Source organism: Agrobacterium sp. fls2-241-TYG-188a (assembly GCF_030209845.1).
Genome location: NZ_JARVRD010000001.1, coordinates 806,255 through 921,597, shown reverse-complemented (window position 1 = coordinate 921,597; position 115,343 = coordinate 806,255). Strand labels below are relative to the sequence as shown.

The 115,343-nt window shown below is 56.9% G+C and carries 104 protein-coding genes (2 of these 104 running past the window's edge); 64 read left to right on the top strand and 40 right to left on the bottom strand.

Annotated elements, in window-relative coordinates; translation table 11 throughout:
- The 5 genes from QRN85_RS03975 to QRN85_RS03955 form a co-directional block, all read left to right on the top strand.
- Positions 1–675, top strand: partial view of an amino acid ABC transporter permease gene (locus QRN85_RS03975; protein WP_113098035.1) — the 3' portion only. 30 nt of this gene lie to the left of the window's left edge; 675 of the gene's 705 nt are visible here — the last part of the coding sequence; its start codon lies beyond the left edge, outside the window; the stop codon is at positions 673–675.
- A complete protein-coding gene (locus QRN85_RS03970; protein ID WP_062587948.1) occupies positions 675–1,328 on the top strand; it encodes an amino acid ABC transporter permease in 654 nt (217 codons plus the stop codon). Before QRN85_RS03975 ends, QRN85_RS03970 begins: the two co-directional genes overlap by 1 nt.
- Complete coding sequence (locus QRN85_RS03965) at positions 1,309–2,040, top strand: amino acid ABC transporter ATP-binding protein (protein ID WP_284757162.1); 732 nt, start codon at positions 1,309–1,311, stop codon at positions 2,038–2,040. Before QRN85_RS03970 ends, QRN85_RS03965 begins: the two co-directional genes overlap by 20 nt.
- Before the next feature lie 135 nt (positions 2,041–2,175).
- A complete protein-coding gene (locus QRN85_RS03960) occupies positions 2,176–3,750 on the top strand; it encodes a Re/Si-specific NAD(P)(+) transhydrogenase subunit alpha (protein ID WP_284757163.1) in 1,575 nt (524 codons plus the stop codon).
- 22 nt (positions 3,751–3,772) lie between these two features.
- Entirely contained in the window at positions 3,773–5,206 is a 1,434-nt protein-coding gene (locus QRN85_RS03955) for an NAD(P)(+) transhydrogenase (Re/Si-specific) subunit beta (protein ID WP_113170145.1), read from the top strand.
- A gap of 91 nt (positions 5,207–5,297) precedes the next feature.
- On the opposite strand, the gene QRN85_RS03950 is transcribed toward QRN85_RS03955, so the two are convergent.
- The 5 genes from QRN85_RS03950 to QRN85_RS03930 all read right to left on the bottom strand — a co-directional run bounded on the left by QRN85_RS03950 (position 5,298) and on the right by QRN85_RS03930 (position 9,668).
- A complete protein-coding gene (locus QRN85_RS03950) occupies positions 5,298–5,558 on the bottom strand; it encodes a hypothetical protein (protein ID WP_113217966.1) in 261 nt (86 codons plus the stop codon).
- Positions 5,558–5,899 carry a hypothetical protein gene (locus tag QRN85_RS03945; RefSeq protein WP_062587938.1) on the bottom strand — a complete coding sequence of 114 codons (342 nt, stop codon included), beginning with the start codon at positions 5,897–5,899 and terminating at the stop codon, positions 5,558–5,560. The genes QRN85_RS03950 and QRN85_RS03945 overlap by 1 nt, the downstream gene beginning before the upstream one ends.
- Before the next feature lie 187 nt (positions 5,900–6,086).
- Entirely contained in the window at positions 6,087–7,049 is a 963-nt protein-coding gene (locus tag QRN85_RS03940; RefSeq protein ID WP_113098132.1) for an ABC transporter permease, read from the bottom strand.
- Between the two features lie 50 nt (positions 7,050–7,099).
- Positions 7,100–8,611 (bottom strand): sugar ABC transporter ATP-binding protein, encoded by a 1,512-nt coding sequence (locus QRN85_RS03935; RefSeq protein WP_284757250.1) that lies wholly within the window; start codon positions 8,609–8,611, stop codon positions 7,100–7,102.
- Between the two features lie 124 nt (positions 8,612–8,735).
- On the bottom strand, positions 8,736–9,668 hold the full coding sequence (locus QRN85_RS03930) for a sugar ABC transporter substrate-binding protein (protein ID WP_284757164.1): 933 nt from the start codon (positions 9,666–9,668) through the stop codon (positions 8,736–8,738).
- Positions 9,669–9,850: 182 nt separating this feature from the next.
- Between QRN85_RS03930 and QRN85_RS03925 the strand changes: the two genes are divergently transcribed.
- Positions 9,851–10,846, top strand: a complete 996-nt coding sequence (locus QRN85_RS03925; RefSeq protein WP_284757165.1) for a LacI family DNA-binding transcriptional regulator — start codon at positions 9,851–9,853, stop codon at positions 10,844–10,846.
- Between the two features lie 186 nt (positions 10,847–11,032).
- On the opposite strand, the gene QRN85_RS03920 is transcribed toward QRN85_RS03925, so the two are convergent.
- The 5 genes from QRN85_RS03920 to QRN85_RS03900 form a co-directional block, all read right to left on the bottom strand.
- Positions 11,033–11,749 (bottom strand): ABC transporter ATP-binding protein, encoded by a 717-nt coding sequence (locus QRN85_RS03920; RefSeq protein ID WP_284757166.1) that lies wholly within the window; start codon positions 11,747–11,749, stop codon positions 11,033–11,035.
- On the bottom strand, positions 11,730–12,494 hold the full coding sequence (locus QRN85_RS03915; protein ID WP_284757167.1) for an ABC transporter ATP-binding protein: 765 nt from the start codon (positions 12,492–12,494) through the stop codon (positions 11,730–11,732). The genes QRN85_RS03920 and QRN85_RS03915 overlap by 20 nt, the downstream gene beginning before the upstream one ends.
- Positions 12,491–13,498 carry a branched-chain amino acid ABC transporter permease gene (locus QRN85_RS03910; protein ID WP_284757168.1) on the bottom strand — a complete coding sequence of 336 codons (1,008 nt, stop codon included), beginning with the start codon at positions 13,496–13,498 and terminating at the stop codon, positions 12,491–12,493. The genes QRN85_RS03915 and QRN85_RS03910 overlap by 4 nt, the downstream gene beginning before the upstream one ends.
- A gap of 1 nt (position 13,499) precedes the next feature.
- Positions 13,500–14,363, bottom strand: coding sequence for a branched-chain amino acid ABC transporter permease (locus QRN85_RS03905; protein ID WP_113091771.1), 864 nt, complete (start codon positions 14,361–14,363; stop codon positions 13,500–13,502).
- 90 nt (positions 14,364–14,453) lie between these two features.
- Complete coding sequence (locus QRN85_RS03900) at positions 14,454–15,626, bottom strand: ABC transporter substrate-binding protein (protein WP_113091770.1); 1,173 nt, start codon at positions 15,624–15,626, stop codon at positions 14,454–14,456.
- 425 nt (positions 15,627–16,051) lie between these two features.
- On the opposite strand from QRN85_RS03900, the gene QRN85_RS03895 reads away from it, so the two are divergent.
- From QRN85_RS03895 to QRN85_RS03855, 9 genes are all read left to right on the top strand, one after another.
- On the top strand, positions 16,052–16,561 hold the full coding sequence (locus tag QRN85_RS03895) for a sigma-70 family RNA polymerase sigma factor (RefSeq protein ID WP_502870756.1): 510 nt from the start codon (positions 16,052–16,054) through the stop codon (positions 16,559–16,561).
- A 76-nt stretch (positions 16,562–16,637) separates the two neighbouring features.
- Positions 16,638–17,585: a FecR family protein gene (locus tag QRN85_RS03890; RefSeq protein WP_284757170.1), complete on the top strand. Its 948-nt coding sequence runs from the start codon at positions 16,638–16,640 to the stop codon at positions 17,583–17,585.
- Between the two features lie 109 nt (positions 17,586–17,694).
- A complete protein-coding gene (locus tag QRN85_RS03885; protein ID WP_284757171.1) occupies positions 17,695–20,079 on the top strand; it encodes a TonB-dependent siderophore receptor in 2,385 nt (794 codons plus the stop codon).
- The gene (locus tag QRN85_RS03880) at positions 20,079–21,335 is read left to right on the top strand and encodes an MFS transporter (RefSeq protein WP_284757172.1); all 1,257 of its coding nucleotides are present in this window, start codon (positions 20,079–20,081) and stop codon (positions 21,333–21,335) included. Before QRN85_RS03885 ends, QRN85_RS03880 begins: the two co-directional genes overlap by 1 nt.
- A gap of 382 nt (positions 21,336–21,717) precedes the next feature.
- Positions 21,718–23,247, top strand: a complete 1,530-nt coding sequence (locus QRN85_RS03875; RefSeq protein WP_284757173.1) for an ABC transporter substrate-binding protein — start codon at positions 21,718–21,720, stop codon at positions 23,245–23,247.
- An 84-nt stretch (positions 23,248–23,331) separates the two neighbouring features.
- The gene (locus QRN85_RS03870) at positions 23,332–24,273 is read left to right on the top strand and encodes an ABC transporter permease (protein WP_162734731.1); all 942 of its coding nucleotides are present in this window, start codon (positions 23,332–23,334) and stop codon (positions 24,271–24,273) included.
- A 14-nt stretch (positions 24,274–24,287) separates the two neighbouring features.
- Positions 24,288–25,166 carry an ABC transporter permease gene (locus tag QRN85_RS03865; RefSeq protein WP_113091764.1) on the top strand — a complete coding sequence of 293 codons (879 nt, stop codon included), beginning with the start codon at positions 24,288–24,290 and terminating at the stop codon, positions 25,164–25,166.
- A 1-nt stretch (position 25,167) separates the two neighbouring features.
- Entirely contained in the window at positions 25,168–26,373 is a 1,206-nt protein-coding gene (locus QRN85_RS03860; protein ID WP_284757174.1) for an amidohydrolase/deacetylase family metallohydrolase, read from the top strand.
- 29 nt (positions 26,374–26,402) lie between these two features.
- Complete coding sequence (locus tag QRN85_RS03855) at positions 26,403–26,921, top strand: RidA family protein (protein WP_062587908.1); 519 nt, start codon at positions 26,403–26,405, stop codon at positions 26,919–26,921.
- A gap of 14 nt (positions 26,922–26,935) precedes the next feature.
- Here the strand turns inward: QRN85_RS03855 and QRN85_RS03850 are convergent, their stop codons facing one another.
- Positions 26,936–27,778, bottom strand: coding sequence for an IclR family transcriptional regulator (locus QRN85_RS03850; RefSeq protein ID WP_284757175.1), 843 nt, complete (start codon positions 27,776–27,778; stop codon positions 26,936–26,938).
- Between the two features lie 89 nt (positions 27,779–27,867).
- On the opposite strand from QRN85_RS03850, the gene QRN85_RS03845 reads away from it, so the two are divergent.
- Together QRN85_RS03845 and QRN85_RS03840 are read left to right on the top strand one after the other, a co-directional pair.
- On the top strand, positions 27,868–29,064 hold the full coding sequence (locus tag QRN85_RS03845; protein ID WP_284757176.1) for an aminotransferase class V-fold PLP-dependent enzyme: 1,197 nt from the start codon (positions 27,868–27,870) through the stop codon (positions 29,062–29,064).
- A gap of 77 nt (positions 29,065–29,141) precedes the next feature.
- Positions 29,142–30,986, top strand: coding sequence for an ABC transporter ATP-binding protein (locus QRN85_RS03840; RefSeq protein ID WP_284757177.1), 1,845 nt, complete (start codon positions 29,142–29,144; stop codon positions 30,984–30,986).
- A 31-nt stretch (positions 30,987–31,017) separates the two neighbouring features.
- Here the strand turns inward: QRN85_RS03840 and QRN85_RS03835 are convergent, their stop codons facing one another.
- The 6 genes from QRN85_RS03835 to QRN85_RS03810 all read right to left on the bottom strand — a co-directional run bounded on the left by QRN85_RS03835 (position 31,018) and on the right by QRN85_RS03810 (position 37,194).
- Positions 31,018–32,088 (bottom strand): ABC transporter ATP-binding protein, encoded by a 1,071-nt coding sequence (locus tag QRN85_RS03835; RefSeq protein ID WP_284757178.1) that lies wholly within the window; start codon positions 32,086–32,088, stop codon positions 31,018–31,020.
- Positions 32,085–32,912, bottom strand: a complete 828-nt coding sequence (locus QRN85_RS03830; RefSeq protein WP_062587898.1) for a carbohydrate ABC transporter permease — start codon at positions 32,910–32,912, stop codon at positions 32,085–32,087. Before QRN85_RS03830 ends, QRN85_RS03835 begins: the two co-directional genes overlap by 4 nt.
- The gene (locus QRN85_RS03825) at positions 32,909–33,811 is read right to left on the bottom strand and encodes a carbohydrate ABC transporter permease (RefSeq protein ID WP_112962301.1); all 903 of its coding nucleotides are present in this window, start codon (positions 33,809–33,811) and stop codon (positions 32,909–32,911) included. Before QRN85_RS03825 ends, QRN85_RS03830 begins: the two co-directional genes overlap by 4 nt.
- Before the next feature lie 116 nt (positions 33,812–33,927).
- Positions 33,928–35,163 carry an ABC transporter substrate-binding protein gene (locus QRN85_RS03820; RefSeq protein ID WP_284757179.1) on the bottom strand — a complete coding sequence of 412 codons (1,236 nt, stop codon included), beginning with the start codon at positions 35,161–35,163 and terminating at the stop codon, positions 33,928–33,930.
- A 79-nt stretch (positions 35,164–35,242) separates the two neighbouring features.
- Complete coding sequence (locus tag QRN85_RS03815) at positions 35,243–36,109, bottom strand: sugar phosphate isomerase/epimerase family protein (protein ID WP_284757251.1); 867 nt, start codon at positions 36,107–36,109, stop codon at positions 35,243–35,245.
- Between the two features lie 50 nt (positions 36,110–36,159).
- A complete protein-coding gene (locus tag QRN85_RS03810; protein ID WP_284757180.1) occupies positions 36,160–37,194 on the bottom strand; it encodes a Gfo/Idh/MocA family protein in 1,035 nt (344 codons plus the stop codon).
- A 133-nt stretch (positions 37,195–37,327) separates the two neighbouring features.
- Between QRN85_RS03810 and QRN85_RS03805 the strand changes: the two genes are divergently transcribed.
- Positions 37,328–38,344: a LacI family DNA-binding transcriptional regulator gene (locus QRN85_RS03805; protein WP_113091755.1), complete on the top strand. Its 1,017-nt coding sequence runs from the start codon at positions 37,328–37,330 to the stop codon at positions 38,342–38,344.
- Positions 38,345–38,518: 174 nt separating this feature from the next.
- Positions 38,519–39,664, top strand: coding sequence for an ROK family transcriptional regulator (locus QRN85_RS03800; RefSeq protein ID WP_284757181.1), 1,146 nt, complete (start codon positions 38,519–38,521; stop codon positions 39,662–39,664).
- Positions 39,665–39,746: 82 nt separating this feature from the next.
- Here QRN85_RS03800 and QRN85_RS03795 read toward each other — a convergent pair whose 3' ends face one another.
- The 7 genes from QRN85_RS03795 to QRN85_RS03765 all read right to left on the bottom strand — a co-directional run bounded on the left by QRN85_RS03795 (position 39,747) and on the right by QRN85_RS03765 (position 47,627).
- Positions 39,747–41,885 carry a beta-galactosidase gene (locus QRN85_RS03795; RefSeq protein ID WP_284757182.1) on the bottom strand — a complete coding sequence of 713 codons (2,139 nt, stop codon included), beginning with the start codon at positions 41,883–41,885 and terminating at the stop codon, positions 39,747–39,749.
- A 15-nt stretch (positions 41,886–41,900) separates the two neighbouring features.
- Complete coding sequence (locus QRN85_RS03790; protein ID WP_284757183.1) at positions 41,901–43,043, bottom strand: ABC transporter ATP-binding protein; 1,143 nt, start codon at positions 43,041–43,043, stop codon at positions 41,901–41,903.
- A 56-nt stretch (positions 43,044–43,099) separates the two neighbouring features.
- Positions 43,100–43,951, bottom strand: coding sequence for a carbohydrate ABC transporter permease (locus QRN85_RS03785; RefSeq protein ID WP_284757184.1), 852 nt, complete (start codon positions 43,949–43,951; stop codon positions 43,100–43,102).
- Between the two features lie 4 nt (positions 43,952–43,955).
- A complete protein-coding gene (locus QRN85_RS03780; RefSeq protein WP_284757185.1) occupies positions 43,956–44,837 on the bottom strand; it encodes a carbohydrate ABC transporter permease in 882 nt (293 codons plus the stop codon).
- A 63-nt stretch (positions 44,838–44,900) separates the two neighbouring features.
- Positions 44,901–46,163: an ABC transporter substrate-binding protein gene (locus QRN85_RS03775; protein ID WP_284757186.1), complete on the bottom strand. Its 1,263-nt coding sequence runs from the start codon at positions 46,161–46,163 to the stop codon at positions 44,901–44,903.
- A 503-nt stretch (positions 46,164–46,666) separates the two neighbouring features.
- Positions 46,667–46,897: a hypothetical protein gene (locus QRN85_RS03770; RefSeq protein ID WP_112962401.1), complete on the bottom strand. Its 231-nt coding sequence runs from the start codon at positions 46,895–46,897 to the stop codon at positions 46,667–46,669.
- Positions 46,898–47,015: 118 nt separating this feature from the next.
- On the bottom strand, positions 47,016–47,627 hold the full coding sequence (locus tag QRN85_RS03765) for a J domain-containing protein (RefSeq protein WP_062587878.1): 612 nt from the start codon (positions 47,625–47,627) through the stop codon (positions 47,016–47,018).
- A gap of 439 nt (positions 47,628–48,066) precedes the next feature.
- Here QRN85_RS03765 and QRN85_RS03760 point away from each other — a divergent pair, with 439 nt between their 5' ends.
- The 5 genes from QRN85_RS03760 (at position 48,067) to QRN85_RS03740 (ending at position 55,043) form a co-directional block, all read left to right on the top strand.
- Positions 48,067–49,893, top strand: a complete 1,827-nt coding sequence (locus tag QRN85_RS03760) for an ABC transporter ATP-binding protein (RefSeq protein WP_284757187.1) — start codon at positions 48,067–48,069, stop codon at positions 49,891–49,893.
- Between the two features lie 34 nt (positions 49,894–49,927).
- Positions 49,928–51,460: an ABC transporter substrate-binding protein gene (locus QRN85_RS03755; RefSeq protein ID WP_284757252.1), complete on the top strand. Its 1,533-nt coding sequence runs from the start codon at positions 49,928–49,930 to the stop codon at positions 51,458–51,460.
- A gap of 62 nt (positions 51,461–51,522) precedes the next feature.
- Positions 51,523–52,446, top strand: coding sequence for an ABC transporter permease (locus QRN85_RS03750; protein WP_062587874.1), 924 nt, complete (start codon positions 51,523–51,525; stop codon positions 52,444–52,446).
- Between the two features lie 5 nt (positions 52,447–52,451).
- Complete coding sequence (locus tag QRN85_RS03745) at positions 52,452–53,300, top strand: ABC transporter permease (protein WP_062587872.1); 849 nt, start codon at positions 52,452–52,454, stop codon at positions 53,298–53,300.
- A gap of 6 nt (positions 53,301–53,306) precedes the next feature.
- Positions 53,307–55,043, top strand: coding sequence for a M14 family metallopeptidase (locus QRN85_RS03740; protein WP_284757188.1), 1,737 nt, complete (start codon positions 53,307–53,309; stop codon positions 55,041–55,043).
- Positions 55,044–55,101: 58 nt separating this feature from the next.
- Here QRN85_RS03740 and QRN85_RS03735 read toward each other — a convergent pair whose 3' ends face one another.
- Entirely contained in the window at positions 55,102–55,506 is a 405-nt protein-coding gene (locus QRN85_RS03735) for a host attachment family protein (protein WP_062587869.1), read from the bottom strand.
- Positions 55,507–55,737: 231 nt separating this feature from the next.
- Here QRN85_RS03735 and QRN85_RS03730 point away from each other — a divergent pair, with 231 nt between their 5' ends.
- Positions 55,738–56,097, top strand: a complete 360-nt coding sequence (locus QRN85_RS03730) for a hypothetical protein (RefSeq protein ID WP_113091748.1) — start codon at positions 55,738–55,740, stop codon at positions 56,095–56,097.
- Positions 56,098–56,104: 7 nt separating this feature from the next.
- Here the strand turns inward: QRN85_RS03730 and QRN85_RS03725 are convergent, their stop codons facing one another.
- The gene (locus QRN85_RS03725; protein WP_113091747.1) at positions 56,105–56,992 is read right to left on the bottom strand and encodes a LysR family transcriptional regulator; all 888 of its coding nucleotides are present in this window, start codon (positions 56,990–56,992) and stop codon (positions 56,105–56,107) included.
- Between the two features lie 105 nt (positions 56,993–57,097).
- Between QRN85_RS03725 and QRN85_RS03720 the strand changes: the two genes are divergently transcribed.
- Positions 57,098–58,114, top strand: coding sequence for a YeiH family protein (locus QRN85_RS03720; protein ID WP_112962315.1), 1,017 nt, complete (start codon positions 57,098–57,100; stop codon positions 58,112–58,114).
- A 63-nt stretch (positions 58,115–58,177) separates the two neighbouring features.
- On the opposite strand, the gene QRN85_RS03715 is transcribed toward QRN85_RS03720, so the two are convergent.
- Genes QRN85_RS03715 through QRN85_RS03705 form a run of 3 tightly spaced genes read right to left on the bottom strand, consistent with a single transcriptional unit; the run spans position 58,178 to position 60,752 of the window.
- On the bottom strand, positions 58,178–58,705 hold the full coding sequence (locus QRN85_RS03715) for a flavin reductase family protein (RefSeq protein ID WP_112962316.1): 528 nt from the start codon (positions 58,703–58,705) through the stop codon (positions 58,178–58,180).
- On the bottom strand, positions 58,705–59,595 hold the full coding sequence (locus tag QRN85_RS03710; RefSeq protein ID WP_284757189.1) for an aldo/keto reductase: 891 nt from the start codon (positions 59,593–59,595) through the stop codon (positions 58,705–58,707). The genes QRN85_RS03715 and QRN85_RS03710 overlap by 1 nt, the downstream gene beginning before the upstream one ends.
- Complete coding sequence (locus QRN85_RS03705) at positions 59,595–60,752, bottom strand: LLM class flavin-dependent oxidoreductase (RefSeq protein WP_284757190.1); 1,158 nt, start codon at positions 60,750–60,752, stop codon at positions 59,595–59,597. The genes QRN85_RS03710 and QRN85_RS03705 overlap by 1 nt, the downstream gene beginning before the upstream one ends.
- Positions 60,753–60,853: 101 nt before the next feature.
- On the opposite strand from QRN85_RS03705, the gene QRN85_RS03700 reads away from it, so the two are divergent.
- The 8 genes from QRN85_RS03700 to QRN85_RS03665 all read left to right on the top strand — a co-directional run bounded on the left by QRN85_RS03700 (position 60,854) and on the right by QRN85_RS03665 (position 69,594).
- Positions 60,854–61,558, top strand: a complete 705-nt coding sequence (locus tag QRN85_RS03700) for a GntR family transcriptional regulator (protein WP_284757191.1) — start codon at positions 60,854–60,856, stop codon at positions 61,556–61,558.
- Between the two features lie 209 nt (positions 61,559–61,767).
- Positions 61,768–62,841, top strand: a complete 1,074-nt coding sequence (locus QRN85_RS03695) for an ABC transporter ATP-binding protein (protein WP_284757192.1) — start codon at positions 61,768–61,770, stop codon at positions 62,839–62,841.
- Between the two features lie 60 nt (positions 62,842–62,901).
- Positions 62,902–64,137 (top strand): ABC transporter substrate-binding protein, encoded by a 1,236-nt coding sequence (locus tag QRN85_RS03690; RefSeq protein ID WP_284757193.1) that lies wholly within the window; start codon positions 62,902–62,904, stop codon positions 64,135–64,137.
- A 125-nt stretch (positions 64,138–64,262) separates the two neighbouring features.
- Positions 64,263–65,195 carry a carbohydrate ABC transporter permease gene (locus tag QRN85_RS03685; protein ID WP_284757194.1) on the top strand — a complete coding sequence of 311 codons (933 nt, stop codon included), beginning with the start codon at positions 64,263–64,265 and terminating at the stop codon, positions 65,193–65,195.
- Between the two features lie 5 nt (positions 65,196–65,200).
- Complete coding sequence (locus tag QRN85_RS03680; protein ID WP_062587849.1) at positions 65,201–66,055, top strand: carbohydrate ABC transporter permease; 855 nt, start codon at positions 65,201–65,203, stop codon at positions 66,053–66,055.
- 52 nt (positions 66,056–66,107) lie between these two features.
- Positions 66,108–68,099, top strand: a complete 1,992-nt coding sequence (locus tag QRN85_RS03675; RefSeq protein ID WP_284757195.1) for an alpha-glucosidase — start codon at positions 66,108–66,110, stop codon at positions 68,097–68,099.
- Between the two features lie 173 nt (positions 68,100–68,272).
- The gene (locus QRN85_RS03670; RefSeq protein ID WP_113091736.1) at positions 68,273–68,995 is read left to right on the top strand and encodes an outer membrane protein; all 723 of its coding nucleotides are present in this window, start codon (positions 68,273–68,275) and stop codon (positions 68,993–68,995) included.
- 230 nt (positions 68,996–69,225) lie between these two features.
- A complete protein-coding gene (locus QRN85_RS03665) occupies positions 69,226–69,594 on the top strand; it encodes a DUF4112 domain-containing protein (protein WP_284757253.1) in 369 nt (122 codons plus the stop codon).
- Positions 69,595–69,645: 51 nt separating this feature from the next.
- Here QRN85_RS03665 and QRN85_RS03660 read toward each other — a convergent pair whose 3' ends face one another.
- Entirely contained in the window at positions 69,646–70,707 is a 1,062-nt protein-coding gene (locus QRN85_RS03660) for a LacI family DNA-binding transcriptional regulator (RefSeq protein ID WP_502870749.1), read from the bottom strand.
- Between the two features lie 226 nt (positions 70,708–70,933).
- Here QRN85_RS03660 and QRN85_RS03655 point away from each other — a divergent pair, with 226 nt between their 5' ends.
- The 16 genes from QRN85_RS03655 to QRN85_RS03580 all read left to right on the top strand — a co-directional run bounded on the left by QRN85_RS03655 (position 70,934) and on the right by QRN85_RS03580 (position 87,603).
- A complete protein-coding gene (locus QRN85_RS03655) occupies positions 70,934–71,911 on the top strand; it encodes a substrate-binding domain-containing protein (protein ID WP_284757197.1) in 978 nt (325 codons plus the stop codon).
- 104 nt (positions 71,912–72,015) lie between these two features.
- Positions 72,016–73,509 (top strand): sugar ABC transporter ATP-binding protein, encoded by a 1,494-nt coding sequence (locus QRN85_RS03650; protein ID WP_284757198.1) that lies wholly within the window; start codon positions 72,016–72,018, stop codon positions 73,507–73,509.
- A complete protein-coding gene (locus tag QRN85_RS03645; protein ID WP_284757199.1) occupies positions 73,502–74,515 on the top strand; it encodes an ABC transporter permease in 1,014 nt (337 codons plus the stop codon). Before QRN85_RS03650 ends, QRN85_RS03645 begins: the two co-directional genes overlap by 8 nt.
- Entirely contained in the window at positions 74,515–75,510 is a 996-nt protein-coding gene (locus QRN85_RS03640; RefSeq protein WP_284757200.1) for an ABC transporter permease, read from the top strand. The genes QRN85_RS03645 and QRN85_RS03640 overlap by 1 nt, the downstream gene beginning before the upstream one ends.
- A gap of 1 nt (position 75,511) precedes the next feature.
- Positions 75,512–76,360, top strand: coding sequence for a sugar phosphate isomerase/epimerase family protein (locus QRN85_RS03635; protein ID WP_284757201.1), 849 nt, complete (start codon positions 75,512–75,514; stop codon positions 76,358–76,360).
- A gap of 53 nt (positions 76,361–76,413) precedes the next feature.
- The gene (locus QRN85_RS03630) at positions 76,414–77,070 is read left to right on the top strand and encodes a nucleoside triphosphate hydrolase (protein WP_284757202.1); all 657 of its coding nucleotides are present in this window, start codon (positions 76,414–76,416) and stop codon (positions 77,068–77,070) included.
- Between the two features lie 77 nt (positions 77,071–77,147).
- Entirely contained in the window at positions 77,148–78,017 is an 870-nt protein-coding gene (locus tag QRN85_RS03625; RefSeq protein WP_284757203.1) for a D-psicose 3-epimerase, read from the top strand.
- A gap of 351 nt (positions 78,018–78,368) precedes the next feature.
- Entirely contained in the window at positions 78,369–79,253 is an 885-nt protein-coding gene (locus tag QRN85_RS03620; protein WP_113098080.1) for an AraC family transcriptional regulator, read from the top strand.
- Positions 79,254–79,360: 107 nt separating this feature from the next.
- On the top strand, positions 79,361–80,272 hold the full coding sequence (locus tag QRN85_RS03615; RefSeq protein WP_062587825.1) for an ABC transporter substrate-binding protein: 912 nt from the start codon (positions 79,361–79,363) through the stop codon (positions 80,270–80,272).
- 71 nt (positions 80,273–80,343) lie between these two features.
- Positions 80,344–81,846: a sugar ABC transporter ATP-binding protein gene (locus QRN85_RS03610; RefSeq protein ID WP_284757204.1), complete on the top strand. Its 1,503-nt coding sequence runs from the start codon at positions 80,344–80,346 to the stop codon at positions 81,844–81,846.
- The gene (locus QRN85_RS03605; protein ID WP_284757205.1) at positions 81,836–82,822 is read left to right on the top strand and encodes an ABC transporter permease; all 987 of its coding nucleotides are present in this window, start codon (positions 81,836–81,838) and stop codon (positions 82,820–82,822) included. The genes QRN85_RS03610 and QRN85_RS03605 overlap by 11 nt, the downstream gene beginning before the upstream one ends.
- A 39-nt stretch (positions 82,823–82,861) precedes the next feature.
- Complete coding sequence (locus tag QRN85_RS03600) at positions 82,862–83,593, top strand: SDR family oxidoreductase (RefSeq protein WP_284757206.1); 732 nt, start codon at positions 82,862–82,864, stop codon at positions 83,591–83,593.
- Positions 83,594–83,659: 66 nt separating this feature from the next.
- Complete coding sequence (locus tag QRN85_RS03595; protein WP_284757207.1) at positions 83,660–85,294, top strand: FGGY-family carbohydrate kinase; 1,635 nt, start codon at positions 83,660–83,662, stop codon at positions 85,292–85,294.
- A gap of 36 nt (positions 85,295–85,330) precedes the next feature.
- The gene (locus QRN85_RS03590) at positions 85,331–86,056 is read left to right on the top strand and encodes an SDR family oxidoreductase (protein WP_062587816.1); all 726 of its coding nucleotides are present in this window, start codon (positions 85,331–85,333) and stop codon (positions 86,054–86,056) included.
- 167 nt (positions 86,057–86,223) lie between these two features.
- Positions 86,224–86,757 carry a cytochrome b gene (locus QRN85_RS03585; protein ID WP_284757208.1) on the top strand — a complete coding sequence of 178 codons (534 nt, stop codon included), beginning with the start codon at positions 86,224–86,226 and terminating at the stop codon, positions 86,755–86,757.
- Between the two features lie 12 nt (positions 86,758–86,769).
- Positions 86,770–87,603 carry a RibD family protein gene (locus tag QRN85_RS03580; protein ID WP_284757209.1) on the top strand — a complete coding sequence of 278 codons (834 nt, stop codon included), beginning with the start codon at positions 86,770–86,772 and terminating at the stop codon, positions 87,601–87,603.
- Here QRN85_RS03580 and QRN85_RS03575 read toward each other — a convergent pair.
- From QRN85_RS03575 to QRN85_RS03560, 4 genes are read right to left on the bottom strand one after another with little or no spacing between them, the layout of a single operon-like run.
- A complete protein-coding gene (locus QRN85_RS03575; protein WP_284757210.1) occupies positions 87,532–88,329 on the bottom strand; it encodes a class I SAM-dependent methyltransferase in 798 nt (265 codons plus the stop codon). The genes QRN85_RS03580 and QRN85_RS03575 overlap by 72 nt on opposite strands.
- Positions 88,326–89,372: a glycosyltransferase family 4 protein gene (locus QRN85_RS03570; protein ID WP_284757211.1), complete on the bottom strand. Its 1,047-nt coding sequence runs from the start codon at positions 89,370–89,372 to the stop codon at positions 88,326–88,328. The genes QRN85_RS03575 and QRN85_RS03570 overlap by 4 nt, the downstream gene beginning before the upstream one ends.
- Positions 89,369–89,767, bottom strand: a complete 399-nt coding sequence (locus QRN85_RS03565) for a 6-pyruvoyl trahydropterin synthase family protein (protein WP_284757212.1) — start codon at positions 89,765–89,767, stop codon at positions 89,369–89,371. The genes QRN85_RS03570 and QRN85_RS03565 overlap by 4 nt, the downstream gene beginning before the upstream one ends.
- 13 nt (positions 89,768–89,780) lie before the next feature.
- Positions 89,781–90,782 carry a zinc-dependent alcohol dehydrogenase gene (locus QRN85_RS03560; RefSeq protein ID WP_284757213.1) on the bottom strand — a complete coding sequence of 334 codons (1,002 nt, stop codon included), beginning with the start codon at positions 90,780–90,782 and terminating at the stop codon, positions 89,781–89,783.
- A gap of 154 nt (positions 90,783–90,936) precedes the next feature.
- Here QRN85_RS03560 and ribA point away from each other — a divergent pair, with 154 nt between their 5' ends.
- Genes ribA through QRN85_RS03545 form a run of 3 tightly spaced genes read left to right on the top strand, consistent with a single transcriptional unit; the run spans position 90,937 to position 93,582 of the window.
- Entirely contained in the window at positions 90,937–92,043 is a 1,107-nt protein-coding gene (gene ribA / locus QRN85_RS03555) for a GTP cyclohydrolase II RibA (RefSeq protein WP_284757214.1), read from the top strand.
- Positions 92,044–92,065: 22 nt separating this feature from the next.
- Positions 92,066–92,830, top strand: coding sequence for a CDP-alcohol phosphatidyltransferase family protein (locus QRN85_RS03550; RefSeq protein WP_062587804.1), 765 nt, complete (start codon positions 92,066–92,068; stop codon positions 92,828–92,830).
- On the top strand, positions 92,827–93,582 hold the full coding sequence (locus tag QRN85_RS03545) for an FkbM family methyltransferase (protein ID WP_284757215.1): 756 nt from the start codon (positions 92,827–92,829) through the stop codon (positions 93,580–93,582). Before QRN85_RS03550 ends, QRN85_RS03545 begins: the two co-directional genes overlap by 4 nt.
- An 8-nt stretch (positions 93,583–93,590) precedes the next feature.
- Here QRN85_RS03545 and QRN85_RS03540 read toward each other — a convergent pair whose 3' ends face one another.
- Positions 93,591–94,508, bottom strand: a complete 918-nt coding sequence (locus QRN85_RS03540; protein WP_284757216.1) for a lysylphosphatidylglycerol synthase transmembrane domain-containing protein — start codon at positions 94,506–94,508, stop codon at positions 93,591–93,593.
- Positions 94,509–94,579: 71 nt separating this feature from the next.
- Between QRN85_RS03540 and QRN85_RS03535 the strand changes: the two genes are divergently transcribed.
- On the top strand, positions 94,580–96,202 hold the full coding sequence (locus QRN85_RS03535; RefSeq protein WP_284757217.1) for an LTA synthase family protein: 1,623 nt from the start codon (positions 94,580–94,582) through the stop codon (positions 96,200–96,202).
- A 98-nt stretch (positions 96,203–96,300) separates the two neighbouring features.
- Here the strand turns inward: QRN85_RS03535 and QRN85_RS03530 are convergent, their stop codons facing one another.
- The 3 genes from QRN85_RS03530 to QRN85_RS03520 form a co-directional block, all read right to left on the bottom strand.
- Positions 96,301–99,492: an efflux RND transporter permease subunit gene (locus QRN85_RS03530; protein ID WP_062587800.1), complete on the bottom strand. Its 3,192-nt coding sequence runs from the start codon at positions 99,490–99,492 to the stop codon at positions 96,301–96,303.
- A gap of 131 nt (positions 99,493–99,623) precedes the next feature.
- The gene (locus QRN85_RS03525) at positions 99,624–100,814 is read right to left on the bottom strand and encodes an efflux RND transporter periplasmic adaptor subunit (RefSeq protein WP_284757218.1); all 1,191 of its coding nucleotides are present in this window, start codon (positions 100,812–100,814) and stop codon (positions 99,624–99,626) included.
- A 49-nt stretch (positions 100,815–100,863) separates the two neighbouring features.
- Positions 100,864–101,661 carry an alpha/beta hydrolase fold domain-containing protein gene (locus QRN85_RS03520; RefSeq protein ID WP_062587796.1) on the bottom strand — a complete coding sequence of 266 codons (798 nt, stop codon included), beginning with the start codon at positions 101,659–101,661 and terminating at the stop codon, positions 100,864–100,866.
- 141 nt (positions 101,662–101,802) lie between these two features.
- Between QRN85_RS03520 and QRN85_RS03515 the strand changes: the two genes are divergently transcribed.
- Positions 101,803–102,714: a LysR family transcriptional regulator gene (locus tag QRN85_RS03515; protein ID WP_112962368.1), complete on the top strand. Its 912-nt coding sequence runs from the start codon at positions 101,803–101,805 to the stop codon at positions 102,712–102,714.
- A gap of 100 nt (positions 102,715–102,814) precedes the next feature.
- On the opposite strand, the gene QRN85_RS03510 is transcribed toward QRN85_RS03515, so the two are convergent.
- Both QRN85_RS03510 and QRN85_RS03505 read right to left on the bottom strand, forming a co-directional pair.
- A complete protein-coding gene (locus QRN85_RS03510; RefSeq protein WP_284757219.1) occupies positions 102,815–104,023 on the bottom strand; it encodes an MFS transporter in 1,209 nt (402 codons plus the stop codon).
- Between the two features lie 58 nt (positions 104,024–104,081).
- The gene (locus tag QRN85_RS03505; protein WP_502870757.1) at positions 104,082–105,071 is read right to left on the bottom strand and encodes an AraC family transcriptional regulator; all 990 of its coding nucleotides are present in this window, start codon (positions 105,069–105,071) and stop codon (positions 104,082–104,084) included.
- Between the two features lie 250 nt (positions 105,072–105,321).
- Between QRN85_RS03505 and QRN85_RS03500 the strand changes: the two genes are divergently transcribed.
- The 9 genes from QRN85_RS03500 to QRN85_RS03460 all read left to right on the top strand — a co-directional run.
- Positions 105,322–106,014: a FadR/GntR family transcriptional regulator gene (locus QRN85_RS03500; RefSeq protein WP_062587787.1), complete on the top strand. Its 693-nt coding sequence runs from the start codon at positions 105,322–105,324 to the stop codon at positions 106,012–106,014.
- Positions 106,011–107,186 (top strand): PLP-dependent transferase, encoded by a 1,176-nt coding sequence (locus QRN85_RS03495; protein WP_284757220.1) that lies wholly within the window; start codon positions 106,011–106,013, stop codon positions 107,184–107,186. Before QRN85_RS03500 ends, QRN85_RS03495 begins: the two co-directional genes overlap by 4 nt.
- Positions 107,187–107,224: 38 nt before the next feature.
- A complete protein-coding gene (locus tag QRN85_RS03490) occupies positions 107,225–108,484 on the top strand; it encodes an ABC transporter substrate-binding protein (protein ID WP_113098104.1) in 1,260 nt (419 codons plus the stop codon).
- A gap of 113 nt (positions 108,485–108,597) precedes the next feature.
- On the top strand, positions 108,598–109,530 hold the full coding sequence (locus QRN85_RS03485) for a carbohydrate ABC transporter permease (protein WP_284757221.1): 933 nt from the start codon (positions 108,598–108,600) through the stop codon (positions 109,528–109,530).
- 3 nt (positions 109,531–109,533) lie between these two features.
- On the top strand, positions 109,534–110,364 hold the full coding sequence (locus QRN85_RS03480) for a carbohydrate ABC transporter permease (RefSeq protein WP_062587777.1): 831 nt from the start codon (positions 109,534–109,536) through the stop codon (positions 110,362–110,364).
- Between the two features lie 3 nt (positions 110,365–110,367).
- A complete protein-coding gene (locus QRN85_RS03475) occupies positions 110,368–111,438 on the top strand; it encodes an ABC transporter ATP-binding protein (RefSeq protein WP_284757222.1) in 1,071 nt (356 codons plus the stop codon).
- A gap of 369 nt (positions 111,439–111,807) precedes the next feature.
- Positions 111,808–112,545, top strand: coding sequence for a glycosyltransferase family 25 protein (locus tag QRN85_RS03470; RefSeq protein WP_284757223.1), 738 nt, complete (start codon positions 111,808–111,810; stop codon positions 112,543–112,545).
- The gene (locus tag QRN85_RS03465; protein ID WP_284757224.1) at positions 112,542–113,909 is read left to right on the top strand and encodes an O-antigen ligase family protein; all 1,368 of its coding nucleotides are present in this window, start codon (positions 112,542–112,544) and stop codon (positions 113,907–113,909) included. Before QRN85_RS03470 ends, QRN85_RS03465 begins: the two co-directional genes overlap by 4 nt.
- A protein-coding gene (locus tag QRN85_RS03460) for a polysaccharide biosynthesis protein (RefSeq protein WP_284757254.1) crosses the window boundary here: on the top strand, positions 113,900–115,343 show its 5' portion. The gene runs 503 nt beyond the window's last position; the window shows 1,444 of its 1,947 coding nt (coding positions 1–1,444); it begins with the start codon at positions 113,900–113,902; the stop codon falls past the right edge of the window. Before QRN85_RS03465 ends, QRN85_RS03460 begins: the two co-directional genes overlap by 10 nt.

Here is a 115,343-nt window from a genome sequence, read left to right as displayed (position 1 = left end):
TTTGCGGAATCCGATCTCATCATGCGTGGCATTGCCTTGACTATTGGGCTTTCCGCCACGGCTATTGCGCTTGGTACCTGTGTTGCAATCCTGCTTGTCGCACTGCGGCATCTGGGCAATGGTGCGGTGCGCTTCGGGGTGGACTCCTATGTGGAGTTGCTTCGCAACACGCCGTTTCTTGTCCAGCTTTTCATGATCTTCTTCGGCTTGCCGCTGCTTGGGCTGCGCATGTCCGGCACGCAGGCCGCGCTGCTGGCCATGACGCTCAATCTGTCGGCCTATGCGACAGAGATTATTCGTGCGGGTGTCGAATCCATACACCGTTCTCAGATTGAGGCGGGTCTTTCGCTGGCACTCAGTCGCTTGCAGGTCTTCCGTTATGTCGTGCTAAAGCCATCGATTTCCAAGGTCTGGCCTGCACTGTCCAGCCAGTTCGTTCTCATGCTTCTGGCCTCCAGTATCTGCTCATTCATCTCAGTTCCCGAACTTTCCGGCGCCGCCTCGATCATCGAGCAGCGGACGTTCAGAAGCTTCGAAACCTACATCGTGGTCACGATCTTGTATCTGTGCATGGCACTCGTCTTGAAGCTTGTCCTGTTCTGGATCGGCTATCGTCTCTTCAACCGAAGGACAGTCGTCACCGCGCCCTTGGCCGTTGAAGGAGGGGTTGCCTGATGTCTACATTTGGTTGGCCAGAATTTATGTTCCTGGTGCGCTCCGCCGGTTGGTCCATTGTGCTGACGGCCATCGCGTTCGGTTTCGGTACCATCGCAGGCGGCATATTTGCCATCATGCGCCTTGCCCGCAGTTCCGTCTTGCGGACCATAGCGGCGGGTTACATCACCGTCATTCAGTCCATTCCGGTGCTCATGATCCTGTTCATGTCCTATTACGGGCTGACACTGTTCGGTGTTGAAATCCCACCTTTGTTCGCAGCGTCGATTTCGCTGTCCATTTACGTATCTGCCTATCTGGCCGAAATCTGGCGTGGATCGATCCAGGCGGTTCCTTCGCAGCAATGGGAGGCCTCCGCCTCGCTGGCACTGTCGAGGTTCCAGCAGTACCGATACATCATCCTGCCGCAGGCCCTGCGCATTTCGCTGCCGCCGACGGTCGGCTTCCTCGTTCAGCTCGTGAAGAATACCTCGATTGTCTCCGTCGTCGGTTTCGTCGAACTCTCTCGCGCCGGCCAGCTCGTCAACAACGCGACCTTCAAGCCGTTCCAGGTCTTTCTCGTCGTTGCCATCCTCTATTTCGCAATCTGCTTTCCGCTGTCGCGTCTAAGTCGCCATCTTGAAAGGGTTCTCCATGTCGGTCGTAGCCATTGACCAAGTCCATAAGCGCTATGGCGCGCTCGAAGTCCTGAAAGGTGTTTCTCTTACCGTCGAAGCAGGGCAGGTGGTCGCCATCATCGGGCGAAGCGGTTCAGGTAAGAGCACCATGCTTCGCTGTATCAACGGTCTGGAGCAATTCCAGTCGGGAGCGATTACGGTCGCTGGCCATCGGGTCGAGCAAAATCCGGCAAAGCTGCAGGAATTGCGCAAGGACGTCGGTATCGTTTTCCAGAGCTATAATCTGTTCCCGCATCTCAATGTCGGGCAGAACATCATGCTTTCGCCGCGGATAACGCAGGGCGTGTCTCATGGTGAGGCCGAGGCGCTGGCGCGCAAGGTGCTGGCCCAGGTCGGTCTGGCAGAAAAGTTCGATGCCTTTCCCGATATGCTGTCTGGCGGGCAACAGCAGCGCGTCGCCATAGCGCGCTCGCTGGCCATGCGGCCAAAAGTCATGTTGTTCGATGAAGTGACCTCCGCTCTCGATCCGGAATTGACGGGAGAAGTTCTTCTGGTCATGGAACAGCTCGCGAGGGAAGGGATGACGATGTTGCTCGTTACCCACGAAATGAGCTTTGCCCGCAGCGTGGCGAATGTCACCGTCTTCATGCATCACGGCAAGATCTGGGAAATGGGACCTTCCAAAGAGCTGTTCGAGAATCCACAGACAGCGGAGTTGCAGGCATTCCTCTCAAATGGTGTCAAATAACGTAGCGACACTGCCAATGTGACGGCAAGGTGTGGTTGACGATTTCGGAAAGACAAGATTGATTGCGGCATCAGTATTGTCTGGGCCGCTCTTCTTCGTGCGTCTTTTTGAGTGGCATTTTACCAAGGTTTAGAAATGAAAATTGGATCACCGAAAGAACAATATCCGGGGGAAGCCCGGTGCGCATTAACGCCTGACAGTGCCCTGCAGTTGCAGAAACTGGGTCACCAGTGCCTGGTCGAATCCGGCGCAGGTATCAGTGCAGGCTTTTCCGATGAAGCCTTCAGAAACGCTGGCGTAACCGTCGTTGAAACTGCCGAGAAATTATTCGCAGAAGCTGACATCATTGCAAAAGTCCGCCCGCCGGAGGCCGAGGAGCTCAACCGGCTGGATGCTTCCAAGACGCTGATATCGTTCTTTTATCCAGCCCAGAACAAGGAACTCCTTGAAGCGGCGAAGAGCACCGGCGCCAATGTCATCGCCATGGATATGGTGCCGCGTATTTCGCGCGCGCAGAAAATGGACGCTTTGTCTTCCATGGCCAACATCGCCGGTTACCGCGCGGTCATAGAGGCTGGCAACAATTTTGGCCGCTTCTTCACGGGTCAGGTTACGGCAGCGGGAAAGGTGCCTCCGGCAAAACTGCTGGTCATCGGCGCGGGCGTTGCCGGTCTTGCCGCAATCGGTACTGCCACGTCTCTTGGAGCGATCACCTACGCATTCGACGTGCGCCCGGAAGTCGCCGAGCAGATCGAGAGCATGGGCGCCGAATTCGTCTATCTCGATTTCAGCGACCAGCACCAGGACGGCGCTGCGACGGGAGGTTATGCCGCCCCATCTTCACCGGAGTTTCGCGAGAAGCAATTGGCGCGGTTTCGTGAGCTTGCCCCGCAGATCGACATTGTCATCACTACGGCCCTGATACCCGGTCGCGATGCGCCGAAACTCTGGCTCGCCGATATGGTTGCGATGATGAAGCCCGGTTCGGTCATTGTCGACCTAGCCGCAGAACGCGGTGGCAATTGCGATCTGACGGTTACCGATCAGCGGATTGTTTCGGACAATGGTGTGATCGTCATTGGTTACACTGACTTTCCAAGCCGTATGGCATCACAGGCATCGACGCTCTACTCCACCAATATCCGCCATATGATTGCCGATCTGACGCCAGCGAAAGATGGGCAGATCGTTCACAATATGGAGGATGATGTTATCCGGGGCGCGACGATTGCCTATGCTGGAGACATAACCTTCCCGCCACCGCCTCCGAAGGTGCAGGCCATTGCCGCCGCAAAACCGAAGGCAAAGGCCAAGGAGCCAACGCCGGAGGAAAAACGCGCTCAGGAACTTGCTGCGTTCAAGACGCAATCGCGCAATCAGGGCATATTGCTTGCCGTGGGCACGGGCTTGCTGCTGCTGGTCGGTGCTGTTGCACCTGCAAGCTTCATGAGCCACTTCGTCGTGTTCGTCCTGTCCTGCTTCATCGGTTTCCAGGTCATCTGGAATGTTTCGCATTCGCTGCACACGCCCTTGATGGCGGTGACGAATGCCATCTCTGGAATCGTCATCCTTGGTGCGCTCCTTCAGGTCGGATCGGGAAATTGGCTTGTGGTGATCCTTGCAGCACTCTCGGTGCTTGTCGCGACGATCAACATCGTCGGTGGCTTCCTCGTGACACGGCGTATGCTCGCCATGTTCCAGAAGTCTTGAGCATTTTAGGGGGAGCATCATCATGACAACTGGTATCGTTTCGGCGGCCTATATTTCCGCGGCTGTCCTTTTCATTCTTTCACTAGGCGGTCTTTCCGGTCAGGAAAGCGCGCGCCGCGCCATCTGGTATGGCATTGTCGGCATGGCGCTCGCGGTCATCGCCACCATTTTTGGCCCCGGCGTTGAAAACCTGTTTATCATCATCCTGATGATTGCAGCTGGCGCGGCTCTCGGGACCTATCTGGCGCGTCGCGTGCAGATGACGGAAATGCCGCAGCTTGTCGCTGCGCTCCATTCTTTCGTCGGCCTCGCAGCCGTGTTTATCGGCTTCAACGCGCATATCGAAGCATGGCGCGTTGCTGGAATGGATGCCATCGAGCGCGCGGGCCTTGTGGGCTTTGCAGGCATTCTTGCCCACAAGACACCTGTCGAACTCGCCATCATGAAGGTTGAGGTCTTCCTCGGCGTCTTCATTGGTGCCGTCACTTTCACCGGCTCCGTGGTCGCATTCGGCAAACTTGCCGGGCGGCTGGACGGCAAGGCGAAGAAGCTGCCCGGCGGGCACTTTCTCAATGCGGGCGCCTTGATCCTGTCGCTGATCCTGATGCTCATGTATTTGAACGGCGCGGGCGCGTGGACGCTCATCCTGATGACGCTGCTTGCCTTCTTCATTGGCTACCATCTCATCATGGGTATTGGCGGCGCGGATATGCCTGTCGTCGTATCCATGCTCAATTCCTATTCAGGATGGGCAGCTGCCGCGATTGGCTTTACGCTCGGTAATGACCTGCTGATCGTCACCGGCGCGCTGGTTGGTTCGTCTGGTGCCATCCTGTCCTATATCATGTGCAAGGCCATGAACCGCTCCTTCATCTCGGTCATTCTTGGCGGTTTCGGTGGCACGACAGGTCCAGCCATGGAGATTTCCGGTGAACAGCTGTCTATTGATGCCGATGGCGTGGCGGCTGCGCTCAATGATGCTGACAGCATCATCATCGTGCCCGGTTACGGCATGGCGGTTGCGCAGGCCCAGCAGGCTGTTTCGGAGCTGACACGCAAGCTGCGCGCAGCCAACAAGAACGTCCGCTTCGCCATCCATCCGGTCGCAGGGCGTCTCCCCGGTCACATGAATGTTCTCTTGGCAGAAGCCCGTGTGCCCTACGACATCGTTCTCGAAATGGATGAAATCAACGAGGACTTCCCGGAAACCGACGTTGTGATAGTTATTGGATCGAACGACATCGTAAATCCGGCGGCGCAGGAAGACCCCAACTCACCAATCGCTGGGATGCCGGTGCTTGAGGTCTGGAAGGCGCGTCAGGTCTTCGTGTCCAAGAGAGGGCAGGGTACAGGCTATTCCGGCATCGAAAACCCGTTGTTCTACAAGGACAATACGCGCATGTTCTACGGCGACGCCAAAAAGTCGGTCTCGGAGCTTCTGGCCAAGATCGACTGAGGTCGCGAAGGCGGGAAATCGACAAATAACAGTGAGGCCAGACAGGATGTCCCGTCTGGCCTCATTTCGTTAAAAGCAATCGCGGAGCGCTTCAGTGAACCGCCGGTTCCTCGCCCTCGAGGAACGTGCGTATCCCGTCTTTTTCGACAGTGGCGAGAAATTCTTCCCATGCGTCCTTGTCGGTCGCAAAAGGTTCGTCCCATGAGGTCACGTCGTCATCCTCGCTGACGACCTCCATCTGCCAATCCTGCTGCGTCCCGGCAGGCCGGAAGATATCGACAAGCACGGTAACGCCGTCATCTTCGAACTCGCCTGAAAATTCCGAGTGCTCGATCTTTTGTTTCTTTGGCATCAGCCACCTGCACCTGTCGGCGCATCCGGCGCCAAATGTTCGGGATATTGAACAGTCTGAGACTGATCGGTATCGAATTCGTCTGGTGACTTCAACAGCCTTACGCCTGGCCCACCAGCCGCAGACGTCTTGTTGTCGTCAATGAAGGAAATGCCAGAAGACTGCAAAAAACTGATTACAGCCCGCAGATGTTCATGCCCACCCTGGCGTAAATCTTCAATGTCCATGACGGCTTCGACAGGAACTTGTGACGACGCGGCAAGCGTCGCCTGCTCCATGCCAAGAAGCACCCGTGCCGCCGCAATCTGTCTGCCTGAAACCTGCTGGTCTTCGCTCATCATGGGGAAACTCTGGCTGCTGTTTCGTTGCGTGGCCCAATCAGTTATCACCCAAGGCAAGATTGATCAACGAATGCCGAATGAAACTGCAAGTTTCGGGGGGGGGGGCTCTGCGCGACCGCGACATCTTGCGGCTGCGCAGACTGAAACGGTATGCCCTCTATATCAGGCTCACCGTTTGAAGTTTGAGTTACATGGCAGTGATACGTTCGCGGTATTTATCGATAATGACAGCGAGGATGATAACGACGCCGGTAATCATCTGCCGCATGAAATCGCTTAGGCCAAACAGGATGAGACCGTTTGCAAGGACGCCAATAATCGCTGCCCCGAGCAAGGTGCCGATGACCGTTCCTCTGCCTCCGCTCAGGCTCGTTCCGCCTATAATTACTGCGGCAATGGCATTCAACTCAAAGCCGATGCCGATGATCGGGCTGGCGATATTCAGGCGCGCCATATAGACCATCGAAGCGATACCGACCAGCGCACCGGCAATCGTAAAGGCTGCAACCTTGTAGACCATGAGCGAATGGCCGGCGAGGCGCACAGCCTCTTCATTGTTGCCGATCCCGTAGAGAAGTCTGCCGAAAACGGTTTTTGATAGGACGAACCAAGCAACGACGACCAAAGCGAGCGCGATCAGAAAAACAACGGGAACGCCGTAAAACATCTTCGACCCAAAGGCGTTAAATGCCTGCGGGAACGAATAGATCGTGCGTGCGTCCGTCACTTCCAGTGCTGCGCCACGGGCAATGTTGAGCATGCCCAAGGTCACGATGAAGGACGGAAGCCCCCAGAAGGCACTGATCCAGCCATTCATGAAGCCGCAGACGACACCGGTGCCCATGGCTGCAAGCGTGGCGAGGCCCACGGCTTGCCAGACGTCGAGATCTGGAATTGTCAGAACAGTTCCGCCAACCACCGCGCACAAAGCGAGCATGGAGCCAACAGACAGATCTATGCCGCCGATCAGGATAACAAAGGTCATGCCGATGGCGAGGATCAGATTGATGGTTATCTGGGTGAGAATATTCGAAATGTTATTGGGACTGAGAAAATGCTGCGTGCTGAATGAAAAGATAGCGATCAGGACAAGTAGGGCTATGCCGATCCCGGCGTCTCGCAGCACAAGCTTCATTGAAAATTTCCCCATGGGCTTCTCTTTGTTCCCTGCAGAGGGCGTGTTTCCAGCTGCGTCCATTTTCAATGCTCCGCCTTTCGCCGTTCGCCCTGATAGGCGTAAGTCAATATTTTTTCTTCGGAAAATTCCGGTCGCGCCACTTCGCCGACGACGCGGTGCTGAGACATCACGAGGATGCGGTCGCATAGCGTCATTAATTCGGGAAGTTCGGAAGATACGACCAGAAGAGCCAGGCCATCTTCTGCGAGACGGCGGATAAGGGCGTAGATTTCCGCCTTAGCGCCAACGTCGACGCCACGGGTCGGTTCATCCAAAAGCAGCACGCGAGGACTGCGTGCCAGCCACTTAGCCAGAACGACCTTCTGCTGGTTACCGCCTGACAAGGTCAGAACATTATCTGCGGGGCCACCATATTTGAGGCGCAGATCTGACCCCAGCTCACGTGTCACGTCGACCTCAGCATTTTTGTCGAGCAGACCGAATTTCGACACTTCACCAAGCGAAGCCAGCGTTACGTTGGCGCTGATTGCCATGGAGAGAATCAAGCCCTGATCTTTTCTGTCTTCCGTAACGAAGCCGATGCCTGCCTCGATCGCATCCTTCGGCGAGCGAAACGCCACAACTCTCTCATCACGGGTGAGCTGCCCGGATATAGGCAATTCCGCGGCTGCGATACCCCGCAGAAGTTCCGTTCGGCCGGAGCCTACAAGGCCTGCAATCCCCAGAATCTCTCCCTGATGCAAGTCGAAGGATATGCCATCCTCGTGCGGAGACTGGGCGTGGCGGAATTTATCAAGGGAGAGGACCACATTGCTTTTGGCGCTGGATGTGACATCGCTCGCCATCTCTCTTTGCAATTGCTTTCCAACCATACTGCGGACCAGCTCGTTCTGGTCGGTATCGGCAATCGCACTTGAAAACACCGTCATTCCGTTTCTGAGCACAGTCACCCGGTCACAGATACGGGAAATTTCATCGAGATGGTGAGATACGAAGATGATGGAAACGCCACGGACGCGTAGCCCTTCGATGATTGAGAAAAGTCGCTCGGTTTCTCGCGACGTCAGGGTCGCGGTCGGCTCATCCAGGATGAGAACCCTGCTGTCCGTCATCAAAGCACGGGCGACCTCCACCAACTGGCGGTGCGCGATGCCAAGCCGTTCAACAGGCCAGCGCACGTCGATATCGCTAAGCCCGATTGCATCGAGCGCGGCGCGCGCCCGTTCATTCATTTCCCGTCGCTTCACCACACCGAAAGCGTTGCGCGGCAAATGTTCTATGAAAATATTCTCTGACACGGAAAGAAAAGGAAGCAGATTGAATTCCTGATGGACGACCTGCAAGCCGTTGGCTTTCGCGTCTCTTGGCGTCTGCGGGGCATAGATCTCTCCCGCTAGCCTGATTGCGCCCGAGTCGGGCTTCACGATCCCGCAAAGAGTCTTGATGAGCGTGGACTTACCCGCGCCATTTTCGCCAATGAGGCCATGGACTTCTGCAGCGTTGACCGAAAGGTTCACGCCATTAAGCGCAATGGTGCCGCCGAAGCTTTTTTTGATATCGTGCAGTTCAAGCATTGGCTTTTGCTCTGCACCCTCTTGTGAGGCGAGCAAAGTAACGCCGGATTGTGAGATTGTCACAGAAGACCCTCCGGAAATTGCCGCACCGGGTGTGTCCGGCGCGGCGGTGTATGGGGGTGTGTTACTTCACGTTGGCTTTTGTAACCAATTCGATGTCGGTCTTGATCCAGCCTTCAAGCTTCGGTCCACCGGCGACGACGGAAAGTGCCTTGTCAATGGCGTTCGCCGCCATCTGCGAGCCGAACTGATCGACTGTGCCGAGCAGCTTGCCATCCTTCAAGAGAGGAGCAACAGCCGGAACGTTGTCGAAACCGACGACCTTGATGTCCTTGCGGCCAGCAGCATCCAGAGCCTTGATGACGCCGATTGCCATGGAGTCATTGGCAGCGAGAACGCCCTGAATATCAGGGTGTGCAGTCAGCATGTTCGAGAAGACCGAATTGGCTTCTTCGGTTTCCCAGTGGGCTGTGCGCGAATCCAGAAGCTTCAGCTTGCCAGCTGCAATGGCATCGTCGAAACCTAGCTTGCGCTGGGCTGCGTTGTCCGCACCAGGGTTTCCTTCGATGATGACGACCTTTGCGCCCTCGCCAAGATCCTTAGCAAGCGCATCGCCGACCATCTTGGCGCCGGCGCGGTTGTCAGGACCGACAAATGCGAGGTTCACACCGGCATCCTTCTTAGCCTGTTCGTCTAGAGCGACGTCAAAGTTTACGACGGTGATACCGGCATCCATAGCGCGTTTCAGAGGAGCGACCATTGCGCGAGAGTCGGCAGGAGCAATAACGATGGCATCGACACCTTGGGTGATAAAGTTTTCGACGCCGTTTACCTGACTTTCGAAATCTGTCTCGTTCTGCATTCCGATCGCTTTGAGTTCATAATCGCCGCGCTTCTTGGCATGTGCTTCAGCGCCCTCAAGCATGTTCTTAAAAAAGTCATTGGCCAGTGACTTCATGACAAGACCAACCACAGGTTTGTCTGCAGCCGTTGCGATTGTGGGCAGGGCTGTCGTCAGTGAAAGTGTGAGAATCGATGCAATAGCGAAAATTTTCATGAACATTCCTCCGTTGATCCGATAGCCCTCCAGCCATCGGTGAAACGTTTCATAGGCTCTATGACAACGTAGGATTTTGGTAATGCCAAATTTTTGACACGTCAATATGAAACGTTTCATAAGGAATTAATTGATAAAGTCTTCACCCGCTGCAGCGGTCTGTCGGTACATAGGAGTGAAGCTTGAAGCCGACTGTTAAAGACGTGGCACGTGATGCGGGTGTATCGATTGGCACGGTGTCGCGTGTCCTATCAAAGAACGCCACCGTCAACGAAGGCATCAGGCAGCGCGTTGAAGAGTCGATCGCGCGACTTGGTTACAGTCCCAGCAGTCTTGGGCGCAGCCTGCGGCTGAACAAATCCGATATCATCGCACTGGTGATTCCCGATATCACCAATCCATTCTTTGCTGATCTCGCAAAACATCTCGAAGTCCTAGCATCAGCGGCAGGCTATTCTGTGTTGCTTGCCAATACCCATGATGACCCGGAAGCTGAAAAGACCCAGGTTCAGAGCCTGCTTGGGCGCGTCCCAGCGGGAATTGTAATTGCTCCCGTCAGCAACAGTTTTGCAGGTGAGCGACTATCGAAAGGTGTGGCCTGCGTCACAGTCGACCGCCCGCTTGCAGGCTATTCCCTCGTATCGGTGGACAATGTTGAGGGAGGACGCCTGGCTGCCGAACACCTGCTGGAACTCGGCCACCGACGCATCGGCTACATCGCTGGCCCAAGCACCACAGAGGTTTCGCTTCAGCGACTTCAAGGTTTCTGCGATGAAATTGTTTCGGCGCAAACCCGGCTTGGCGGAGAGATTCAGTTTACGTCGGTAGAAGGCCATTTTGATTATAAATCCGGCGAAGAGATGGGTAGGCGTCTGCTCTCCGTTCCGGAAGAGATGAGACCGACAGCAATCGCGACCGCCAACGACCAACAGGCAATCGGGTTGCTCAGATGTTCACGCGACATGGGTATCCGTGTGCCGGAAGACCTCTCCATTGTTGGTTTTGATGATATACCACTCGCGTCCCTTGTTTTGCCTCGCTTGACAACAATCCGCCAGCCTGTTCAGCAAATCGCGGAAATCGCCGTGCGCGCAGTGCTGGAGCAGCGATCAATCGACGGCCCCATTCTGCTTCCTCCCAGCATCATAACAAGAGAATCAACGGCGTTTTTATCCTGAGCGCGGCCAGCTTTCCAAAACGGCCGCGTTGCGTGGGCGCTGAAACGTTTGCATCAAGACACTCTGGCGCCGGACTTTGCCTCGACGGTGATTGCCGCCATGAGATCGGAACCTCAAAGCGCCTTATGGTGACGACAATTTCTTAGCCACAACCCGTGTTTGGCAGCGCTGTTATGACCCACTCAGCTAGTGCAGTCCGCCAACGCCAAGCAGACGGTCGACAACCTCATGGTCGCTCGATAGGGCTTTTGGCGTGCCGCTCCAGGCAACGCGGCCGCGCTCGAGGATTATGACTTGATCGGCGAAGTCGAGTGCGCTTTGAATACGCTGCTCAACGAGAAGAATTGTCATGTCACCTGTCTTTGCCAATTCCGTAAAGGCAATCATAAGCTCCTCGCAGATGACGGGAGCAAGCCCCTCAAGCGGTTCGTCGAGCAGAAGAATGGCCGGGCGGCCCAGAATGCTTCGCGCAGTTGAGAGCATTTGCTGCTCGCCGCCAGACAGTTGATTTCCGAAGTTGCGGCGGCGTTCCTTCAGTCTCGGAAACATCTGAAAGGCCTCTTCAATGGCGGTCCTGGGCCGGTTTTTCAGTCCAACCAACAGGTTCTCCTCCACAGTCAGTGTCTGAAAGATACACCGCGCCTGGGGAACATAGCCCAGTCCGGAATGTGCCCTTGCCGCACTCGCCAGGCCGGTCACATCGTTGGTGCCGATGCGGATGCTTCCATCGTAATGCCGGGTCTGCCCTGCCAGGGTGGCAAGCAAAGTCGTCTTGCCCATACCGTTACGTCCAAGTACGGCCAGACGGCCGCCAGTTGCGACTGAAAATGAAACCTTGTCGAGAACCTGCGTTGGGCCATAACCGGCAGACAGGTTCTGCACCTCAAGCGGCATGGCTGGCATTGGCGTAGCTCCCCAGATAGGCTTCGCGCACGCGCGCATCCTTGGTAACATCGACAGGCAGGCCATCGAAGATGATGGTGCCTGCCGCCAGCACGATAACCCGCTTTGCAAAGCGGAAGACGAGATCCATGTCGTGCTCGATCATCAGCACTGCGAGATCTGACGGGAGGTCGGCGAGCGCCTTTTCAATCCGGCCGGTGTCACTTTGCGGAACGCCTGCCGCAGGCTCATCGAGAAGCAGCACCTTTGGTTTGAGTGCCATTGCAACAGCGATTTCCAGAAGCCTTTGCTGCCCGTAGGCAATCTCGCTCACGCGGCGATGCATCAGTTCTTCCAATCCAAGCGTGGTCAGCATCTGCTCGACCTCGGTCATGATGTCTGGCATCGTCAGGAAATTGCCGAACATCCTTCCCGACCTGCCTTGTCGTTGCAGGATGGCGAGGCCGACATGCTCAGCCGGTGTCATCTCCTGAAACAGGCGGGTTACCTGAAACGACCGTACAAGACCGCGCTTGACCCGTCCGGCTGCGTCAATGCGCGTAACCGTTTCGCCACCGATGCGAACATCGCCGGAATCAGGCGAAAGATTGCCAGTCACAAGGTTGACGAAGGTCGTCTTGCCAGCGCCATTCGGGCCAATCAGAGCAACGCGATCGCCGGGGTCCATGCTGATCGAGACGTCATTGGTGACGGCAAGGCCGCCAAAGGATTTCTTGAGATTGACGACTTCGAAGGCCGGGCTCATCGCGGTATCTCCCTGCGCTGTTTGAAGAAATTGGCCGAGGTACCGTAAAGGCCTTTGGGGGCAAACAGCACGACTGCGATGAGCAGAACGCCTACCATCGTCAGCCAGTGAAACGGGTTGGCGGCAGAAACATAATCTTCAAACAGCATGAAGATGACGGTGCCTGCGAGGGCGCCGAACAATGACCCGGTGCCACCAAGTACCAACATGACGAGGCTTTCGGCAGACAGTGTAAATGAGAGGCTGTCCAGGCCGACGACCTGCGTAGAGATTGCGTTGAGTGCTCCGCCCACTCCCGCCACGGCGCCTGAAATGACATACATCTTTATCAAGGCCGCTTTCGGCGAGGCACCCATGGCCTTGATGCGAATGGGGTCTTCCTTGATCCCACGGCAGAGCATCCCGAATGGAGAGCGCACCAGAAAGCGCAACAGAATAAAGATGAGCACCAAGAGACAGACTCCGAAAACATAAGCCGTCTGGCCGTAGAGATCGAACTCGAAATAGCCGAACACGGGGTCTGCCGAAATGCCGCTCAGGCCGTCGCTGCCTCCTGTCCAGGATGAAGCCTTGTTGGCAAATTCATGAAAGAGATGGATGAGAGCAATGGACAGCACCAGTTGCGGCAGGCCGTGCGCCCGCAGGATGACAATGCCGCACACCAGTCCGGCAACGGCACCTCCAATTATTCCTACCAGCGCCATCAGCAATGGGTCGGTTACACCGTAATGAGCAGATACGATACCGGCAGCGTAAGCGCCTGAGCCGAACAGCGCCGCGTGCCCCAGCGTCGCCACACCGCAGTAACCGGTCACCAGATCGAGTGACAGGACCAGCAGGGCAATGCCGATGATGCGGGTGAGCAAGGCGAGATTGTCTGGAAAGACGAAGTATCCGAGAATGGCAATCGCGATAATGACAGCAACCCCGGCGAAATCCTTGCTGACGGAGCGGTGAGGCGCGGCCAACGGCGCGTGGTGCTGTACTGATTGACTTGTGCTCATGCTAATTCTTCCTTCCAGCAAAACCGCGCGGGAATACGCAGATGAGCGCGATGACGGCGAGGTAGAAGAAAAATTCTCCAAACTCGGGCATGAGATAGCGTCCCGTCGTATCGATGCCACCCAGCACCAGACAGGCAATCAGTGCGCCGGGAATGGAGCCTGCGCCGCCGACTGAAACGACGACGAGAAAAGTGACCATATAGCGAAGCGCGTAATATGGCTCTACGGGCAGCAATTCAGCGCCGACGACCCCGCCAAATGCGGCGAGACCAACGGCGACTGCGAAGCTGAGTGCATAGATGATTTCAGTCCGCACGCCCAAGGCGGCTGCCATAGCGGCGTTATCGACAGAGGCACGCAGTTTTACGCCAAAGCCAGTTCTCTCGATGGTGAACCACAGGCATACCGCCACCACGATGCCCGAGGCGATCGCAAATAGCCGATGCATGGGAATAGTCCGAAATACAAGGTCGGCAGAGCCTTGCAATTCTGCAGGCAGGGGGATGGTCTTGAGAGTGGGACCCATGACGTAGTTGGCAATGCCGATGACACAGAAAGTGATGCCAATCGTCATCAGCACATGCGTCAGCTCGGGCGCTCCGTAGATGCGGCGATAGAGAAATCGCTCTATCGGCACCGCGATGATGATGGTGCCCACGACAGCGGCCAACACGCCAACGCCGTAGCCAAGCCCCAGGTCACGCGTGGCGTAAGAGGCGATGTAGCCACCAATCATCGCAAATGCGCCATGTGCCAGGTTCACCACGCGCATCAGGCCCATGGTTACCGAAAGCCCGATCGAAATGACGAACAGCACCATGCCGTAGGCGAGGGCATCGACCGCGATGCTGAAGACAGTCTGCATGAGTTGAACCAATGCTTTAAGGAATTCTAGATGGAGAAACCGCCTGAATACTGCCGTGCTTCAGGCGGTTGAGACGAGCAAAATGCTGCTTTATTTTGCTGCTGCGAGACCCGGATCGCCCTGCTTCTCGAAGGTCTGAATTTCCTTGTTGTAGAACTTGCCAGCTGGATCCTTGGCAACCTCGCGCAGATAGATGTTCTGCGTGATGTGACGGCTTTCCGGATCGATGGAAACGGGTCCGCGTGGGCTTGTCCAAGACAGACCCTTCACGGCTTCGACTGCCTTCTCGGCATCCTGCTTGCCGCCCGTGGCTTCGATCATCTTGTAGATGACATGCATCCCATCATAGGCGCCCACTGCCGGAAAGGTCAGTTCGGCTGGGTTGCCGATTGCTTTGCTCGCAGCCTCGACAAAGGCCTTGTTTTCAGCCGATTCGTGCGAAACCGCGTAATGGAAGCTGGTCAGCATTCCCAGTGCGGCATCGCCAAGGGCTGGAAGGTCGGATTCCTGTGTCAGGTCGCCAGGTGCGAAGACCTGAATACCTGCGTTCTTCAGGCCGTTTTCATTGTAGGCTTTCACAAAACCAAGTGTGGTTGGGCCCGATGGAAGAAAAGCAAAGACGCCCTGAGCGCCGGAGTCCTTGATCCGTTGCATGATCGGGCTGAAATCATTCGTCGAAAGCGGCATACGGATCGCTTCGACAACTTCGCCGCCGGCTTTTTCGAAGCCCGCCTTAAAGGCATTTTCAGCATCGACTCCCGGGCCGTAGTCGCTGACGACGGAAATGACTTTCTTTACCCCCCGGTCATAGGCCACCTTTGCGATGGGCGTTGACGTCTGCCATGTGGTAAACGAGGTGCGAACCACTAGCGGGCTCTTGGTAACGATGGCGGATGTCGCCGCATTCATGACGATGAGCGGCGTGTTGGCCTGTTTCAGGATAGGGGTTACGGCCATGGCGTCGGGCGTGAAATAGAAGCCCGCGAGATACTGGACCTTCTCCTTGACGACCAGTTCTTGCGCTAGCGCCTTGGATTGCGCCGGGTCGGCGGCCGGCAAGTCGCGATAGATGATCTCGATCGTGTCGCTGCCAACCTTGTTGCCATTGGTCGTCATGTAGGCGTCGATACCCGCCTTGAAATTCTTGCCCTGCAGAGCAAAAGGACCGGAGAATGGCCCGACGACACCAACCTTTATCGTATCGGCCTGAGCAACCGTGCCAAAAACGAGCGCGGCGGCAGCGGCCAAAAGCAGCTTCTTCATGTTTTTCTCTCCCTTTGTCGGCGCACTCCCTCGCCGGTCAGTAGCACGTAATGCTAATATGGCGAGTTTGTCACCGGGGGTGTCATTCTTAAAATGAAATAAACGCGCGAATATATAACTTATTGGTTATGTTTACGGGTGCTCGCTTCACCTCCTTCCGCTACCCTCATGAGATGGGGCTCTGGCAGAGCCGAGGCGGTTTAATAAGTTCAAACCATTTGGAAGATCGAGAGCGATTTGCGCACGTGCATTTTCGCCACAGCATCCCAGAATAACGACCCTCAGTCCAGACTGGCGTTGTTTTGATCTGGTGTTCACGCATTGCGTTCCGTTAACATGAGTTATAAAGTCATATTAAATTGGTTATCGACCATCGCAGGAAAGCTGGGGCGGTTTATGAAGAAGCTGTTGGATGTTGTTCGTTTATGAGTACGGCATTATTGCACCTTTTAAGAACGCAGGAGAGTGACCGCCTGTTACGGTTCTTCCGAAGTCGCCTTAGAAATCGTGAAGATGCCGCAGACGCGATGCAGGAAACTGCGTTGCGCGTTTTACAGGTGTCCCAGACAACATCGATTGAAAATCCGAAGGCCTACCTGTTTCAGATCGCAAAATCGGTCGCGCGGCTCACGATCATCAAACAGGTGCGCGAACGGCCCCTACTGGTTTCGCTGGAAGCCGGGCTTGAGGTTGCCTGTGACAGTCCTAATCAGGAACAAATCGTCACGGGGCGACAGCATCTGGCCGTGATGGCACAGGAAATCAGTGCTCTGCCGAAGCGGTGCCAGGAAGTCTTCATCCTCAGTCGTATTCATGGCTTTCCCAATGGCGAGATCGCAGTGCGGCTCGGCATATCTCGAAACATGGTGGAGAAGCATATCATCAAAGCGTTGCTTCATTGCCGTGATGCCAGAGCGAAATTGAACAGCCGATAGAGCTACACGCGCTCGCATGTTCTTTGCTCGACATATAGATATGCTGACTGGAATCAATTGAGAATGGCAAACACCCATGCGTGACCAACAAAGCGAGGCGACAGATGATGGTCTGGCCGAACAGGCGGCGCTGTGGGTGGCGCGCATGCAATCGGCTGACGCATCGGCATCCGACCGACAGGCATTCGAGGACTGGCTGGCGGCAAATCCAGCGCACAACGACGCCTATCAGGAAATGGCTGCACTTTGGGGCGACTTGCGTAATGTCCCTCTGGCGCCTCGTCATCGGCGATCAGGGTCCAAACGCACAGCACTGGCAATAATCTGCATTCTGTGTCTGGGTGGATTGTCCGTTTTCCTGTCTCAGCGAACGGGTTTGATCGACCGCCTTCATGCCGATTATTATACAGCGGTCGGAGAAACACGTGTGTTGACTCTGGAGGACGGAACTCAGGTCAGTCTGAACTCCGATACAGCTGTGGAAACACGATATGCCGAGCAAGAACGGCGTGTCGTTCTGCTGCGCGGTGAAGCGTTTTTCGATGTGGCGAAAAATCCGCAACGCCCCTTCATTGTTGATAATAACGGTCTGACAGCCAAGGCAATTGGAACTCAATATGCAGTGCGCTCCCGCAATGGAACGCTGCCACAAGAGGTTCAAGTTGAAGAAGGCGAGGTCCAGGTCGAAACGAGTTCAGGCATTACAAGACTCGGTGCCGGAGACGTGGTTACACTGGACGCTCATGGAGCGGCCATCGTCTCCCGGCAGGATGTGGCCACCAATACAGCCTGGCGCGAAGGAAAACTCGTTTTTTCTGGTCAGTCGCTTCGACAAGCGCTCAATATATTGGCGCAATATCGTCACGGCCGAATTATCATTCTCGATGAAACCGCCGCTCGTTTAAGTGTTTCAGGCATTTTCGATCTTCGCGACACCGATCAGGCGCTTCGAATTCTCGAAACCAATCTCCCGGTCACAGTGACGAAGCTGACCAGCATGGTTGTGGTCGTCCGCTCACGATAATTTTTTTGAAAAAGCACGTCAGGATGTCTGGGTCCTTTTTACTCTAGGTCTGCAGGAAGCAACGCGCGTTTGCGCGGTGCGTCAATGACCAGGCGTGAAGGGGTACTGAATGATTTCGTCAAAATACGTGCACATGAGAATGGGGCTGGCGACAACCACTATGATTGGACTGTCGATAGCAACTGCCGCAGGACCCACGATTGCGCGTGCTCAGACCGCAGCGGCTGCCCCTGCTGTCGCGACGTTATCCGTTCCTGCCGGTCCCCTCGAAAATGCTATTCTGACGCTGGGACGCCAAGCCAATCTGCGCATGCTCTATCCTTCGGCAATTACCAAAGGAAAGACGACCGCCGGCGTTCGGGGACCGCTCAGCGTTTCAGCGGCAGTAACGCAGCTGCTCGCTGGCTCCGGTCTGAGTTTCACCATCACGGAGTCCAATACGGTCCGTATTTTCGATCCTGCTACCACGCAGCAGGAAGCCAACGGAAATGGTGGCTCTACGGTCCTTGAGACAGTCGTTGTCCAGGGCTCCGGCAATGAGGGTGTAGCGGGTATCGTCGAGTCGAAAGGATACGTGGCGAAATCCGGTCGGAGTGCGACGAAAACGAATATGAATGTAGCCGAAACTGCACAATCGGTATCGGTTGTCAGCCGAAAACAACTGGATGACAGGCAACCACAGAACCTCAAGGAAGCAATCGATTACACCCCAGGCGCACGTAGCGGTGCCTACGGTACTGAGCCACGCTTTGACACGTTCAAGCTACGCGGAATAGACCTGACATATACAGGTGTATTCCGAGATGGTCTTCGTCAGATCAGCAGCCCCAACGGTCTGTTCAGGCTTGAGCCCTACGGCATGGAAGCGGCAACGGTTCTGCGCGGCCCCGCAGCGTCGATCTATGGTGCAAGCAGTTCCGGCGGGATTGTCGACATCGTTTCTAAGCGGCCGACGGAAGAGCGTGTGCGGGAGGTTGAACTCCAGTACGGTTCCTACGGACGTGTCCAGGGTGCCTTCGATCTCTCCGGTCCAGTGACGGATGATGGATCTGTCCTTTATCGTCTGACAGGCGTTGCCCGCGATGCGCGTAATGAGGTGAAAGCCATCAAGGACGATCGCGTCATGATCGCTCCTGCTGTGACGTGGAAACCGGATGAAGGTACGAAGTTCACGGTGCTCGGCGAGTACATGGACTCAACCACAGGCGGAACGTGGGGTTACGTCAACACTTATAACAGCAACTATGTGTCGACTGGCGCAACGCCTGTTTACAGTGGAGATGCTCGTTTCAATGACTTCGACCAGAAGCAGTGGCGCATAGGCTACGAGCTCGAACACGAAATAAACGACACACTGACGCTACACCACAAGCTGCGCTATTCCGATCTTTCGACCAGGCAAGAGTGGGTGGACAGCAGTTATCCCGGCATTGTCTACGAAGACAATAAGGGCTTGGCGACGGACACTTATCTCGAAGCTGAGTTTCAAACTGGGGCCGCCCAACACAAATTGATCGGCGGCATTGATTACAGCTTCATGGAGTATACGTCGCGCCAGGGAGACGGACCGAACCGCTTTACTCCCACCTCCACCTACGTTCCCGCTATCAATTATGTCGAAACGCAAAAGCAGAGTTCGATTGGTCTTTATGTTCAGGACCAGATTGAACTTGATGCATGGCGGATCGGACTTGGCCTGCGGCATGATTGGCACGACAGCGACTATACCAGCGCTGGCACCGGCGGTTCCAGAAATGACAGCGTAACAACCGGACGGGCCTCGATTGGATATGTGACGTCCTGGAATGTCATGCCCTACATCAGTTATGGTACGTCCTACTTCGCCAATACGGGGGTGATCCTGGCGGGTACGCAAAGTCAGGCAAACCCAACTCGTGGCAAACAGTACGAGATCGGCGTCAAGTATGAGATACCAGATCAGAACATTCTTCTTTCCGCCGCCTATTTCGATATCAGGCAGAAGGACGCATCTCTCTATGACACCAACACCATGTCACTGCGTCAACTCGACCTTCACTCCCGCGGGATTGAATTTGAAGTCACGGCGTCACTCGACAATGGTTTGAGTTTTACCGGCGGCTACTCCTACAACGACGTTGAAATAACCAAGCAGACTCCGGCTACGGTCGGCAATCAGCTCAACTCTTCACCGTACCACATGTTCTCGCTCTGGGCAGATTACGAGGTCCAGAGTGGACCACTGGAAGGGCTGGGTGTTGGCGCTGGTGTCCGCTATGTCGGGTCCAGTTTTGGTGATGATGCCCATACGAGGGTCATCAACAATGGCGCGCGTACATTCGTAGACGCGGCCTTGCGCTATGATTTGGGCAAGCTGAACGACGCGATGGAAGGCGTCAAGCTGCAGGTCAATGCCACCAACTTGCTCGATGAAGTCAATCAAGTCTGCACGACTGGCTACTGCCTCTTTGATGAAGGTAGAAAACTCGTCGCCAGCGTCAAATACAACTTCTGATGACGACGCCAGATGCAAGAGGCGTGCAGCCGTCGCCCGCAATCGTTTTCGCTGCGGTCGGTGGTCTTTATGTCGGGCAAAGCGTCATTGGCGGCTTCACCTTCCTCGGGCTTCCTGCTGTTTTAAGAACGGCAGGACTTCCGCTTGATAAGATCGGCCTGCTTTACCTGATCGTGCTGCCATGGGCGCTCAAATTTCTTTGGGCGCCATTCATCGAACGTTTCAGACTTCCCCGCGTTGGCAAAAACAGGTCAAGGATCATCGTAGGCGCGGGAGTGGGAACCTGCGCATTCGGTCTTGTCATTCTCGCATTCGCCGGACCATCGCCAGTCATCGTCGCCATTGCGATCCTGTTCTTTATCGCTGTCGTGACTGCAACTGTTGATATTGCGTGCGATGGCTACGCAGTTGAGGCGCTGTCGAAAGAACAACATGGTTGGGCAAATGCGGCACAGGTGGGGGGTGCCTATCTAGGCTCCGCCATCGGGGCAGGATTGTTCCTTGTTCTTGTCGACCTTTACGGTTGGACGACCGCGACCCTGGTTATGGCGGCCCTCGTTGTCCTGCTCATGTTGCCTTTCATGTGCGGGCCATCGGCCATAGCCAGGGTAGAGACGCGTAACCAAACTCCCTCCATGCGGCGCGCACTGAACCGACAAGAGATCAGAAATGGCCTCGTCATCGCGGCTCTCTATGTCGCAGCCCAAAAATGGGGGCTGGCAATGCTTGGTCCTTTCCTTATCGATTACGGGTTCAGTCTCGCATCGCTGGGACTTCTCAACGGTGCAGGAAGTATGATCGTCGGGTTTGCCGGAGCGCTCTTAGGCGGAATGTTGGTCCGCCTCTACGGGTCTAGACGCGTACTTCTCTTATCGATCATTGCGCAGTCGCTTTTACTGTGCGCCTTTGCGCTCCTTGCCCTTCACCGCGAGACGGCACACTGGATTGTCATGACACTCGCCATCACCAGTTCTTCCGGAGTCATGTCTATCGGCTTTGTCGCCCTTTATGCATGCTTCATGGGCTGGTCGGATCCTCGCCAGGCAGGAGTGGACTTTACACTATTCCAATGCATGGACGGCATTGTCAGCATGGCGGGCGGAATAGGCGCAGGCACAATAGCCGAGCGCTTCGGTTACCAGACATCGTTCCTGATTGCCGCAGGCATCTCTGCCCTCGTCGCTCCGATTCTAACGCTACTTCTGAAGCGAAGTGATGCTTTAGCGAAAGCGGTGAAATACAGTCAGACACAGTAGTTTTGACGCTTTTGTCTGCACTGGGTCGATCCTCAAAGTCAGCTAGGTCTACGGCTGGGAAATTTCGTCAGGGCGGCGCTCAGACGAGCAACTTCTGTTTCCGGCCCGCCTGACTGATCTGAAGCTGACGGATCAAGAAATCGTTTTCCGCACCGATAAAAACCGCCTAGCGCCGCCTGTTTATGGCCGCGCTCCAGCGGGCTCGTCTGCCCGTAAACCGATGCCGCCTCAGCCCGGCGTGTCGCCGCTACTAAAATAAGCGTCCTCTCATAAAATGTGGACAGCCTGCGGGAACGTGATTGACAGTCCCGGACTTTCGGATATTCTTTTATTAAAGCCTATATAACATAATAATGGAACATCTAAAAACCGGGAGCTTCGCATGAGACTCAAGCTAGCATTTCTTGTTGCCACAGCACTTGTTGCCGCACCTTCGCTTCTCTCAGCCCAGGAAAAGGGCGGGGTGATGAACGTCGCCACGATTGGCGAGCCGCCAACGCTTGATCCGATGGCTTCGACGGCCGATCTCGTCGGCATCGTGACGCAGCATATGTTCGAGACGCTTTACACGTTCGACAAGGAGTGGAAGGCGACGCCTTTGCTGGCCGACAGCCTGCCGGAAATCAGCGCAGATGGTAAAGTCTACACGATCAAGCTCCGGTCGGGTATCAAGTTCCACGATGGTTCGGACATGGCTTCGGACGATGTGGTCGCATCATTGAATCGTTGGATAAAGGTCGCCTCACGCGGAAAGCAGGCCGCTTCCTTTATCGACAAGGTCGAGGCTACCGATCCTTCGACTGTCACCATCTCCCTCAAGCAACCATATGCGCCGCTCGTTTCCCTGCTGGCCTTCAACAACTCGGCGGCAATCATTTTGCCTGCGGAAAAGCAGGACGAGCCGATGAAGGAGTTTATCGGTACCGGGCCTTACATGCTCAAGGAGCGCAAGGCCGACCAGTACATCCAGCTCGTTCGGTTTGATGGTTACACATCGCGCTCCGGCGAGAGCAATGGCTATGGCGGCGCGCGTCACCAGTATCTCGACGAGATTCGCTTCGTTCCGGTGCCCGATGCCAATACGCGTGTCGAGGCCGCCGTTTCCGGGCAGTATGACTATATAGACAGCCTGCCGGTTGAGTCCTTCGACAAAATCAAGTCATCGACGGCGACGGAGCCTGTCGTGCTCAAGCCGTTCGGCTACCCCGTCTTCGTTTTCAATACGGCGGAAGGATTGGCCAAGGATGTGGCCATGCGTAAGGCCATCCGCCAGGCATTGAGCATGGAAGACATGATGGCGGCAGCCTTCGGCAGCACGGATTTCTATGCGCTCGACGGCGATATCTATCCGAAGAATTTCGTATGGAATACCGATGCCGGTGTTGAGGGTAGCTACAACCTTGCGGACCCTGAAGGCGCGGCAGAAGCGGCAAAAGCTGCAGGTTATGACGGCGAAAAGCCCATCCGTATCCTGACCAGCCGCCAGTATGAATTCCATTACAAGATGGCGCAGGTGGCCGCGGAATATCTGAAACTTGCCGGTTTCAAGGTGGATATGCAGGTCGTGGACTGGGCGACGTTGACGCAGCGCCGGGCCGACAAGGCGCTGTGGGACATCTATATCACCCACAGCCCGTTCCTTCCTGAGCCTGCACTCATCGGGTCTCTCGCTCCGACCTCTCCGGGTTGGTGGGATACGCCATTGCGCAAACAGACGGTTGAAGCCTTCTCCGCCGAGGCTGATCCGGAGAAACGCCTGGCGCTCTGGGCAGATGTCCAGAAGGCCATGTATGCGGAAATTCCCTACATGAAAATCGGTGATTTCAATGGCTTGACGGCCAAGGCGAAAAAGGTCGAGGGCGTTGATCCCGCTCCCTGGCCCTATTTCTGGAATGCTTCGATCAAGAAGTAACGCCTCTCCGATCGGCCCGATGCCGCCTGTGAGCGGTGTCGGGCTCGAGAACGTTTTTCATCCGGAGCATGAAGAGAGAACTATATGATCCGCTATATTCTCCAGCGCCTTTTCGGCATGATCGTCGTGATGTTTCTCGTCGTGACCATCGTCTTCGTCATTGTGCGCGTTACACCTGGAGATCCGGCAGCGGTGATGCTGGGGCCGGATGCCTCAGCTCAGGATATCGCGGATCTGCGCAGTCGGCTCGGGCTCGACCAGACGCTACTCGTGCAATACTTCATTTATATAGGGCAGATGCTGAAAGGCGATCTCGGCCAATCAATCTTCCTGAACATGCCGGTGACGTCCGCCTTGATGGCCCGCGCCGAGCCAACATTCTTCCTCACGCTGTTCTCGCTTCTGATCGCCAGTGTCATTGCGTTGCCCATCGGTATCTACGCCGCCTATCGCCGCGGCTCGTTCGTCGATCAAGCCGCGACAACAGTGGCAATGCTCGCCGCTAGCATCCCCAGCTTCTGGCTCGGCCTCATCCTCATGCAGACCTTTGCCGTGCGGCTGAACATCTTTCCCGTCTCCGGCTATGGTGGGCCGGATTCGAGTTTCTTGGAGCGAATGTATCATCTGACGTTGCCAGCCTTCGCGCTTGGCATGGTGTCCTCGGCCCTAATCCTGCGCTTCACGCGCGCCTCCATGCTGGACGTTTTGGGTGACGACTATATCCGCACCGCTCGCGCCAAGGGTCTGGTGGAAAGACGCGTCATTCTCAAGCACGCCCTGAAGAATGCGCTGATACCCATCCTCACCGTCATCGGCCTTACCGCCGCCGTGCTGATTTCAGGAGCTGTCGTTACCGAAACGGTCTTCGGCTTGCCCGGCGTCGGAAGTCTTGTCGTCTCAGCGGTTTTGCGGCGGGATTACCCGGTCATTCAGGGTGCGCTGCTGGTCATCGCCGCGCTCTATGTCCTCATCAACTTCGCAATCGATATGCTGTACCTGGCGATCGATCCGCGTGTGCGTTACTAAAAGGAGCGCCACAGATGGTCGATATATCCGCAAATATCGCAAAGCCTGAGGCAAGCGAAGGATCGAAGTTTCTTCGGCGGTTCCTCAAGCGCAAGACAGTCGCGGTCGGGCTGCTCATCTTGGTCGTGTTTGTGCTGCTGGCTGCGCTTGCTCCATGGATCGCCCCCTATTCTCCGTCCAAGCTGTCCATCGTCAACCGATTGAAGCCGCCGGGTGAAATGTTCTGGTTCGGCACCGATGAGTTCGGCCGGGATGTCTTTTCACGCACCATCTACTCCGCCAGACTTTCCCTGTTGATCGGCGCGTCGGTGGTCGTCCTGTCGGCAGCCATCGGCGTGACACTTGGGCTTCTGGCCGGATTCTTCCAGAAGCTCGATACGCCAATTGCCCGGCTGATCGATGCAATGATGGCGTTTCCGGACATCCTTCTGGCCATTGCGCTGGTGGCAGCACTCGGCCCCTCGCTCACGACCGTCATCATTGCGCTGTCGATCGTCTATTCGCCACGCCTTGCCCGTATCGTCCGCGCTTCCACCTTGGTTATCCGCGAGCTACCTTACGTGGAGGCGGCGCAGGCACTTGGCATCTCCACCTTCCACATCATGACACGGCATGTGCTGCGAAATCTGCTCTCGCCGATCCTGGTGCAGGCGACCTTCCTATTTGCCAGCGCCATGCTGGCCGAAGCTGGCCTTTCCTTTCTCGGGCTCGGCGTCAGCCCTGAAATTCCAACCTGGGGAACCATGATCGCCAGCGGCCGCCAATATATCGGACAGGCCGACTGGATGACCTATTTCCCGGGCTTTGCCATCATTCTTTCCGTGCTGTCGCTGCAAATGGTCGGCGATGGCTTGCGGGACATGCTCGATCCAAGACTGCGAAGGGATTTGTAATATGACAGGGGAAAACGCAAAGCCGCTCCTCCTTACCAACGTCAAGCCAATGGCTTTCGGCGAAACGACACAGACTGGCACGACCGATATTCTGGTCGGCGCCGACGGGAAGATCGCCGCCGTCGGCCAATCCATTGACGCCCCGGCGGATGCCACCTGTATCGATGGCAAGGGTGCCTGGATTTCACCTGGCTGGGTCGATCTGCATGTTCATATCTGGCATGGCGGTACCGATATTTCCATCCGCCCATCCGAATGCGGCGCAGAACGCGGCGTCACGACACTTGTGGATGCAGGATCTGCGGGCGAAGCCAACTTCCACGGTTTCCGCGAATATATCATCGAGCCGTCGAGAGAGCGCATCAAGGCGTTCCTCAACCTGGGCTCCATCGGTCTTGTGGCCTGTAACCGGGTGGCGGAACTGCGGGATATCAGGGACATCGATCTTGATCGCATTCTTGAATGCTACGCGGAAAACAGCGAGCACATCGTCGGGCTGAAGGTGCGCGCCAGCCATGTGATTACCGGTTCCTGGGGTGTTACCCCCGTCAAGCTTGGCAAAAAGATCGCCAAAATCCTGAAGATTCCTATGATGGTGCATGTCGGAGAGCCACCGGCGCTCTATGACGAGGTGCTGGAAATTCTCGGTCCCGGCGATGTGGTCACCCACTGCTTCAACGGCAAGGCGGGTTCATCGATCATGGAAGACGAGGACCTCTTCAATCTGGCAGAACGCTGCGCGTCTGAAGGGGTGAGGCTGGATATCGGCCATGGCGGTGCGTCTTTCTCGTTCAAGGTCGCGGAAGCGGCAATCGCGCGTGGCCTGCTGCCGCATTCCATCTCGACCGACCTACATGGTCATTCCATGAACTTCCCCGTCTGGGATCTCGCAACGACGATGTCGAAGCTCATGTCTGTGGGAATGCCGTTCGATAAGGTCGTCAACGCGGTTACGCACGCGCCTGCCGAAGTCATCAAGCTCGACATGAACAACCGGTTATCGGTGGGTGCACGGGCGGATTTCACGATTTTCGATGTTGTCGATTCCGACCTCGAAGCCACCGATTCAAACGGCGACGTTTCGCAACTTAAGCAACTCTTTGAGCCGCGTTATGCAGTGATCGGCGCGGAAGCTGTCGCCGCCAGCCGTTACATTCCCCGGGCGCGCAAGCTTGTTCGCCATAGCCACGGTTATTCCTACCGTTGAATGCGCCAGAGATGAAAACAGATATCCGCATGGATGACACAGGAGTTTGCGTGACCCAGTCCCCGACCAAGCCTGAAGCCAGGGCCGATACGCCTTACGACCGGCTTGCGGCACTCGGCATCAAGCTGCCGCCCGCCGCACCGCCGATTGCCAATTTCGTGACGCATGTCATTGAAGGCAATATGCTTTACCTCTCCGGTCAGGGGCCTCGCGAAGCCGATGGTTTCCTGCACACCGGAAAAGTCGGAACGGATGTTTCTGTCGAGAAGGCATATGCCGATGCGCGTCTGACGGGCATCAATCTGCTGGCTGTCATGCAAGACGCGCTGGGTGACCTTTCCCGCGTGCGTCGCGTGGTGAAGCTGCTTGGCATGGTCAATGCGGCCCCGGATTTTCTCGACCATCCGCAAGTCATCAATGGATGCTCTGACCTGTTCAACGCTGTGTTCGGCGAGGCGGGACAACACGCCCGCTCGGCCGTCGGGTTCGGTTCGCTACCGGGCAACATCACCGTCGAGATCGAAGCAATCGTAGCATTGCACGGCTAAGGCAAGAGGAGCTTTCAGTGATTGCGCCAACCCATCAGCTTCTCAATCCGGGCCGCAGATGCCTTGACCCGATCGGCGTAGCCGGTCTTGTCGGCAAGCACCTTCTGCTCGGGAAGCACGATGGAGATCGTCGCAACGCAATCTCCTTTGCCGTCGACGATGGGCGAGGCAATACAGGCGACCGAATAGTCGGATTCGCCTGCTTGGATGGACAACCTGTCTTCGAAGGCCCTTTTCGCCGCATCGGAGAGCGTGGCGGCATCGATCTTCGCGCGTCCAGTCGGAGAAATACGGGCGCCGCGCTTGAACAGTTCGATACGCTCCGCCTCCGGCAGATGCCCGACCAGAAGCCGTCCCGAAGCCGTCCAGTTCAGAGGAACGCGCGTGCCGACGCGCGAGGCAACCTGAAAATGGCTTGGACCATCCGCCATCGCCAGAACAAGCATATGTTCGGCATCGCGGCCGCAGACTTGAACGGTTTCTCCCGCCTCTCGGCAAAGGTCGTGCATTTCGTGCATGGCGACGCTCATGAAGTCCAGAGACCGGGCATAAGCCAGGCCGTAGTGATAGAGCCGCGCACCAAGCCAGATCATGCCGTCGGCGTTACGAGCAAGAAGGTTCTTCTCCACGAGGTCGTCTATGATCACATAGACGGTGGACAGCGGCGCCTTGACGGCTTTCGCAATGGCATAGGCACCGGCGGGCGCGCCGGTTTCGTACAGATAATCAATAACCTGCAATGCCCTGTCGATGCCGCTCACGCGGGAACGCCGGGCCTTGCCCTCGGACTCAACCGCAGATGTCTCGTCGGAAAGTTCATCCGATGACCTCTTCAAATCCACAGCGCACTCCCGCATCTAAAAGAACCTATTGCATTACTATGGCATAGTTGAAGGCCGGGCAACAGAAATTCGAGCCCTCATGGCTCAACGAACGGAGAATGAGAATGTCTGACGATATACGCACGAAACTCGGTCTGCGCCCGGTCATCAATGTATCCGGCACGATGACGAGCCTTGGCGCCTCCATTGTCGTTCCGGAAGCCGTGGCTGCCATGGCGGCAATCCTGCCGCAGTTCGTGGAGATCAACGATCTGCAGCGCAAGGCAAGTGCCATCATTGCGCGTCTCACAGGTGGGGAAGCCGGTTTTGTCACCGCATCCTGTTCTTCGGGCATCAGCCTTGCGGTGGCGGCGACCATAACCGGGCCGGACCTGCTGGCAATCGAGCGTCTTCCTGAGACATCGACGGACAAGAACGAAGTTCTTTTGCAGATGGGGCATGTGGTCAGCTACGGCGCGCCGGTTGACCAGTCGATCCGGCTTGCTGGCGGGAAGGTCGTGATGATCGGTCAGGCTACCTCTACTCACCGTTACCATATGGAAAATGCGATCACCGATAAAACGGCTGCAGCGGTGTATGTCGTCTCGCATCACGTTGTCGATTACGGTCTCTTGAACCTCAAGGAATTTGTGGAAATCGCTCATGCCAAGGGTGTTCCCGTCATCGTGGACGCGGCTTCCGAATATGATCTGAAACTGTTTCTGGCACAGGGTGCTGATATCGTCCTTTATTCCGGCCACAAGTTTCTCGGTGGCCCCACCTCCGGCATCGTTGCGGGCAAGAAAGAACTCGTGCGCAACGCCTTCCTGCAAAATATGGGAATTGGCCGCGGCATGAAGGTTGGCAAGGAAAGCATCTATGGCGTCATGGCGGCGCTTGAAGCCTGGGAAAAGCGCGATCATGCCGGTATCCGCGAACGAGAGACTGGTTATCTCGCACTTTGGAAGCAGACGCTTGCCGATCGTCCCGGCGTAACGGCCTTGATCGAGCCAGATCCCACGAACAACCCGCTCGACCGGATGCGCGTCATCATTTCACCCGAGGAAGCCCACATCACCGCCTGGGATCTGGCCGCCGCCCTGCGTAAGGGAGAGCAGCCAATCATCGTGCGGGATCACGAAGTCGAGCACCACTATTTCTATCTCGACCCCTGCAACCTACACCCGGGCCAGGAAAAGGTCGTGGCATCGCGGTTGGCGGAAGAGTTGGACAAGGCCCGGGCGTCCAACGAGATCATCGTCACTCCGTTCGAGGATCTATCCCGTCATCGGTTCGACGGCGCGTTGCGCTGGCCGGACTGAGCCACGCCGTCCCGGCGGTCCTCCTCAAAGCGGACCGCCCCGATGGTGCTGAGGCAGAAAGAACAAGAGGAAAGATCATGACCAACCTTGCCGAGACCATGACCCCCGCTGAAACATCGGCCAATCCTGTTCTGTCGGTGGAAAAGCTGCGGACATCGTTTCTGGTCGATGGCATCTGGAAGCCCGTCGTTCGCGACATTTCATTTACCGTTGCTCCGGGTGAAACGGTGGCAATCGTGGGTGAAAGCGGTTCAGGCAAGTCTGTTACGTCGCTCTCGATCATGCGTCTTCTTCAGCCGGATACGAGCCGTATCGAAGGCAAGGTCATGCTCGGCGGTCGCAACCTGCTGGCACTGCCTGAACATGAGATGCGCAAGGTGCGTGGCAATGATGTTGCCATGATCTTTCAGGAGCCGATGACCAGTCTCAACCCGCTTTATACCATCGGCGACCAGATTTCCGAGGCGCTACTGTGCCATGCACCAATGAGCAAGCAGGAAGCGCGCGCGGAAACCATCCGCATTCTGGAAAAGGTCCGTATCCCCTCTGCCGCCTCGCGCTTCGATGAATATCCGCACCGTTTTTCCGGCGGTATGCGCCAGCGCGTGATGATCGCAATGGCCTTGGCGACAAGGCCGAAGTTGTTGATTGCCGATGAGCCGACGACTGCGCTCGATGTGACCATCCAGGGGCAGATCCTTGATCTCATCAAGACATTGCAGGATGAAGAAGGCACATCCGTACTCTTCATTACGCATGACATGGGTGTTGTCGCGGAAATCGCTGATCGCACGGTCGTCATGTATCAGGGAGAGCAGGTGGAAACTGGCGACACCGCCGATATCTTCCACCGCGGCCAGCACCCATATACGCGCGCCCTGTTATCGGCCGTGCCGGTTCTCGGTTCGATGCAGGAGTTCAATCGTCCGCGCCGCTTCCCCGTCGTCAATGTCGCGACCGGCGAGTCCGATATTCCCGTGGAGGTCAGCGATACGGTGGCGAAAGGTCAGCCCGTTCTTCAGGTGCGAGACCTGACCAAGCGTTTCGATATCCATTCAGGGCTGTTTGGAAAACTCTCAGGCCGGGTTCACGCGGTGGAAAACGTGTCGTTTGATCTCAGCGCAGGAGAAACCCTTGCGCTTGTCGGGGAATCCGGCTGCGGAAAATCCACCACCGGCCGTGCCATCATGCGGCTTATAGAGCCGGGTAGCGGTTCCGTGCTGGTCGATGGACGCGAAATTCTTACGCTCGACAAACAGGAAATGCGCGAGATGCGCAAGACTGTGCAGATGATCTTTCAGGACCCCTTCGCCTCGCTCAATCCACGCATGACCGTCGGCGCCGCCATCGCAGAGCCCTATCTCGAGCACAAGATGGGCGACAAAAAACAGGCGAGGGACGTGGTGGCCGATATGTTGGTCAAGGTCGGTCTGACGCCTGACATGGCCAAGCGCTATCCTCATGAATTTTCAGGCGGGCAACGTCAGCGTGTCTGCATCGCCCGCGCGCTGGCGCTTCAGCCAAAAGTCATCGTCGCCGACGAAAGCGTTTCGGCGCTCGATGTCTCAATCAAGGCTCAGGTCATCAATCTCATGCTGGATTTGCAGCAGAGTCTCGATCTGGCGTTTTTGTTCATTTCGCATGACATGGCGGTGGTCGAACGCGTCAGCCACCGGGTTGCAGTCATGTATCTGGGGGAAATCGTTGAGATCGGTCCACGCGCAGCAGTCTTCGGCAACCCGCAACATGCCTACACCAAGCGGCTGATGTCAGCAGTGCCGGTGCCGGATCCTGACAGACGGCGGATCAAAAGCGGTTCGGTGGCAGAGGAACTGAAAAGCCCGATACGCCCGGTGGACTACGTCGTGAGCCCGGCGAGATACCGTGAAGTATCGCCGGGGCATCTGGTGGCACAAGCCTGACGTCCTTGGGACGTCAGGTGTTCCTCTGGCGTCACTCGATCCGCATACCGGTATCGGCATCGAACAGGTGAAGGTGTTCCTGCTCGAAATCGAGGCCGATCGTCTCGCCATTCCGCACGGGAACGCGCCCGTTTATGACGACCACCATTTCCGGTGTCGTGGCGGTGGTAAGGTAGCTCGTTGATCCCGTCGATTCCACCAACGCCACCGGCGCGGTGAGGGCGCCCGTTCCATTGGCGGCTATGACAAGGTGCTCGGGCCTCAGCCCTACGACCAGCTGCCTGTTCGGCGGTATTGGCCGGTCAAGTCTGATGGTTTGCGGTTGGCCCAGTGCAAGAACAAGGCTTTTACCGTCCGGTCCAGCCGTTGCGGGTATGAAATTCATGGCCGGTGAGCCGATAAAGCCCGCAACGAAGCGGTTGACCGGCCTGTCGTAAAGATCGAGCGGCCGTCCCTGCTGCTCGATGACCCCCTGGCGCATGACGACAACATGGTCTGCCATCGTCATGGCTTCGATCTGGTCATGGGTCACATAAACCGAGGTTGCACCAAGCCGGTCATGGAGTGCGCGGATTTCCTTGCGCATATGAACGCGCAGCGCAGCATCGAGATTGGATAGGGGCTCATCGAAGAGGAAGGCCTTGGGGTTGCGGATGATGGCCCGGCTCATCGCAACGCGCTGGCGCTGTCCGCCGGAAAGTTCGCGCGGATAGCGATGCAGCAAGTCAGACAGGCCGGTCACGGCGGCCACGTCTTCCGCCGCCTTTCTTGCATCCGCCTTCTTGGTGCCGCGAATGCGCAGGCTGTAGGTCAGATTTTCCTCGACCGTCATGTGCGGGTAAAGTGCGTAAGACTGGAACACCATCGCCAGATCGCGCTTGCGCGGTGGAACATTGTTCATTCGCTCGCCGGCGATCACAAGATCGCCGCCTGAAATCGATTCAAGGCCAGCCAGCGAGCGCAATAGTGTGGACTTCCCGCATCCCGACGGCCCGACAAGCGCCACGAATGCACCCTTTGCAATGGTGAGGTCTATGTCTTTGAGCGCGTGATAGGCACCGTAATATTTGTTTACGCCTGACAATTCGATCTGGTTGGTCATTTGAGAGCTCCCGATGTGAGGCCGGAAACGATGCGGCGCTGCAATAGGACGAAGATGGCAAGGATCGGGGTTACATACATGGTGGCATAGGCCATGATGTTGTTCCATTCGCTGGTGTTGGGACCCATGAATGAGTTGAGGCCGACGCTTGCGGGCTGCAATTCGACGTTTTGGATCATCGACTTCGAATAGACGAACTCCCCGAATGCCTGCATGAAAATGAGGATGGCGCTGACGAGAATACCGTTGCGGGCAAGCGGCAGCACGATGTTGAAGAAAGCGCCGATACGGGAATTGCCGTCCACCAGCGCCGCCTCTTCAAGCTCCATGGGCACGGCCATGAAGGTTGCCCGAACAAGCACCACGAAGAAGGGCATACTCTTCGCTGCAATCGCCAGAATGACGGCAAAGCGCGGATAATCCAGCAGCCCGACCTGCGAAAAGCCCACAAAGATCGGCGTGATCATCAGGGATGCCGGCAAGACCTGCAGCATCAGGATAAGGAACAGTCCGATATCGACCCAGCCGTTGCGGTAGCGGGCAAGAACATAGGCGCATCCGGTGCCGAGAACCGCGATCAGTGCGACGGAGCCGAAGGCGATAAGGGTGGAGTTCCAGAGATAACGCCCCATGTTCCGGCTTTCCCAAACATAGGCGAAAGTGTTCCATTGTGCCGTTGAAGGCCAGAAGCTGGGCGGCGTCGCGAACATTTCCGAGCCGGTTTTCAGCGCGGTGATGTACATCCAGTAGAGCGGAAAGAGGTAGATCGCCGCCATGATGATGGCGATGGCGAGCATGAAACGATTGCGGCTTGTGTCACTCATCCGCGCACCTCATGACGTGTCGAGCGCACATAGACAATGGCCGCGAACATCACGAACACAGTCATGATGACAGAGATCGTTGCTCCCTTGCCGAAGTCATATTGACGGAAGGAGAGGTCCCAGGCCCAGTATTGCGCGACATTGGAAGAATTGTTTGGCCCGCCATCGGTAATGGCGGCGAAGAGATCGAACTGCTGCAGGGTGAAAATCAAGCCGAGCGAGATAATCGCGCCGATGGTTGAGCGCATCATCGGCAGGGTAATCGTCCAGAAACGTTGCCAGGCATTGGCACCGTCCAGTTCTGCCGCCTCGTAGAGATCGTCCGGAATGGCTGACAGCCCCACGGACAAAAGGATCATATTGAAGGAGGTACCGAGCCAGATATTGGCGAGAATGACCGCCCAGAGAGAGAAGTTCGGGTCCGAGCGCCAGAAAATGTTGCTGTCGATGATGCCGCTTTCCCGCAGAAAGAAGTTCAACACGCCGAAATCGCCGGACAGGATCCAGTTCCAGATGGCGCCGACGACCAGTCCCGGCATGACCCAGGACACGAGGAACAGGCCGCGCAGCCAGGAGGAGCCCGGAAAGCTTGTCCAGAAGAACAGGGCAAGGCCAAAGCCGACTACAAACTGGCCAGCGATGGAGCCCACAACGAAGATCACGGTATTGTAGAGAATGGGCAGGGTTTCGGGTTGCCGGAAAAGGTCTATGTAATTCTTGAAGCCGACGAACGGCCTGACGATGCTGCCAAGGCTGAACATATCAACCTCCTGAAAACTCATCAGAATATTGTAGAGCAGCGGCAATCCGGCCAGAACGAACAGAAACGCGAAGGGTACGCCAACAAGGCCAATGTCAAACCCGCGTCCGTCCGTGATGCTCGAAACGATCCTTTTCATGGAAACCCTCATTGACGCCGGTGGAGAACCGCCCGACGCCTGAGACGCCGAGCAGTTCTTCCGGGAGGAAAGGTGGATGGCAGCGATGCCATCGGTTTCGTGAAGAGGCTCAAGCCTCAGCCTTCGATAAGCTTGATCTTTTCAGCGGCCTGATCGAGTGCGGCTTTCGGTTCCATCTGGCCCGTCAGCGCTGCCTGTATCGCGTCCTGAATTGCCTTGGAAATCTTCGGCCATTCGGGCGAAGGACCACGTGGCTTTGCATATTTTAGCTGTTCCACGAAGGTCTTCAGGGCCGCATCCTTCAGCGCATTTCCGGTTGACGGAATCGGAAGATCGGAGCGGGCCGGGATCTGGCCGAAATCCTTGTACATGGTCTTGTCCTTCGAGGCGAAGAACTCGAGCGCCTTGAATGCTTCTTCCGGATGTTTGGTGTTGGAGAAGATCGCCCAGTTATAGTCACCCATGGCGGAGGAGCGCTCCGCACCTTCCTTGGGAACGGGGAGCAGGGCCGTGCCCCAGTCGAACTTCGCTTCCGCCAGCATACGGTCAATTTCCCATGGTCCGGAAATCGCCATGGCGGCGTTGCCCGCGTTAAAGGTCGCTGTTGCGTCCCACTGGCTGCGCGTCAAGGTATCGGGAGACGTCATCTTGCCGTCCAGCATTTGCTTCCAGATGGTCAGTGCCCGCACCGCACCTTCGCTGTTGATGGACTTGTAGGTGGCACCGCCCATCTGTGCCCATGGCAGGAACTGGAACGTGCCTTCCTCGTTGGCTTTTGCTGAAAAAGTGATGCCGTAGACGTTCTTGGAAGGATCGGTGAGTTTCTTCGCGGTCTCCAGCAATTCGTCCCATGTCTGCGGCGGCTTTTCCGGGTCAAGCCCTGCGGCCTTGAACAGGTCCTTGTTGTAGTAAAGCGCAATCGTGTTGGTGGCTTTCGGCACGCCGTAATATTTGCCGCCCCATGTGGCGGAGGCCAGCGGGCCGGGGAAGTAGTTTTCCGGTTTGATGACCGTGGATTTTGCGATCATGTCGGTCAGATCGAGAAAGGCTTTGCGCGAGGCAAACATCGCATGATTTGGATTGTCGATGGTTATGATGTCAGGCGCATTGCCGGTTGAATAGGCGCGCATCGCTTCGCTCACGACGTCATCGAATTGTATCTGCCGATACTCGATCTGGATGCCGTTCTTCTGCGCGTTGAATTCCTTGATCAGATTTGGGGCGGGCTGAATATCGCGGTCAAGCGACCAAAGCGTCAGCTTCACGTCTTCTGCCTGTGCACTGATTGCAAAGAGCGAAGCGCTTGTTGCAAGCGCCGTTGCAATGGCAATCGTATATTTGCGGATACCCATAGTTTCCTCCTTTGTGGTTATCCAGAATGTCCGTGAATGGCTGCGCGGCCTCCTCCTTGCCGCGCTTGCATTGAACCAATTACACCGGGTCGATGACGAAGCTGCCGCCGCGTGCCTGCTTGAGATGGTTGAGGCCATGGACCTGTCCGGTCATCTCCAATGCATCGCGATAGACCGGGTCATGCCAACCTTCGATATCGATGGAGCCAGACCATCCCGCCAGCCTCAGTTCCGAAATGATGTCCGTCCAGTTGCTGTCGCCGAAACCGGGCGTGCGCATGAACACGAAAGGATGCTTTCCAAAAATGCCGTGTTCGCGAATGACGTCCCAGCGGATGGTCGCATCCTTGCCGTGAACGTGAAAGATTTTCGAGGCCCATTTGCGGATCTGCGGCAGCGGGTCGATCAGATAGACCATCTGGTGGCAGGGTTCCCATTCAAGGCCGATATTATCATCTGGTGTCTCGTTGAAGATCAGTTCCCAGGCGTCCGGATTGTGGGCAATGTTCCAGTCGCCGGTTGCCCAGTTGCCGTCCATGGCGCAGTTTTCAAAGGCAATCTTCACACCCTTGTCGGCGGCGCGCTTGGCAAGCTCGCTCCAGACCTGCTTGTAGCGCGGCAGGCTTTCGGGCAGCGGCTTGTTACGGACGCGGCCGGTAAAGCCTGCAACGCAAGTTGCGCCGAAATGGTGGGCATTGTCGATGCAATCCTTCCAGCCCTGCAGCGTCTGCAGGTCCATGTCCGTTTCTTCCAACGGATTGCCGAACATGCCGATCGTTGAGATCGTGATATCTCGGTCCCCGATAGCTTCACGGCAGCGTTTGCCGAGCTCTGCAATGTCCTGGCCATTTGTCGTCTGCCAGAAAAATGGTTCAAAGCTTTCAAAGCCCATATCGGCGATTTGTCCGATCCGTTCTGCTGCCTGGCCCTTTGTGGCGCTGACCATGGTGCCGATACGAATGGATTGTCCTTGCTGGTTATTCACTGTTCTCGTCCCTATGCTGCTATGTCGACGGGCTGGCCAGACCTTGCGCTTTCAATCGCGGCAAGCACCATGGCCAGGCTTTTGATGTTGTCGTGACTGACGGTTTCCGGCTCGCGACCGGTGCGGATGGCATTGAGAAAACCAGCGATCACGCTGGCATGGCCGTGCGTTTCGGCCTCATGTTCAGGCATCGGTACATTGATGGGTGTGAAGCCGTGCAGGAGCCCTTGTTCGGTGCCAGCGATTGCCGCCTTGAAACTTTCTTCGCCATCCCATGTCAGCATCCCCTTGGAGCCGACAATGCGCCACGCACTTTCCCAGCTGGTGCGCTCACCCTCGGCGCACCAGGAGCCGCGATATGTGAACACGACGTCGTCCGAAAGCCGGAAGATGGCATTGGCCGCCGCGCCATGGTCGTACCACGACCCTGCCGGGTTTGTTTCCAGGCAATAGACGGACAGCGGCGACTTGGCCGAAACGAAGCGCGCTGCATCGAAAGTGTGGATCGCCATATCAAGAAGCAGGACATTGTCCATCTTCTCACGGAAGCCACCGAAATGGGGGCCGAGGAAAAAATCACAGTGAATGCCGGTAACCGTGCCGATTGCGCCGCTCTCCACCAGCCGACGCATCCGGCGGATGCCGGAGATGAAACGCCTGTTTTGCACGATGGCGTGGATGCGGCCTGCTTCGCTTGCAGCACGGCGCAAATCTTCCGCTTCTTCCATGGATGTGGCCATAGGCTTTTCGCTCAGAACATGGCAGCCGTGGGACAGCGCGGTTTTGACGACGGAATGGCGGGCCGCAGGAATAACCACATCAAAGAGAATATCGGGTTTTGTTTCCGCCAGCACCGCATTGAGATCGGTGCCAACAACGACGTTGCTCAGGTTAAATTCGGCGGCAAGTGAGCGGGCTGTCGTGGGGTCGAGATCGACCAGACCAACGATCGTGACCGCGTCCCGCATATCAGGTGTTTCCTGCAAGGCGCGTAGCCAGCCTTTAGCCATAGCTCCGCATCCACACAAAACGGCATTATATGTCACTGAAAATCTCCTCCAACGGTCACCGTCACTCCTCATGCGGTTTTCCGTAAACGTTTACGATACTATGGACAGAGGACTATTTTTGTCAATACTGTTTCCGAAAACGTTTTCGACGCCGCAGAAAGAGACCTTGATGAAGGGAATACGCCAACTGGCAGAGCATCTGGATATTTCAATCGGCACCGTGTCGCGTGCGCTGAATGGAAAAGCCGATGTCAACGAGGATACACGCCGCCGGGTGCTTGAAGCAGCCAGCCGCCTCGGCTACGTGGCAAATCAGTCCGGGCGCTCGTTGCGGAAGGGATCGACCGGTGTCATCGGCTTCATGATGCAGACCGGGCCGGAGATTACGGGACAGGGCGATACGTTCTTCATGAGTGTGTTCGATGGCGTCCAGACCGTCTTTGCGCGCCACAAGCTTGACCTTGTCGCTTTGCTTTGCTCTTCGGATGAAGATCCGGATGCCTATCTGCAGCGCGTCGTGGCGCGCGGTTTTGCGGATGCGATCATCCTCTCGGCCACCCGTCTTCACGATGCCCGCTTTGAACTGCTCGCCCGCCACAACATTCCCTTCATCACGCTCGGACGAAGCCAGACGGATGTGGGTCAGCCGTGGATCGATCTTGATTTCGAAGGCATGGCAGAGGTGGCAATTGAAAGACTGGTGCAGAACGGTCATCGACACATCGGTCTGATCTGGCCCCATGGCGATCTGAACCTCGGCCACATCTTCATCCAGCGATCTCGCGAGGTGCTTGCCCGGCATGGGCTGTCGCTGGCGGAAGACCATATCTTCCGAGCAACACCCAGTGAGACAGGCGGCTATGGTGTCGCGCGCCAGATCATGGCCTGCGAAACCCGGCCCACAGCTGTCGTGCTTGTCAATGAAACGCTCGTCACCGGACTATATCGCGGCCTCGAAGAGGTTGGGCTGAAGCCCGGCAAGGACGTTGCGATCATCGGACGGCAGAGCTCGCAGGCGCAATTCCTCCAACCAAGCCTGACCTGTTTCAGTCTATCTCTTCGAGATCTCGGCATCAGTCTGGCCGAAAGCCTGCTTTCCATCATGCCGGAATATCAGGCTCATTACCCGGATGCCATCAGGCGCAGGGTGTGGCCGATGGAGTTGATCGAAGGCCATAGCGGCTGATGTTTCGGCGTGCTTTCCGGTCCGGCGGAAACGTGGTGCAACATTATCGTGGCACCATCCATCTTTGATCTAGCCGCGAGAATGTTCTTCTTGCAAAGTGCGGCTTCGTGTACCCACCGGGCGATGTAATAGGTATATTTGCTTGTGAAGATCGATCAACAAACGACAAGGGCTATGAACCGCCGTCTGATCCTTAACCTGATCAGGCGCGAAGAACAGCTCAGCCGCGCCGATATTGCCGCTGCAACCGGTCTTAGTCCGGCGGCGGTGACCTTCGTGGTCAGCGATTTGATTTCCGAAGGCTATCTTGTCGAAGGCAAGACGATCCCGGGGGGAGGAGGGCGCCGACCTATACCGCTGGAAATCAATTATGCCGGTCATCTCGCCATCGGCATCAAGATGAACGTCGGTAGTCTGGAATGCGTGCTGACAGATTTGTCGACCGCAACGCTTTCCTCTTTGACCGTCGAGTTCAAGGATACGTCTCCGAACTCTGTTCTGAATGCAGCCGAAACAGCCGTCTCACGTTTGCAGAGGCTCGCCCCGGAGGGCGCGGGGCTATTGACTGGCGTGGGATTTTCAATGCCGGGCACAATCGATGCGGAGAGGGGCGTATGTGTGAAGAGCCACCGTTTCCTGTGGGAAAATGTGCCTTTCGCCAGCATGTTGCAGGAGCGCGTCAACGTGCCGGTCTGGATGGAAGACGATACCTTGGCATTTGCACTGGCGCAGCATCTCTTTGGCCTTGGCAGGCAACATCGGGTGTTCACTGCGGTGGCGATTGGTGTGGGTATAGGGTGCGCGACAGTCGTTGATGGGAAGGTGCAGCGCGGCGCACATGGTCATGCCGGCAAAATCGGACATTCCTTGCATCAACAGGGTGGACCGATATGTGAATGCGGACGCTCCGGCTGCTTGCAGGCGTTTTACTCCGAGCCGGCCATCGTGGCGCGCTGGCAACAGACAAGGGCAGCGGAAAAGAATGGGAGTGTCGACCGCTATGCGATGAAGGAAGCGGCGCTGCAGGGCGATCAGGCCGCCGTCAGGATCTTGCAGGAGGCGGGTACGGCGATAGGGATTCACTTGGCGCGTATGGTCGATATTGTCGATCCAGAGATTATCATCGTTGGCGGCGAGGCCGTGACATTCGGTGACCTTCTCTTCGATCCGATGCGAAAGGCGCTGGACCTCTATTGCTTTACACAGCCACCCGCTCTGGTTCCGGATGAACGTGACAACTTCTGGAGTAGCGGTGCTGCGGCCCTGGCAACGCAGGGGCTGTTTAATTTCGAAATGACAACGCCCGCCATGACGATCTGACACGACCGGCGAAGGTCGATCTATGACCTTCGCCGGTTGCTTCGGGGACTTGTACCCCTCTGGGAGAACCGTACTGGCGTGATCAGCCAAGTTCTATGACGAGGCAGCCATAGCCCTCGATCGTGTTTTCGCCTGACACATCGCGTCCTGTCAGCAGGTCCTTCCCAGACGGGAGGTTCTCGATCTTTTGCTCAGTCTCAAGGGTGTTGAGAACGAACAATAGCTTACGATCCTGCGCTGTACGCATCACGACTTCCACACCTGCGGGCAAATCCGCAATCAGCGGTTCGATACCAGCTTTTGCGAGGACGACGTCATCCAATACATCCACCAGATCATCGGTGAGATAGGTTGCGAGATAGATCACCTGTCCCTTGCCGACCTTGCGCCGCGTGGCTGCTGCCCGACCCTTGGCAAAGCGGTTAGACCAAGTGGCGATGGTCTCCACGTCATCATCGAGCGTCAGCAACTCATAGAGATGCTCTGCCTCGAGCGTGCGTCCGCCGATGTCGATCGTGTATTTGCGGAAGGCAGAGGAGGATGGAAGAATATGCGGTGGCACGTAGTGACCATCCTCCACGCCACCCCTCTGGAAGAGGCCGTCGCCATCCTTTGCCGTGATACGACCGAATTCTTCGACGCGAACACCGCAGAGTTTTGCAAGCGCCCCGCCTGGGGCCAGTTCCCGGATGATATGGTTGTTGATGTCGCGCGTACCAGTCATTGCGCCGATGATCAGCGTGCCGCCAGCCTCAACGAAGGCTTCGACATTGGCTGTCCATTCCTGGTTCCACATGACCCAATGGGGGATGTAGAGCGCCTTCAAACGGGAAAGATCGTCTTCAGGATGAATGAAGCCGCATGAAATCCCGCGCTCATAGCAATGGCGATGTAGCAGTGTTGCATCGTCCTGCGGAGAGGGCAGACCGATCGGATAGGTCTTGTGGGCTTCCTGATTGTCGAAATCAGCACCGGCGATGCCGATATCCATATGGACCGAGGTTCCGAGCAGCTTGTCCTTGATCTTCGCTATATCGCGCGCAAACTGCTTTGCTTCGTCGAAACGGCGACGCCCGACATCATCATGATCGATCAGGCCCATCCAGTAGATTTCCGCACCGAAATGCGCAGGCCGCCAGCGGAAGAACATCAGGCCATCGGCCCCACGCGAAACGGATGACAGCGCCATGCGCCGCATTTCGCCCGGTTCCGGTGTCATGGTGGTAAAGGCCGGCTGGCTGCCCAGGCCTGAGGCCTGTTCCGGCACGATGAAGTTGCCGGTATAGCTGCGGCAGAGATCGAGCTTCAGCGCCTGTGTGGCACCATGCCCGCCGTTGCGTCGGAACTCGTCATAGAGCATCGGGTAGATGTCGAAACCGATGAAGTCGAGGTCTTTTCCAAAGTCACCTCGAAAATCGATATCGGTCAGATTGCCGAGATTGTGGAAGATGAACCAGTCGGGGTTCGTCGCCCGCAGGATTTCCACCTGATCGCGCTGGAACGCGGCAGTCGCCGTGGCCAGGAAACGGTGATAATCCTGCACGTGGCCGGGGCTCAGATAGGACGGCGCCATCGGGTAGGGCAGCACGACCTGATCGAAATTGTCATAGGAGGTCGCCCAGAAATGGCCGCCCCATGCAAAATTCAATGCGTCAATGCTGTCGTATTTGTGGCGCAGGAAGTTGCGGAAGGCGAGCGTTGCGGAATCTGAAAAGGACTCCGACACCGTCGTGTTCAGCTCATTGTCCGTTTGCCAGCCGATGACATAAGGATTGTCCTTGTAATGCTCAGCCATCGCCTTGGTGATGCGGCGGCTGTGATGGCGCAGCACTGGGCTCGTGGTGTCGCCATGCTGGCGCGAGCCGTGGCTGGCGCGACGGCCCTTGCGGTCGACACGGAGGATTTCAGGGTAGTTCATACTCAGCCAGCGCGGCGGCGTTGCCGTGGGTGTGCAGAGAATGGTGTTGATGCCGGTTTTACCAAGGCCTTCGATGGCGCGGTCGAACAGATCAAAATCGAATTTGCCTTCATAGGGCTCCCAGATGTGCCAGGCAAATTCGCCCATGCGCACGGCATTGAAGCCCGCTTCCTTCATCCGGTCAGCATCGCGCTGCCAGTAGCTTTCGTCCACATGTTCAGGATAATGCGGCACGCCAAGCAAAAAATCGTCAAGGTTAAGGGTGCGCCAGGCCGACAGCGGCGCAGGTTTCGTCCGTTTCATCGTGGAAACTCCAGTTTACTTTTGGGTCACAGGCTTGGGAGGTGTGAGCGTTTTGCCATCGGGGCCAAACAGGTAGCAGTCATCAAGGGCGAAGCCGACGCGGATGGATGAGCCGACATCGAAGGGCACAACCTTTCCAAGCTGGATCGTGACATTGTGCGTGCCGGTGTCGGAGCCGACAGCCATCAGCGGCGAGGCATCCGCATGGACAATGGTTTCCCGGCCCAGATGCTCGACAAGGCGTACCTTCGCGTCGAACGTCATCAGCGAGGGGTCGACATCCTGTGTTTGCAAACGCTCTGGCCGGACGCCCAGCGTTACCGTCTCGCCCGTCTTCACCGAGGCGTCGGCAGTCAGCGGAACGCGGAGGTCTTCAAGTCCAGCAAAGGAAACGACAGCAGTGCCTTGTTCTGTTCTGATGACCTTGCCTTCAAAGAAGTTCATGCGCGGCGCGCCGAGGAAGCCCGCGACGAAATGGTTCTTCGGGTTTGCATAGAGCTCCAGCGGAGAGCCAACCTGCTCGATCTCGCCCTTGTTGAGAACGACGATGCGGCTCGCCATGGTCATGGCTTCAACCTGATCGTGGGTCACATAGATCATTGTCGAGCCGAGTTCGGCGTGAAGGGTCGATAGTTCGACGCGCATCTGGGTGCGCAGGGCAGCGTCCAGATTTGAGAGCGGTTCATCGAACAGGAAAACCTCTGGCGAACGGGTGATCGCCCGGCCGATGGCCACACGCTGGCGCTGGCCGCCAGACAATTGCTTTGGCAGCTTGTCCAGTTGCTCATCAATCCGCAGGATTGCGGCGGCGCGTTTGACCGCAGCATCGATCTCGGCTTTCGGGCGCTTGGCCATGCGCAGCCCAAAGCCCATATTTTCGGCAACGGTCATGTGCGGGTAGAGGGCATAGGACTGGAACACCATGGCGATGCCACGGTCGCCCGGTTCTTCCTTCGTCACATCCCGGCCATTGATTATCAGTTTACCGGAGGAGATCGTCTCCAGACCGGCAATGGTCTTCAGCAGGGTAGATTTGCCACAGCCCGACGGGCCTACCATGACGATGAACTCGCCTTTTTCGATCGTCAGATTGATGTTCTTCAAGGCGTGGAAGCTGGTGTAATGCTTCTGGACGTTGAGGATTTCGACGCTGCTCATGTCAGTCGTATCCTTGCTGATCGGTGAGAGTTGGGTTGTGCGGCTGGCGGAAGCGGTCATCCTTTGACGGCTCCCATGGTCAGGCCGGAAACGAAGTGCTTCTGCATCAGGAAGAACATCACGACAGGAGGCACGGCGACGAAGATCGTTGCGGCCGACACGATGTTCCAGGCAGAGACCCATTCGCCCTTGAGGTTGGAGAGGCCAGCGGTCACGGGCTTTATCGCGTCGCTTTGCGTCAGCACCAGCGCCCAGAAATAATCGTTCCAGATGAAGGTGAAGGTCAGGATGGCGAGTGCCGCCAGTGCAGGCCGCACCAAGGGCACGACGATGTGGATCAGCGTTTGCCAGGGCGACGCACCTTCGGCGCGAGCCGCCTGAAACAGCTCATCGGGAAGGGCGGCGATGAAATTGCGCATGAAGAGTGTCGCAAAGCCGGTCTGGAAGGCGATGTGGAATATCATCAGGGCCCAATAGGTGTCGTAAAGCCCGGCCCACACCATCAGATCCCGGATCGGGATCATCATCACCTGTTGCGGTAGAAAGTTGCCGCCGACGAACAGCGTGAACAGCACCATCGAGCCGCGGAAACGGTAGCGTGACAGCACGTATCCGGTCAGCGTCGAGAAGATCAGGACCATGATCACCGAGGGGATCGTAATAATCATGCTGTTGGCGAAGTAGCGCAGCATCTTGGTCTGCTGGAACACGGCCACATAATTGTCTGTCAGACTGAACTTGGTCGGCCAGCCCCAGTAATTGCCTGCCATCACATCATCGAATGACCGGAAGGACGTCATGATGACGGCAAAGAGTGGTAGAAGCCACAGCGCAAGAATGACGCAGACCATCGTCATATAGGCAATGCGGGTCGCGGTTTTGTTTTCGGGGATAGGACGTGGATACATCAGATCACGCTCCCTTCTCGGCCTTGACGAGGCCGCGCAGATACCAGGCGATGAAGATGGACATGATGAGGAACAGAACGGTCGCAATCGCCGCGCCATAGCCAAAGCGGTAGGAGAAGATCGACTGTTCGTACATCTGGTAGGCAAGCACGGTGGAGGAGCCGAATGGACCACCGGCAGTCATGACCGAAATCGCATCGAAGGAGCGTAGTGCGCCGACCACGGTAATGGCGACTGCAATGAATGCGACCTGCGTCAACTGCGGCAGAACGATATGCCGCAACATCGGCCAGCCGCGTGCGCCATCCACACGGCCAGCCCCGATCATCTCCTCATCGAGATTGTTGAGGCCAGCCAGGAACAGCACCATGCAGAAGGCCACCTGCGGCCAAAGTGCTGCGATGACGACGGCGAAGGTGACAAGGTTTTCGTCCGAGAGCAGTGCCGGTGCCGTGGCCCCAAAGGCCTGATAGATGATGGCCAGCAAGCCGAAAGTTGGGTCGTAGAACCAGCCGAAGATGACGCCCACCGTGACCGCTGCCAGCACCAGTGGCATGAAGAAGAGCGATTTGACGATGCGCATTCCGGCCATCTTCTGGTTGACCAGAAGCGCAATCGCCAGCCCCATGGGTGGCGCCAGCAGGAACATCACGAGCCAGATCGCATTGTTTTTCAGGGAGATATAGAACTGCGGATCATCGATCAGTTCGGCATAGTTCGCCAGGCCGACCCATGTTTTGGCGCCCATGCCATCCCATTCGTGAAAGGAAATCCAGAACGTCTCGATCGATGATGCGATGATGACGACCAGAAAAAGGATAAGACCCGGCGCAAGAAGAAGCGCAGGCGTCAGCCAGTTGCGATGGCGGCGCCACCAGATAGACATGAGACCATCCTGTCGATGAGGAGGGGAGGCAACAACGCCTCCCATTTGGTGTTCAGGCAGAGCTTAGCCGTGGATGCGCTGACGCGTGCGCTCGATCTGCGTGAGGATTTGCTCGCGGCGATCCGGCTTGAACATGAATTCCTGGAAGCCCTTGAGGCCGGCCAGTGCAAGGTCCGGGTCGCTGTCACGGTCGTAATATTGCGCCGTGCCCTTGACCTTCTTCATTTCCTCGACGGCCATTTTCAGGATCGGATCGTCATTGATGGTGCAATCGCTACGAGCGGGCACATTGCCTTCCGGAGACAGGTAAGCGCTCAGATTTTCCGGCTTGTAGAAGAAGGCGAGGAATTCTCGCGCCAGTTCCTTGTTCTTCGAGCCTGATGGCATGTGGATCGAATCCACCGAGAAATCCTCGAATTGCTCGACGCCCGCCTTGATGGTCGGGAAGGGCGCAAAGCGCACATGTTTGAGGTCTTCCGGCGGGAAAACATATTTGATAAAATTGCCGAGATCCATCATTGCGGCCTTCTTCTGGACCAGCGAAGCCGCAGCCGGATCCCAGGCAAACGAAGTGCCGTTCGGCGTGAAGAAATCGGCCTTGATCAGTTGTTCCCACTTGTCGAACACTTCAGTGAGCGATGGATCGGTGTACTTCACCTTTCCTGCCATCAGATCCATGTGGTGCTGGAGACCATTGATGCGCAGATTCATGTGGTCGAACCATCCCCCGCAAGGCCATTGATCCTTGGTGCCCATGCTCATCGGGATGATGCCAGCCTTCTTGGACTGTTCGGCCAGTGTGAAGAAATCATCAAATGTCTTGGGAACGGTCAGTCCGAATTGGTCGAACGCATCCTGACGGTAGAAGAGGCCCCATAGAATTCCGCCCGTGGGGAGGCCATACTGCTTTCCATCGACGGTTACGGAGCTGAGTGTCGTACCGAGAACATCGGCATATTTTTCCCGCTGGACCAGATCTGAAATGTCTTCAAAAAGCCCCTTGTCGACAAAGCTGCGCATACGGCTACCGGAGAACCAGAAGCAAATATCCGGCGGACTGGCCACGAGATAATTGCGGATGGCGGTTTTGTGCGCCTCATGATCCATATTGTTGACGGTCACCGTGACACCGGACGCATCGCCAAATGCCTTGGCGATAGTCTCGAGCACTTTGCGTTGCTCGGCGTTGCCGCGATTTGAAATGATTGTAAGCTGCTTGGCCTGCGCAAGAGCGGGCGTTGATAAAGCCGCGGATGCAATGGCAACGCCCGTACCCTGAAGAAAGCGGCGGCGAGACGTGGGCAGAAATTGCGAATTGAAATTCATCGGTGATCTCCTCCAGTCAGGGTCTCCAAGACCTGACGTGCGCATAGAAATCAAAAACGAAATGTCTCGTCAATAATTAATTTAATAAATAAACAAACCTGAAAGCCGTGTGTCGTCGGTGTTATGGACCTTAAGTTGTGCGCGTTGCCGGTAGACAGTTTGCGATAGGTTGGGCGAAACATGAGGTGATGCGGTGGGCGACAAAACCTCAAGGCGCTCCGGCGGAGACAGCAGGCGCATGTTCTTCGGCGCAGGTCACGGCATCATCCCAAAGGGCAGAGGTCCCACGCTTCATGCCTTGCTACCTGAGACAGCCGCAGGCCGACAGTCCGACCCTTTAAGGTAAGGCCAGAGCCTTTCCGTATCGGGACTGGTTATTTTCAAAAGGGGAGATGCAAGTGAACCGCTACCAGCCGCTTGTTCCTGTCTGAATTTGATTCAGACCTGGAACGCAAAGCGTAGCGTGACCGAACATATTGCGATCACGCCCAAAGCGGCGGTAGTTACTCGGCGAATTTGACGGTCACGCCGCGCTGGCGAAAATAGGCCTGCATCATCTTGCGGCCGGACCGGTTGTTCTGTGGCAGCCTGGTCGAATCGAAAACCGCTTCTTTCACGCCGTCGCGCGCCATGGCAGCCTTCAGGCCCGCTATGTGTTTGTCGATTTCGGCATTGTCTGCCTGAAGCGATTCATAGATTTTGTCGGTTGCTTCGGCAACGGTCAGTTCGCTCACGGTCACTATTCCTTCTCACTCTTTTGAGGACCCGATATCACCAATCGCGCATCTGTCCTACCCCACATCTTCGATGTGAGGCCTTCAACTGTCTTCCCGCGCCGGAAAGCTTCGGAGATCAGCAGAATTCGTTCAGCTTGAGGATTTTGTATGCCTCAATCGCCGCGCGCAGTTCATCCTCAGAGTTTCGATTGCCCTGATTGACGTCGGGATGGTGCATCTTGAGCCGAAGCTTGTACTGAGCCCTGATTTCCTCGGGCGTAGCATCGTGTGAAAGGCCGAGCGTTTCGAAGGCCTTGGCTTCGAGAACCTTCAGCTTGCGCTTCTGCATCTCTGCCTTCTGCGCTTCGCGTTGTGCTGCGGTCTTGCGGGCATTGATTGCTTTTGCCGAACCGGACCGCATTGTCGAAGGCAGCGGTGGCTTCGTTTCCTGATCGATCCGTTTGCCGATCGTCTTGCGGCTGCCGATTGCGGCTTCCTTCTGGTAGCGCGCAACCTCTGGGCTGGAAGGTGCCGTCGTGAAGCTATAGCCCTTGTTGTACTCGCGCACATGCTCGAGACAGAACAATAGATAAAGGCCTTCCGCCTTCGGACCCACGGGCGCACGGTGCGTGCCAGCTTTGTCGCAGCCATCCCAGTGGCATTTGGGGCCTACGGGTTCAGCCTTTGAAACCGCGTTTTTCTTGCGCGTGGGCTTCAGGCCGACAAAAATTTTCGAATCAGCAGTCATGACCGTCTGTATGAACCTCTTGCACATTCCCGGCAAGAATGTCTGCGCCGGAACAGGGGCGTTAATTGTGTCGATTGGAGCGATTATGCAAGCGTCTTGTCGGCATCTATCGCAACTGTGAAGACCAAAGACAGAAGTGACCGTGTCTTCAAAACCACGAAAAGGTTTCGGAGGTTTGCCCTGTCCCCATTTTCTCACGCGACTTGATGTCAGACCGAATGGCTCAAATAGAACTCAAATGCATATTTGTTAGGCAATGGTGGATTATTGTTCAACAGTATAGACATGATTGTCCTACTTTGCTAGCGTCTACATTAGCAACGTCAGCTCCTGTTTTATGGCCGCGATGGGCAATGCAGTGGACAGGATTCGTCCCGGATTGCTTCCCGATATGCGCCGCGAGACATGAGCGGACCATGCCAATGCCGGAGAGACAGACATGACAGACGCAATGGATCAACTTAAGCCGCTCCTTTCCATAGAGGGACTGAGCGTCGAGTTCGGCTCCAGTCGTGTTGTCGATGATCTGTCCTTTTCAGTTTCGCCCGGAAAGACCGTGGCCATCGTTGGCGAGTCCGGTTCTGGAAAATCCATCACGTCGCTTTCCACCATGCGCCTGGCGGACATGATGGGAGCGAAATTTCCCGCCGGACGTATCGTCTTTGCCGGAAAGAATCTTCTCACCGTCTCGCAAAAGGAGATGCGCTCCATTCGTGGCAAGGACATCGCCATGATTTTTCAGGAGCCGATGACCTCACTCAATCCGGTTTTCACCATAGGCGATCAGATTTGCGAGGTGCTGGTTCTTCACGAAAAGATCAGCAAGGCTGCGGCAAGAGAAGAAGCGCGCAGACTGCTGCAAATGGTACGCCTGCCGGATGCCGAGGCACTTCTCGATCGTTATCCTCACCAATTATCCGGCGGGATGCGCCAGCGCGTCATGATTGCCATGGCGCTCGCCTGCCGTCCAAAGCTGCTGATTGCCGATGAGCCGACGACCGCGCTGGATGTCACGATCCAGGCACAGATCCTCAACATCATGCGCGATCTGCAGAAAGATCTCGGCATGGGCATGGTTTTCATTACCCATGACATGGGTGTCGTCGCGGAAATGGCCGACGACGTCGTTGTCATGTGGAAAGGCAAGAAGGTCGAGGAAGGCCCTGTCGGCCAGATTTTTGCCAATCCGCAACATCCCTACACCCGTATGCTTCTTGCAGCGGTACCGCGCCTGGGCAGCATGACGGGAGAAAATCATCCCAAGCGCACACCGCTCACTGTCCTTGAAGACGGGAAGCCAAAGATCATCGGCGAGGAGCGGGTCCAGGATACGGCAAGATATGACGAAAAGCCGATCCTGTCGGTGAAGGATCTGCTTGTCCGGTTTGACGTGCGTAAAAATCTGTTCGGCAAGGCAACGCATCGCCTCAGCGCCGTCCAGAATGTCAGCTTCGATATTCATCCGGGCGAAACGCTGGCGCTGGTGGGTGAGTCCGGTTCGGGCAAGTCCACGATAGGACGGACAATCCAGCAGCTTCAAACGTCGATGGGCGGCGAAATTTCCTTTGCCGGGCGCACCTACTCATCCATGTCCGCCGCTGAGCGGTTCCGGATGCGCCAGGAAGTCCAGTATATCTTTCAGGATCCCTTCGCCTCGCTCGATCCACGCAAGACGATCGGCTTTTCCATTGCCGAGCCTATCAACACCCATGGTCTGCTGTCCGGCTCAAGGGCTGTCCAGCGTCGGGTGGATGAGTTGCTCGAACGGGTTGGGCTGAGTGCGTCGGTCGCCAACCGTTACCCGCACGAGTTTTCGGGCGGCCAGCGGCAGCGCGTCTGCATCGCGCGCGCCTTGGCATCCGATCCGAAACTCATCATCGCAGACGAAGCGCTGTCGGCGCTCGACGTGTCGATCCAGGCGCAGATCATCAACCTGTTCATGGACCTGCAGGCGGAGCGCGGGCTCGCCTATCTTTTCATCAGCCACGATATGGCTGTCGTCGAGAAGATAAGCCACCGCGTTGCGGTTCTTTATCTTGGCCAGATCATGGAGCTGGGCAGCCGAAGACAGGTCTTCGAGACGCCCATGCATGATTACACCCGCCGCCTTTTGTCGGCCGTCCCAATCGCAGATCCCGGCGCTATCAGACAAACGGCAATGATAGAGGGTGAAATCCCCAATCCGGTCCGTCGCGTCGGCGACGAGCCAGCAATTCTCGTTCACGAGGAAATAGAACCGGGCCACTTCGTCGCAAGAACGGCCTGATAATCCGCATCACTCTGAGAGGAACAGATCCATGATGACAATAAAAAACAGGGGAATGACAGCAATTGTGGCGCTCGCGCTATCGGGCGTGGCGCTCTCCGTCGCGCCAGCCTCTGCTGCAGGAAAATTGACGATTTCCAGCCCGCAGGATCCCGGTAGCTGGGACCCTATCGATACATTTCTGGTGCAATGGGCCGCTGTCGCCACTAATATGTTCGATGGCCTGACCTATCGCGGCCCGGATTTGAAGCTGGTGCCCGGTTTGGCTGAAACGTGGGAAGAACTGGACGAAGGCAAGCGCATCCGCTTCAAGCTTCGCCAGAACGTCAAGTTCCACAATGGCGAGCCCTTCAACGCTGAAGCCGTCAAGTTCACGTTCGACCGTCTTCTGGGCGAGCAGGGGGCAAAAGGCCCGCAGCGCTCCAATTATACGGCCATCGAGAGCGTGGAGATCATCGACGAAAACACCGTGGATATGAAGCTGAAAGCTCCAGATCCTGTTCTGCTGACGAAGCTTGCCGGTTACGGCGCGATGATCGTTCCGCCGAAATACATCACGGAAAAAGGTGAGGACAACTTCAACACCAATCCCGTCGGCACCGGCGCCTTCAAATTCGTGTCCTATGCGCCTAAGGTGAATATCAAGCTCGAAGCCAACCCGGATTACTGGGGCGGCGCGCCGAAGCTCTCCGAGCTCGACTATCGCTTCATCTCCGAGCCTGCAACAGCCGTTGCCGAGCTTCAGGCTGGCCGCGTCGATCTCGTGATACCGCCAACCATTCCGATTGGCATGTTGCCGGTCATTCAGGGCGATTCCAATCTGGAAATCGTCAGCGTTCCCGGCCCGACGGTGGATGCGCTGCGCTTCAACACGCGCGACGGCATCACCAAGGACCCGAAGGTTCGCAAGGCCATCATTATGGCGGTGGATCGCGCCACCATCGTCAAGTCCATCCTCGCAGGTCAGGGTTCGGAAATTGCAAGCTTCCAGGGCGAGCTTTCATTCGGCTTCGACCCGGAACTGAAGTCGCTGCCTTATGATCCTGAAGGCGCAAAGAAGCTTCTTGCTGAAGCTGGCGTAAAGCCGGGCTCGACGGTGCAGATCGATATTCGCGGCAATGACGCGACGATGAACGAAGTCACGCAGGTCATCGCCAGCTATCTGCAGATGGTCGGCATCACCGCAACCATCAAGCCATACGAAACCAATGTTCTGTTGAACGACATCATCCCGCAGGGCAAGACCGGCGCGATGTTCCAGCAGAAGTGGGGCGGCTGGACGTTCGATTACGACAACACCGCCTATTCCATGTACCACTCCGGTGAAAAGTGGAATCCTTACGAAAAGGATGAGGCGCTGGACAAGCTGCTGGAATCACAGCGGCCTCTGACAGACCGGGCCGAGCGCGAGCGTATCCTGAAGGAAATCGGCAAATACACGGCCGAGAAGGCGCTTGAACTGCCGCTCTACAACACCAACGCGATCTATGGTGTGAGCAAGAAGGTCAAGGGCTTTGTCGCAGCACCCGATAACCGTCTCAAGCTGACCGACGTTACCGTCGAGTAGTCTTTGTTTGACGCCGCTTCACGGCAAGCGGCGTCAAAAATCATCTTTGCAAGGAAAAGAACGTGGTTGGTTTCCTCATCAAGCGATTGCTGCAGGCATTTTTTGTCGTCATCGCAATCACCCTGCTAGTCTCATTTGCCATCCGTCTGACGGGTGATCCCGCCGTCACGATGTTTCAGGGTGGTGGCAGCATGACGGAGGAGGATCTGGCGCGTATTCGGGTGGCGCTGGGAACAGATCAGCCCTTCTTTGTTCAGTATCTGAATTTTCTGAAAGGGCTCGTGACGCTCGATTTCGGAAAAAGCTTCGTCGGTGGCACGCCCGTATCCCGGCTGATTGGCGATGCCTTGCCTGCAACTCTTTTGCTGGCCCTCATATCGATGGTCGTATCGATAGCGCTTTCCATCCCGCTCGGCATCAAGGCCGCGACCTCGAAGGGCAAGGGCCTCGATCAGGCCATTCGCATTTTCTCGCTGCTCGGCCTTTCCTTTCCGAATTTCTGGCTGGCACTCATGCTGGTTCTACTCTTTTCCATCACGCTGGGATGGCTGCCGCCGAGCGGCATGGGTGGTGCAGCAAGCTATGTCATGCCCGCCGTGACCATGGGTGTTATTCTCACAGCCACCAATGTCCGGCTCGTTAGAACGGCAATGCTCGATACGCTGCAGTCGCAATATATCATGGTCGCCCGCGCGAAGGGGTTGAGCGAGAGCAAGGTTCTTTACAAGCACGCGCTGCGCAACTGCGCCATTCCGCTCATCACCTATTTCGGCCTTCAGTTTGGCGGGCTTCTGGGCGGTATCGTGGTGATCGAGCGGGTCTTCAACTGGCCCGGTATGGGTTCACTCGCATTCGATGCGGTTGGCGCGCGCGATTATCCGGTGCTGCAGGCGGTCATTACCGTGCTGTCGCTGATGATCGTCGGCATCAATCTTCTTGTCGATATTGCTTACGGGCTGGTCGATCCCCGTATCCGCACGGAGTAACTGACATGGCTGCAAACACTTCCCGCCTTTCGCGTTTTTACAGCCTTGAGTTCATTCTTGGCGCAACCCTGACAGTTGTGATTTGCGCGGCCGTGCTGTTGTCGGATGTGCTCTTTCCGGGTGGCGCCGACAAGATCGATCTGATGGCACGGTTGGCCAAGCCCTTCGCAAGTGCTGCCCATCCTTTCGGAACGGATCCGCTGGGGCGCGATGTGCTGGCGCGCGTGGTCGCAGGCGGCAAGATTTCGCTTCTGGTCGGCTTTACATCGGTCATCGGTGCCGTCGTCTTTGGTGTTCTCATGGGCCTTATTGCCGGTTATTACCGCGGTTTCTGGGACATGGTCGTCATGCGCTTTGCCGATATTCAGCTGGCAATGCCATTCATTCTCCTAGCCATCACCTTCATCGCCATCGTCGGCGGCAGCCTCACCAACACCATCATACTGCTGATCGTTTCCCAATGGGTGCAATATGCGCGTCTGGTGCGCGGCTCTGTGCTGACGCTGCGCGAGCGCGAATTCATTCTGTCGGCCCGCGCAATCGGCGTGAAGGACTGGCGGATCATCTTTCAGCATCTCCTGCCCAATCTGGTCGGCCCGGTCATCGTTCTGATGACGCTGAACGTCGCCAACAACATTCTTCTGGAAAGCAGCCTGACCTTCCTCGGCATGGGGGTCGATCCCACCATTCCCAGCTGGGGCGGTATGCTGGCTGATGGCCGGACATATCTTCAGATTGCCTGGTGGGTGAGCGTATTTCCCGGCCTTGCAATCCTTCTGACCGTGCTGGGTCTCAATCTCCTGGGTGACTGGTTGCGCGATAGCCTCGACCCCACCGGCAGAACCGCGAGGTAACAGACGATGACAGAGATATTTCGACAAGGTTTCGAGCGGACGCTTGAGCAGATTATCGGCGACGCCAAGGCAGGTCAGCGCATTGAAGCGTGGACTTTCGATGACGCTCCAAGCCGCCGCGATGCCGAGCGGCGCCTGACCGAAAAAGGTCTGACGGCGCGCATCCGCAGCGCGTACAAGCCGCTGCTGCACGCCTTTCTCGAAGACATCGATCTTACCGGCGTCACGAGCATTCAGATCGGATATCCCGTCCATCCGGCAGCACCGGAAAACCGCTTCCGGCTTGAGGCGTATCCCTTGGCGGCCTTGGTGGGTGACGCCAAAATTGCGTTTCGTCCGCGCCCGGATGGCGAATTCTTTTACGATGTTGCCCTGACAAGGGGTGAGGTTGTCGAGACGCTGAAGGTTCTTGCGCCCAACCGCGTCCATGTGGATGCCGTCGGAGAAACCAATGTGTCACCAACCGGCTGGATCCAGCGTGGCGACGGTGACACCGGAGCGCGGCTGGAGACAGACTATGAGCGTCTGTTCGAAAGCGCGATCAAAGCCATCGCGGCCTATGATTGGGGGCAGGATGAGCCCTATTTCGACGAGTTGAACATTCGTGTTCTTCTGCCGGCGCGGGATGAACCGCTTGGCTTTGGTCATGAGGTGATAAGCCTGCGCGAAGCGCTGCACGAGGATCTGTATTTTTCGCTGCTCGAGTTCTTCCAGAAGAAATCAGGTCGTCCGCTTGGCGATCGTGGTTTGAAACCCGGACAGATCGTCCCTGAAATCATTGAAAGCGAAGCGGAAATCTCGGTGGTCATCGAGAACAGACCGCTCGGTACGGGATTTCTGGATTGCGCAGACCAGTCGCTCGATACCGCAAAGGAACCGCTTTCCGCCCGACAGATAGACACGCTGCTAGCCAATATAGGCGGCGAAGCGTTTTTCGCGCCCGCCCGCTCGGGAAGGCAGGTGAAGGCCCACTACGTCAAAGGGAGCGATGCTGCTGTCATGATCAGCGGCGGTCAGCATCCGAATGAGACAACCGGCATCGTGGGGGCTCTACGTGCAGCGCGCGTGCTGCGGGGAAACCCCGGCGCACATTTCACCATATCTCCACTCGAAAATCCCGATGGCTATTCCGTTCACCAGCGGCTGCGGGTTGATAACCCGCTGCATATGCACCACGCAGCACGATACACGGCGCTGGGCGACGATCTGGAATACCGCACGGAAGAGAACTCCGGCGAATACCTGAACGAGAAGGAAATACGGTTCAAGGCGCAGGAATTGAGTGACGCCAAGCTGCACGTCAACCTGCATGGCTATCCGTCGCATGAGTGGACGAGGCCACTTTCCGGCTATGTTCCGCGCAACTTCGCCATGTGGACACTGCCGAAGGGCTTCTTCCTCGTCATGCGTCACCATGCCGGATGGACGGAACAAGCCGAAGCCCTGCTGGACAATGTTACCCGACATCTGGGACTAATTCCGGGGCTTCTGGAATATAATGACAGGCAGATTGCGCTTTACGAGATTCACGCTGGCGAAACGGGCTTCCGTGTCATCAACGGATTTCCGTGCCTCTCATCCATCGATGACAGACACACCGTTCCGATGACGTTGATTACGGAATATCCTGACGAAACCATCTATGGCGTTGACTTCGTTGAAGGCCACACCGCACAGATGGAAACCGTGATTGCGTCCTATCGCGCGTGGCAGGACATTCTGTCGGCGGTCCAGATTTCCTGAACCTTGTGACGAGAGCCTTGAGGGGCCGGAACACACCGGCCCGCTCACATCAGAAATATCAGGCAGCGGCGAGCGCTTTTTCGATGTCCTGCACGCTGTGACCGGTCAGGTCCTTGTCGAGTTCGCCTACCAACACATCCGATAGGGATTTGTGGTAGCTCTTGCGCATCTCACCCAGAGTGCGGGGTGCTGCGATGACGACAAGGCTTTTGATCTTGCCGTTCAGAACCTGGTTGTTCAGCATTTGCGCGACACCTGCGGAAAAGCCGTCTTCGTCCTGCTGGCTGTCATCCGGGTTGGCGGCACTGGAAGAGTGACGGGAGCCGGATGGTATCTTGCTGTCATCCACCGTCGCTGCGGGCATGGCTGTCAGCTTCACATTTTGCGCGTCACCTTCATTCTTGAAGAGGCTGAGCTTTTCGCCGTCCGCGACTGCGATTACCGTGTTCTGTGGAATGTCCATTTTTAGTCTCCCATGTGAAGAGATAGAATTCTTGTCGAGCGTTTACACGCATGGAACAACCAATCCCGTGCAGTTCCGTTCCGTTTCGAATCCGCTCTCGTGCGTTCCAGCACCTTGGGCAGCTCGCCGTTTCGTACGGAACGCTCACGCTTTTCAGAATTTCTGTTGACTTGACACGCTCGGCTGCGAAACTGCCCCGGTGCTGGAAACAAGCTTTGGGAGGAGCGTTTCATGAGACGGAATTGGCCTGACGAGTTCAGAGACTTTCTAAACGGTGCAGAAGAGGTGACACTCACCCTGTCGGGAGCGGAAAGCCATCATCCCAAGATCACGCGCAAAGCCTTAAAGGTTCGCATTTCCCAGGAGAATTACGAGAAAATCTGGCCGCTCGCGGAAATGCGTTACAGGCTTCAAGGTGACCGTGCGGGTTCTGCCGTTACACTGATCACCAGCAATCCTCACTACCAGGCCTGGCATCCGGCTGATGGTGGTATCGAGCAGGTGACGCTGCCCAGCGGGCGGGTGCACGAAACGAAATTCGTTATCGTCCACTTCCTTCTGGATGAAGTGCGCGAGACCGTGGAGGCATAGGAGGCCTTTAGCCGTCCTTGCGATGACAGATATCGAAGAGCGTCAGCGCGGCTTTGCTCGCGTGACGCTCCTTGTGTCGCAAAATCCGGAATTCGCGGGCAGGGGCGCGAAAATCGACTTCGCATAATCTGCCGCTCTCAATATACAGCTGTGCGGCAAGCCGCGACACCGCGGCTGCTCCCGTACCGGAAAGCAAGGCGCAGAGAATAGACTCGTTGGACGGGAGGACCAGCACGGTATTGAGGGAACCGGCCTTGATGCCGAGATCGATCAAGGCTTCCTCAAAGGCAGACCGCGTTCCCGATCCCACTTCGCGCATCACCCAGCGACCATCTTTCAGGTCCTCCGCGCAAAGCGCCTTTTTGCCTGCCCATGGGTGAGACGGACCAACAACGACCACAAGTTCATCCTTGGCGACAATAGAGCCCGCAAGCGCCGGCTCATCCAGTTCACCCTCGACAAAGCCGATATCGGCCTCGCCACTAATGACAGCGTCTGCAACGGTGCGCGTGTTTCCTATTGTCAGTTCCAGCTCTATGCCGGGAAAGTCATTGTGAAAGGCCATGAGACGTGGCGGCAGCCAATAGCTTGCGATCGTCTGGCTGGCGAAAACATTCAGCGAGCCGCGTTGCATCCCGCCCAACTCGCTCAGGATCAGTTCCACGGAACGAGACCGTGCGAGCAGCATCCGTGCTTCATCAAGAAAGATGCGTCCCGCTGCCGTCAGCTCGATGCGACGTCCGATGCGATGGAAAAGCTCGACGCCATAATGCTGTTCGAGATTGCGGATGGCCGAGCTGACGGCCGATGGCGTCAGATGAATGGCGGCCGCTGCCTTCGTCAGGTGCTCGCGCTCGGCTACGGCAACAAAGATTGAGAGTTGTTCGAAGGTCATAGGAAATCGTTCTGTTTTTCCGAATGAAACGTAGAATTATATTCGATGGAAGTAAATTAAATTAGATGAAAAAACTGCGACTGGTATCAATCGAGTCAGTTCATCATGCAGTCCTCGCAACTCCGTCAAATCGTCCCCGGCTTGGTCATGTGCGTCCTTGTCGCCGGTGCAGCCTATGTTCTCGCCCGCATTCAGCACGCGTTGCTGGGCGCTGGGTTTCTTGAGGCCTTGGTGTTTGCGATCATCATCGGAATTGCGATCAGGACCATCTTCTCACAGCAGAAATCATGGCAACCGGGCATAAGCTTCAGTTCCAAGACATTGCTCGAGATCGCCATTGTCCTTCTCGGTGCCTCCATCAGTTTTGCCACAATCCGAAGTGCCGGGCTGACGCTCATCATTGCCGTTGCTGCCATCGTTACCATGTCCATCTATGTAAGCTTCGCGGTTGCCCGCCTGCTCGGTCTGTCTCCGCGCCTGTCGATGCTAATCGCCTGCGGGAATTCCATTTGCGGCAACTCTGCAATTGTCGCAGTCGCTCCGGTTATTGAAGCCAATTCCGATGAGGTGGCTTCCGCTCTCGCTTTCACCGCTGTTCTCGGCGTCGCCTCGGTCCTGCTTCTGCCGCTCCTTTATGTCTATGCAGGAATGGGCGCTCTCCAATACGGGGCTCTGACAGGGTTGACTGTCTACGCCGTTCCGCAGGTTCTGGCGGCGGCGACGCCCGCTGGTCTCCTTGCCGTCCAGACGGGAACGGTCATCAAATTGCTGCGTGTCCTCATGCTTGGTCCCGTCATCTTCACGCTTGGCATCCTTCAGGGAAAGGCCGCCCGGCGTGAAGGCCGCGCAACCTCCCGTCGCAACCTTGTTCCGTGGTTTATCATCGGCTTCATGGCGGTGGTGGTGCTGCGATCGTTGGGCCTGATCCCGCTTGAAATCGTAACCATCCTGCTGACAATCTCAAGCGCGCTTACCGTCATTGCTATGGCGGGTCTTGGGCTGTCAGTCGATATTCGCACCGTTGCCAGTGCCGGTGGCCGGGTGATTGTTGCTTCATCGATTTCGCTGTTGCTGCTCGTAACCGTCAGCTACTTCGTGGTCATATCGGCGCTCCAGCCATAAGGCAGGCGAAGTTGCAGCGGCGTATAAAGGTCCACGAAACGCCGCGGCTTCAGGGGCCGATCGTCAGGAAACGAGAGCGAACCGACCCAGCGCACCCCGTGCAAAGCAAAGGGGTTCACCTTCCCGGTGTGCTGCGCGCAGTACACGGCCCAGCAATATCGAGTGGTCACCGCCATCATAGACCGAGGCACGCTCGCATTCGAAACGGCTGAGCGTTCCCGCTATGATTGGAACACCTTCCGGATTTTCATCCCAGGAGAACTCGTCGAAGCCAAGGCCGCCGCGGGTAAAACGGCTGCTGAGATCGCCTTGCTCTGCGGCAAGAACGTGAATGGCGAAATGAGTTGCGTTGGCAAAGAGATCATGCCGGGATGACGTCTTTGCCGGCGACCACAGGATCAACGGCGGATCAAGCGAAACGGACGAAAAGCTGTTTACGGTCATGCCGATCGGTCCAGCCGGGCTTTGCGCGGTCACAACCGTTATGCCGGTCGGAAATGTTCCAAGCGCGGTACGGAAGCTGCGCGTATTCGCAGCGTCCGGAACAAACCTGTGCTCGCCGTGGTCCTGCACGTTGATCGGTGATGTCATCACGGCACCTCACGGCCTGCTGCAAGTGTGTAGAGCTCAAACCACGTCTGGCGGTCCATGACCACTTTTTCGGCCTGAGAAATAGCCTTGATGCGCTCAAGGTTGTTCGTGCCGAGCACGGGCAGTATTCTCGCCGGATGGCGCAGCAACCAGGCGATCGCGACTGCGGCATTGTCCACGCCCTGATCACCCGCAATCTTCGCCATTGCATCGGCCAGCGGGCCGCCAGCGGTCATAAGCGATCCGCCACCCAGAGGAGACCAGGCCATGACAGGGAGATTTCTTTCCTGAAGATAGGCCAGATCGCCATTGGTAAGCGGCGAAATCTCGCTGAGGCTGAGCTCGATCTGGTTTGTTACCAGCTCGTTTTCCATATGGGTCTGCAACAGGGAAAAGTCCCAGGGGCGGAAATTGGATACGCCGACGCTTCGGACCTTGCCGGAAGCCACGAGTTCATCAAGTGCTGCACCTGTCTCATCCGGGTCCATCATCGGGTCGGGCCGGTGAATGAGAAGAAGGTCGATGCGGTCTGTAGCCATATCGCGCAAGGCCGCTTCGACAGACGCGTTGATGTGTTCTGCCGATGTATCATAATGCTTCACGCGGGCAGACGAGTGGCGACCGACCGGCGCGACGATGCCGCATTTGGTCACGATCTCGACCTTGTCTCGCAGCGACGGCGTCGCCTTGAAGCTTTGTCCCAAGATCGCTTCCGCCGTATAGCCGCCGTAGATGTCTGCCTGATCCAGCGTTGTTATGCCCTGTTCCAGGCAAGCTTCGATCTTGGCTTGTACATGGCCCTGCGAGGTGTCCTTGTCGTCCCCGATGCGCCACATGCCATAAACGATGCGGCTGAATGAGAGGTCAGGGGTGAGTTCGATGCGGTCCATCAGTGGCGCTCTCCGTTTCCAAGGGGTGTTGAAGGCGTCTGCGCCGGTACACGCCCATGGGCGTGGGGTAGCGAACACGTCTTCATTTGCGGCAAGACTTTGCGACCAAAATTCTCTGCCTCTTCTAGATGGGGATAGCCAGAGAAGATGAAGGCTCGAATTCCCATTTTACGATAATCTTCCAATGCGCTCAGGACCTGATCAGTAGATCCGACCAGTGCTGCACCACATCCGGAACGGGCGCGTCCGACGCCTGTCCATAGATGCGGTTCAACGTAGCCAAATTTGTCCGCGAGTTCACGGGCTTTTGCCTGATGGGCGACTCCTAAGGAAATGCTGTCGTGGGCGCGGTTGCGGATAAGCTGGCCGTATTCGTCGTCGAGCTTCGATACAAGGTGTTCCGCATATTCTTTCGCCTCCGCCTCCGTATCGCGGACGATCATATGCACGCGCAGACCGTAATCGAGTGTTCGTCCGTGCGCTTCGGCGCGTGCATGCACCGCACGCATACGCTCTGCAAGCTGTTCCTTGGTTTCCGGCCACATCAGATAGACATCGCACTGGGCACCGCAGAGTTCCAGAGCGTCCGGCGAATATCCTCCGAAATAGAGAAGCGGTCCCCCATTCTGCTGATAGGGGCGGGCCGGCTCTGTCGAAACACCCTTGAACTGATAGATCTCCCCATCATGGTCGATCGTGTCGCGTGTCCACGCCTGCCGCAGGATTTCCACCACTTCGTGGCTGCGTCTGTAGCGATAGGCGCTGTCGGCAACTTCACCGGGGAAGTCGGAGCTGATGACGTTGAGTGTAAGACGACCCTTCAGCATGTGATCCAGCGTCGCCACCGTCCGCGCCAGCATGATCGGCTGCATCTCGCCGCAGCGGATTGCCGCGAGGAAGTTGATCTTCTCGGTAATGGGTGCGCAACCGGCCACAAAGCTCAGCGTGTCCTGTCCCACCTGGTAGGAAGAGGGGCACAAAATATTGCGGAAACCGAGATCTTCAGACTTTCGGACGATGGAAGAGCAATGCTCCCAGCTGGAGCGCAACGCGCCGTCGGGAACGCCGAGATAGGCGTAGTCGTCGGAACACAGCGCTGAGAACCACGAGACCTCGCTGGCGTCAAGGTCCGCGGACGTTACTGGCACAATCGTCATGAAATCCTCCTCACAGGACGGTTGCCAATTTAGTAACATCGCGTATTTTGTAAATCAATAATGTATCAATTTTTTCTGACGAAGGTCAAAAACCGTTGAAAATGAGAAGCTCCAAGGGAAGTCTGCCGGTGTATCTCCAGATCGCCGAGACGCTTGTCAGAGACATCACCGCCGGTCGGCTGATCGATGGCGAGAAGCTTCCGCCTGAGCGCGAGATGGCCTCAACGCTTGGAATAGCAGTTGGAACGTTGCGAAAGACATTGGCGGAACTTCACAATCGCGGCCTGCTGAAACGCATTCAGGGTTCTGGCAACTACATCTGCGCGATTACTGATCCCAAGAGCGTCTATTCCATGTTCCGGCTGGAACTCATCACCGGCGGTGGATTTCCAACAGCAGACGTCTTAAGCGTCAGCCGTCAGACGAAGCCGCATGACATCCCGTCCTTCGGTTCATCTGAGGAGGGGCATCGCATTAGACGTCTTCGACGCATCGGCGGCAAGGCTGCTGCAATCGAGGAAATCTGGCTTGACGGTTCCTATATCGAGCAGGTCGCTGCGGAGGAACTGTCGGAATCCTTGTATCTCTATTATCGTACGCGGCTAGGATTATGGATCGCGAAGGCCGAAGACCATATCGACCTAGGCCACGTGCCGGATTGGTCGCCAGATGCATTTGGGCCGAGATGCGGAGACGCCGTGCCTCACGTGCTGCGCATCAGCTACTCTCATGATGGGGCTACGGCGGAGATTTCGCACACGTGGTATGATCAAAGCGTAGCGCGTTACGTCAACCGTTTGAGGTAGGCCTCAGGGCGGTTTTGATCTTGACCGAAATCAAGTTGCCACATGGAAGAATTTAAAAAAAACGGAAATTTCCTTTTTCAAACAACGCTTGGAATTAAATTTCAAACGGAATAAATTAAATTGATACACTATTGTTTTCATTCGTTCCTAACGTATGCTCTTTGTCAGAGGAGCCCGGAGCATCGTGGCCGAGGGTTGGGTGATTATCAATGGCATCAGTTAAGCTTTCAAAGCTTGAGAAGAGTTATGGCGCGCTTCGCATCGTCAAAGGCATCGACCTTGAGATAAGCGATGGCGAGTTCGTCGTTTTCGTCGGACCATCGGGCTGCGGCAAATCGACGACGCTTCGCATGGTCGCGGGTCTCGAAACGATTACCGGCGGCGAGGTGAAAATCGGGGACCGCGTCGTCAACCGGTTGGCGCCGCGCGAGCGGGACATCGCCATGGTGTTTCAGGATTATGCGCTCTACCCGCACAAAACCGTCAGGGAAAACATGGGCTTCAGCCTCAAGGTCCGCGGCATAGCGGCAGGTGAGGCCGCGGCGCGCGTGGACGAGGCGGCGAACATGCTTGGCATTTCTCACTTGCTGGACCGCCGGCCCGGTCAGTTGTCGGGTGGTCAGCGCCAGCGTGTTGCGATGGGGCGGGCAATCGTTCGCCGCCCGCAGGTGTTTTTGTTCGATGAGCCACTGTCGAACCTCGACGCCAAGCTGCGTGGTCAGGTCCGCACAGAGATCAAGAAACTGCATCAGGCCATCGGCACGACCATCATCTACGTGACCCACGATCAGGTCGAGGCCATGACCCTGGCGGACCGGATCGTCATCCTGAAGGGCGGCGAGATCGAACAGGTGGGCACGCCTGACGAGGTCTATAACAAGCCTGCAAGTGTTTTCGTTGGCGGTTTCGTCGGCTCTCCGGCCATGAATTTTGCGAAGGCTTCGGTCAGAGGCGGAGATCTTGTCTTCGCCAACGGTGATCGCATTCCCGTATCCACGCTGCGGGAGAATTGTCAGTCGGGTGCGACGGAAGGCCGGAACGTTATTGTCGGGATCCGGCCGGAGCATTTCGCCATCGGCACGTCCAGCGTTTCCCTGACCTGCGACGTTCAGGTCGTTGAGCCGTTGGGCTCGGATACCTTGATCCATTTCGCCATTGGCAGCGAAACTCTGACCGCCAGAATGCCGCCGGAAACGCGCATCCTGGCAGGGGAGACTTTGAAGATCGCGGTGGATCCAACAAAGATCCATTTGTTCGACGCGCAGACAGAGCGTGCAATCTAGCATCGCGTTCTGGTGCTGGGAGGTCGCTGACCGCACAAGAGATAACAACGGGAGGAAGCAATGAACTTTACGAAATTAACCGGTGCATTCTTTTGCGGCACCATGCTGGCCTTTGCGATGCCGGCAGCAGCTGAGACAACGCTCAGCATCTATATCTCCAGCCAACACCAGCCAAATGTCTGGCGTCAGGCGTTGGACAAGTATGAGGCCGCCAATCCTGAGGTAAAGGTCAAGATTGAAACCGGCGGCAACACCTCCGAAGCGCAGGCGCAGTATCTCAATACGGTCATGTCGGCAAAGGACAGCTCGCTTGACGTGTTGATCCTCGACGTCATCCGCCCAGCCCAGTTTGCCGCTGCTGGCTGGACAAGCGACTTTGCCAACAAGGACATGTCGGCCTATCTGCCCGCTTATTCTGGCGCCAATACCGTCGATGGCAAGGTCATCGCTCTTCCGGCCTTTGCAGACTCGCAGTTCCTTTATTATCGCAAGGATCTGCTTGAGAAATACGGACTTCAGCCTCCAAAGACCTGGGACGAATTGAAGGTTGCCGCCAAGAAAATCTCGGAAGGGGAGGGCAACGCCAATCTTCAGGGTCTGTCATTCCAGGGCAAGGCAATCGAAGGCGCAGTCTGCACCTTCCTGTTGCCTTATTGGAGCCAAGGCAAAAACCTTACGGAGAATGGCCGCCTGACATTTGACCGTGATGCGGCGATCAAGTCGCTGAGCCTGTGGAAGAGCTTCGTTGATGAGGGTGTTTCCAAGAAGAATATTGCCGAAGTCGGCACCGACGACACCCGCAAGGAATTCCAGGCTGGCAATGCGATCTTTGCGGTGAACTGGTCCTATGCCTGGGCACAGGCGCAGGGCAAGGAATCGGCTGTCGTCGATAAGGTCGGCGTGGCACGTCTGCCTGCGATCACGGGTGGAGAACAGGCCACCTGCCTCGGCGGTTGGGAGTGGGGTGTTTCCGCCTATTCCAAGCATCAGGATGAAGCAAAGAAGCTGGTGGAATATCTCTCCTCGCAGGATGTTTCCAAGTTCATGGCCATCAACGGTTCGCTGTTGCCTACCTATGCCGGGCTTTACAAGGACGCCGATGTCCTGAAAAGCGCGCCATGGTTTGCCGACGCCCTTCAGGTTGTCGAAACCGCAAAGCCGCGTCCTGTCACGCCACGCTACAATGAGGTGAGTGAAGTCATCCGCACCACGGTCAACTCCGTCCTGGCAGGTGTCTCGACACCGGAGCAGGGCGCCGATCAGATCGAGGCCCGCCTGAAGCGCATCCTGCGCTAGGATAATGCCTGAGGTGCTCGCCGCAGTATTTGTGCGGTGGGCTGGAACCTTCACAAGATGTGGCCCTGCCACTGGGGGCGACGTGGTCCGTCGCCCCCTGATCATCCAATGCTCGGAACAGAACCATGGCAACGACATTATCGAAAGCAGACGAGAGACCTGCGGCACCGTCTCCGAACTGGACGCGCTGGCTTGACCTGAGCGACCGGTCTCTGGCCGTCCTGCTTCTCGCGCCAGCGGCGATCCTGTTGGCACTGATCATCGTCTACCCGGTGTGCAGGCTGATCTACACAAGCTTCTTCAGCCTGTCCCTGACATCGGGACTGCCAGCAGAGTTTGTCGGGCTGGAAAACTATCAGTTGATGTTTGAAGATCCGGTTTTCTGGGAAACGACCTGGAACACGGTCCTTATCACCCTCATCACCGTGCCGGGTGCCTTGCTGATGGGGCTCGGCCTTGCGCTGATGGCCAATCTACCTTTCGCCATGCAGTGGCCCGTCCGCCTGTCCCTGCTCATTCCCTGGGCGCTGCCACTGTCCTTCGCAGGTCTTATCTTCGCGTGGTTCTTTCACTCTGAATACGGCGTCGTGAACGATGTGCTCAATCGCTTCGGCTTTGAGGGAATTATTTGGTTCAATTCGCCCAACTGGGCCTTTGCTGCAATCTGCCTCACCATCATCTGGAAGACCTCGTCATTCATGGCGTTGATCATTCTGGCGGGTCTGCAAACAATTCCCCGCTCGCTCTATGAAGCTGCGGATGTGGATGGTGCCGGACGGTTGCGCCAGTTTTTCGAAATCACTCTGCCGCTGCTCAAGCCGTCCATTGTCGTCGCGCTCATCTTTCGAACGATCACTGCGCTGCAAACCTTTGATATTCCATACATGATGACAGGCGGCGGGCCAGGCACATCCACGGCAACGCTTGCGATGTACATCCATCAGAACACGGTCTCCTTCCTTGATCTCGGCTATGGTTCTGCGCTTGCGGTCATGATGTTCGTGTTGTCGATGTGCGTAACAGCCGTCTATCTGCGCATGATCCGGACAAAGGAGTAGTTGCCATGAGCACACATACATCGCATGGCCGCATGTCCTTTCTGTCGGGTATGCCTCTTCGCTTCATCGCCGCTGGCATTCTGTTGATCAACGGCATGTTCCCCGCCCTGTGGATCCTGTTCACGTCCCTGAAGACAGAAGCCGAATTGACGGCGAAGCCAATCACATGGGTGCCGCACGCGCCGACTCTGCAAAACTACATGCAGGCCTTTTCGGATCAGCCCCTGCACATCTTCCTGTTCAACAGCTTCATGGTCGCGCTTCTGTCGACAGCGCTGACTTTGCTCGTTTCGGTGCTGGCTGCCTATGCACTGGCGCGTCTCAATCTGGCCTATCGCGGCTTGATCCTTTCCCTGATCATCGCCGTCTCCACATTCCCGCTCGTCACGCTGCTGGTGCCGTTGTTTGAAATCATGCGCGCGCTCAACCTGCTCAACAGCTGGACCGCACTGGTTTTGCCCTACACCGTGCTAAGCCTGCCTGTTTGCACCCTGATGCTGGTATCCTTCTTTGAAGGCATCCCGCGTGATCTGGAAAATGCAGCCATGATCGATGGCTGCACGCGCCTCGGCGCCTTGTTCAAGGTCGTTGTACCGCTTTGCGCACCGGGCGTGTTCACTGCGGGCATTCTCGCTTTCGTCAACGCATGGGACGAGTTCCTGCTGGCGCTTTCCTTCAACTCCAATCCCACTTTGCGAACACTGCCGGTCGGCATCCAGCTCTATCAGGGCGAGTTCGCCTTCCCCTGGCCCGTCATCTCCGCAGCGTTGGTGGTTGGCATCGTCCCCGTGGCGATCCTCATCGTCATTTTCCAGGAACGTGTCGTATCCGGGCTGACTGCAGGTGGCATCAAGGGCTGACGTCTTGAGGCGGATAATGCATGACCGCTCGGAATTATTGAAAGACAATGGAATGAAACTCGAACGCACCGCGACCGGATTCACCCTTTCGCTCAACGGCAGAACGATCCTCGACCACAGCGAGACCGCACCAGCCATTTTCGTCGGTCGCGGCGAAGAGCGAATGGATATGTATCGCGGTAACTTCGACATCGAAGATTACGTCATCGAGCGACGCCCGCTATCCTTCGCGGAGCTGGATGGCAACCGGGTTTCTTTTTCCGATGCTCCGGGCCAGCCAGCGCGTCTTGCTCTTACCATCGGCGATAACGCCATCAGTTTTGAAGCACTCGACCCCGGCCTCAACCGTTTTTGGATCCGCATTCAGGCTGATGAGGATGAGCATGTCTGGGGCGGTGGCGAGCAGATGTCCTATTTCGACATGCGCGGTCGCCGCTTTCCCCTGTGGACGTCAGAGCCTGGCGTTGGTCGCGACCCCACAAGTGAAATCACCTTCAAGGCCAACGTCAAGGACAAGGCTGGTGGTGACTACTACAACACAAACTATCCCCAGCCGACATATGTGTCATCGGCGCTCTATGCACTGCATGTCGAAACGAAGGCCTATTCCGTATTCGATTTCCGGCAGAAGGGCTTCCACGAAATAGAAGTCTGGGCCATTCCCGAACGGCTTGAGTTTTTCGCAGCTCCTTCCTTCGTGGAAATGGTCGAGGCCTTGTCTCTGCGCTTCGGACGCCAGCCGCCCTTGCCGGATTGGGTCTATAATGGCGCCATCATCGGCCTGAAGGATGGCGAAAACTCCTTTGCGCGGCTGGATACCATGCTCAATGCTGGCGTCCAGGTATCTGCTCTCTGGTGCGAAGACTGGGTGGGATTGCGCCAAACGAGCTTCGGCGCGAGGCTGTTCTGGGACTGGCAGGCAAACGATACTCGCTATCCCGGCTTGAAAGATAAGATCGCGGAGCTGCACGATAGCGGCATTCGCTTCCTGGGCTACGTCAATCCATATCTCTGTGTTGACGGGCCGCTCTTCAAGGTCGCAGAGGACAAGGGCTACTTTGCCACCGATGGAAACGGCGATACGGCCCGTGTCGATTTCGGTGAATTCGATTGTGGTGTCGTGGATTTTACCAACAAGGCGGCCGCCGACTGGTTTGCAGAGGACATCATTGGCAAGAACATGCTGGATTTTGGCCTCTCCGGCTGGATGGCCGATTTTGGCGAATACCTGCCCATCGACGTGCACCTTTCGAATGGCATCGATGCCAAGCTCATGCACAATGCCTGGCCAACATTGTGGGCAGAGGTGAATGCAAAAGCGGTTGCCTCGCGTGGCAAGACCGGAGAGGCATTGTTCTTCATGCGCGCCGGATTCACCGGCGTTCAGAAACATTGCCCGCTTCTGTGGGGCGGCGATCAATCGGTCGATTTTTCACGACACGACGGTCTTGTAACCGTCATGTGCGGAGCGCTGTCGTCCGGCCTGCTCGGCAATGCCTACCACCATTCGGATATCGGCGGATACACCAGCCTTTTCGGCAATGTTCGCACGCCGGAGCTGTTGATGCGCTGGGCCGAGATGGCAGCATTTACGCCGGTCATGCGCAGTCACGAAGGAAACCGCCCGCGCGAAAACATGCAGCTGGATCAGGATCCTGTTGTCCTCTCGCATTTTGCCCGCATGACGCGGCTTTATCACCATCTTGCGCCTTATCTCAAAACTCTGTCCGCGGAGGCCGTCGCGCGTGGACTGCCGGTGCAAAGACCACTCTTCCTGCATTATCAGCATGACCGCGAGACCTACACGATTCAGGACAGCTATCTCTACGGCGCCGACCTGCTTGTCGCGCCCGTATGGAAAGCGGGTGAGGAAAACCGTGTGCTCTATCTCCCTAACGGTGAAACCTGGGTTCATGTGTGGAGTGGTGAAGAGTTTTCGGGCGGCATCGAGGTGTCAGTTTCTACCCCTCTCGGTCGTCCCGCCGTCTTCTATAAAGCCGGGTCCGCGCACCAAAGCCTGTTTGCGGCTTTGAAGGAAATCTGAGCTTTGGACTAGGGGCGTTGTTGCGGCTTTCAAGGGAAATGCGTTGCCAAGCTGCAACGCGCCTCTGATTTTAGTTTTCAATAACATTAGAAAATGAAAGTCGAAGTGGACAGCAACCGCGGGAACAACCAATCTGGCCGCATCGGCGGGGGCTGATTCAGAAAGGTTTTCAAATGAGATATCTCTTGAAGTGCGCGGGCCTTTTGGCATTGCTCGGCTCGTCTGCTTCTGCCGCAGATCTCGCCGTTCAGACCGAACCTGCAGCGACAGTGGCAAACCCAGGTGGGTTCTATCTTGGCTCTGTCAGCAGCCTGACATTCATGGACGACCTCGATTTCTCCGCTTCAGGCTTTGATATCAGAAGCGAATACGACATGGGCACCTACAGCGCATTGCGTGCAGGTTACAGCTTCGGCTCCTACGGCTTCGTGTCTCCACGTATCGAACTTGAAGTCGGCTATGGCCGCGCAGATGTTGATGAGCATTTCGTGGGCGGCTTTGGCGCAGGCAATGATTCCTTCGGCTCGGCCCGTGCGATCCAGGGCTATGTCAATGCTTACATGGACGTCCCGACTGGCACGGCCTTCACGCCTTACTTCGGCGGCGGCGTTGGTGCCATGAACCTCGAGCTTCGTCGCCAGGGCGTTTCCGCTACCGGCGTCGTACTTGATGATGACGACACGAAGTTTGCTTACCACCTTGACGCAGGCGTTGGCATCGAGCTCAGCTCCATTTCCTTCTTCCGTGATGTGAGCCTGTTCACCAACACCACATTCGATATCGGTTACCGCTACACTGCTGCCGATGATTTCGATTTCACAGCCGTCGACGGCACCACCTCAAGCACAGACTTCAGCAGCCACGCTCTGACAGTCGGCTTCCGCCGTCAGTTCTGATCGTTCAAAGGGCCGCAAATTGCGGCCCTTTCCTTTTCAGGCGTCATTTTACCTGAGCGGGCACTATGTGCCGCTATGTGGCTCGGTGGCGAAAGTCACACTGAAGCCCTTGAAACGAATTCTCGCACTCCCCATTCCTTTATGACGGGAAATGTCCCGATTTGGAGGCTATGCGATTGGCAGGTTCATGGAGCGCAAGCGATTTTGACAAGGGTGCAGCGTACACCGCATTGGGCGGTGAACAACGCCTGCAACGCATCCGCCGCCTCGCGCGGATAGCGAGACTGATGGATACAGCCATCGGCATCCCCGGAACGAAACTTCGTCTTGGCGCCGACTCGGTGTTCGGACTCGTGCCTGTGATCGGTGACGGCGCAGGTGCGATGATCGGTCTTTACATCGTCAATGAAGCGCGTCGTCTTGGTGTTCCCAAGGAGAAGCTTTCGCGGATGGTGGGAAACATTGCGCTGGATGCCTGTGTAGGCAGCGTCCCTCTGCTCGGAGACGTCTTCGATCTGTATTTCAAATCTCACCGCAGAAACGTACAGATGATTCTCGACCATTTTGGTGTGATGCAGGAAGACATACGTCGGCCTTGATCGCCTGTCCGGTTCGTTACTGATAATCGTCGCTTTGCCGTGTCCCAATGCTTACATTTGCGTTGGGTCTTTAATCTCATCGAGCGGCCCGGTCAGTGCTGTTCTTGGTGAGACCAGTTGCGGCATGATCACGGTAATCTCCGGATGATCGGGCGCCGCCTCAAGCAATTCAAACCCCCGCTCCAGCATCTCTGCAATGTTCGGTTTCGCCATATAGACGGGGAAGGGGAGAAAAGATGCAAATGGGTCGTAGTCGAAGCATCCGACGACGATGTCTTTGAACATCTCCACATCGTACCGTCCGAGAAAACGTAGAAGCCCTTCGAAATTGATGGACGAGTTGATGAACAGACACCGTGGCAGATGGCCTTCGCGCAAAAAGAAGCGTTCGAAAGCGAGCTCGGTCATGCGGGGCGAATAGCCCGTTACCTCAATGTCGCCGCTGCCTTCGGTGCCGAAAAACGCTCGCTTTGCTGCATGGAAGCCTGCAATTCGCTCGCGGCTCGCGTGGTCGTCATGGCCACCAAACAGCACGACTTCTTCCGCGCTGAAGTCGCCGTTTCGGGATGCGTGGCGAAGGATTGCATCGGTCAGCGCTTCTGCGCCATTGCGGTTGTCCGAAATCACCGAATAGGCGAATTTGCCAGGAAGGTCGATGTTGACATGCGGCAGCTTCGCGCTGGCGCAGATCTGGTGGACACCATCCGGATCCTTGACACCAGCGATAAACAGCGCGTCGATGGAGTACGCGATGAGTGTTTCGACAGTCCGCCGCTCCTCATCTGGATCGCGTCTACCTGACACGACCATCGCCGACAGACCACGCGACCGCGCCTGAGCTTCGAAGGTTTGCGCCATGGATGAGAAGAAGCGGTTGTCATAGACGGGTACCAGCAAACCGACGAGGCCTGATTTGGAGCTTCTCAAGCCGCGGGCCTGAAGATTGGCGGTATAACGCTCGGCCTTGGCAAGCGATAGAATCTTTTCCGCAGTCTCCTGTGAAATACGCCGCTTGCGCCACGATCCGTTCAAAACGGCGCTGACGGTGGATGCCGATGCGCCTGATAAAACCGACAGGTCGTAAATAGTGGCTTTCTTGGAGCTCTGGTTCATCACATCCTCCGAATGATTCCGATTGTTAGGATATTCGTCCTCTTGACGAAAGGTATAACCGTGTTATGTTCAATGCACCATCGATTGTGCAACTTTGCAATACCGATTGCGCAGATGGTTGTTGCTATGGGAGTGGCAGAGCAGTGTCTCGGGTTTCGAGGCTGGAGGTTAAGGCGTTGGAGCGCCTATCCTTGCTCGCTGGAATGTTTTTGGAGGAGGAGCATCCATGAAAAAGATAATTGCGGCCGCAGTCGGCCTTTCGCTTGCATTACTCGCGTCCACCGCATTGGCCGATGGGCCAAAGGTCGGTGTCGTCGTCAAGATTGGTGGCATTGCCTGGTTCAACGCCATGGAAGCGGGCATCAAGGAACAGAGCGCCAAGCTCGGCGTACAGGGTTTCATGGTCGGCCCAACGAGCGCTGATCCAGCACTTCAGGTCCGCGCTATCGAAGACCTGATTGCGCAGAAGGTTGATGTTATCGGCGTTGTGCCGAATGACGCGAAGGTGCTGGAGCCTGTCCTGAAGAAAGCTCAGGATGCCGGTATCAAGGTCATCACCCATGAATCGCCAAAGCAGGTTGGCGCGAACTGGGATTTCGAACTCGCTTCCGCCAAGGGTTTCGGTGAAGCGCACGGCAAGTTGCTGGCCGAAAAGATGGGCGGCAAGGGTTCATACGCGGTGTTCGTTGGCTCGCTGACCGTGCCGCTTCACAATGCCTGGGCCGATGGCGCCATTGCCTATATCAAGGCCAACTATCCCGACATGAAGCTGATCGGCGACCGTTACGGCGTGGCCGAAGACGTCGACAAGAGCCGTTCCACGGCGCTTGATCTGATGGCGGCAAATGCCGATCTCAAGGGCTTCCTTGCCTTTGGATCGCAGGGCCCGATTGGCGCAGGTCGCGCTGTGGAAGAGCGTCGCAAGGATGGCAAGGTCTTCGTCATCGGTCCGTTCTCGCCGGGGCAGGGCGCAAAGCTCATCAAATCGGGCGCTTTGACGGGCGGCTTCATGTGGAACCCGAAGCAGGCCGGTGAAGTGTTCATCACGCTTGCGGACCGTATCGCCAAGGGCCAGGAGCCGAAGGCGGGTGACGACATTCCGGGCCTTGGCAAGATTGCGCCTGAAGGCAACACCATCGTGGTCGATCAGCTGTTGAAGATCGACAAGGAAAGCATCGACAAGCTGGTTTCCATGGGCCTCTAGTTCCTCCCGAAGGCCTGGGCCGCGTCAACTGTGTTTGGCGCGGCCCCCTTTCAACATCTGATCAACAGCATCCGCTTAAAGGCGGCTGAGCGAAGAGATTTGCCATGACGAGCGCCGGACCGCTCCTGTCCCTCAAAAACGTCAAGATGACATTCGGTGGTGTTCGCGCTTTGAAAAGCGTTGCCTTCGAAGTCAACCCAGGTGAAGTGCACTGCCTTGCCGGTGAAAATGGTTGCGGCAAAAGCACGCTCATCAAGATCATCACCGGCGTCTACAAGCCGGAAGAGGGTGTGGAGTTCTTCTTCGACGGGCAGCCCATTACCGCCATGACGCCAAGTCTGGCGCAGTCACTCGGAATTCAGGTGATCTGGCAGGATCTGGCGCTGTTTGGTGAAATGACGGTCGCCGAAAATATCGGCTTCCAATATGCCGTCAGCGGCAAATACGGTCTTGTGAACAAGCGCGCCATGGAAGCGGCCGCAGAGAAGGCATTGGCCCGGCTCGGCGTTTCGCTCGATCTTCACCTGCCTCTGAAAGAACTTCCTATTGCCCAGCGCCAGATCGTCGCCATTGCCCGCGCATTGGTTGGTGAAGCGCGGCTGGTCTTCATGGATGAGCCGACGGCATCCTTGACGCAATCGGAGACGGATTACCTCATCGACATCGTGCGCAACCTCTCGGCGTCAGGCGTCGCGGTTGTCTTCGTGTCGCACCGCCTCGCGGAAGTCCTTGAGATTTCCGACCGGATGACCGTGTTGCGCGATGGCGAACTCGTCGGCGTGTTTCCGGTAGAAGGCATGACGCAGTCTCGTGTCACGGAATTGATGACCGGACGGAATTTCGACAACGCCGTGGTGGCTGCTGATCACGATGACCAGCCCGTCGTTCTGTCAGTGCGCAATCTTTCCCGAAATAATGAATTCGAGGATATTTCCTTTGACTTGCGACGCGGCGAAACGCTGGGCGTGACAGGCCTTTTAGGTGCCGGACGCACGGAACTTGCGCTGACGCTGTTTGGAATGCACAAGCCGCATTCCGGCGAAATCATCCTGAACGGCGAAAAGGTAAGCTTTGGCTCCAATCGCGACGCGATCCGTGCGGGGGTAGCCTATCTCTCTGAAGACCGGCTATCGCTCGGCCTCAACCAGCCGCAATCCATTGCCGACAATCTGGTTATGGCGTCGCTGGATCGCATCCTGTCTGCCGGGCTCATCTCGCCTCAGAAGAAGCGGAGTGTCGTTTCTAACTGGATTTCCGCGCTTGGCGTCAAGATCGGCGAGCCGGAAGATCCGATCCGGACCCTGTCTGGCGGCAACCAGCAGCGCGTGGCGATTGCGAAGTGGTTGGCCATCGGCCCGAAACTTCTCATCCTCGATGCTCCCACAGTCGGCGTTGATGTCGGTGCACGGGCAGGCATCTTCGATATCGTCCGCAAGCTCGCCGCCGATGGTCTTTCGATCATTGTGATTTCGGATGAGCCGCCAGAAGTCTATTTCAATACCGATCGCATCATCCATATGGCCGAGCGCCGGATCAAGGCGACATATGATCCGCGAAAGATGTCGCTGACGGATCTGGAAGGAGCAGTCTATGCGTAGGTTGATGCTGGGCCATACGACAGAGTTCACGCTTCTGGCCGTGATGATCGTTTTGTCCGCGGCCCTGTCCCTGGCGACGGACCGCTTTTTCACGATCTCCAACGCTTTCGACATTCTCAATGTCTCATCCGTCAACATCATTTTCGCCGTCGGCCTTCTCGTCGTGCTGATCTCTGGCGGGATCGACATATCCTTCGCGGTCGCTGCGTCCGTCGTGCAATATGTCACGGCTCTTGCCATCGGCGCGCTGGGTGGCGGCAACTGGGCGGAAGGCTTCATCATCGCAGGTGCGGTCGGCATTGGCCTGGGCCTCATCAATGCGCTGCTCGTCTACAAGCTGCGGATCATCTCCATCGTCGCGACGATTTCCACCTTCAACATCTTCTTCGGCCTGTTGATGTTCTTCACCAAGGGTGTTTCCATCTACAATCTGCCGGACTGGCTCACGACACGCGTCGTCTTCTACGAACGCGAGATGGCAGATGGCTCCTGGCTGGAACTGACGCTACCCGTCGTCGTGATGATCCTTTGCTGCATCGCCACCTGGTTCATGATTTCCCGCACCACGATCGGCCGCCAGCTCTATGCCTTCGGCGATAATCCCGAGGGTGCGCGTCGCTTCGGCATCAATATCGGCGCCATGCACTACATTTCCTTCGGTTGGTTGGGCCTCATGGCTGGGATTGCCGGGCTGATGCAGGCGCATTACGCGGAAGAGGTCGTGCCCAATGCGCTCTATGGCCGTGAACTGGACGTGCTTGCCGCGACTGTTCTCGGCGGTGCACGTCTCGGCGGCGGCAAGGGATCCGTCATTGGCTGCGTTCTCGGCGTTCTCATGGTTTCGATTACGCAGAACGGCCTGAACCTGATGGGCGTGTCCCCCTTCGCCTTCAAGATGATCGTTGGCGCCATCATCCTCGTAGCCATCACGCTTTCCTCCTCACGCATCGATAAACTTCTGCCTTTCTTCTCAAAGGGCAATGTTCAGAAGAGGGGTGCACGCTGATGTCGTCGCTCATCCAGAAATTCAACAGCGCATTCGGCGCTGACATGGCCGGACCGATCATCGCGTTCGTCGCCGTGATGGTGATCTTCGGGTTGGGTGCGGATAATTTCCTGTCGCTTGGCACATTCGGTTCGGTGGCGTTTCAGCTGCCTGAACTCGGGCTTCTGACGCTGGCAATGCTGCTGCCGCTTCTGACTGGCGGTATCAACCTCTCCGTTACCTTCACGGCCAACCTGTCGGGCCTTGCCGCTGCCGGTGTGCTTCAGATGTATGGCGGCGTCGATGCGCCAGCCGGCGCCTTCGCGCTCGCCCTCGTAGCCGCACTTGCGACCGGTGGTGCCGCAGGCTTGATGACCGGCGCGGCGATTGCCTACACCCGCGGTCATCCGATCCTCATCACGCTGTCCATGATGATCTTCCTGCGCGGTCTGGGCGAGTTCCTGACCCGAGGCGGCGACGTCTCCGGCTTTCCCGAATATGTCGCCCCAATCGGTCATGGCCTGATCCTCGGCGTCCCCGTGCCGCTCCTCATTTTCATCGCCTGTGTGGCGCTCTGGCAGGTGTTATTGACGCGCAGCAAGCTTGGTTTTGGCCTGTTGATGATCGGGTCAAACATCGAAGCCGGGGCCTATTCCGGCCTCAACACGCGCCGCATCCTCATTCTCGTCTATACGCTGTCCGGCATGATGTGCGCCGTCGCTGGTATCATCATGATGGCCCGCTTCAACTCGGTGCGCATAGGCCACGGTGAATCCTACCTGCTGATCACGGTGCTGGCGGCGTTTCTGGGCGGCATCAATCCGTTCGGGGGCTTTGGACGCGTGCTGCCGGTCTTCGTCGCGCTTGTCGTGCTGCAGCTTCTGTCATCGGGCCTCAATCTGATGGGTGCCAACCAGCATCTGGCAACGGCTCTCTGGGGTGTGTTGATGATCGTCGTCATGGCGGCACGCACAATCGCATCCTCTTACTTCCTGTCTCGTAGAAAGAAGGTGTGACGTGAAGGGTTTTGGCATTCACGCAATGGTGTGGTCGACCAAGTGGGACCACGAGGGCGCTGAACGGGCAATTGCCGGGGCTGCGGGCTGCGGACAGGATTATATCGAAATACCGCTAATCGATATCCCTACCGTCGATGCGAAACACAGCCGCGCGCTTCTTGAAAAGCATAAGATCGGTGCAGCATGCTCTCTGGTTCTGCCGGAACATGCCTGGGCCTCTATTCGCCCCGACGCTGCAATCGAGCATCTGACAGCCGCTCTGGACAAGGCATCTGAAATTGGCGCCGTGGCGCTGACGGGTGTTACCTTCGGCGGCACGAATGAGCGGACCGGCTTTCCGCCGACTGAGCGCGAGTATGATAATCTGACCCGCGCGCTTGGCGCTGCGGCTCGCCATGCCAAGACGCTCGGCCTGCAATTCGGCATCGAGGCCGTCAATCGATATGAGAGCCACCTCATCAATTCGGCCCAACAGGCGGTCGATATGGTCGAGCGCATCGGACTGGATAACGTCTTCGTCCACCTCGATACATTCCACATGAACATGGAAGAGAAGGGTCTCGCCAACGGCATCATCGCTGCGCGCGATCACCTGAAATACATGCACATGTCGGAAAGCGATCGCGGCACGCCGGGCTTCGGCAATATTGCATGGGATGAGATTTTCGCGGCGCTCGCGGCCATCGGCTTCAAGGGCCTGCTGACGCTTGAGAGCTTCGTTACCATGCAGGCAGAGATGGCAGGCTCCATTTCCACCTGGCGTCCCGTCGCGCGCGATAGGGACGAGGTTTTGGACAAGGGCGTCGCCTTCCTGCGCAACAAGGCGGATCAGTACGGAATATTCTGAGCCTTCGTTGGCACGCCAGTTACCGTTGTTTTTCGGATTGTGAAGAGGTCACATTGAGTAGCGTAGAAGATAGTGCACGGGAGATTGCAGCACGCACACTCCGGCAATTCGCAGAGAATAAAGGGCGGCGGCTCATGATCGCCATTGCCGGAGCGCCGGGCTCGGGAAAATCAACGATTGCCGAGCAGGTCGTGGAGGTTCTGAACGGTGAATCCGGCGTCTCGGCGGCACTCTTCCCGATGGATGGCTTCCATTACGATGATGCAGTTCTCACGGAAATGGGTCGCCTGCCTTACAAGGGTGCAATCGATACGTTTGATGCGCATGGCCTGCGTCATACGCTCAAGCGCCTGAAGGCGAATGAGGATGATGTGGTCGCGGTCCCTGTCTTTGATCGCTCCATCGAGATCGCCCGCGCTGGCGGCAGACTGATTGCGCAATCCGTCAACATCATCGTGTGTGAAGGCAATTACCTGCTCTCACGGCAGGAGCCGTGGAACCTGCTGAAGCCGATTTTCGATCTCACTGTTTTCGTTGATGTCGCCGAGGATGACCTCCGCAGCAGGCTCCGCGAAAGATGGCGCAGCTTTGGGCCTGGTGACGCCGATATCACCAGGAAAGTCGAGGAAAACGACCTTCCCAATGGTCGCGCGATCATCTCCGGCAGCGACGAGCCTCACATGCGGGTGAAGAACCCCGGCGCTGGCTAGAACCTGCGAGTGATCTCACGACACGTTCCGAACCATTTCAATAGCTTATCCCTCATCTGTTAATCGAGAAAGTTACCATGAAACACGGCATTTATTACTCCTATTGGGAACATGAGTGGAGCGCCAAGTTCGGCCCCTATGTGGAAAAGGTCGCCAAGCTTGGCTTCGACATCATCGAAGTCGCAGCCCATCACATCAATGAATACAGCGATGCGGAACTGGCCGAGATCAAGCAGAGTGCCAAAGACAACGGCATTATTCTGACCGCTGGCATCGGCCCCTCCAAGAGCAAGAACCTGTCTTCGCCAGACGTCGCTGTGCGTCAGGCAGGCAAATTGTTCTTCGAGCAGACGCTGACCAATGTTGCCAAGCTCGACATCAAGACGATTGGCGGCGCGCTGCATTCCTATTGGCCGGTCGATTATTCACAGCCCGTCGATAAGGTTGGTGATCGTGCACGCGGCGTGGAAGGCATTCACGGCATTGCCGACTTCGCCAACAATCTCGGCATCAATCTGTGCATCGAAGTCCTCAACCGCTTTGAAAACCACGTTCTCAACACCGCTGCCGAGGGCGTCGCTTTCGTGAAGGATGTTGGCAAGTCCAACGTCAAGGTCATGCTCGACACCTTCCATATGAACATCGAGGAAGACAGCTTCGGCGATGCGATCCGCACCGCAGGGCCTTTGCTTGGCCATTTCCACACCGGCGAAAGCAACCGTCGTGTACCGGGCACAGGCAGAATGCCTTGGCATGAAATCGGTACAGCGCTTCGCGAGATCAACTATACCGGCGCTGTCGTCATGGAACCCTTCGTCAAGACAGGCGGCACCATCGGTTCAGATATCCGGGTCTGGCGAGATCTCAGCAATGGCGCTGACGAGGCGCAGATGGATGAGGATGCGAGAAACTCGCTCGCCTTCTCCCGCTTCGTGCTCGGTCACTGACATCTGGACAAAAACTGTAACGGTGGGGCAAGTCGCCACCGTTACACCGGGCCGCCAATTGCGGCGAATACCTTCACAAATACGTGCTCCCCGACAGCCAACGGCACCGAGATAAGGCCTTGTTGGCAATGTCAGAATTCGCGCTGCGCGCAGCAAATTCCCTGCATGGCTTGCGGACTTCGCTGGAAGTTCTTGCGCATTCAATCGTCAAAAAAGTATCAGCTTAAATTCAGCGTTGATGTAGATGCGTAGCAATATCAGTGCTTAATATCCCCGTGCTGACAAAAACTGCAAAATCGGAGGTTTGCAGTTTTGGATAGCTGGATTTCGCGCTCGGTAGGAGGAGACGCTGTGCAACCCGATCTGGAACTCGTTCATATCCGCAAAGGCGAATCCTTCGCAGCGTGGACGCACGGCTATCCATTTCGGACCGTCCGCTGGCACTACCACCCCGAATATGAAATCCATCTGGTCGTTGCGACATCGGGTCGATTTTATATCGGCGATCATATCGGTCGCTTCGAGCCGGGACAGTTGATCGTCACCGGTCCGAACCTGCCGCAGAACTGGATCTCAGACATCGAACCGGGCGAAGTCGTACCTGCTCGCTCGCTGGTCATCCAGTTCCCGCAAAAATTCGTGGAAGATAGCATTGCCGGCATGGCGGAGATGGAGGCGGTGGTTCCGCTTCTGGAGCGCAGCCGTCGGGGTTTGCTATTCGACAAGGGCACAAGCGATACGGTGCGGCCCTTGATAGAGACGTTGATTGAAACGCGCGGTCTCAAACGTCTGGCGCTGTTTTGGGAAATTCTCGATGTGCTGGCAACTGCGCCTGAACCGGAAGTTTTGGCCAGCTTGAGTTACGAACTGGATCTTTCCAACATCAATGAGGGCGGCGTCAACCGCGCGATTGCCTATCTGCGCGAACATCTGACCGACGATATCGATGAGCGCGATCTGGCCGAGATGGTGGGACGCAGTCCAAGTTCATTCTCACGGGCATTCAAGCGCCATACCGGTACGACGCTGGTCCGTTACCGCAACCAGTTGCGGGTCGATCTGGCGTGCCTTGCGCTGCTGACGCGACCCGAGGTGAAGATTGCCGAAATTTGCTACGAAATCGGCTTTTCCAACCTGTCTAATTTCAACAGGCATTTCCAGAAGCTGAAGGGAATGCCGCCTTCGCAATTCCGCGCCACTTTCAACGCCAACGAGGCCTTTAGAGCCACCGGATAAGCGAGCCTCAACCATACCCCACCGCGGGGATCATCAATTCGGGAGGCATGGTGCTTTCCGGAAACGGACAGGCTTTGCCTGTCGTCGTCCACAGGGAGGAAACCGGGATGAAAAAGACATTGACCGCTTTGTCGATTGCCGTCGCGACTTTAGCTGCAAGTTCGGCTCTTGCGCAGGACGCCAAACTCAAGATTGGCATGACCTTTCAGGAAATGAACAATCCTTATTTCGTGTCCATGAAAGAAGCTCTGGACGAAGCCGCAAAGGCCATCGGTGCTGAGGTGATCGTCACCGACGCTGCACACGACGTTGCAAAGCAGATCTCCGATGTCGAGGACATGTTGCAACAGAAGATCGACATTCTCCTTATCAACCCCACTGACTCAGCTGGCGTCGAAGCCGCCGTGCAGGCCGCCAAGGCACAAAATGTGATTGTCGTTGCCGTTGATGCCAACGCAAACGGCCCCGTCGATACGTTTGTTGGGTCCAAGAACAAGGATGCCGGTTACCAGTCGTGCCAGGCGCTCGGCAAGGCAATAAACGGCGAGGGCGAGGTCGCCATCCTCGATGGTATTCCCGTCGTGCCAATTCTGCAGCGTGTCGAAGGTTGCAAGGAAGCTCTTGCGGAATTCAAGGGCATCAAGCTGGTCGATACGCAGAACGGTCGTCAGGATCGCTCGGTCGCGCTCGGCGTGGTCGAGAACATGCTGCAGTCGCGTCCAAACCTCAAGGGCATCTTCTCCGTCAATGACGGCGGCGCAATGGGTGCTCTTGCGGCAATCCAGGGGGCTGGTCGTGATGTCAAGCTGACGTCCGTCGATGGTGCCCCGGAGGCAGTACAGGCCATCGCTGAGGGCACGCCATTCGTCCAGACCACGGCGCAGTTCCCACGTGACCAAGTGCGTGTCGGCCTCGCCATGGCGCTAGCCCAGAAATGGGGTGCCCGCGTCGTGCCAAAAGAAGTTCCTATCGATGTGCGCCCCGTCACCAAGGAAAACGCTGCCGGCTTCAGCTGGTAAGCGGCTTCGCCTGCATCTCCCTCGCCTTTGGGCGGGGGCGATGCTTGTCCATGTAATTGCTGGAGGAAACAATGCTCGAACTGAGAGGCATCAAGAAAAGCTTCGGCAAAATCGAGGTCCTGCACGGTGTCGATCTGACGGTGAACGCGGGCGAGGTTCATGCGCTTCTGGGCGAGAACGGCGCTGGCAAGTCAACGCTGACGAAGATCCTGTGCGGCATTCTCAAGCCCAGCGAAGGCGAGATCTGGATCGAAGGAGAGAAGCGCCAGTTTGCCGATTACAACGAGGCCATCAATGCTGGTATCGGCGTGGTTTTCCAGGAGTTTTCGCTGGTTCCCTACCTCAATGCGGTCGAGAACATGTTTCTCGCGCGCGAACTCTGCAATGGTATGGGCTTCATGAAGCGCGCTGCCATGCGCAAGCGTGCTGGCGAAATCATGAAGCAGCTTGGCATCACGATTCCGCTCGGCGTTCCCATTCGCAACCTTTCCGTCGCTGAGCAGCAATTTGTCGAGATCGCAAAGGCACTGGCGCTGGATGCACGCATTCTTGTGCTTGACGAACCAACGGCAACGCTGACACCGACGGAGGTAGAGCACCTCTTCCGTGTCATGAGAAGCCTTCGTGCCCAGGGTGTTTCCATCATTTTCATCTCGCACCATCTGGAGGAAATATTCGAGATTTGCGACCGCATCACGGTGCTCCGCGACGGCGAATATGTCGCCTCCTGCGATGTCGCTGACGTGGACCAGTCGCGGCTTGTCGAGATGATGGTGGGACGCCGGATCGAAAACAGTTTTCCGCCCAAGCCGGTCATTCCCGCTGAGGCCAAGACCGTCCTTGATGTCGAGGAGGTTCAACTTGCCAAAGGTGGCCCCGTGTCCAGCTTTAAACTCCGGCAGGGAGAAATTCTTGGCTTTTCCGGGCTTGTGGGATCAGGGCGGACGGAAACGGCACTCGCCATGCTGGGCGCTTATCCGGCAGCGCGTTGCAAGCTGCGAATGAATGGAGTCGAGATACGCTTTGCCGATCCTTCGGAGGCTCTCGCCGCCGGTATTGGTTTGCTGCCGGAAAGCAGAAAGGAACAGGGGCTTATTACAAGCTTTCCCATCCTCCAAAACGTCTCGCTCAACAATTACGGCAAATATCTCCTCGGCCACTTCTTCATCAACCGCCGCCGCGAATTGAGTGACACCCGCGCTGCGATGCAAAGCGTCCGTGTGAAGGCGCCGCACCCGCATGTGCGGGTCGACACGCTCTCAGGCGGCAATCAGCAAAAGGTCGTGATTGCGCGCTGGATCAACCACAACATGAAGGTACTGATTTTCGATGAGCCGACACGCGGTATCGATGTCGGCGCCAAAACCGAGATTTACCAGCTGATGCGCGAGTTCACCGCGCAGGGCCATTCCATCATCATGATTTCGTCGGAGCTGCCGGAAGTGATCGGCATGTCTGACAGGGTCTGCGTTTTCCGCTCGGGAGGCATTGTCGCCACCGTGGAAGGCGACGCGATCACCTCCGAGACGGTGATGACCCACGCAACAACCGGGAGGACACAACATGTCGCATGATGCTGACGCTATCACCGGCGCGCAAGCGCAACAGGCCGCGACGCCCGTCTGGAAATCCATCATTCACTCGCCGCTGGCCTTGCCATTGGCAGGACTGATCATGGTTTCGCTGCTGATGGGTTTTGCCTCGGATAACTTCTTTTCCGTATCAAATATTCTCAATGTGCTGAGGCAGGTTTCAATCGTGGCGATCCTCGCGGTCGGCATGACCTTCGTCATCCTGACCGGAGGCATTGATCTGTCCGTGGGTGCCGTCATGGCGCTTGCAGGCACAATCGCCGCTGGCTTGATGGTAAAGTTCGGTATGCCAGGCTGGGTGGGTTTGCTTGCGGGTGTCGGCCTCGCCATCGCGCTGGGACTGTTCAACGGGGCGCTGGTTGCCTGGGGACGTATGCCTGCCATCATCGTCACCCTTGCCACCATGGGCATTGCCCGCGGCGCGGGCCTGATCTATTCGGGCGGCTATCCGATCTCCGGCTTGCCCTCCTGGATTTCATGGTTCGGCGTCGGACGTATCGGCATCATCCCAGTTCCGGTCATCGCCATGGTCCTGGTCTACGCGCTGGCCTGGGTCCTTCTGGAACGCACAGCCTTCGGCCGGCATGTCTATGCCATCGGCGGCAACGAGGTGGCTGCGAAACTGTCTGGCGTCAAGACGGGACGCATCAAGCTTGCCGTTTACGTCATCTCCGGTCTGACTGCCGGCCTTGCCGCCATCATTCTGACTGGTCGTCTTATGTCCGGACAGCCGAATGCCGGCGTGGGCTTTGAACTCGACGCCATCGCGGCGGTCGTTCTCGGCGGCACCGCAATTGCGGGCGGACGGGGGCTCATACTCGGAACGCTCATCGGTGCCGTGCTGCTGGGCATCCTCAATAATGGCCTCAACCTCATGGGGATCAACCCATACCTGCAGGACATTATTCGCGGCTTCATCATCCTTCTCGCCATCTACATCGCCCGCGAATGGCGCTGATCGACTACCTCCCAACCTCAAAATCACAGGAGAACCAACATGGCCCAATCACTGGAAGGCAAGATTGCAGTCATTACCGGCGCTGCCTCGGGCATCGGCCTTGCGACCACCGAAAAGCTGCTGGCCAATGGCTGCACCGTCGTCATGGTCGACTGGAACGAGAAAGCCCTGAATGAACTCGCCGCCAAACTCGGCAAAAATGCCATTCCGCAAGTGACCAACCTGCTCGATGCCGAAAGCTGTGCCGCGATGATTCCTGAGGTCCTTGAGAAGGTCGATCATATCGACATTCTCTACTGCAATGCCGGCACCTACATCGGCGGCGATCTCACCGAAACGACGGCAGAAGAAATCGACCGCATGTTGAACCTCAACATCAACGCCGTCATGAAGAATGTCCACGCCGTCGTGCCGCATATGAGCGAACGCAAGACGGGCGACATCATCGTCACAAGTTCAATCGCGGGCCATTTTCCAACCCATTGGGAGCCCGTCTATGCTGGCTCCAAATGGGCAATCACCTGCTTCGTGCAGACGATGCGCCGTCAGATGATCCCGCACGGTGTACGCGTCTCCCAGGTGTCGCCGGGTCCCGTATCATCCGCGCTGCTGGCAGACTGGCCGGAGGAAAATCTCCGCGCCGCCAAGGAATCCGGCAGCATCATCGAGCCGAGCGAAGTCGCTGATGCTGTGGAATATATCCTCACACGCAATCGCAATGTAACGATCCGCGATATGTTGGTGTTGCCGACCAATTTTGATCGCGTCTAAGCTTGAGGAAAGTGTCGTCGCGCCTGTCCTGTGGACACGGCGCGACGAGTTTAACAGGAGGATGTTATGAGTGGATATTTTATTGGCGTCGATGTCGGCACAGCCTCTGCCCGGGCTGGCGTTTTCGATGCTACCGGCACGATGTTGGCCTCGGCCAAGCATGACATCCTGATATTTCGTGACGACAACGGCCATGTGGAGCAATCGAGCGCTCAGATATGGGATGCGGTGTGCGCCGCCGTTCGCGACGCCGTGGATGCAGCCGGAGTTGATGCTGCCTCTGTTGTCGGCCTTGGTTTTGATGCGACCTGCTCCTTGGTGGTCGAGGGCGCAAATGGCGGGGTGGGTGATAAAGCTTACCCTGAACGCGATATCATCGTCTGGATGGATCATCGGGCCATCGGGCAGGCTCGACGTATCAACCAGATGGGCCATGCCGTTCTGTCCTATGTCGGCGGCGTTATCTCGCCAGAAATGCAGACACCCAAACTCCTTTGGCTCAAGGAGAACCGGGAGGAGATTTATACAAGCGCCCGCAATTTCTTCGACCTCACGGACTTCCTGACCTGGAAGTCCACGGGCGCACTGGAGCGTTCCTCCTGCACGGTCACCTGCAAATGGACCTATCTCGCTCATGAGAACCGCTGGGACGAAGACTATTTCGCAAAGATAGGCTTGGGCGACCTTTCCGCCGATGGCTTCAGGCGGATCGGTGCGCGTGTCGTTCCTCCCGGCACGCCGCTTGGCGCGGGGCTGAACGATGATGCAGCCATGGCAATGGGCTTGCGCCCCGGCACCGCCGTCGGAGCAGGGCTCATCGACGCCCATGCTGGCGGTATCGGTACCGTCGCTGCTCGTGGCGGCGCAGAAAATCCCGCTGCCTGCCTGGGTTATGTCTTTGGTACGTCATCCTGCACGATGACGACCACAACGGAGCCAGTCTCCGTTCCCGGCGTGTGGGGGCCATACTACTCCGCCATGGTGCCCGGCATGTGGCTCAATGAAGGTGGCCAGTCCGCCGCTGGCGCTGCGATCGACCAGTTGCTCAGCCTCCACCCCTATGCCGACAAGGCAAGAACCAATGCAGGACAAGAAGGCCTTGGATTGCCGCAGTGGCTGGCGGCAAAAGCGCTGGCATCTGTCGATGAGCCATCCAACGCCGCTTTCGTTGCGGGACAGTTGAACGTCGTTCCGGAGTTTCTCGGCAACCGCGCCCCCTTCGCCGATCCCGCCGCGCGTGCTGTCGTTATGGGTCTGGGAATGGAAACCGGTGTTGACAGTCTGGTCTCACTCTATGTCGCCGGGCTGTGCGGCCTTGGTTACGGTCTGCGCCAGATCATCGACACACAGGCCAGACATGGCGTGTCCATCTCGTCCATTTCGGTCTCTGGCGGTGCCGGCACTCACAGGCTCACCCGTCAAATCCTGGCAGATGCAACCGGAATTCCTGTTGAAGTAACCGCATGCCCCGAGCCGGTGCTGTTGGGTTCGGCCATGCTGGCTGCCGTTGCTGCGGGAACATATCCGGATTTGCAAACCGCAATGCCCGCCATGTCCAGTGTTTCGGGTCGAAGTGAACCGGCCTCTGGCCCCGTCCGGGCTTTGCATGAAGCACGCTACAAGGCCTTCCTCAAAATTCAGGAAATTGCGCGAGAGGTGCGGGACGACATAGAACCGCTTTTGACCGCAGGCTCTCATTAATCCGCTGCAATACATGCATATCAGGAGGAGTATATAATGCAGTTTTCAGGCAAATCTGTCATCATCACCGGCGCGGGCAAGGGCATCGGTCGCGCCTGCGCCAGAACCATGGCGGAGCGTGGAGCCGAAGTCATCGCGCTGAGCCGGACTGCGTCGGATCTCGACAGTCTTCGCGCTGAAATCGGCGGGCGCTCTGTGGTCGTGGATCTTGCCGATCCGGCTGCGACTCGTCGGGCAATGGCACAGGCCGGAACGGCGGATTTCCTTATCAACAGCGCGGGCATCAATGTGCTGGAATCCAGTTTCGACATGACGGAAGCAGGCTACGACGCCGTCATGGGCATCAACCTACGGGCAGCCCTCATCACCTGCCAGGAATTTGGACGCGCGCGGGTTGCCGCGGGCGGCGGCGGTGCCATCGTCAACATCACGTCGATTGCCGGGCACCGTGGCTTTGCCGAACATCTGTGCTACGCCGCCTCAAAGGCAGGTCTGGAGGGGGCGACCCGCGTTCTTGCCAAGGAGTTTGGCCCGCACGGCATCCGCGTCAACGCCGTAGCGCCAACCATAACACTCACCGAACTCGCCATGGCCGCATGGAGCGACCCGGTAAAATCCCAGCCGATGATGGTCCGTCACCCGGTCGGTCGTTTTGCCGAAGTAGACGATGTCGCACGCACGATCGCCGCTGTGCTGTCGTCAGATATGGCCATGGTCAATGGCGCCGTTCTGAGCGTGGATGGTGGCTTCCTGGCCGTATGAGCTTCTGATGCGCCAGACTAAGCAAGGGTTGAAGCCAAAGTTCTGCAGGTCTTCAGATTAATCGAAGCGTCAGAAGGGCCCTGATTTCCGAAGGCTCTTTTCCGTCCTCGTAAAGCGTCTCCTCTCCCGGTATGATGTGGCTCGTCAATTCCTGGAGGAGGAAGATGATGGCCGATAACTCGACATACCAGTTGCCGAAATATAGTGGTGTCTCACGGGCTCTTCACTGGATTGTGGCCCTGTTGGTGTTCATGACCTGGCCGATGGGGCTTATGATCGGCTTCGTAAAGGACGAGGTGAAACTCGATTTTTATCTCGTCCATGAAAGTCTGGGCTTTCTCGTGCTTTGGATCATGCTGCTGAGGGTTGGCGCCCGGCTATATGCGCCGGCCCCTCCTATTCAGGGGAGTTTTGGCGAGCGCGTCGCCGCACATACGGTCCACGGTCTCATCTACATGTTTCTGATCATAATGCCGGTGTCGGGCTTTCTCGCCACCAACGCCCACGGCTTTCCATTGCAATGGTTCGGTTTGTTTCCTGTCTGGAGCCCGATTGAGAAATCTCCCCAGATAGCTCCGCTTCTGTCAACGATGCATGAGTGGAGCGCATGGATCGTTTTGGTGCTTTTCGCGTTACACCTGTTGGCGGTCATCTTTCACCATGTGATCCGCCGGGATACCACGCTTTACCGTATTCTCTAGACTGGGACGTCGATGCGCAATCTTCACATGACTGACAGGCTCTGGAACCGGCTTCTTTCAATTCGCAATGGCGCGGATGCTCTAAGAAGAACCGAGGCAGAGGCGGCAATGACGCTGTATGGACCAGTTGCTTCCGCTCGCGGCGGGTTTGTTCTGGCACAGGTCGGTCAATCGCTGGACGGCCGGGTAGCGACCCCAAGCGGGGACGCCCGGGACATATCCGGGCCTGACGGTCTGGCTCACCTCCATCGTTGTCGCGCATTGGTGGATGCCGTCATCGTTGGCATTGGCACCGTGCAGAATGATAACCCCCGATTGTCGGTGAGGGAGGTCAGTGGGCCGAGCCCAACACGCGTCGTTATCGACTGCCGCGGAGAGCTCACAGGCGACGAAGGCCTGTTCCACGATGGCGGCGCGCCGGTCATCGTTATCCAGGGACATGACGCGCAAAAAACGATGCATAGCGCCGATGTGGTACAGCTCGCTCGCGGAGCCGCTGGTCTTGATCCTAACGACATACTTGAAAGTCTTTCCCAGCGGGGCTTGAAACGCATTCTTGTGGAGGGTGGCGCAAGGACAATTGCCCGCTTCATCGACGCCAACCTCGTCGATCGGCTTCACGTCGCAATCGCACCTGTCATCATCGGGTCCGGCCCCTGCGGCATCTCGCTGCCGCCTATAGCCCAACTCTGCAACGCCCACCGACCCGCCGCCGAGGTCTATTCGCTCGGCAGCGACGTTTTGTTTGACTGTCGCCTTAAATCGGAGGACCGGTCAGAGGTTCGGAAAGGCGAGAAGATCCGTATGGCCGACGATGCATACGCTATCGTCGCTGCCAATCTGTGACAGACGGAAGTCAAGCCACTCACTGAATGCCGCCTCTTCGATGTTGCCAATCTCGAGGATTGGCCGCTTCAGGCCTGCCAGAAAAGCCATTTGCAGTTCGGCCATGTCGCCGCGCAGCTGCCAGGGACTCGTGGCCACGCTAACGGAAAATCCGCTCGCCTCAAATAGGGAAGACAGGTGGTCGGTTGCGTCTGGGCCAAGTGCCGGGCCGAGCCCCTTGTCGAAGTGCTGATGGCGGTTGAAGGCCTCTACCACCTGCTCATCGAAGGGGTGTCGAACCGTCCACTGCATTTGGCCGTCATAATTAAGAGCAGCGTAGAGCCCGATGTTCCGACCGACAAGCTGTGCTGCAAACCGGTCGCTAAATTGTGCCGAGCAAAGGTCAAAGAGAGCCGATGCCGTCACCATTGACACACCATCGAGCACGGCATCGTCCAGCTGATTGAGATTTCGGCAGAGAAACTCGATGCCGTCCTTTTCACCGATCTGCCGTTTTGCTTCTTCCAGCAGGGTAGCCTCATAGTCGAGAAGCTTCCAGGTCGCGTCCGGCAATGCAGGGGCGAGTGTCCGATAGGTCGATCCTGTCCCGCATCCGATGTCCAGGATAGTCCGCGGCGGCGGCGCGGAGGATATGTACCTGTTAAAGCTCTGCAGGAGTGACAGTGATCGCGCGTCACGGTCTGCCGGCTCCCTGAGTGTCAGCCAGTCCTTGTCGAAGCCACTCATGCCAATGCTTTCAATCTGTTAGAGATGATTTCTGAGGTTTCTTCCCAACTCGGTAACAGCTTGCCCGCGCGCGCTGCGGCCTCCGCGCGACGTGCCCGCTCCTGGCTGTCGGTCAGCAATGTCCGGATGGCAGCTGCTGTTGCGTCTATGTCGTCAACTGGCACCAAGATTCCCGCGTCGCTCGGTACGACATCCGGCACCGCACCTGCCTTGCAGGCAACGATTGGCAGGCCGTAGGCCAACGCTTCGGCAAAGACCATGCCATAGCCCTCGTAGCGGCTCGCCAAAGCGAAAATGTCTGCCTGGGTATAGAATGGTCCAAGCTCGTCAAATTCGCCAGCCAGAATGATGCGGTCCGATAGCTTTGCGGCTTCGATCTGCTGGGCAAGGGCAGTCGCTACGGCGGGATCCAGATGCGGACTACCGACAATCGTCGTGCGCCATTCGAGATCTTCGAGCTTTTTCAGCGCAGCGATGAAAACGTCATGCCCCTTGCGTCTGGTGAGGGACCCGACAGAAAGGATATACGGAATATCGTTCCGCGTCTTGCTCTCGGAAGCTGGCTTTACGGTGCCGGGAACAGCCACGGTAATTTTGTCAGCGGCGACGCCAAAATTCTTCGCCAGTTCACCTGCTGTCATCGGTGACGTCACGATGACGTGTTGCGTGGCGGCCAACGCCGCTGTCTCGCTCCTGCGCAGAGGGGCCTGCTGCGCCTCAGTCAAACCTGTCTCAAGGGCAAGAGGGTGATGGACAAGCGCGACGATTTTAAGCCGCCCCGCTTCTCTCTGTGCCCATTCATCCATCACACCGAAAGCAAGGCCATCGATCAGGACGAGGGCGCCGTCTTCCAACGCCGAAAGCCGTGCTTCCGCCTCATGAAGCGCCTCAGCCGATGGAGAGGGAAAGCCCTCGCCGAGGGCTAGAAGCTCGACATTCCAGCCCAGCTCTCTCAGACCCTTGACGATTTCCCGGTCATAACCATATCCGCCGGTCTTCAGGTTCAGGTTCCCGGGATAGGCGAGAGTGAGATTTGGTCTCAAAGGTCTGCCTCGTACCAGCCGCGTGCAGCGTGAGATTCATGCAGCGTGACTTTGATGCGCGCGATCCGGTGACTGCCGGGACCGAGACGTTTGTCTGCCACGGCTCCGGAAAGCTCGTCGAAAATATGCTTGGCGATGACCTCAGTCGTGCTGATTTTGCCTTTGAAAACATCCAGTTCGTCGAGGTTCTGATAGTTCAGAGGTTTGAGGACTTCCGAAAGGACAGTCGTTGCCGCTCCAATGTCCACCGCAAGTCCATCTTCGTCCACATCCTTGGTGAAAAACGCTGCATCAACGACGAAGGTCGCGCCGTGCATACCTTGGGCCGGGCCGAAAACGGGGCGTGGAAGGCTATGGGCGATCATGATGTGATCTCTGACTTCGACTGCGAACATGGTCTCTCTTTCTTCAGTAATGGATGCGGTGGCAAAGCGTGTCCTGTGATGACAGGATACGTGGGTAATCGCCCGCCAGATCAGCAAAGGCTGTCTCGCCGGAAATCAGGTGGTCGAGTGTGTCGTCGAGGAGGAGTTCAAGTGCTTTCGCCATTCGCCGGCCGAACGTCCAACGCGCGCTGTGTAATTTGGGAATGGAACCGACCTGCGAACTCACGAGCGAAAGCCGTCTGGAGTGAAAGCTGCCGCCCAGCGGGATCGTGACGGATTTGTCGCCGTACCAGCTGGCCTCCACGATGCGCGCTTCCATTCCTGCATGATGGATGGCCTGCGCAAGTGCTTCGCCGGATGCCGAAGCATTGATGAGGACGTCGAATTCCCCCTCCAGATTTTCGGCCTCTATGAAGGCTAAACCCATGGCTTTTGCGTGATGACGACGCTCTGGGTTGGTATCGACAAGGACAGTTTCCGTCCCTGCAATCCGGTTGGAGAGATTGGCGACCATTGTGCCCACAACACCACCGCCAAAGACCGCAACGCGGTCTCCGGGTTGAATGACAGCATCCCACACGATGTTGAGCGCCGTTTCCATATTGGCGGCGAGCACGGCCCGAGCGGGCGGAAGCTTCTCCGGCAATGCAGTGACCATGTCCTTCGCCGTAACGAAGGCGTTCTGGTGAGGGTGAAGACAGAAGACGGTCTTGCCGACCACGTCGGCTGGCCCTTCTTCCACAATCCCGACGGAGGAATAACCGTATTTGACGGGAAACGAAAAGTCGCCTTCCATATGGGGGCCACGCATTCTCTCAAATTCGGTGCTGGGCACGGCGCCCTTGAACACCAGCGCTTCCGTACCCCTGCTGATACCGGTGTAAAGAGTGCGTACGAGCACCTCATTATCGCGGCGTTGCCTGAGCTGCTCCTCTTTCAATTCACAATATTCTGCGCGCTCGATCCAAAGTGCCCGGCATGGGGTGTGTCCGGACTGTGTGGCGGTGCCGATAGGAGATGCCAAAAGGGTGATCCCGATTAATGCGTGTTGAATGGAGCGTATTGCCGAGACGCGCGTTTTGTTCCGTGGTCACTGCCAAAATAAATTTATGACGCGAGAGAAATCCAGATGCGATCCTCTCCGTAAAAAACAATAAAGCTTAGGGAGAGTATGTCATATGCCGCCAATCAACCAGTCAGCTTTCCGACTTGCAACTCCTGAGATGGAGGTCGAACGCGCCGTTGCTGAGCTTCGCTACGGTCGCCCTGTCCTCATGTCATCAGGTGAACGAAAGATCGCCGTCATGGCACTCGACGCTGTCACGCCGTCTTTATACGATCAGTTCGCCGAGGCAACGAGGGACACGCACTCACTGCTCCTCACTGCGCCCCGCGCCACCCGGCTCGGCATTGTCGGCAACGGCGACATATTGGCGCCCCTCGCTGGTGTGAGTTTTGAGCAGGCGTCCACTTTCTCTTATGTGCTCGGCGCGGACAAGCCGGACACATGGATGGAGGCAGATGAGCTGGCGTCGCAAACAGCAGAGCTGGCAAGGACAGCTCTCCTTCTCCCCGCAATGGTGTTGGCCGACGTTTCGGCTTTCCAGGACGATTTTGCCGGATGCTGTGAGGTATCCGCTGCACGGCTGAAGGGTGCGGAGACAGCGCGTCAGCGCTTCGAACAGGTGGTGCGCACCCGGGTCCCTCTCAAGGATCTTGGAGATTCCGAATTTGTCGTCTTCCGCGGCGGTCTTGCCCAGAAGGACCAGGTTGCAGTCATTGTTGGCAAACCCGACGTGTCACGAACGGTACCAATCCGTATCCACTCGTCCTGCATCACGGGCGATCTCTGCGGCTCCTTGAAGTGCGATTGCGGCGATCAGCTTCGTAACGGTCTGGCCCTGTTGAAACAGGCGGGCGGCGGCGTGCTCCTTTATCTCGATCAGGAAGGACGCGGCACCGGCATTGGCGCAAAAATGCGTGCCTATGGCTATCAGCATCAGGGCCTGGATACGATTGACGCTGACGCCGAACTCGGTCTGGCAGACGATCACCGACGCTATGAAGCGGCGGTCGCAATTCTCCGCCATTTGAACATCACCAAGGTCGCGGTCTATACGAACAATCCAACGAAGATCAACGGGCTGAGGGCAGGTGGTATCGAAGTCGATGCCCGCGCTGCGGTAAATGGTACGGTGACCCTGGAAAACCAGAACTACCTTCGTACCAAAACACTACGTGCTGGTCACCTCATGGATCTCAATGCATTGGTTGCGGCCGAGTGAATGCGGTCGTAGGGAGGACTGAATGGCACTGATCCATGGTGAGGTACCTGGCGGCCTCAAGGGAAGACGGCCGCTTGTGCAAAACACGCTCGGGCATCTTGGCTATTTGATGCTCGGAACAATCATCGTCGCGCTACTGGTTCGCACCGAAATGTCTCTCGGATGGGACTTCGTCGCGGCCGCCATCCTTTCTCTATCCATCGTTTTCGGCTTTGTCGTATATCTTCTGCCGGATTATCCGCATCGACGGTTTGGATACGCGAACATCGTCACAGCGTTTCGGGCCACGCTTGTCTGCCTCACCGGCGCTACCGTCCTGTGTTTCGAAAGCCTGCACAACGCCGACACGGTTCTCTGGATACTCGTTGGCGTCGTTGCGCTTGCACTCTCGCTGGATGGCATAGATGGCTATCTCGCACGGCGATATCATCAGGAATCGGAACTCGGCGCTCGCTTCGATATGGAGGTGGATGCTCTACTTATCCTCATCCTCTCTGTCGCCGCTGCAATGCTGGATAAAGCCGGCGCTTGGGTGCTCATGATAGGGCTCATGCGATACGCTTTCGTCGCTGCAGGCTGGGTTGCACCCTTTCTCAGCGCTGATTTGCCACCTTCACTCAGACGAAAATTCGTTTGCGTCGTACAGGTGTCGGTCCTCTGCCTGATACTCGTTCCGGCAGTAACGGTGCCATTGTCCGGCTATCTTGCGGCTATCGCCCTCGCCATGCTGGCCTATTCCTTTACACTGGATATTGTCTATCTCACACGGCGGCGGGTGGGCATATGAAAACTGCCGACAGCCTCTCTTCATCGTTGGGACTCGCTCGTTCCCTCGTCGTCTATTATGGCCAGCCATGGCGACGATACGCACTGAAACGCTTTTACCGTTCTCTTGTCGCTCCCGGTGAACTCGCATTTGATATCGGCGCTCACGTTGGCAGCCGCTCGCGGACGCTCTTAGACATCGGTGCCAAAGTCGTGGCAATCGAGCCGCAGCCTTTGTTCGCTGATTTCGTGGAGCGACGTCTTGGCCAGGAGCTTGAGGGTTTCGAACGTGTAGCGGTTGGTCGGCGGCAGGGCGAGGTGGAACTGTTGATTTCCAGCCGCCATCCCACCGTGACAAGTGTTTCGGGAAGCTTTGTCGATGCCGTAAAGCAAAGTGCAGGCTTTGCCCACGTCGAATGGGATCGGAAAGTTACCGTGCCCATGAAAACGCTGGATGACCTCATTGATACATATGGCCTGCCAGCCTTTTGCAAGATCGATGTGGAGGGCGCGGAAGCGGAAGTGCTTTCCGGTCTCACGAGGCCGATCAATCTCGTTGCTTTCGAATATATTCCCGCAATGCCGTCCGTTGCATCTGAGGCCATCGCTGTTTTGCAGGCACTTGCCGACTACCGGTTCAATCGCGTTGAGGGTGAAACGCATCGGTTTGTATCTCCGGATTGGAAAACCGGCGCAGAGATCCTCGCGGAACTGAAAGCGATGCCGCAAGACGCTTTATCGGGCGATGTCTACGCCAGGGTCAGCCGCGCGTGAAATCGGTGTCACGCATGGCTTGGCCGCTTTCGAAAGGCAGCCGCTGCGAGAAAGACGATTCCCGGCGCTGCTCCCGCAAGCGACAGCCATCCGTAGGTAATGCTGGCGGCAAGTCCGTCGACGGACGATGCGCCGAGCATGGGCCAGAGCGCCATGGCCGCTGCCTCGCGTGTCCCCCATCCCCCGAAGCCGGTTGGTATCAACATCGCAACGAGGCAGAAGGGGATGATCGTGAGACACGCAGTCCAGGGCAAGTCAGATCCTGTAGCCGTCGCGGCGATAAAGAATACACCTACGTAGCTGGCAAGAATGGCGATGCTTGTGACTGCCTGAAAAAGCCAAGCCCTTCGCCGAAGAAAGACCTCCAAAAGCTCTTCACTGAGCGTGCCTATGACCGCTCCCTTACGCTTCACCAGAAGTACAACGATCAAAGCGATCGCGCTCAACGCGACGCCGACGCAGACATAATGATTGGTATACTGGCCGAAACTGCTCGTGGTCACGAATGGCCAGACAGCGAGCCCAATCAATGCCAGCCCGAAAAACACGATCTGGCCGGACAGTCTTTCAAAAAGAACCGCCTTAGCGGGTTGCCTCCAGGCCCCAGGTTCATCGCCACGCATTCTCCACGCTCTTATGGCATCGCCCGTCACTCCTCCGGGCAGAGTTTGGTTGAGAAAGCTTGCGACGTAATATTCCCGGATTGCCATCGGCAGCGCTATGTGATGCCCCAGCCGCTGGGAGGTAAACCGCCACCGCAACGCCGAGACGATAATCTGCACCTGCACCAATCCGAGACAGGCGATGATCGCTACCCACGAGATGCGCGACAGAGATTGCTCGAGTGCCGACAGATCAGTCTGGACGATAATAGCGGCAAGCGCGATCAGCGTTATGACCGATATTATTATGCGCAGTGTGTTCAAGCGTTGAGGCCCTTATATTCTCTGCGGTTATTTAGCAGACCTTTGCATAACATAGTGAGGAGCGGATCGAAGTGAGCAGCACAATCAGGGCAGGATGGGATCACATTACCTTGAAAGCGTTGATTGGCGCTCTACTATTCTCTGCAACCGCGTTTGTCGCCTTCACGCTGCCTGACCATCCAGACACCCTAAGTGCAAGCAACTTCGCCCGCCTGCCGCTGGAATGGCCTCTCATCGCTCTTCTGGTGCTGATATCGCGGGGATGGCTCAGACGTACAATTGTCTTTGTCTCCGGCTTCATCGTTTTTCTCGTCTTGTTGTTGAAGGTCGCAGATATCGGCGTCCAGAGCGCCTTTCAGAGACAGTTCAATCCTTATCTCGATTTGAAGATGCTGACCGATGGCTGGAACCTGATTTCCGGTACGATAGGCACTGCAGCAGCCGTTGTCGCTCTGATTTGCGGTGCACTCCTCATCCTTCTGGTGGCAGCCCTGTTTCTCAAGTCGTTGAAGTGGATGACCCAAGCCCCGCAACGCCTGCTGCACCTGCTGGCTGGAACCTTTGCCCTCGTCACGGCTGCATCTGGCTGTCTGCTTTTGCTCGGAGCGCCACAGGTCACGTTCGCAACGCCCGCCTACCTTTCTTCCAGGCTCGACCTTATTGTCCGCTCTGTTGCGGATATGCGGGTCTTTGAAAAGGAACTGGCAAAGGGCATCGGTCCGCAAAACGGGCAAAACCTCTTTCAAGCCGTGAAGGGCAAGGACATCTACGTTATTTTTGTGGAATCCTACGGGCGATCTGCCGTCGAGGATTCGCAATATAAAGACGTAACGTCGCCAAGGCTCGCCGCCATCGAGAAGCAAATCCAAGCGGTCGGTCTCCAGTCTGCCAGCGGCTGGATCACGTCTCCAACAGTGGGCGGGTTAAGCTGGCTGGCGCACGGCACGTTGCTGTCCGGCCTTTGGGTCGATAGTCAGGCCCGTTACGACCGATTGATGATCAGCCGACAACCGAGCCTGAACCGGCTGTTTTCTGAAGCTGGCTGGCACAGTGTGGCAGTCATGCCTGCAATCACGATGGCATGGCCGGAGGCCAACTATTTCGGCTATGACCAGATCCTGGCGGCATCTGACCTCGACTATCGGGGCAAGCCGTTCAACTGGGTCACCATGCCGGATCAGTATACCCTGTCTGCGCTTGATCGGCTGGCGATAAAGCCTGCGCATCAGCGCGGGCAGAACGTCATGGCAGAAATTGCCCTCATTTCCAGCCACGCGCCTTGGACACCAGTGCCCAGACTCATTGATTGGAACGAGGTGGGCGATGGCTCAGCTTTCGACGAGCAGGCAACCAGCGGCGATCCTCCCTCCGTAGTCTGGGCCAATCCCGATCGTGTGAGACGGCAATATATCCAGACCATCGATTATTCCCTTGCAACCCTTGGAGATTTCATGGCGCGGCAGGGACGGGGCGCCATCTATATCATCCTTGGAGATCACCAGCCCGCATCCATCATTACCGGCCCCGGCGCATCCAGAGCCGTCCCTGTACATATCGTCGCGGACGACGCGAAGCTTCTGGCCCCGTTTCTGGAGGCTGGCTTCACGGATGGCATGACGGTATCTGGAGCGAGAGGTGAACCGCGAATGGATGAGTTACGCAGCCTACTGCTTGGCGCATTTGGCGGGATGTGAGCTGCGGCCCGTCTCTCAGCCCAGAAAGACTGGCCGGCGTTCAAAACAAAAGCCCCGGAACGTCTTGTCCCGGGGCTTGGTTTTTCATGATTCAGCAATCAAACGGCTTCGTGCATCTTATAGTCGGTATTGGCAGGTTCTTCCTTGTGCTGGATCAGCGGGCGGTTGCCGGAGAGTTTTCGGACCAGGACGTAGAAGACCGGTGTCATGAAGATGCCGAAGATCGTGACGCCGATCATGCCGGAGAACACGGCGACACCCATGGCCGAGCGCATTTCCGCACCAGCACCGGTGGAGATGACCAGCGGCACCACGCCCATGATGAAGGCGAGTGACGTCATCAGGATCGGGCGCAGGCGAAGGCGGCTTGCTTCGATGGCTGCGGCAACCGGCGAGCGGCCTTCGAACTCCAGTTCCCGGGCGAATTCCACGATCAGGATCGCGTTTTTCGCCGATAGTCCTACAAGGACGATGAGGCCGATCTGGGTGAAGATGTTGTTGTCACCTCCTGTCAACCAGACGCCCGTCATGGCCGCCAGCACGCCCATGGGCACGATCATGATGATGGCGAGCGGCAATGTGAGGCTTTCATACTGCGCGGCAAGCACCAGATAGACCAGCAGCAGAGCGAGCGGGAAGACGAGGAAACCCGAGCTTCCGGCAAGGATCTGCTGATAGGTCAGATCCGTCCACTCGTAAGCGATACCCGATGGCAAGGTCTCGTTGGCGATGCGTTCTATGGCTGCCTGCGCTTCGCCGGAAGAGAAGCCCGGTGCAGGACCGCCATTGATATCGGCAGAGAGGAAGCCATTGTAGCGGGTGGTCCGCTCAGGTCCTGTTGTTGCATCCACCTTCAGCAGTGCCGAGAGTGGTATCATCTGTCCATTCGACGAGCGAACCTTCAACTGGCCGATATCTTCCGCCTGCGAACGGAACTTCGCGTCAGCCTGTACCCGCACGCTGTAGGTGCGACCAAAGGCATTGAAGTCGTTGACGTAGAGAGAGCCGAGATAGATCTGCAGCGTCTCGAAAACATCGGTGACGGAAACGCCGAGTTGCTCGGCCTTGGCGCGGTCCAGATCCGCATAAAGCTGCGGCACGTTGATCTGGAAGCTGGAGAACAGACCGGCCAGTTCAGGCGTCTGATAGGCTTTCGCAAGGAAGGCCTTGGTCACCTCGTCCAGCTGCTGGTATCCGAAGCCCGCCCGGTCTTCGATCTGCAGCTTGAAACCGCCCGTTGTGCCAAGACCGTTAACCGGCGGTGGCGGGAACATGGCGATGAAAGCATCCTGAACGGCGCCGAATTTCTGGTTCAGTGCCATGGCAATGGCGCCGCCCGATAGTTCCGGTGTCGTGCGCTCCTCGAACGGGCTCAAGGCCACGAAGACGACGCCCGCATTGGAGCTGTTGGTGAAGCCGTTAATGGATAGGCCAGGAAACGCAATCGCATGTTCGACACCAGGCTGCTGCATGGCGATGTCGCTCATGCGCTTGATGACATCTTCCGTGCGATCAAGACTTGCGGCATCCGGCAGCTGGGCAAAGCCGATCAGATACTGCTTGTCCTGCGCGGGCACGAAGCCGCCGGGAACGGCATTGAACATGCCATAGGTCGCGCCAGCGAGAACCACATAGACCAGCATCACGATGCTCTTGCGATTGAGCAAGCCGCCGACGCTCCTGCCGTAACCATTCGAGGCCGCACCAAAGGCACGGTTGAAGCCACGGAAGAAGCCGCCAAGCACCTTGTCCATCCCACGGGTCAGCCAGTCCTTAGGCGCATGGTGATCCTTGAGAAGCAAGGCAGCCAGCGCTGGAGACAGCGTCAAAGAATTGATGGCCGAGATGACGGTCGAAATCGCAATCGTCAAGGCGAACTGGCGGTAGAACTGGCCCGACAGACCCGAGATGAAGGCAAGCGGCACGAAGACGGCGACCAGCACCAGCGCGATGGCGATGATGGGGCCGGAGACTTCCTTCATGGCGCGGTAGGTCGCATCGCGGGGAGACAGGCCGTTCTCGATATTGCGCTCGACGTTTTCCACCACCACGATGGCGTCGTCCACCACGATGCCGATGGCAAGCACCAGACCGAAGAGGCTGAGTGCATTGATCGAGAAGCCGAAGACATACATCACCGCGAATGTGCCGATGATGGATACGGGGACGGCAATGAGCGGGATGATCGAGGCGCGCCATGTCTGGAGGAACAGGATGACGACGATGACGACAAGCGCGATGGCTTCCAGCAGGGTGTCGATGACCTTGTCGATGGAGGCGCGGACGAATTGCGTCGTATCGTAGACGATCTCGTATTTCACGCCGTTTGGCATGGCCTTCTGCAGATCCTGCATGGTCGCCGAAACCTGATCCGAGATGGTAATCGCGTTGGAGCCGGGCGCCTGGAAGACGGGAATGGCCACGGCAGATTCGCCATCCAGCAGCGAGCGCAGCGCGTAATCGGCTGCACCCAGTTCTACGCGGGCAACGTCACGAAGGCGGGTAATTTCACCATTCGCACCGCTTTTGACGATGATGTTACCAAATTCCTCCGGTGTCGAAAGGCGTCCTTGAGCGTTGACGTTCAGCTGAAGATCAACGCCGTTAAGGCTTGGCGAGGCACCGATCGTGCCGGCCGCGGCCTGCACGTTCTGCTCGCGGATGGCGTTGCTGATGTCGCTGGCGGCAAGATTATGCTCAGCCGCCTTTTGCGGATCGATCCACACGCGCATGGAATAGTCGCCGGCACCGAAAATCTGCACCTGGCCAACACCTTCGATGCGCGCCAGACGGTCCTTGATGTTGAGGACGGCGTAGTTGCGCAGATAGGTCAGGTCATACTGATTGCCGGGTGACACCAGATGCACGACCATCATCAGGTCGGGCGAGCTTTTGACGGTCGAGACGCCAAGGCTTCTGACTTCGGCGGGCAGGCGAGGTTCTGCCTGCGAAACACGGTTCTGGACCAGCTGTTGCGCCTTGTCCGGGTCCGTGCCCAGCTTGAAGGTGACGGTCAGCGTCATGACGCCGTCCGAAGTCGCCTGGCTGGACATGTAGAGCATGTCTTCTACGCCGTTGATCTGCTCTTCAAGCGGTGTTGCAACCGTTTCAGCAATGACCTTCGGGTTGGCGCCAGGGTAGGTGGCGCGCACGACGATGGAAGGTGGCACGACTTCCGGATATTCGGAAATCGGAAGCGCGCGCATGCCGATAAGGCCAGCGACCACGATAAGGACCGATAGGACGCCGGCAAAGACCGGCCGGTCTACGAAAAATCTGGAGATGTTCATGATTTAGCCCTCTCCGGGTGAAAATCTGGACGCGAAGGACCGCTCCGGCGGCAATTGCCACCGGCAGGTCTTCGTTTCCTGTTCTGATCAATGGGGACGGCGGACCCCTTGGGAGCAGGCCCGCCGGAATGTTATTGCGAGGCTGCGACCTTGTCTTCGGTCTGCGGAGCGACAACGGCACCGGGGCGAATACGCTGCAAACCGTTGACGACAATCTTGTCGCCTGCGGCAAGGCCGCTTTCCACCACACGCAGGCCATCTGCGGCTGCGCCGGGCTTTATCTGGCGGTAGTTAACCTTATTCTCGCCATCCACCACGAAGACGAACTTCTTGTCCTGATCGGTGCCGATGGCGCGGTCGGTGATGACGATGCGGTTTTCCGACTTCGGCTCACCCAGGCGCACCCGCACGAACTGGCCGGGGATCAGGCGTCCATCCGTGTTGGCAAAGACGGCGCGCACCCCGATGGTGCCGCTTGCACCATCGACCTGATTGTCGATGAGATGAAGCGTGCCTTTGATGGGCGTGCCCTCATCGGCAAGCGTGCCGACTTCGACCGGGATTTGCTCCAAGGCCTGAAGCGCGCCATCGGATACGGGCAATTGCGACAGCGCCTTGGTAACCATCTCTTCGCTGGCGTTGAAGCTGGCATAGATCGGGTCGACCGATACCAGTGTCGTAAGCGCTGGCGAGGCAGATCCGGCGGCAACCAGATTGCCGACGGTAATATCCAGCTTGCCAACGCGTCCGGAGACTGGTGCGCGAAGCTGTGTATAGCTGAGATCGAGCTGCGCCGTGGTCAATGCGGCACGGGCGGCCCGCAACTGTGCTTCGGCATCCGCAACATTGCTCTGGCGCTGGTCGAGATCGCTTTGCGAGATGGTGCGGTTGTCCGAGAGGCGGCGACCGCGCTCAAGCTCGGTTGTGGCGAGCCCAACCTTGGCCTGTGCAGAGGCAACCTGTGCTTCCGCACCGGCAACCGCTGCCTGATACGGTGCGGGATCGATTGTAAAGAGGAGATCACCGGCCTTGACCAATGCGCCTTCACGGAAATGGACTGCCTGGATTTGGCCCGCGACACGGGAGCGGATCTGGACGCGTTCTACCGCTTCGAGACGGCCTGAAAACTGCTCCCAATGCGTGATGTCACGGCTTTCAACGGTGGCGACGGTTACAGGAATCGCCGGCGTTTCTGCAGGAGCGGATGCTGCCACGGCACCCGTAGTCATGGGAAGATCGAATAGAAATGCCGCTGCTGCAACGGACACGGCAAGGCCGATGCCGGCACCCGCAAGGGCACGGCGCTTGTTCTTGAGCGTCATGGGATACTCCTTGGCCTCATCAGAAGCCGATCAGTTGGTGTAATGAATGCTAATGCTTCAGGTCTTGAACGAAATCCGCAAACTCGGCGCAGACAGCAGAAAGCCATGTGCCACCTTCACCGCGATAAAGCCCCGTCCAGCCGGAACCGGCAGGGAAAACATGCTGCCGAACGCGTATTCCTGCATCACTCAGGCGACCGGCGTAATTGACGGTCTCGTCATGCAGAGGATCGTCCTCGGCTGTAAAAATCAATGCCGGTGCCACCCGGTCGAGCCGCGTACACTGGCAGGGGGCGGCATAGGGATGTGCCACTCCGCAGGCCTTTGCCAGATACCGGCTCCAGCCCTCAGCCCAGCGCTGCCGCATACCGATCTTGTCGGCATCCCGAAAGGACATGGACGCCATCAGCGGATCGATCATCGGTGAGAGCAAAATCTGCCCTGCCAATTTTCCCGGCATCCTGTCTCGCGCCTTTAGCGCCAGACCGGCTGCCACATTGCCGCCTGCCTCTTCACCCGCAACGAACAGCAGCGATTTTGCGCTGCCATATTGCTTGCGGCTGTTGCTCAGGCAATTCAGGGCCTCGAACGCACAATCGATGACAGCTGGAAACTCGTTGCACGAGCTTGTGCTGTAATCCGCTTCGATGACGACTGCACCCTTGTCGGCAAGTGCTCGTGCAACCGGAAGCTCCGGACAGCGAGCGCCTTGCTCCAGAAAAGAACCGCCACGAAGATAAAGCACGAGCGGCGGCGTCCGGTTTTCACCTTCACCCTTGTAGATACGAACGGACAAGGGTGGCTGTGTTGCCCCGCTGCTCTCGATCGTCTGCCACTGCGTGTTCATTTCGTTTCCTTCGCGACCCGTTTGCAACGGGTCTTGCAGCAATTTCTGAATTAGATATTATTGTTCGAGATAAATTGCACAAGCGGGCAAAATTGAAAACACTATTCCAAATTCACGGACAATCGAACGAAAAGGCCAACAATGGATCAGTTAGCGGCGATGCGTGTGTTTGCACGGGTGGTGGAAACAGGGAATTTCACCCGGGCTGCCAACGCTCTCAACATTCCAAAGACCACGGTCACCAACATGGTGCAGGGGCTTGAAGCGCATCTGCGGACCACGCTTCTGAACCGGACAACGCGCCGGGTTATGGTCACAACGGACGGTGCGCTTTATTACGAACGCGCGACCCAGATCCTGTCGGAAATCGATGAACTGGACAGCAGCCTTTCCAACGCCAACGTCCAGCCATCGGGCCGCCTTCGTGTGGAAATGGCTGGTGTCTTTGCCGACGAGATCATCATTCCAAACCTTTGCGATTTTCACGAGCGCTTCCCTCTGATTCGGCTCGATATCGGCGTCGGAGACCGGCTGGTCGATTATATCGCAGAAAACGTCGATTGCGCCTTGCGGGTAGGGACCCTGCGCGACCAGTCGCTCATTGCCCGCAAAGTATCGGAACTCGATTTCATCACCTGCGCATCACCCGGTTACATCGAACGTTTCGGCATACCCCAGCAGCCGGAAGACCTTGAGATCGATCACTACTGCGTTGGATATCTCAATGCCAGCGCAGGACAAGTCATGAGCATGGCCTTCGATAATGGTATTCGCTCAACGGAGATCACCCCCCGCTACATCGTCTCCGCCAACGACGCCCGTACTTATCAAAACGCAATTCTCGCTGGGATGGGTGTCGGGCAACTGGTGCCGTTCTCCATCAGGAAGGAGATAAAGGAGGGCAAACTGGTCCAAATCCTTCCCGAGTGGAAAAGCGAGGCCATGCCCATCTATATCGTCTATCCGCAGACGCGACACGTGACGAACAAGGTTCGCGTTTTCGTGGACTGGGTGGCAAAGCTGCTGAACAGAAGTGCGCTGGGGTCTTTGTAATCCGGCCGGGCTTCCTGGAGGCAGCAGATGTGCTCCAAGCTCATACATCAGGACAAGATCGACTTGTCCTGATGAGGGTCACTTGCTTCAAGCCAAGCCGTCAACTGCGGGGTTGAACGAGCGCCAGCGCGACGGTCGCGGCCGCGAGGATGGCAGTCAGGGTCAGCGGCCCTGCGGCACCGTATGTATCCACGACATAACCACCGACAACCGCCCCGATGCTGATTGCGACCTGGAAGGAAACAACCATCAGGCTGCCTGCCGCCTCGAGATCATCAGGTGCGCTGCGGGACAGGTTGGTTGGTAGCACCACTGGCGCCATGCCGAAGGCGAAGCCCCAGAGCGCGACCAAAGTGAACGCGACAGCAGCATAAGCACCGCTAATGACCAGAGTGATTGCCGCCAACGCCATCAGTGCAGCGGTGACCACGAGCGCCATGCTGATACTGGCATCTGCCATCCTGCCACCAGCGACGTTGCCGACAACGGAGGCGATGCCGAAACCGAGCAGGGCGAGGGCGATTGATTGCGTATCGAGCAACGTCACCTGCTCGAGGAATGGTCGTACATAGATCGAGCCAGCGAAATGTCCGGTCATAAGCAAAAGGATGGCTAACATGCCCAACTGAACGCCGCGTCGCCGCGTCAGCTTGAGCACGTCGATCAGGCTGTTGCTTGTGCTGGCAGGCAGGGATGGCAGGCTCACCGCCTGCATCACCATGGCAATGACGGCAAGTCCGGCAGTTAACCCCATCGCCGTTCGCCAACCCAGCCAGTCGCTGATCAGGGCTCCCATGGAAGGCGCAGCTATGGTGGCCAAGGAAACGCCGAGGGTGACGATCGCCATGCCGCGGCCCGTTGCATTGGTGCCCACCAGTCTTGCAACGACGGCAACCGAAAGCGCCCAGAAGCCACTCAGTGCAATGCCCAATCCGGCTCGACCTACCAACAACAACCAGAATTCGCTCGCCGTAGCGGCAAGGATGTTAGATCCGACTGCGAGTGCGGTAAGAGCAACCAAAACTGTCTTGCGGTTCAATCTACCGATCAGGACATTGCTGAATAGCGCCGTAATCGCGCCAACGGAGGCCGTGGCCGTGACGACCTGCCCGGCTGTCCCTTCGCTGATGCCCAGGTCGCGCGCCATCGGCGTCAAGAGTCCGGCTGGCAGAAACTCGGCCGACACCAGAGCAAAGCTGGTAGCGGCCATGGAAAGGACGGCAAGCCAGGTCGCTGCCGTCCATGTGCTTTGTTCTTCTGTTTCTAAATCGGTGATTGGTTTGTCGAGCTGCAAAGTCGTGTCCGTCATTTCGGTGTCTCCTAAACTAAGGACATCTATAGACGGAGTTTTCAGGATGATCTGTGCCTTAAAATCCTAAATTCATATCCGTTCGTCCGGAATTTGTGCGGCGCACAGTGCCCGGAGAGATGTTTGTTACACGTTTGAACGCCCGCGCAAATGACGCTTCCGATTCGTATCCGAAGCGTGTGGCGACTTCAGCTACGGATACCCCTTTTCGAGACAGGAGTTCTCTTGCAAGCTCCATACGCAGACGGGCGAGGTAACGGGCCGGGCCCTCGCCGAGTACAGAACTAAACCGCTCGGCAAAGATGGAGCGTGATTGGCCTGCTACAATGGCAAGGTTTTCCAGCGTCCAATGGTGGCCAGGCTGGCGGTGGATGGCGGCCAGCACGCGTCCGATATGAGGATCGCGTATTGCAGCCAGCCAGCCGGTGGTTGATGCCCCACTGCAATTGACCCAGCAGCGAATAAGCCGGGCAGCCAGCAGGTCGGCCATGCGCGAAAGAACCGTCGCGCTTCCCATCTGTGGCTGTGAGGCCTCGACAGACATGGCAGCCAGCAAGGGTCCTATAAGCGGGTCGTTACCGGCCACATCACAGCCCCGGATGATGGGTGGCATCAAAGAAATCAGAGGATGAAGCGCGTGCTCGCCCAAGGCCATGGATCCGCAGAACAGGGTTGCGGTGGCACCCGTTCCCTCTCGGACGACTTCGCAGACGCTGCTTTCAAGCTTCGTTACCTGGCATGATTTACGGCAATCGCCCTCTACATCCGGTGCGCTTGCCAGGCGGTGAGCAACACCCTGTGGCAAGAGGACCAGATCGCCATCACTCAGCGCCTGCCAACCCTGCGCTTCCGTATGAATCCAGCATGGGCCCTGGCTGACGAAGTGAAAGCGCAACAACGGTTGTTCGGGAAAGGCAATGCTCCACGGATGCCGCAACTCGCAACGTCCATAGTTGACACCGCTCAAGCGAAAGTCCCGCAGGACCTCGCTCAGGGCGTCCATGGGCAAATCTGGAGACGGTAACTTCTCGGGTGAATGGTCAAGCATGGACATGATTTATATGCAGATCATCTCATTTTCAATGCTGATCTTCGCAAATCAGCGCTAGCAGTATGTCTGGCTATTGGTCCTTCAGTGTGAAGCCGCATGTGTGTGCTCCCTCGGACAATGGCTGGTGGCCAAAATACGAGACCGTCTTGATAAAATCCTAATATGTGTTAATCGGTAAGATGTCAGACCAATTTATCGTCTGCACGGTCGGGGTTTTTGGATGGACAAGCCAATAGACAGTCACCTGATGACGCCGCTGCCTGCGGTCGACAGAGTGCGCCAGGTCGAGGCTGCGCTCGCGGAATTCGTCAACAGGGCCGGGCTGAAGGCCGGAAGTCGCCTGCCTGCAGAGCGTGAACTTATGACAGCGCTGGGTGTCGGGCGCTCCACCATCCGAGAGGTCATCCGCAAGTTTCAGGCGCTTGGCGTTATCGATAGCCGCAAGGGTAGCGGCAACTACCTTCTCAAGCCGATTTCCAGCGCAACCGTTCACATGCCGATTTCCATTGAGGCGGAAAGCCTGCGCGATGCTTTGCTGATGACGCTGGAGGTTCGACGCGGAATAGAGGTCGAGGCATCCATGGCCGCTGCGCGCCGCAGAACGGAAGAGGATATCGAGACCATGCGCCTGCGGCTTGAGGAAATGGAATGTGTCCATCTTGCCGAGGGTACGTCCGGCAAGGCCGATCTCGCGTTTCACCTTTCCATTTATGACGCCACCCACAATTCGCTGTTCAAGCAGCTTCTGGAGCAGATGCGTGAGGGCTTCGAGCGGTTCTGGTTGAAACCGTTCGACAGGCCGGATTTCGCGGCGCGCTCCTTTCCATTCCACCGCACGCTGTTCAACGCCATTGTCGCTTCGGACGCGGTCTCTGCACGCGAAGAAACGCTGAAAATCCTCGCCATCGTCGAGGAAGATATCAAGGACATGTCCAAATGAGCCAAGGCAATGATCTCTACGATCCCGCATCTCTCATCGTTGCCCATGATGAAACGCATGCCTTTGAGGCTGTGGTGCCGCCCATCGTCCAGACCTCGCTTTTCACCTTCTCAAGCTATGACGAAATGGTCGCCACTTATCGTGGAGAGAGAAATCGCCCCGTCTATACGCGTGGACTGAACCCGACGGTTCGGATGTTTGAGGAAATGCTGGCCAAGCTTGAGGGTGCGGAGGATGCGCTTGGCTTTGCCAGTGGCATGGCGGCGATTTCGTCCACCGTTCTGTCTTTCGTTTCACCGGGAGACCGTATCGTTGCCGTGCGCCATGTCTATCCGGATGCCTTCCGTCTTTTCGGCACCTTGATGAAGCGCATGAATATCGGCGTGACCTATGTCGATGGTCGTGATGAGGCTGCCGTCGAAAAGGCGATGCCGGGCGCAAAGCTTTTTTACATGGAAAGCCCCACGAGCTGGGTCATGGAAGCGCATGATGTCGGCGCGCTTGCTGCGATTGCGCGCCGTCACGGAGCGGTTTCGGTTATCGATAATTCCTGGGCGAGCCCGATCTTTCAAAAGCCGCTGTCGCTTGGCGTCGATCTGGTCGTGCATTCGGCCTCAAAATATCTCGGCGGCCACAGCGATGTGGTGTCCGGCATCGTTGCGGGCTCGAAAGCGATGATCGATACCATCCGTGCCGAAGCCTATCCCTATCTGGGCGGCAAGATGTCTCCGTTTGATGCCTGGCTTTTGATCCGCGGATTGCGCACGCTGCCCATTCGCATGCGGGCGCATCAGGAATCGGCGCTGGCAATCGCCTCACGTCTGCAGGCGCTCGATGTCGTCGAGACGGTTTGCCATCCGGGTCTGGCGAACCGCCTGCCGCCGGGCCTGAATGGCACATCGGGCCTGTTTTCATTCATTTTCCGCGAGGGCGTTGATGTCAGGGCCTTTGCCGACCGTCTTCAACTTTTCAAACTTGGTGTTTCCTGGGGAGGACATGAAAGCCTGATCGTCCCTGGCGAAGTGGTGCTCGAACAGAAGGCGCAGCCGAATTCGGCGCATACGTTCGGTATCAGCCCGCGCTCCGTGCGCCTGCATGTCGGTCTTGAGGGTACAGAAGCGCTCTGGAACGATCTTGATACTGCGATCATGGAGGCATCTGCCGCCGCCTGACGCATTGACCAACGACGACAAAAAAATGGGAGAACGCAATGAAAAAACTGGTAGCAGCAACACTTTTCACCGCCCTGATGGCCGGAACGGCACTGGCGGACACGACTCTGAAGCTCGTGGAAGTCATCACGAGCCCTGAACGCACCGAGACCCTGAAGGGCCTCGTCTCCAAATTCGAAGCCGCCAATCCCGGCACGAAGGTCGAAATCGTCTCCCTTCCATGGAGCGAAGCATTCCAGAAATTTGCCACCATGGTTTCGGCAGGCGATGTTCCCGATGTCATTGAAATGCCTGATACATGGCTGTCGCTCTATGCCAATAACGGCATGCTTGAAAGCCTCGAGCCCTATCTGGCAAAGTGGGAACACACCGCCGGTTTGAGCGCCCGCACGCTGGAGCTTGGCCGTGACGTCAAGGACACGGCCTACATGCTGCCCTACGGTTTTTACCTGCGCGCCATGTTCTACAACAAGAAGCTGCTTGAGCAGGCAGGTGTGAAGGAACCGCCGAAGACGCTGGAAGACTTCGCCGATGCCTCCAAGAAGGTTGCCGCCATCCCCGGAAAATACGGATATTGCCTGCGCGGCGGTCCGGGCGGTCTGAATGGCTGGGTCATGTTCGGCGCGTCCATGGCCGGCTCCAACGAGTTCTTCACCAAGGACGGACAGTCGACCTTTGACAGCCCCGGCTGGATAAAGGGCCTGACCTATGTCATCGATCTCTACAAGAACGGCTACGCACCGAAGGACAGCGTCAACTGGGGCTTCAATGAGATCGTGGCCGGTTTCTACTCCGGCACATGCGCTTTCCTCGATCAGGACCCGGATGCGCTGATTGCCATTGCCCAGCGCATGAAGGCGGAAGATTTCGGCGTGATGACGATGCCGAAGGGTCCCGATGGCAAGACCTTCCCCACAATCGGCTTTGCGGGCTGGTCGATGATGGCGTCCTCCAAGAGCAAGGACTTGTCCTGGAAGTTGATCGAGACGCTGGAAGGGCCGGAAGGCAACATCGAGTGGAACAAGAAAACCGGTGCGCTTCCCGTTCACACCTCGGCAGAAAAAGATCCGTTCTATGCCAGCGAGCAGTTCAAGGGCTGGTTCGAGGAACTGGCAGACAAGAATGCCGTGCCGACGACCATGCCGACCTATCTCGAGGAATTTGCATTCTTCAAGGACTCGCTCGTCATCAAGTCATCGCAGGAAGCTCTTCTGGGTGACATCACCCCGGAAGAACTTGCCAAGCAGTGGGCTGACTACATGACCAAGGCTCAGCAGAAGTTCCTGCAATCGAAATAAACGAGACAGGCAGCGCGTGACCATCCGCGCTGCCTGATCACCGCTTCGGTTCAGAAACAAACGAGATCAGCGCATGGCGCACTCGTTCGCCGTCTTTCGCTGGGGAGCATTCGATGTCCTATACCCAAACCGCCGGGCCCGTGGCCGCCCGCAAGCCCGCTTTGCAGCGTCTGGCAAGAGCCGCCGAGCCATGGCTTTACAGTGCGCCAGTCCTGGTCCTTATCATCACGGTCATGATGGTGCCGCTGGTTCTGGGCTTGTCCTACGCATTCCGCGACGTTCAACTGCTCAACCCTTTCTCCGGCGGGTTCATCGGCCTCGACCATTTCAGAGAGCTTTCGCAGGATGTTGCCTTCTATCGCGCGCTGAAGAACACGCTCTGGTGGACCGGCGCTTCGGTCTTTCTGCAATTCTTTTTCGGACTTATTCTCGCCCTGCTTCTCGACAAACCTTTTGCGGGCCGTGGCGTGGTGCAGGCGCTCGTCTTCCTGCCATGGGCCGTGCCGACGTTTCTGGCCGGGCTCAACTGGGCATGGCTGTTCAATCCGGTCATCGGTCCGCTGCCGCATTGGATGACGTCGCTGGGGCTGCTCTCTGCGCCCAACAACATTCTCGCGGATCCGCATCTGGCCATGTGGGGTCCGATCATCGCCAATGTCTGGTGGGGCATTCCGTTTTTTGCCATCACGCTGCTGGCCGCCCTTCAGGCCATTCCGCGTGATCTCTACGAGGCCGCATCGATTGATGGCGCAACGCCGCTCCAGCGCTTCACATCCATCACGCTGCCGTTTCTTGCGCCAACCATCGCAATCACGGTTTTGCTGCGGACTGTCTGGATCGCGAATTTCGCCGATCTCATCATCGTCATGACCAATGGCGGGCCTGCCGACCGCACGCAGATCGTTGCAAGCTACATCTTCACGCAGGCCTTCAAGCGGCTCGATTTCGGCTACGCATCCGCCATCGCGCTGGCTCTCTTGGTCCTTCTGCTCGCCTATTCCATGGTCATCGTCATCATGCGCCAGCGCCTTATTGAGAAGGATTGACCTATGACCAGCAGGATTTTCCTGACAATTGCGCATCGTTTCGCACTTCTTCTCTACGTCATCTTTGCGCTCTTCCCGCTGTTCTGGCTCCTCAAGGTGTCGGTCACGCCCAACGATCTTCTTTACAGCGAAGGCGTGCGGATGTGGCCATCGCATGCAACGCTTGATCACTATCGCTACGTCATCGAAAACAGCGCGTTTCCAACCTTCTTCAAGAACAGCGTCATCGTTGCGGGCTCTACGGCTTTTGCGGTCACCATCCTGTCTTCGCTGGCCGGTTATGCGCTGTCGCGTTTCCGTTTTCGCGGCAAATACTGGGTCATCGGACTGATGCTGGTCACACAGATGTTTCCGCTCGTCATGCTGGTGGCGCCCATTTTCAAAATGCTTTCGCCGCTGGGCCTGACGAACAGCCTCACGGGCCTTGTCATCGTCTACACGGCCTTCAACGTGCCCTTTGCGACGTTCCTCATGCAATCCTTCTTTGATGGCATTCCGAAAGACCTTGAGGAAGCTGCGATGATTGATGGCGCCAGCCGGTTCAAGGCGTTCCGGCAGATCATTCTGCCGCTAACGCTGCCGGGCATCGCCGCAACGCTTGGCTTCGTCTTCACCGCAGCTTGGAGCGAGCTGCTCTTTGCCCTGATGCTGATCTCGGGAAACGAAAGCGCCACATTCCCGGTTGGTCTGCTGACCTTCGTCTCGAAATTCTCGGTCGACTTTGGACAGATGATGGCGGCCGGCGTGCTGGCATTGATCCCCGCATGCCTCTTCTTCCTGCTCATTCAACGATACCTCGTGCAGGGCCTGACGGCCGGTGCGGTGAAAGGATAATCCATGGCTTCCATCGAGCTTAATCGCGTCGCTAAATCCTATGGGGATCATCCCGTCCTGCACGGTGTCGATCTTACCATTGCCGATGGCGAATTCGTCGTCCTCGTTGGGCCATCCGGCTGCGGAAAGTCGACGCTTCTGCGCATGATCGCCGGTCTCGAAGAGATCACATCAGGCACCCTCACAATTGATGGGCAACTGGTCAACGACCTCAAGCCGAAGGACCGGGATATCGCCATGGTCTTCCAGTCCTACGCGCTTTACCCTCATATGAGCGTGGCAGACAATATGAGCTACAGCCTACGTCTGCGCAAAAGCCCCAAGGAGGTGATTGCCTCAGCGGTTGCCGCCGCCTCCGGCAAGCTTGGGCTTGACCCCTATCTGGCACGGCGTCCAAAGGCGCTTTCCGGCGGACAGCGCCAGCGCGTCGCCATGGGTCGCGCAATCGTGCGCCAGCCAAAAGCATTCCTTTTCGACGAGCCGCTCTCGAATCTGGATGCGCGCCTGCGCGAGCAGATGCGGGCAGAAATCAAGCGTATGCAGGCAGATTTGCGTGCCACCTCCGTCTATGTAACCCACGATCAGATCGAAGCCATGACGCTCGCATCCCGCATCGTTGCCATGAATGACGGATATGTGCAGCAGATCGGCGCGCCGCTCGATCTTTATGATCGTCCGGCCAACCTGTTCGTTGCAGGCTTTATCGGTTCACCCGGAATGAATTTCCTTGAAGGACGCTGCGTTCAAGGGGCTGAGGCAAGCCAGATGGCTCTGCCGGATGGCAGCATATTGCCGCTTCAGCGGCGCATTGCTGTTAAAGATGGCGAGGCGATAACGCTTGGCATTCGACCCGAGCACGTGATTGTGGCTCCGGACGCACAAGGCATTGAGGCCAAGGTGGACCTTGTCGAGCCGACGGGCCTTGGCATCATCCTGCATCTCGCCGTCCACGGGATGCCCTTCAAGCTGTTTTCGTCAGACAGGGCGCTCTTGCAGCCGGGCAAATCCATCACCGTCGGTCTGCCGCCGGAAAAGCTGCATGTCTTTGACATGAAGGGCGACCGGATCGACTGATTTATCATGAGGTCGAAGCCGCCGGCGTTGCCAACGAAAACACCGTCACGATCGCTAAAGAATGGCGTTTGGCCAACAACAGCCGGCCTAGCCTTGGTCTGCAGTTTTGCTCCCGGAGCCGAGAGGAGACCACCCCGGGTTATCAGATGCCGCAACCAATTGAGGGCCCTCCGTTTAACTTCAACTCTCGCGGAATATTCATTTCTTGTTGAAAACGTGCTTAATATCTCTAGTTGAATCAATTGTTTGCTGCTAGTAATTTGGGTGGACGCATACGGTTTATAATACGTTTCTGTCCAATCAGCCGATTTTAAGTGAACGTCTGTGAGCGCGTGTTTGAGAACAGATGTACGACGAAGTGGGGAGCTTGTGGAGACGTTCGTCATATACGTTATTAATCTCGAGAGGTCTCCAGATCGTTGGAATACTATACTTTCTCAAGCAAATAGTATCGGCGTCAGCATTGAACGTGTTCCCGGTGTTGATGGATGTGCAATACGCAGCGGCGATTGGATAAACGTTGACGAAAAGAAATTTGAACTTAGAAATGGGCGGAAAATACTGCCCGGCGAATATGGGTGTTATAAGGCTCACCTCTCTGTTTTAGAGATGTTTGTCGCAAGTCCTCACTCCGCCGCTATCATTGTCGAAGACGATGTCGATCTGACGGAGAATTTTCTCCCTCGTGTGGCTGCGATCCGCGATCACCTACCATCTGCTGAACTCGTAAAACTTCTGAACCACCGTGCTAAAGGTTTCAGAGAGTCCATCGTCACGGCCTACGGCGATCGGGTCGGTCGCTGTCTTCACGGGCCACAAGGATCCGCCGCTTGTTATTTGGTTACGCGCAGCGGTGCTATCAAGTTGCTCGATCAAATACAGACGATGCGCTATCCTTACGACATTGCGCTTGAGCGTGGCTGGAAGACGGGAGTAGAGGTCTATACGGTAGCCAACAATATTGTAAATCTCTCGAAACATTCGAGTAACAGTCAAATCGCTGACCGCAGCCAGTATCGCGCGGTCAAGATCAGAGGGCTTCGTAAGATGTCGACCCATGTTATCAGGGCGATCGAATATTTGCGCCGCATTTGGTACGCGTTGTGAGCGGTCCATCCTTTTCCAGGCTTTTCGTCCTCAATGCCTTGATGGGTATTTGCTGGCTCGTCATGATGTCGGTCACGTTGGTTGAAAGCGACGCCTACAGATATGCTGCGCTTTCAGTCATTATTATATTCGTGTTTTTTCTTCCGAAGGAAGATAACGCAAACCTTCATGATTGGCTTGCCGTTTTATGTGTTGCCTGCGGTAGTATTGCGCTTTTCCGTTTTCTCTATCAGTTGATCATGACAGGTGAAAAAGGCGCTTCGGAGTGGCTGTATGCCTTTCCTTTGCTCTTTCCTCTTCTGGGTAGGGCGCTATATGGCAGCAGGAGCATTCTGCGAGTTGTGATCGCCTGTTTCTTCTGTATCGCGCTTTTGCTTCTTTTGATATCTACCGACTTTGCTCGAGCGCTCACCGGCGAGCGTATTTTCCCTCTGTTCCATCAAAACCCGATCCACGGTGCCGTTGGCTGCGGCTTTCTCGTCATTGGCGCCTTTTACTGGGCGTCACACAATTATGAGATGGGTAGCACTCGTGCTGTGCGAACCGCCGTGACTTCAATTGCTATGCTCGTCATCGCAATCGCGCTTTTTAATATTTGGGGGTCTAAATCCAAAGGGGTCTGGCTGGCGCTCATACCCACCTTTCTCCTGATCGTGTCCAGCGCATTTCTTTTTCTACGCAGAAAAGAGGTTTTGGTATCACTGGTGGCCGGTGTTTTGCTTCTGGGTTCAGGCGTTTTTCTTGCCCACCAGAATATTCTGGCGGTGGTTGGCCCTACAGCGAAAACAGTTGTTACGCTGTATGATGACTTTGTGGGCGGTCGCTCCGTGTCCAGCTTTTTGGGCGACGCCATTGCATCTCCTGAAACGCCATTCAGTGTCGATGAACGTCTTCAACTGTGGTCGAATGCATCCGAAATCATTGCGGCATCGCCCATTTTTGGAAGCGGTAATCATTGGCTGGCTATCTGGCACACGACGCACTACGCAGGCATCCCTTATACACTCATGCATAATGGCTACCTCGAGGTTCTCGTTCGGCATGGTTTTGTTGGCTTAGCCATTTATGGGCTGATATTTGTAGCAAGCATCTATCGCGTCTTTCGTGCATCAAAACAGGGGCTTCTCAGCAAAAGCGCTTTCTTGTGTTACTTTGTTTGTGCCATCTATTTTGCCTTCACGATTTTAAGCAACTCAAATAACCGGTTAGCGCTGGGCGAATCTTACGTTCTGCTTTTTAGCGCTGTCTGCTTTGCGTGTACAATAAGTATGAAAATGGCGCGCCCTGACGTTGAAAGTACTCCTCAATCCGGAGCTACGGTCGCTGAGGCAAGTATGGACCGCAAAAGGCAGACATACGCGTGATCGAAGATAAATACATACAGCAAATACTTAATTTGCCGCGATCAACGAAGCGCGCCTTGGCACTCGTCGTTGATGCCTCTTTTTGCGTGCTGACGATCTGGCTGGCATTTTGCTTTCGCCTGAATGACTGGGTTGCGCTTTCTGGAATCCAGCTGCTGACCATTCCAGTTTCGCTTGCCATCGCACTCCCCATTTTCATCACTGTGGGCCTATACCGGGCCATATTCAGGTTTATGGGGTGGGCTGCTTTCATCGCCGTTATCAAGGCCGTGGCGATTTATGGTCTAGCCTTTATGGCCATATTCACTGCGGTGAGCTTTCCCGGGATACCGCGTACGGTCGGCATCTTGCAGCCATTATTGTTGTTGATTGCAATAGCCTTGTCACGGTTTACGGCGCGATATTTCTTGTCTGAGGCATACAACCGCATTCTGAAGCAATCCAGTCGGCGTAACGTTCTGATCTACGGAGCTGGATTTGAAGGCAGGCAGTTTGCAAGCATCCTCAATCAAAGCCTGGACTTTCGTCTCTGTGGCTACCTTGATGATGACAAGAACCTTCAGGGCAGCCTCATCGGTGGGGTCAAGGTTTTTAAGCCAGAGCAAATTGTCGATATTTGTGGCGCGCTAGACATCAGCACTGTTCTGCTTGCTCTTCCAAAAGTAGACCGGAAGCGACGCAATGACATCATAGAAGAACTGCGCGGCGCGCGTGTCGCGGTTCGCACTGTGCCCAATGTCAGCGAACTTGCGATTGGAAAAGGCCAGACCGCGGATATGCAGGAGCTGGATGTTGAGGATCTTCTGGGGCGTGAGCCGGTACTGCCAAACCAGGAGTTGCTTGATAGAAACGTCAGGGGCAAGGTGGTGCTTGTCACAGGCGCGGCTGGCTCAATCGGCAGTGAGTTGTGTCGAGGGCTCATAAAATCCGAGCCTTCGATGCTGATCCTGCTCGATCAAAGCGAGTTCGGCCTCTACTCCCTGGAAGCCGAGCTTCTGAAACACGGTGATAGCTGCCCGCAAATTATTCCTCTGCTCGCCGATGTGTGCGACGAGACCCGTATCTCGAAGATCATGCAGACATGGAAGCCCGCGACAATCTATCATGCTGCCGCATATAAGCACGTTCCTCTGGTGGAGCAGAATCCGGTAGAGGGGGTCAAGACAAACGTCTTTGGGACTTTGACCGTTGCAAAGGCGGCCATTGATGCGGGGGCATCGAATTTCATACTTGTCAGCACTGACAAGGCCGTCCGGCCTACGAATGTGATGGGCGCGACCAAACGGCTGGCGGAAATGTGTCTGCAGGCCCTGGCTGCTGATGGTTCGCAGACGGTTTTATCGATGGTGCGATTTGGCAATGTTCTCGGCTCATCCGGTTCCGTCGTTCCTTTGTTTCGAAGGCAAATCCATGAAGGCGGCCCCATCACGCTGA

What these genes read in the sequence shown, in the direction of transcription:
- QRN85_RS03970 (WP_062587948.1), top strand. Translation starts at nt 675, where the DNA reads ATGTCTACATTTGGTTGGCCAGAATTTATGTTCCTGGTGCGCTCCGCC.
- QRN85_RS03965 (WP_284757162.1), top strand. Translation starts at nt 1,309, where the DNA reads ATGTCGGTCGTAGCCATTGACCAAGTCCATAAGCGCTATGGCGCGCTC.
- QRN85_RS03960 (WP_284757163.1), top strand. Translation starts at nt 2,176, where the DNA reads ATGAAAATTGGATCACCGAAAGAACAATATCCGGGGGAAGCCCGGTGC.
- QRN85_RS03955 (WP_113170145.1), top strand. Translation starts at nt 3,773, where the DNA reads ATGACAACTGGTATCGTTTCGGCGGCCTATATTTCCGCGGCTGTCCTT.
- QRN85_RS03950 (WP_113217966.1), bottom strand. Translation starts at nt 5,558, where the DNA reads ATGCCAAAGAAACAAAAGATCGAGCACTCGGAATTTTCAGGCGAGTTC.
- QRN85_RS03945 (WP_062587938.1), bottom strand. Translation starts at nt 5,899, where the DNA reads ATGATGAGCGAAGACCAGCAGGTTTCAGGCAGACAGATTGCGGCGGCA.
- QRN85_RS03940 (WP_113098132.1), bottom strand. Translation starts at nt 7,049, where the DNA reads ATGGGGAAATTTTCAATGAAGCTTGTGCTGCGAGACGCCGGGATCGGC.
- QRN85_RS03935 (WP_284757250.1), bottom strand. Translation starts at nt 8,611, where the DNA reads ATGCTTGAACTGCACGATATCAAAAAAAGCTTCGGCGGCACCATTGCG.
- QRN85_RS03930 (WP_284757164.1), bottom strand. Translation starts at nt 9,668, where the DNA reads ATGAAAATTTTCGCTATTGCATCGATTCTCACACTTTCACTGACGACA.
- QRN85_RS03920 (WP_284757166.1), bottom strand. Translation starts at nt 11,749, where the DNA reads ATGCCAGCCATGCCGCTTGAGGTGCAGAACCTGTCTGCCGGTTATGGC.
- QRN85_RS03915 (WP_284757167.1), bottom strand. Translation starts at nt 12,494, where the DNA reads ATGAGCCCGGCCTTCGAAGTCGTCAATCTCAAGAAATCCTTTGGCGGC.
- QRN85_RS03910 (WP_284757168.1), bottom strand. Translation starts at nt 13,498, where the DNA reads ATGAGCACAAGTCAATCAGTACAGCACCACGCGCCGTTGGCCGCGCCT.
- QRN85_RS03905 (WP_113091771.1), bottom strand. Translation starts at nt 14,363, where the DNA reads ATGCAGACTGTCTTCAGCATCGCGGTCGATGCCCTCGCCTACGGCATG.
- QRN85_RS03900 (WP_113091770.1), bottom strand. Translation starts at nt 15,626, where the DNA reads ATGAAGAAGCTGCTTTTGGCCGCTGCCGCCGCGCTCGTTTTTGGCACG.
- QRN85_RS03895 (WP_502870756.1), top strand. Translation starts at nt 16,052, where the DNA reads ATGAGTACGGCATTATTGCACCTTTTAAGAACGCAGGAGAGTGACCGC.
- QRN85_RS03890 (WP_284757170.1), top strand. Translation starts at nt 16,638, where the DNA reads ATGCGTGACCAACAAAGCGAGGCGACAGATGATGGTCTGGCCGAACAG.
- QRN85_RS03885 (WP_284757171.1), top strand. Translation starts at nt 17,695, where the DNA reads ATGATTTCGTCAAAATACGTGCACATGAGAATGGGGCTGGCGACAACC.
- QRN85_RS03880 (WP_284757172.1), top strand. Translation starts at nt 20,079, where the DNA reads ATGACGACGCCAGATGCAAGAGGCGTGCAGCCGTCGCCCGCAATCGTT.
- QRN85_RS03875 (WP_284757173.1), top strand. Translation starts at nt 21,718, where the DNA reads ATGAGACTCAAGCTAGCATTTCTTGTTGCCACAGCACTTGTTGCCGCA.
- QRN85_RS03870 (WP_162734731.1), top strand. Translation starts at nt 23,332, where the DNA reads ATGATCCGCTATATTCTCCAGCGCCTTTTCGGCATGATCGTCGTGATG.
- QRN85_RS03865 (WP_113091764.1), top strand. Translation starts at nt 24,288, where the DNA reads ATGGTCGATATATCCGCAAATATCGCAAAGCCTGAGGCAAGCGAAGGA.
- QRN85_RS03860 (WP_284757174.1), top strand. Translation starts at nt 25,168, where the DNA reads ATGACAGGGGAAAACGCAAAGCCGCTCCTCCTTACCAACGTCAAGCCA.
- QRN85_RS03855 (WP_062587908.1), top strand. Translation starts at nt 26,403, where the DNA reads ATGGATGACACAGGAGTTTGCGTGACCCAGTCCCCGACCAAGCCTGAA.
- QRN85_RS03850 (WP_284757175.1), bottom strand. Translation starts at nt 27,778, where the DNA reads ATGCGGGAGTGCGCTGTGGATTTGAAGAGGTCATCGGATGAACTTTCC.
- QRN85_RS03845 (WP_284757176.1), top strand. Translation starts at nt 27,868, where the DNA reads ATGTCTGACGATATACGCACGAAACTCGGTCTGCGCCCGGTCATCAAT.
- QRN85_RS03840 (WP_284757177.1), top strand. Translation starts at nt 29,142, where the DNA reads ATGACCAACCTTGCCGAGACCATGACCCCCGCTGAAACATCGGCCAAT.
- QRN85_RS03835 (WP_284757178.1), bottom strand. Translation starts at nt 32,088, where the DNA reads ATGACCAACCAGATCGAATTGTCAGGCGTAAACAAATATTACGGTGCC.
- QRN85_RS03830 (WP_062587898.1), bottom strand. Translation starts at nt 32,912, where the DNA reads ATGAGTGACACAAGCCGCAATCGTTTCATGCTCGCCATCGCCATCATC.
- QRN85_RS03825 (WP_112962301.1), bottom strand. Translation starts at nt 33,811, where the DNA reads ATGAAAAGGATCGTTTCGAGCATCACGGACGGACGCGGGTTTGACATT.
- QRN85_RS03820 (WP_284757179.1), bottom strand. Translation starts at nt 35,163, where the DNA reads ATGGGTATCCGCAAATATACGATTGCCATTGCAACGGCGCTTGCAACA.
- QRN85_RS03815 (WP_284757251.1), bottom strand. Translation starts at nt 36,109, where the DNA reads ATGGTCAGCGCCACAAAGGGCCAGGCAGCAGAACGGATCGGACAAATC.
- QRN85_RS03805 (WP_113091755.1), top strand. Translation starts at nt 37,328, where the DNA reads ATGAAGGGAATACGCCAACTGGCAGAGCATCTGGATATTTCAATCGGC.
- QRN85_RS03800 (WP_284757181.1), top strand. Translation starts at nt 38,519, where the DNA reads ATGAACCGCCGTCTGATCCTTAACCTGATCAGGCGCGAAGAACAGCTC.
- QRN85_RS03795 (WP_284757182.1), bottom strand. Translation starts at nt 41,885, where the DNA reads ATGAAACGGACGAAACCTGCGCCGCTGTCGGCCTGGCGCACCCTTAAC.
- QRN85_RS03790 (WP_284757183.1), bottom strand. Translation starts at nt 43,043, where the DNA reads ATGAGCAGCGTCGAAATCCTCAACGTCCAGAAGCATTACACCAGCTTC.
- QRN85_RS03785 (WP_284757184.1), bottom strand. Translation starts at nt 43,951, where the DNA reads ATGTATCCACGTCCTATCCCCGAAAACAAAACCGCGACCCGCATTGCC.
- QRN85_RS03780 (WP_284757185.1), bottom strand. Translation starts at nt 44,837, where the DNA reads ATGTCTATCTGGTGGCGCCGCCATCGCAACTGGCTGACGCCTGCGCTT.
- QRN85_RS03775 (WP_284757186.1), bottom strand. Translation starts at nt 46,163, where the DNA reads ATGAATTTCAATTCGCAATTTCTGCCCACGTCTCGCCGCCGCTTTCTT.
- QRN85_RS03765 (WP_062587878.1), bottom strand. Translation starts at nt 47,627, where the DNA reads ATGACTGCTGATTCGAAAATTTTTGTCGGCCTGAAGCCCACGCGCAAG.
- QRN85_RS03760 (WP_284757187.1), top strand. Translation starts at nt 48,067, where the DNA reads ATGACAGACGCAATGGATCAACTTAAGCCGCTCCTTTCCATAGAGGGA.
- QRN85_RS03755 (WP_284757252.1), top strand. Translation starts at nt 49,928, where the DNA reads ATGACAATAAAAAACAGGGGAATGACAGCAATTGTGGCGCTCGCGCTA.
- QRN85_RS03745 (WP_062587872.1), top strand. Translation starts at nt 52,452, where the DNA reads ATGGCTGCAAACACTTCCCGCCTTTCGCGTTTTTACAGCCTTGAGTTC.
- QRN85_RS03740 (WP_284757188.1), top strand. Translation starts at nt 53,307, where the DNA reads ATGACAGAGATATTTCGACAAGGTTTCGAGCGGACGCTTGAGCAGATT.
- QRN85_RS03735 (WP_062587869.1), bottom strand. Translation starts at nt 55,506, where the DNA reads ATGGACATTCCACAGAACACGGTAATCGCAGTCGCGGACGGCGAAAAG.
- QRN85_RS03730 (WP_113091748.1), top strand. Translation starts at nt 55,738, where the DNA reads ATGAGACGGAATTGGCCTGACGAGTTCAGAGACTTTCTAAACGGTGCA.
- QRN85_RS03725 (WP_113091747.1), bottom strand. Translation starts at nt 56,992, where the DNA reads ATGACCTTCGAACAACTCTCAATCTTTGTTGCCGTAGCCGAGCGCGAG.
- QRN85_RS03720 (WP_112962315.1), top strand. Translation starts at nt 57,098, where the DNA reads ATGCAGTCCTCGCAACTCCGTCAAATCGTCCCCGGCTTGGTCATGTGC.
- QRN85_RS03715 (WP_112962316.1), bottom strand. Translation starts at nt 58,705, where the DNA reads ATGACATCACCGATCAACGTGCAGGACCACGGCGAGCACAGGTTTGTT.
- QRN85_RS03710 (WP_284757189.1), bottom strand. Translation starts at nt 59,595, where the DNA reads ATGGACCGCATCGAACTCACCCCTGACCTCTCATTCAGCCGCATCGTT.
- QRN85_RS03705 (WP_284757190.1), bottom strand. Translation starts at nt 60,752, where the DNA reads ATGACGATTGTGCCAGTAACGTCCGCGGACCTTGACGCCAGCGAGGTC.
- QRN85_RS03700 (WP_284757191.1), top strand. Translation starts at nt 60,854, where the DNA reads ATGAGAAGCTCCAAGGGAAGTCTGCCGGTGTATCTCCAGATCGCCGAG.
- QRN85_RS03695 (WP_284757192.1), top strand. Translation starts at nt 61,768, where the DNA reads ATGGCATCAGTTAAGCTTTCAAAGCTTGAGAAGAGTTATGGCGCGCTT.
- QRN85_RS03690 (WP_284757193.1), top strand. Translation starts at nt 62,902, where the DNA reads ATGAACTTTACGAAATTAACCGGTGCATTCTTTTGCGGCACCATGCTG.
- QRN85_RS03685 (WP_284757194.1), top strand. Translation starts at nt 64,263, where the DNA reads ATGGCAACGACATTATCGAAAGCAGACGAGAGACCTGCGGCACCGTCT.
- QRN85_RS03680 (WP_062587849.1), top strand. Translation starts at nt 65,201, where the DNA reads ATGAGCACACATACATCGCATGGCCGCATGTCCTTTCTGTCGGGTATG.
- QRN85_RS03675 (WP_284757195.1), top strand. Translation starts at nt 66,108, where the DNA reads ATGAAACTCGAACGCACCGCGACCGGATTCACCCTTTCGCTCAACGGC.
- QRN85_RS03670 (WP_113091736.1), top strand. Translation starts at nt 68,273, where the DNA reads ATGAGATATCTCTTGAAGTGCGCGGGCCTTTTGGCATTGCTCGGCTCG.
- QRN85_RS03660 (WP_502870749.1), bottom strand. Translation starts at nt 70,707, where the DNA reads ATGAACCAGAGCTCCAAGAAAGCCACTATTTACGACCTGTCGGTTTTA.
- QRN85_RS03655 (WP_284757197.1), top strand. Translation starts at nt 70,934, where the DNA reads ATGAAAAAGATAATTGCGGCCGCAGTCGGCCTTTCGCTTGCATTACTC.
- QRN85_RS03650 (WP_284757198.1), top strand. Translation starts at nt 72,016, where the DNA reads ATGACGAGCGCCGGACCGCTCCTGTCCCTCAAAAACGTCAAGATGACA.
- QRN85_RS03645 (WP_284757199.1), top strand. Translation starts at nt 73,502, where the DNA reads ATGCGTAGGTTGATGCTGGGCCATACGACAGAGTTCACGCTTCTGGCC.
- QRN85_RS03640 (WP_284757200.1), top strand. Translation starts at nt 74,515, where the DNA reads ATGTCGTCGCTCATCCAGAAATTCAACAGCGCATTCGGCGCTGACATG.
- QRN85_RS03625 (WP_284757203.1), top strand. Translation starts at nt 77,148, where the DNA reads ATGAAACACGGCATTTATTACTCCTATTGGGAACATGAGTGGAGCGCC.
- QRN85_RS03615 (WP_062587825.1), top strand. Translation starts at nt 79,361, where the DNA reads ATGAAAAAGACATTGACCGCTTTGTCGATTGCCGTCGCGACTTTAGCT.
- QRN85_RS03610 (WP_284757204.1), top strand. Translation starts at nt 80,344, where the DNA reads ATGCTCGAACTGAGAGGCATCAAGAAAAGCTTCGGCAAAATCGAGGTC.
- QRN85_RS03605 (WP_284757205.1), top strand. Translation starts at nt 81,836, where the DNA reads ATGTCGCATGATGCTGACGCTATCACCGGCGCGCAAGCGCAACAGGCC.
- QRN85_RS03600 (WP_284757206.1), top strand. Translation starts at nt 82,862, where the DNA reads ATGGCCCAATCACTGGAAGGCAAGATTGCAGTCATTACCGGCGCTGCC.
- QRN85_RS03595 (WP_284757207.1), top strand. Translation starts at nt 83,660, where the DNA reads ATGAGTGGATATTTTATTGGCGTCGATGTCGGCACAGCCTCTGCCCGG.
- QRN85_RS03590 (WP_062587816.1), top strand. Translation starts at nt 85,331, where the DNA reads ATGCAGTTTTCAGGCAAATCTGTCATCATCACCGGCGCGGGCAAGGGC.
- QRN85_RS03585 (WP_284757208.1), top strand. Translation starts at nt 86,224, where the DNA reads ATGGCCGATAACTCGACATACCAGTTGCCGAAATATAGTGGTGTCTCA.
- QRN85_RS03580 (WP_284757209.1), top strand. Translation starts at nt 86,770, where the DNA reads ATGCGCAATCTTCACATGACTGACAGGCTCTGGAACCGGCTTCTTTCA.
- QRN85_RS03575 (WP_284757210.1), bottom strand. Translation starts at nt 88,329, where the DNA reads ATGAGTGGCTTCGACAAGGACTGGCTGACACTCAGGGAGCCGGCAGAC.
- QRN85_RS03565 (WP_284757212.1), bottom strand. Translation starts at nt 89,767, where the DNA reads ATGTTCGCAGTCGAAGTCAGAGATCACATCATGATCGCCCATAGCCTT.
- ribA (WP_284757214.1), top strand. Translation starts at nt 90,937, where the DNA reads ATGCCGCCAATCAACCAGTCAGCTTTCCGACTTGCAACTCCTGAGATG.
- QRN85_RS03550 (WP_062587804.1), top strand. Translation starts at nt 92,066, where the DNA reads ATGGCACTGATCCATGGTGAGGTACCTGGCGGCCTCAAGGGAAGACGG.
- QRN85_RS03545 (WP_284757215.1), top strand. Translation starts at nt 92,827, where the DNA reads ATGAAAACTGCCGACAGCCTCTCTTCATCGTTGGGACTCGCTCGTTCC.
- QRN85_RS03530 (WP_062587800.1), bottom strand. Translation starts at nt 99,492, where the DNA reads ATGAACATCTCCAGATTTTTCGTAGACCGGCCGGTCTTTGCCGGCGTC.
- QRN85_RS03525 (WP_284757218.1), bottom strand. Translation starts at nt 100,814, where the DNA reads ATGACGCTCAAGAACAAGCGCCGTGCCCTTGCGGGTGCCGGCATCGGC.
- QRN85_RS03520 (WP_062587796.1), bottom strand. Translation starts at nt 101,661, where the DNA reads ATGAACACGCAGTGGCAGACGATCGAGAGCAGCGGGGCAACACAGCCA.
- QRN85_RS03515 (WP_112962368.1), top strand. Translation starts at nt 101,803, where the DNA reads ATGGATCAGTTAGCGGCGATGCGTGTGTTTGCACGGGTGGTGGAAACA.
- QRN85_RS03510 (WP_284757219.1), bottom strand. Translation starts at nt 104,023, where the DNA reads ATGACGGACACGACTTTGCAGCTCGACAAACCAATCACCGATTTAGAA.
- QRN85_RS03505 (WP_502870757.1), bottom strand. Translation starts at nt 105,071, where the DNA reads ATGCTTGACCATTCACCCGAGAAGTTACCGTCTCCAGATTTGCCCATG.
- QRN85_RS03500 (WP_062587787.1), top strand. Translation starts at nt 105,322, where the DNA reads ATGACGCCGCTGCCTGCGGTCGACAGAGTGCGCCAGGTCGAGGCTGCG.
- QRN85_RS03495 (WP_284757220.1), top strand. Translation starts at nt 106,011, where the DNA reads ATGAGCCAAGGCAATGATCTCTACGATCCCGCATCTCTCATCGTTGCC.
- QRN85_RS03490 (WP_113098104.1), top strand. Translation starts at nt 107,225, where the DNA reads ATGAAAAAACTGGTAGCAGCAACACTTTTCACCGCCCTGATGGCCGGA.
- QRN85_RS03485 (WP_284757221.1), top strand. Translation starts at nt 108,598, where the DNA reads ATGTCCTATACCCAAACCGCCGGGCCCGTGGCCGCCCGCAAGCCCGCT.
- QRN85_RS03480 (WP_062587777.1), top strand. Translation starts at nt 109,534, where the DNA reads ATGACCAGCAGGATTTTCCTGACAATTGCGCATCGTTTCGCACTTCTT.
- QRN85_RS03475 (WP_284757222.1), top strand. Translation starts at nt 110,368, where the DNA reads ATGGCTTCCATCGAGCTTAATCGCGTCGCTAAATCCTATGGGGATCAT.